General features: G+C 64.3%; 103 protein-coding genes, 3 pseudogenes and 1 riboswitch (1 of these 107 only partly in view). Of the genes and pseudogenes, 65 read left to right on the forward strand and 41 right to left on the reverse strand.

The window, feature by feature from the left end; genetic code table 11:
* Positions 1-226: 226 nt before the first annotated feature.
* Positions 227-1,354 carry a hypothetical protein gene (locus ACFC3J_RS00625; RefSeq protein ID WP_375194279.1) on the reverse strand — a complete coding sequence of 376 codons (1,128 nt, stop codon included), beginning with the start codon at positions 1,352-1,354 and terminating at the stop codon, positions 227-229.
* Between the two features lie 122 nt (positions 1,355-1,476).
* A riboswitch (cyclic di-GMP riboswitch) is annotated at positions 1,477-1,554 on the reverse strand.
* 555 nt (positions 1,555-2,109) lie between these two features.
* Here ACFC3J_RS00625 and ACFC3J_RS00630 point away from each other — a divergent pair.
* The 7 genes from ACFC3J_RS00630 (at position 2,110) to ACFC3J_RS00660 (ending at position 12,075) form a co-directional block, all read left to right on the forward strand.
* Positions 2,110-2,862: an SDR family oxidoreductase gene (locus tag ACFC3J_RS00630; protein WP_375194280.1), complete on the forward strand. Its 753-nt coding sequence runs from the start codon at positions 2,110-2,112 to the stop codon at positions 2,860-2,862.
* Between the two features lie 191 nt (positions 2,863-3,053).
* Positions 3,054-5,183, forward strand: coding sequence for a TonB-dependent receptor (locus ACFC3J_RS00635; RefSeq protein ID WP_375194281.1), 2,130 nt, complete (start codon positions 3,054-3,056; stop codon positions 5,181-5,183).
* 64 nt (positions 5,184-5,247) lie between these two features.
* The gene (locus ACFC3J_RS00640) at positions 5,248-7,233 is read left to right on the forward strand and encodes a glycoside hydrolase family 3 protein (RefSeq protein WP_375194282.1); all 1,986 of its coding nucleotides are present in this window, start codon (positions 5,248-5,250) and stop codon (positions 7,231-7,233) included.
* Positions 7,234-7,247: 14 nt separating this feature from the next.
* The gene (locus ACFC3J_RS00645; protein ID WP_375194283.1) at positions 7,248-8,927 is read left to right on the forward strand and encodes a thiamine pyrophosphate-binding protein; all 1,680 of its coding nucleotides are present in this window, start codon (positions 7,248-7,250) and stop codon (positions 8,925-8,927) included.
* Positions 8,928-8,930: 3 nt separating this feature from the next.
* Entirely contained in the window at positions 8,931-9,728 is a 798-nt protein-coding gene (locus tag ACFC3J_RS00650) for an aspartate dehydrogenase (RefSeq protein ID WP_375194284.1), read from the forward strand.
* A gap of 14 nt (positions 9,729-9,742) precedes the next feature.
* On the forward strand, positions 9,743-11,215 hold the full coding sequence (locus tag ACFC3J_RS00655) for an aldehyde dehydrogenase (RefSeq protein ID WP_375194285.1): 1,473 nt from the start codon (positions 9,743-9,745) through the stop codon (positions 11,213-11,215).
* Positions 11,216-11,265: 50 nt separating this feature from the next.
* Complete coding sequence (locus tag ACFC3J_RS00660; protein ID WP_375194286.1) at positions 11,266-12,075, forward strand: IclR family transcriptional regulator; 810 nt, start codon at positions 11,266-11,268, stop codon at positions 12,073-12,075.
* Here the strand turns inward: ACFC3J_RS00660 and ACFC3J_RS00665 are convergent.
* A complete protein-coding gene (locus ACFC3J_RS00665; protein ID WP_375194287.1) occupies positions 12,063-12,881 on the reverse strand; it encodes an SIR2 family protein in 819 nt (272 codons plus the stop codon). The genes ACFC3J_RS00660 and ACFC3J_RS00665 overlap by 13 nt on opposite strands.
* Positions 12,878-14,110 carry an MFS transporter gene (locus tag ACFC3J_RS00670; RefSeq protein WP_375194288.1) on the reverse strand — a complete coding sequence of 411 codons (1,233 nt, stop codon included), beginning with the start codon at positions 14,108-14,110 and terminating at the stop codon, positions 12,878-12,880. Before ACFC3J_RS00670 ends, ACFC3J_RS00665 begins: the two co-directional genes overlap by 4 nt.
* A gap of 317 nt (positions 14,111-14,427) precedes the next feature.
* On the opposite strand from ACFC3J_RS00670, the gene ACFC3J_RS00675 reads away from it, so the two are divergent.
* The 9 genes from ACFC3J_RS00675 to ACFC3J_RS00715 all read left to right on the forward strand — a co-directional run bounded on the left by ACFC3J_RS00675 (position 14,428) and on the right by ACFC3J_RS00715 (position 21,793).
* Positions 14,428-14,760, forward strand: coding sequence for a recombinase-like helix-turn-helix domain-containing protein (locus ACFC3J_RS00675; RefSeq protein WP_375194289.1), 333 nt, complete (start codon positions 14,428-14,430; stop codon positions 14,758-14,760).
* Positions 14,753-15,787 carry a Rieske 2Fe-2S domain-containing protein gene (locus ACFC3J_RS00680; protein ID WP_375194290.1) on the forward strand — a complete coding sequence of 345 codons (1,035 nt, stop codon included), beginning with the start codon at positions 14,753-14,755 and terminating at the stop codon, positions 15,785-15,787. The genes ACFC3J_RS00675 and ACFC3J_RS00680 overlap by 8 nt, the downstream gene beginning before the upstream one ends.
* Entirely contained in the window at positions 15,787-16,581 is a 795-nt protein-coding gene (locus ACFC3J_RS00685; RefSeq protein WP_375194291.1) for an IclR family transcriptional regulator, read from the forward strand. The genes ACFC3J_RS00680 and ACFC3J_RS00685 overlap by 1 nt, the downstream gene beginning before the upstream one ends.
* A complete protein-coding gene (locus tag ACFC3J_RS00690; protein ID WP_375194292.1) occupies positions 16,578-17,495 on the forward strand; it encodes a VOC family protein in 918 nt (305 codons plus the stop codon). Before ACFC3J_RS00685 ends, ACFC3J_RS00690 begins: the two co-directional genes overlap by 4 nt.
* 30 nt (positions 17,496-17,525) lie before the next feature.
* Entirely contained in the window at positions 17,526-18,083 is a 558-nt protein-coding gene (locus ACFC3J_RS00695; RefSeq protein ID WP_375194293.1) for a cupin domain-containing protein, read from the forward strand.
* Positions 18,083-18,913 (forward strand): alpha/beta fold hydrolase, encoded by an 831-nt coding sequence (locus tag ACFC3J_RS00700; protein ID WP_375194294.1) that lies wholly within the window; start codon positions 18,083-18,085, stop codon positions 18,911-18,913. Before ACFC3J_RS00695 ends, ACFC3J_RS00700 begins: the two co-directional genes overlap by 1 nt.
* A gap of 1 nt (position 18,914) precedes the next feature.
* The gene (locus ACFC3J_RS00705; protein ID WP_375194295.1) at positions 18,915-19,709 is read left to right on the forward strand and encodes an SDR family oxidoreductase; all 795 of its coding nucleotides are present in this window, start codon (positions 18,915-18,917) and stop codon (positions 19,707-19,709) included.
* The gene (locus tag ACFC3J_RS00710; protein WP_375194296.1) at positions 19,706-20,665 is read left to right on the forward strand and encodes an ABC transporter substrate-binding protein; all 960 of its coding nucleotides are present in this window, start codon (positions 19,706-19,708) and stop codon (positions 20,663-20,665) included. The genes ACFC3J_RS00705 and ACFC3J_RS00710 overlap by 4 nt, the downstream gene beginning before the upstream one ends.
* A 93-nt stretch (positions 20,666-20,758) precedes the next feature.
* The gene (locus ACFC3J_RS00715) at positions 20,759-21,793 is read left to right on the forward strand and encodes an oxidoreductase (RefSeq protein ID WP_375194297.1); all 1,035 of its coding nucleotides are present in this window, start codon (positions 20,759-20,761) and stop codon (positions 21,791-21,793) included.
* A 267-nt stretch (positions 21,794-22,060) separates the two neighbouring features.
* Here the strand turns inward: ACFC3J_RS00715 and ACFC3J_RS00720 are convergent, their stop codons facing one another.
* Complete coding sequence (locus ACFC3J_RS00720) at positions 22,061-23,173, reverse strand: ROK family protein (protein ID WP_375194298.1); 1,113 nt, start codon at positions 23,171-23,173, stop codon at positions 22,061-22,063.
* Between the two features lie 126 nt (positions 23,174-23,299).
* On the opposite strand from ACFC3J_RS00720, the gene ACFC3J_RS00725 reads away from it, so the two are divergent.
* Genes ACFC3J_RS00725 through ACFC3J_RS00735 form a run of 3 tightly spaced genes read left to right on the forward strand, consistent with a single transcriptional unit; the run spans position 23,300 to position 27,966 of the window.
* Complete coding sequence (locus ACFC3J_RS00725) at positions 23,300-25,783, forward strand: TonB-dependent receptor (RefSeq protein WP_375194299.1); 2,484 nt, start codon at positions 23,300-23,302, stop codon at positions 25,781-25,783.
* Positions 25,783-26,973, forward strand: coding sequence for a YdcF family protein (locus tag ACFC3J_RS00730; RefSeq protein ID WP_375194300.1), 1,191 nt, complete (start codon positions 25,783-25,785; stop codon positions 26,971-26,973). The genes ACFC3J_RS00725 and ACFC3J_RS00730 overlap by 1 nt, the downstream gene beginning before the upstream one ends.
* A gap of 15 nt (positions 26,974-26,988) precedes the next feature.
* Positions 26,989-27,966 (forward strand): nuclease, encoded by a 978-nt coding sequence (locus tag ACFC3J_RS00735; RefSeq protein WP_375194301.1) that lies wholly within the window; start codon positions 26,989-26,991, stop codon positions 27,964-27,966.
* A 59-nt stretch (positions 27,967-28,025) separates the two neighbouring features.
* On the opposite strand, the pseudogene ACFC3J_RS00740 reads toward ACFC3J_RS00735, so the two are convergent.
* Both ACFC3J_RS00740 and ACFC3J_RS00745 read right to left on the reverse strand, forming a co-directional pair.
* Positions 28,026-29,258 (reverse strand): annotated as a pseudogene (locus ACFC3J_RS00740) (MFS transporter); the annotation flags it as partial.
* 288 nt (positions 29,259-29,546) lie between these two features.
* Positions 29,547-30,554, reverse strand: a complete 1,008-nt coding sequence (locus ACFC3J_RS00745) for a LacI family DNA-binding transcriptional regulator (RefSeq protein WP_375194302.1) — start codon at positions 30,552-30,554, stop codon at positions 29,547-29,549.
* Positions 30,555-30,684: 130 nt separating this feature from the next.
* Between ACFC3J_RS00745 and ptsP the strand changes: the two genes are divergently transcribed.
* The 4 genes from ptsP to ACFC3J_RS00765 are packed head-to-tail and all read left to right on the forward strand — an operon-like array spanning position 30,685 to position 37,201.
* Positions 30,685-33,186, forward strand: a complete 2,502-nt coding sequence (gene ptsP, locus ACFC3J_RS00750; RefSeq protein ID WP_375194303.1) for a phosphoenolpyruvate--protein phosphotransferase — start codon at positions 30,685-30,687, stop codon at positions 33,184-33,186.
* Complete coding sequence (gene pfkB, locus ACFC3J_RS00755) at positions 33,186-34,133, forward strand: 1-phosphofructokinase (protein WP_375194304.1); 948 nt, start codon at positions 33,186-33,188, stop codon at positions 34,131-34,133. The genes ptsP and pfkB overlap by 1 nt, the downstream gene beginning before the upstream one ends.
* Positions 34,130-35,809 carry a fructose-specific PTS transporter subunit EIIC gene (locus ACFC3J_RS00760; protein WP_375194305.1) on the forward strand — a complete coding sequence of 560 codons (1,680 nt, stop codon included), beginning with the start codon at positions 34,130-34,132 and terminating at the stop codon, positions 35,807-35,809. Before pfkB ends, ACFC3J_RS00760 begins: the two co-directional genes overlap by 4 nt.
* A gap of 33 nt (positions 35,810-35,842) precedes the next feature.
* Entirely contained in the window at positions 35,843-37,201 is a 1,359-nt protein-coding gene (locus ACFC3J_RS00765; protein ID WP_375194306.1) for a carbohydrate porin, read from the forward strand.
* 174 nt (positions 37,202-37,375) lie between these two features.
* Here ACFC3J_RS00765 and ACFC3J_RS00770 read toward each other — a convergent pair whose 3' ends face one another.
* From ACFC3J_RS00770 to ACFC3J_RS00790, 5 genes are all read right to left on the reverse strand, one after another.
* Complete coding sequence (locus ACFC3J_RS00770; protein WP_375194307.1) at positions 37,376-37,672, reverse strand: putative quinol monooxygenase; 297 nt, start codon at positions 37,670-37,672, stop codon at positions 37,376-37,378.
* Between the two features lie 440 nt (positions 37,673-38,112).
* Positions 38,113-39,030: a polysaccharide deacetylase family protein gene (locus ACFC3J_RS00775; RefSeq protein ID WP_375194308.1), complete on the reverse strand. Its 918-nt coding sequence runs from the start codon at positions 39,028-39,030 to the stop codon at positions 38,113-38,115.
* Positions 39,027-39,920, reverse strand: a complete 894-nt coding sequence (locus ACFC3J_RS00780; RefSeq protein WP_375194309.1) for a polysaccharide deacetylase family protein — start codon at positions 39,918-39,920, stop codon at positions 39,027-39,029. Before ACFC3J_RS00780 ends, ACFC3J_RS00775 begins: the two co-directional genes overlap by 4 nt.
* Positions 39,920-40,600: an isochorismatase family protein gene (locus ACFC3J_RS00785; protein ID WP_375194310.1), complete on the reverse strand. Its 681-nt coding sequence runs from the start codon at positions 40,598-40,600 to the stop codon at positions 39,920-39,922. The genes ACFC3J_RS00780 and ACFC3J_RS00785 overlap by 1 nt, the downstream gene beginning before the upstream one ends.
* Entirely contained in the window at positions 40,597-41,574 is a 978-nt protein-coding gene (locus ACFC3J_RS00790) for a hydroxymethylglutaryl-CoA lyase (RefSeq protein ID WP_375194311.1), read from the reverse strand. Before ACFC3J_RS00790 ends, ACFC3J_RS00785 begins: the two co-directional genes overlap by 4 nt.
* Before the next feature lie 69 nt (positions 41,575-41,643).
* Between ACFC3J_RS00790 and ACFC3J_RS00795 the strand changes: the two genes are divergently transcribed.
* Positions 41,644-42,840, forward strand: a complete 1,197-nt coding sequence (locus ACFC3J_RS00795; RefSeq protein ID WP_375194312.1) for a CaiB/BaiF CoA transferase family protein — start codon at positions 41,644-41,646, stop codon at positions 42,838-42,840.
* Here ACFC3J_RS00795 and ACFC3J_RS00800 read toward each other — a convergent pair.
* On the reverse strand, positions 42,789-43,580 hold the full coding sequence (locus tag ACFC3J_RS00800; RefSeq protein WP_375194313.1) for a GntR family transcriptional regulator: 792 nt from the start codon (positions 43,578-43,580) through the stop codon (positions 42,789-42,791). The genes ACFC3J_RS00795 and ACFC3J_RS00800 overlap by 52 nt on opposite strands.
* Before the next feature lie 122 nt (positions 43,581-43,702).
* On the opposite strand from ACFC3J_RS00800, the gene ACFC3J_RS00805 reads away from it, so the two are divergent.
* Genes ACFC3J_RS00805 through ACFC3J_RS00815 form a run of 3 tightly spaced genes read left to right on the forward strand, consistent with a single transcriptional unit; the run spans position 43,703 to position 47,138 of the window.
* The gene (locus ACFC3J_RS00805) at positions 43,703-45,109 is read left to right on the forward strand and encodes a 3-isopropylmalate dehydratase large subunit (protein WP_375194314.1); all 1,407 of its coding nucleotides are present in this window, start codon (positions 43,703-43,705) and stop codon (positions 45,107-45,109) included.
* Positions 45,106-45,741: a 3-isopropylmalate dehydratase small subunit gene (gene leuD, locus ACFC3J_RS00810; protein ID WP_375194315.1), complete on the forward strand. Its 636-nt coding sequence runs from the start codon at positions 45,106-45,108 to the stop codon at positions 45,739-45,741. The genes ACFC3J_RS00805 and leuD overlap by 4 nt, the downstream gene beginning before the upstream one ends.
* Positions 45,738-47,138 (forward strand): FAD-dependent oxidoreductase, encoded by a 1,401-nt coding sequence (locus ACFC3J_RS00815; RefSeq protein WP_375194316.1) that lies wholly within the window; start codon positions 45,738-45,740, stop codon positions 47,136-47,138. The genes leuD and ACFC3J_RS00815 overlap by 4 nt, the downstream gene beginning before the upstream one ends.
* A gap of 46 nt (positions 47,139-47,184) precedes the next feature.
* Here ACFC3J_RS00815 and ACFC3J_RS00820 read toward each other — a convergent pair whose 3' ends face one another.
* The 4 genes from ACFC3J_RS00820 to ACFC3J_RS00835 form a co-directional block, all read right to left on the reverse strand.
* Positions 47,185-47,811, reverse strand: a complete 627-nt coding sequence (locus tag ACFC3J_RS00820; RefSeq protein ID WP_375194317.1) for an isochorismatase family protein — start codon at positions 47,809-47,811, stop codon at positions 47,185-47,187.
* Complete coding sequence (locus tag ACFC3J_RS00825) at positions 47,804-48,664, reverse strand: oxaloacetate decarboxylase (RefSeq protein WP_375194318.1); 861 nt, start codon at positions 48,662-48,664, stop codon at positions 47,804-47,806. The genes ACFC3J_RS00820 and ACFC3J_RS00825 overlap by 8 nt, the downstream gene beginning before the upstream one ends.
* Complete coding sequence (locus tag ACFC3J_RS00830) at positions 48,664-49,578, reverse strand: polysaccharide deacetylase (protein WP_375194319.1); 915 nt, start codon at positions 49,576-49,578, stop codon at positions 48,664-48,666. Before ACFC3J_RS00830 ends, ACFC3J_RS00825 begins: the two co-directional genes overlap by 1 nt.
* A gap of 108 nt (positions 49,579-49,686) precedes the next feature.
* Complete coding sequence (locus ACFC3J_RS00835; protein ID WP_375194320.1) at positions 49,687-50,433, reverse strand: arylmalonate decarboxylase; 747 nt, start codon at positions 50,431-50,433, stop codon at positions 49,687-49,689.
* A gap of 190 nt (positions 50,434-50,623) precedes the next feature.
* On the opposite strand from ACFC3J_RS00835, the gene ACFC3J_RS00840 reads away from it, so the two are divergent.
* Positions 50,624-50,911 (forward strand): DUF1330 domain-containing protein, encoded by a 288-nt coding sequence (locus ACFC3J_RS00840; RefSeq protein WP_375194321.1) that lies wholly within the window; start codon positions 50,624-50,626, stop codon positions 50,909-50,911.
* Positions 50,912-50,951: 40 nt separating this feature from the next.
* The gene (locus ACFC3J_RS00845) at positions 50,952-52,154 is read left to right on the forward strand and encodes an FAD-dependent oxidoreductase (RefSeq protein WP_375194322.1); all 1,203 of its coding nucleotides are present in this window, start codon (positions 50,952-50,954) and stop codon (positions 52,152-52,154) included.
* 29 nt (positions 52,155-52,183) lie between these two features.
* Here ACFC3J_RS00845 and ACFC3J_RS00850 read toward each other — a convergent pair whose 3' ends face one another.
* Positions 52,184-52,990 (reverse strand): helix-turn-helix domain-containing protein, encoded by an 807-nt coding sequence (locus tag ACFC3J_RS00850; RefSeq protein WP_375194323.1) that lies wholly within the window; start codon positions 52,988-52,990, stop codon positions 52,184-52,186.
* Positions 52,991-53,106: 116 nt separating this feature from the next.
* Here ACFC3J_RS00850 and ACFC3J_RS00855 point away from each other — a divergent pair, with 116 nt between their 5' ends.
* On the forward strand, positions 53,107-54,060 hold the full coding sequence (locus ACFC3J_RS00855) for an alpha/beta hydrolase family protein (RefSeq protein ID WP_375194324.1): 954 nt from the start codon (positions 53,107-53,109) through the stop codon (positions 54,058-54,060).
* A 22-nt stretch (positions 54,061-54,082) separates the two neighbouring features.
* On the opposite strand, the gene ACFC3J_RS00860 is transcribed toward ACFC3J_RS00855, so the two are convergent.
* Both ACFC3J_RS00860 and ACFC3J_RS00865 read right to left on the reverse strand, forming a co-directional pair.
* Positions 54,083-54,346: a hypothetical protein gene (locus tag ACFC3J_RS00860; protein ID WP_375194325.1), complete on the reverse strand. Its 264-nt coding sequence runs from the start codon at positions 54,344-54,346 to the stop codon at positions 54,083-54,085.
* Positions 54,343-55,386, reverse strand: a complete 1,044-nt coding sequence (locus ACFC3J_RS00865; protein WP_375194326.1) for a methyltransferase domain-containing protein — start codon at positions 55,384-55,386, stop codon at positions 54,343-54,345. The genes ACFC3J_RS00860 and ACFC3J_RS00865 overlap by 4 nt, the downstream gene beginning before the upstream one ends.
* Positions 55,387-55,574: 188 nt before the next feature.
* On the opposite strand from ACFC3J_RS00865, the gene ACFC3J_RS00870 reads away from it, so the two are divergent.
* The 4 genes from ACFC3J_RS00870 to ACFC3J_RS00885 all read left to right on the forward strand — a co-directional run bounded on the left by ACFC3J_RS00870 (position 55,575) and on the right by ACFC3J_RS00885 (position 61,160).
* Positions 55,575-57,797, forward strand: coding sequence for a TonB-dependent receptor (locus ACFC3J_RS00870; protein WP_375194327.1), 2,223 nt, complete (start codon positions 55,575-55,577; stop codon positions 57,795-57,797).
* A gap of 11 nt (positions 57,798-57,808) precedes the next feature.
* On the forward strand, positions 57,809-58,783 hold the full coding sequence (locus ACFC3J_RS00875) for a DUF3089 domain-containing protein (RefSeq protein ID WP_375194328.1): 975 nt from the start codon (positions 57,809-57,811) through the stop codon (positions 58,781-58,783).
* Positions 58,776-59,678, forward strand: a complete 903-nt coding sequence (locus ACFC3J_RS00880) for an alpha/beta fold hydrolase (protein ID WP_375194329.1) — start codon at positions 58,776-58,778, stop codon at positions 59,676-59,678. Before ACFC3J_RS00875 ends, ACFC3J_RS00880 begins: the two co-directional genes overlap by 8 nt.
* Before the next feature lie 99 nt (positions 59,679-59,777).
* Positions 59,778-61,160, forward strand: a complete 1,383-nt coding sequence (locus ACFC3J_RS00885) for an MFS transporter (RefSeq protein WP_375194330.1) — start codon at positions 59,778-59,780, stop codon at positions 61,158-61,160.
* Here ACFC3J_RS00885 and ACFC3J_RS00890 read toward each other — a convergent pair.
* Both ACFC3J_RS00890 and ACFC3J_RS00895 read right to left on the reverse strand, forming a co-directional pair.
* Complete coding sequence (locus ACFC3J_RS00890; RefSeq protein ID WP_375194331.1) at positions 61,157-61,405, reverse strand: hypothetical protein; 249 nt, start codon at positions 61,403-61,405, stop codon at positions 61,157-61,159. The two genes, ACFC3J_RS00885 and ACFC3J_RS00890, sit on opposite strands and share 4 nt — an antisense overlap.
* A gap of 75 nt (positions 61,406-61,480) precedes the next feature.
* On the reverse strand, positions 61,481-62,686 hold the full coding sequence (locus ACFC3J_RS00895; protein ID WP_375194332.1) for an MFS transporter: 1,206 nt from the start codon (positions 62,684-62,686) through the stop codon (positions 61,481-61,483).
* A gap of 183 nt (positions 62,687-62,869) precedes the next feature.
* On the opposite strand from ACFC3J_RS00895, the gene ACFC3J_RS00900 reads away from it, so the two are divergent.
* Genes ACFC3J_RS00900 through ACFC3J_RS00910 form a run of 3 tightly spaced genes read left to right on the forward strand, consistent with a single transcriptional unit; the run spans position 62,870 to position 66,617 of the window.
* A complete protein-coding gene (locus ACFC3J_RS00900) occupies positions 62,870-65,161 on the forward strand; it encodes a TonB-dependent receptor (protein ID WP_375194333.1) in 2,292 nt (763 codons plus the stop codon).
* Positions 65,162-65,214: 53 nt separating this feature from the next.
* The gene (locus tag ACFC3J_RS00905) at positions 65,215-65,532 is read left to right on the forward strand and encodes a hypothetical protein (protein ID WP_375194334.1); all 318 of its coding nucleotides are present in this window, start codon (positions 65,215-65,217) and stop codon (positions 65,530-65,532) included.
* Positions 65,529-66,617, forward strand: coding sequence for a methyltransferase domain-containing protein (locus ACFC3J_RS00910; protein WP_375194335.1), 1,089 nt, complete (start codon positions 65,529-65,531; stop codon positions 66,615-66,617). The genes ACFC3J_RS00905 and ACFC3J_RS00910 overlap by 4 nt, the downstream gene beginning before the upstream one ends.
* A gap of 4 nt (positions 66,618-66,621) precedes the next feature.
* On the opposite strand, the gene ACFC3J_RS00915 is transcribed toward ACFC3J_RS00910, so the two are convergent.
* On the reverse strand, positions 66,622-67,551 hold the full coding sequence (locus ACFC3J_RS00915; RefSeq protein ID WP_375194336.1) for a LysR family transcriptional regulator: 930 nt from the start codon (positions 67,549-67,551) through the stop codon (positions 66,622-66,624).
* A 96-nt stretch (positions 67,552-67,647) separates the two neighbouring features.
* Here ACFC3J_RS00915 and ACFC3J_RS00920 point away from each other — a divergent pair, with 96 nt between their 5' ends.
* On the forward strand, positions 67,648-68,787 hold the full coding sequence (locus ACFC3J_RS00920; protein ID WP_375194337.1) for a methyltransferase domain-containing protein: 1,140 nt from the start codon (positions 67,648-67,650) through the stop codon (positions 68,785-68,787).
* An 8-nt stretch (positions 68,788-68,795) separates the two neighbouring features.
* On the opposite strand, the gene ACFC3J_RS00925 is transcribed toward ACFC3J_RS00920, so the two are convergent.
* Positions 68,796-69,083, reverse strand: a complete 288-nt coding sequence (locus ACFC3J_RS00925; RefSeq protein ID WP_375194338.1) for a DUF1330 domain-containing protein — start codon at positions 69,081-69,083, stop codon at positions 68,796-68,798.
* Between the two features lie 330 nt (positions 69,084-69,413).
* Here ACFC3J_RS00925 and ACFC3J_RS00930 point away from each other — a divergent pair, with 330 nt between their 5' ends.
* Genes ACFC3J_RS00930 through ACFC3J_RS00940 form a run of 3 tightly spaced genes read left to right on the forward strand, consistent with a single transcriptional unit; the run spans position 69,414 to position 72,166 of the window.
* Positions 69,414-69,887: a nuclear transport factor 2 family protein gene (locus ACFC3J_RS00930; protein ID WP_375194339.1), complete on the forward strand. Its 474-nt coding sequence runs from the start codon at positions 69,414-69,416 to the stop codon at positions 69,885-69,887.
* 10 nt (positions 69,888-69,897) lie between these two features.
* The gene (locus ACFC3J_RS00935; protein WP_375194340.1) at positions 69,898-71,367 is read left to right on the forward strand and encodes an amidohydrolase family protein; all 1,470 of its coding nucleotides are present in this window, start codon (positions 69,898-69,900) and stop codon (positions 71,365-71,367) included.
* A gap of 13 nt (positions 71,368-71,380) precedes the next feature.
* Entirely contained in the window at positions 71,381-72,166 is a 786-nt protein-coding gene (locus tag ACFC3J_RS00940) for an SDR family oxidoreductase (RefSeq protein WP_375194341.1), read from the forward strand.
* A gap of 5 nt (positions 72,167-72,171) precedes the next feature.
* Here the strand turns inward: ACFC3J_RS00940 and ACFC3J_RS00945 are convergent, their stop codons facing one another.
* Positions 72,172-72,948 (reverse strand): SDR family NAD(P)-dependent oxidoreductase, encoded by a 777-nt coding sequence (locus ACFC3J_RS00945; protein WP_375194342.1) that lies wholly within the window; start codon positions 72,946-72,948, stop codon positions 72,172-72,174.
* The gene (hisD, locus tag ACFC3J_RS00950; protein ID WP_375194343.1) at positions 72,941-74,269 is read right to left on the reverse strand and encodes a histidinol dehydrogenase; all 1,329 of its coding nucleotides are present in this window, start codon (positions 74,267-74,269) and stop codon (positions 72,941-72,943) included. The genes ACFC3J_RS00945 and hisD overlap by 8 nt, the downstream gene beginning before the upstream one ends.
* A gap of 162 nt (positions 74,270-74,431) precedes the next feature.
* Between hisD and ACFC3J_RS00955 the strand changes: the two genes are divergently transcribed.
* The 9 genes from ACFC3J_RS00955 to ACFC3J_RS00995 all read left to right on the forward strand — a co-directional run bounded on the left by ACFC3J_RS00955 (position 74,432) and on the right by ACFC3J_RS00995 (position 84,252).
* Positions 74,432-75,895 carry an aldehyde dehydrogenase family protein gene (locus ACFC3J_RS00955; RefSeq protein ID WP_375194344.1) on the forward strand — a complete coding sequence of 488 codons (1,464 nt, stop codon included), beginning with the start codon at positions 74,432-74,434 and terminating at the stop codon, positions 75,893-75,895.
* Between the two features lie 206 nt (positions 75,896-76,101).
* Positions 76,102-76,260, forward strand: coding sequence for a hypothetical protein (locus ACFC3J_RS00960; RefSeq protein ID WP_375194345.1), 159 nt, complete (start codon positions 76,102-76,104; stop codon positions 76,258-76,260).
* 515 nt (positions 76,261-76,775) lie between these two features.
* Complete coding sequence (locus ACFC3J_RS00965) at positions 76,776-77,180, forward strand: hypothetical protein (protein WP_375194346.1); 405 nt, start codon at positions 76,776-76,778, stop codon at positions 77,178-77,180.
* A complete protein-coding gene (locus tag ACFC3J_RS00970; RefSeq protein ID WP_375194347.1) occupies positions 77,177-80,020 on the forward strand; it encodes a response regulator in 2,844 nt (947 codons plus the stop codon). Before ACFC3J_RS00965 ends, ACFC3J_RS00970 begins: the two co-directional genes overlap by 4 nt.
* Complete coding sequence (locus tag ACFC3J_RS00975; protein WP_375194348.1) at positions 80,017-80,946, forward strand: diguanylate cyclase; 930 nt, start codon at positions 80,017-80,019, stop codon at positions 80,944-80,946. Before ACFC3J_RS00970 ends, ACFC3J_RS00975 begins: the two co-directional genes overlap by 4 nt.
* Before the next feature lie 341 nt (positions 80,947-81,287).
* Positions 81,288-82,913 (forward strand): chaperonin GroEL, encoded by a 1,626-nt coding sequence (gene groL, locus ACFC3J_RS00980; RefSeq protein ID WP_375194349.1) that lies wholly within the window; start codon positions 81,288-81,290, stop codon positions 82,911-82,913.
* A gap of 659 nt (positions 82,914-83,572) precedes the next feature.
* On the forward strand, positions 83,573-83,779 hold the full coding sequence (locus tag ACFC3J_RS00985; protein WP_375194350.1) for a hypothetical protein: 207 nt from the start codon (positions 83,573-83,575) through the stop codon (positions 83,777-83,779).
* Between the two features lie 12 nt (positions 83,780-83,791).
* Positions 83,792-84,016: a hypothetical protein gene (locus ACFC3J_RS00990; protein WP_375194351.1), complete on the forward strand. Its 225-nt coding sequence runs from the start codon at positions 83,792-83,794 to the stop codon at positions 84,014-84,016.
* 107 nt (positions 84,017-84,123) lie between these two features.
* Entirely contained in the window at positions 84,124-84,252 is a 129-nt protein-coding gene (locus ACFC3J_RS00995; protein ID WP_375194352.1) for a hypothetical protein, read from the forward strand.
* A gap of 1,067 nt (positions 84,253-85,319) precedes the next feature.
* Here ACFC3J_RS00995 and ACFC3J_RS01000 read toward each other — a convergent pair.
* Positions 85,320-88,190 (reverse strand): winged helix-turn-helix domain-containing protein, encoded by a 2,871-nt coding sequence (locus tag ACFC3J_RS01000; RefSeq protein WP_375194353.1) that lies wholly within the window; start codon positions 88,188-88,190, stop codon positions 85,320-85,322.
* A gap of 177 nt (positions 88,191-88,367) precedes the next feature.
* Positions 88,368-89,456: a thioredoxin gene (locus tag ACFC3J_RS01005; RefSeq protein WP_375194354.1), complete on the reverse strand. Its 1,089-nt coding sequence runs from the start codon at positions 89,454-89,456 to the stop codon at positions 88,368-88,370.
* A 328-nt stretch (positions 89,457-89,784) separates the two neighbouring features.
* Between ACFC3J_RS01005 and ACFC3J_RS01010 the strand changes: the two genes are divergently transcribed.
* Both ACFC3J_RS01010 and ACFC3J_RS01015 read left to right on the forward strand, forming a co-directional pair.
* Positions 89,785-90,198, forward strand: coding sequence for an organic hydroperoxide resistance protein (locus tag ACFC3J_RS01010; RefSeq protein WP_375194355.1), 414 nt, complete (start codon positions 89,785-89,787; stop codon positions 90,196-90,198).
* A gap of 11 nt (positions 90,199-90,209) precedes the next feature.
* Positions 90,210-91,004, forward strand: coding sequence for an alpha/beta fold hydrolase (locus tag ACFC3J_RS01015; protein ID WP_375194356.1), 795 nt, complete (start codon positions 90,210-90,212; stop codon positions 91,002-91,004).
* Positions 91,005-91,105: 101 nt separating this feature from the next.
* Here the strand turns inward: ACFC3J_RS01015 and ACFC3J_RS01020 are convergent, their stop codons facing one another.
* From ACFC3J_RS01020 to ACFC3J_RS01030, 3 genes are all read right to left on the reverse strand, one after another.
* Complete coding sequence (locus tag ACFC3J_RS01020) at positions 91,106-91,624, reverse strand: cytochrome P460 family protein (RefSeq protein ID WP_375194357.1); 519 nt, start codon at positions 91,622-91,624, stop codon at positions 91,106-91,108.
* Positions 91,621-92,640: an alpha/beta fold hydrolase gene (locus ACFC3J_RS01025; RefSeq protein ID WP_375194358.1), complete on the reverse strand. Its 1,020-nt coding sequence runs from the start codon at positions 92,638-92,640 to the stop codon at positions 91,621-91,623. The genes ACFC3J_RS01020 and ACFC3J_RS01025 overlap by 4 nt, the downstream gene beginning before the upstream one ends.
* A gap of 429 nt (positions 92,641-93,069) precedes the next feature.
* Complete coding sequence (locus ACFC3J_RS01030; RefSeq protein ID WP_375194359.1) at positions 93,070-93,891, reverse strand: MBL fold metallo-hydrolase; 822 nt, start codon at positions 93,889-93,891, stop codon at positions 93,070-93,072.
* A gap of 119 nt (positions 93,892-94,010) precedes the next feature.
* On the opposite strand from ACFC3J_RS01030, the gene ACFC3J_RS01035 reads away from it, so the two are divergent.
* The 3 genes from ACFC3J_RS01035 to ACFC3J_RS01045 are packed head-to-tail and all read left to right on the forward strand — an operon-like array spanning position 94,011 to position 95,639.
* Complete coding sequence (locus ACFC3J_RS01035) at positions 94,011-94,325, forward strand: ArsR/SmtB family transcription factor (protein WP_375194360.1); 315 nt, start codon at positions 94,011-94,013, stop codon at positions 94,323-94,325.
* Between the two features lie 5 nt (positions 94,326-94,330).
* Positions 94,331-94,852: a rhodanese-like domain-containing protein gene (locus tag ACFC3J_RS01040; protein ID WP_375194361.1), complete on the forward strand. Its 522-nt coding sequence runs from the start codon at positions 94,331-94,333 to the stop codon at positions 94,850-94,852.
* Between the two features lie 19 nt (positions 94,853-94,871).
* The gene (locus ACFC3J_RS01045) at positions 94,872-95,639 is read left to right on the forward strand and encodes a sulfite exporter TauE/SafE family protein (protein ID WP_375194362.1); all 768 of its coding nucleotides are present in this window, start codon (positions 94,872-94,874) and stop codon (positions 95,637-95,639) included.
* A 4-nt stretch (positions 95,640-95,643) separates the two neighbouring features.
* On the opposite strand, the gene ACFC3J_RS01050 is transcribed toward ACFC3J_RS01045, so the two are convergent.
* From ACFC3J_RS01050 to ACFC3J_RS01075, 6 genes are all read right to left on the reverse strand, one after another.
* Positions 95,644-96,336 (reverse strand): ABC transporter ATP-binding protein, encoded by a 693-nt coding sequence (locus tag ACFC3J_RS01050; protein WP_375194363.1) that lies wholly within the window; start codon positions 96,334-96,336, stop codon positions 95,644-95,646.
* Positions 96,333-97,583 carry an ABC transporter permease gene (locus tag ACFC3J_RS01055; protein ID WP_375194364.1) on the reverse strand — a complete coding sequence of 417 codons (1,251 nt, stop codon included), beginning with the start codon at positions 97,581-97,583 and terminating at the stop codon, positions 96,333-96,335. Before ACFC3J_RS01055 ends, ACFC3J_RS01050 begins: the two co-directional genes overlap by 4 nt.
* Positions 97,580-98,578: an efflux RND transporter periplasmic adaptor subunit gene (locus ACFC3J_RS01060; RefSeq protein ID WP_375194365.1), complete on the reverse strand. Its 999-nt coding sequence runs from the start codon at positions 98,576-98,578 to the stop codon at positions 97,580-97,582. The genes ACFC3J_RS01055 and ACFC3J_RS01060 overlap by 4 nt, the downstream gene beginning before the upstream one ends.
* 62 nt (positions 98,579-98,640) lie before the next feature.
* Positions 98,641-99,135 carry an Hsp20/alpha crystallin family protein gene (locus tag ACFC3J_RS01065; RefSeq protein ID WP_375194366.1) on the reverse strand — a complete coding sequence of 165 codons (495 nt, stop codon included), beginning with the start codon at positions 99,133-99,135 and terminating at the stop codon, positions 98,641-98,643.
* The gene (locus ACFC3J_RS01070; RefSeq protein ID WP_375194367.1) at positions 99,132-99,404 is read right to left on the reverse strand and encodes a hypothetical protein; all 273 of its coding nucleotides are present in this window, start codon (positions 99,402-99,404) and stop codon (positions 99,132-99,134) included. Before ACFC3J_RS01070 ends, ACFC3J_RS01065 begins: the two co-directional genes overlap by 4 nt.
* A gap of 461 nt (positions 99,405-99,865) precedes the next feature.
* The gene (locus ACFC3J_RS01075) at positions 99,866-100,588 is read right to left on the reverse strand and encodes a spermidine synthase (protein WP_375194368.1); all 723 of its coding nucleotides are present in this window, start codon (positions 100,586-100,588) and stop codon (positions 99,866-99,868) included.
* A 164-nt stretch (positions 100,589-100,752) separates the two neighbouring features.
* On the opposite strand from ACFC3J_RS01075, the gene ACFC3J_RS01080 reads away from it, so the two are divergent.
* A complete protein-coding gene (locus ACFC3J_RS01080) occupies positions 100,753-101,205 on the forward strand; it encodes a 3'-5' exoribonuclease (protein ID WP_192668240.1) in 453 nt (150 codons plus the stop codon).
* A gap of 19 nt (positions 101,206-101,224) precedes the next feature.
* Here the strand turns inward: ACFC3J_RS01080 and ACFC3J_RS01085 are convergent, their stop codons facing one another.
* Both ACFC3J_RS01085 and ACFC3J_RS01090 read right to left on the reverse strand, forming a co-directional pair.
* Positions 101,225-101,779, reverse strand: a complete 555-nt coding sequence (locus tag ACFC3J_RS01085) for an rRNA large subunit pseudouridine synthase E (RefSeq protein ID WP_375194369.1) — start codon at positions 101,777-101,779, stop codon at positions 101,225-101,227.
* A 5-nt stretch (positions 101,780-101,784) separates the two neighbouring features.
* Positions 101,785-102,933: a JmjC domain-containing protein gene (locus ACFC3J_RS01090; RefSeq protein WP_375194370.1), complete on the reverse strand. Its 1,149-nt coding sequence runs from the start codon at positions 102,931-102,933 to the stop codon at positions 101,785-101,787.
* A gap of 160 nt (positions 102,934-103,093) precedes the next feature.
* On the opposite strand from ACFC3J_RS01090, the gene ACFC3J_RS01095 reads away from it, so the two are divergent.
* The 8 genes and pseudogenes from ACFC3J_RS01095 (at position 103,094) to ACFC3J_RS01130 (ending at position 110,398) form a co-directional block, all read left to right on the forward strand.
* Entirely contained in the window at positions 103,094-103,777 is a 684-nt protein-coding gene (locus tag ACFC3J_RS01095; protein WP_375194371.1) for a CDP-alcohol phosphatidyltransferase family protein, read from the forward strand.
* A 122-nt stretch (positions 103,778-103,899) separates the two neighbouring features.
* A complete protein-coding gene (locus tag ACFC3J_RS01100; protein WP_192668236.1) occupies positions 103,900-104,559 on the forward strand; it encodes a hydrolase in 660 nt (219 codons plus the stop codon).
* Positions 104,560-104,621: 62 nt separating this feature from the next.
* A pseudogene (locus ACFC3J_RS01105) lies at positions 104,622-104,780 on the forward strand (DUF1427 family protein); the annotation flags it as partial.
* Between the two features lie 53 nt (positions 104,781-104,833).
* Positions 104,834-106,735, forward strand: coding sequence for an amidohydrolase (locus ACFC3J_RS01110; protein ID WP_375194392.1), 1,902 nt, complete (start codon positions 104,834-104,836; stop codon positions 106,733-106,735).
* 227 nt (positions 106,736-106,962) lie between these two features.
* Positions 106,963-107,844 (forward strand): glyoxalase, encoded by an 882-nt coding sequence (locus tag ACFC3J_RS01115; protein WP_375194372.1) that lies wholly within the window; start codon positions 106,963-106,965, stop codon positions 107,842-107,844.
* Positions 107,841-108,260 (forward strand): DoxX family protein, encoded by a 420-nt coding sequence (locus tag ACFC3J_RS01120; protein ID WP_375194373.1) that lies wholly within the window; start codon positions 107,841-107,843, stop codon positions 108,258-108,260. The genes ACFC3J_RS01115 and ACFC3J_RS01120 overlap by 4 nt, the downstream gene beginning before the upstream one ends.
* Positions 108,253-109,605, forward strand: coding sequence for an alginate export family protein (locus ACFC3J_RS01125; protein WP_375194374.1), 1,353 nt, complete (start codon positions 108,253-108,255; stop codon positions 109,603-109,605). Before ACFC3J_RS01120 ends, ACFC3J_RS01125 begins: the two co-directional genes overlap by 8 nt.
* Before the next feature lie 103 nt (positions 109,606-109,708).
* A complete protein-coding gene (locus ACFC3J_RS01130; RefSeq protein ID WP_375194375.1) occupies positions 109,709-110,398 on the forward strand; it encodes a YoaK family protein in 690 nt (229 codons plus the stop codon).
* 95 nt (positions 110,399-110,493) lie between these two features.
* Here the strand turns inward: ACFC3J_RS01130 and ACFC3J_RS01135 are convergent, their stop codons facing one another.
* Positions 110,494-111,120 (reverse strand): response regulator transcription factor, encoded by a 627-nt coding sequence (locus ACFC3J_RS01135; protein ID WP_375194376.1) that lies wholly within the window; start codon positions 111,118-111,120, stop codon positions 110,494-110,496.
* Positions 111,121-111,503: 383 nt separating this feature from the next.
* Between ACFC3J_RS01135 and ACFC3J_RS01140 the strand changes: the two genes are divergently transcribed.
* Positions 111,504-111,920: a BLUF domain-containing protein gene (locus tag ACFC3J_RS01140; protein WP_375194377.1), complete on the forward strand. Its 417-nt coding sequence runs from the start codon at positions 111,504-111,506 to the stop codon at positions 111,918-111,920.
* A 58-nt stretch (positions 111,921-111,978) separates the two neighbouring features.
* Here ACFC3J_RS01140 and ACFC3J_RS01145 read toward each other — a convergent pair.
* Together ACFC3J_RS01145 and ACFC3J_RS01150 are read right to left on the reverse strand one after the other, a co-directional pair.
* Positions 111,979-112,494: pseudogene (locus tag ACFC3J_RS01145) on the reverse strand (GAF domain-containing protein); the annotation flags it as partial.
* A gap of 266 nt (positions 112,495-112,760) precedes the next feature.
* Positions 112,761-113,370 carry the 3' portion of a Rieske 2Fe-2S domain-containing protein gene (locus ACFC3J_RS01150; protein ID WP_375194378.1) on the reverse strand. It continues 467 nt past the right edge of the window, so 610 of the gene's 1,077 nt are visible here — the last part of the coding sequence; its start codon lies beyond the right edge, outside the window; the stop codon is at positions 112,761-112,763.

Genomic DNA, 113,370 nt, shown 5'->3' on the forward strand with positions numbered 1-113,370 from the left:
CGCGTCCACGGCGATGGCGCGCTGAATCGGTCCCCCGGCCGGATTTTCGGTGAGATCCGGCGCCGTGGGCTGCTCGCTCTGCTGGATCAGCGGCGGTGACAGTGTCGAAGGCGGCTGCGCGGCCGCGAGCGCCGGCAGCGCGGCGAGGACAAGGAGCATGAAGCGTTCCTGCGAAAAAAGCGGCGAAGCCGGGGCGCGCCACGGTCGGCGCGCCCCGGTCAGTTGTTCAGCGGCTCAGGTTGAGCGCGCCCGTCAGCGTGTTCACCGTGTTGCTGACCGTTCCCGTTACCGGCGCGAGCAGTCCGCCTGGGGCAGCGGTGGCGGCGGCTCCGGCGCCGGCCGTTGCCGTCGTCCCGGCCGTTGCCGTCGTCCCGGCGCTTGCGCCCAGGGGCGAAAGGGCGCTGCCGGTTACGCCCTGCACGGTGGAGGTGACGCCGGTGCCGACCGTCTCCACGGCGGATGTCACGGGAGCGAGAAGGCCCGTGGCGCTGCCCGAGCCAGTGGGGCTGATGCCGTTGGGCAGCAGGTTGGCATTCACCAACGCCGGGTCGCCGCTGCCCAGAAGCTGGTTGCCGCCGAGCGCGACATTCAGCAGATTGTCGGCAATGCCGCCGGTCTGGGAGGTGACGTTGGTCACGCGCACATCGGCTATGCCGTTGACGGTCGCCAGCGCCGTATTGCCGGCGTTGAGCACGCCGAGGCTGGCGAGAGTGCCGGTCGGCTGCGTATTGCCCAGCACGCCGGCGCCGATCGCGCCCGTCGTGCCGTCAAGCCCAGTGGTGACCGTCCGCCCACCGATGTCGATCGAGACGAGATCGCCTACGACGCCCTGCGCGCCCTGAAGGAGGAGGGTTCGCCCGGCGCCTGCATCCACCAGCACGGTGCCGGTATCGTTCAGGACCCGCGTGATCGTGCCGGTGACCGGCTGTGCGACGGGCAGCGCGGTGGCGACGGGGGTTGTCACATTGCCTTGACCGTCGGATACGCCCAGAACGGCATTGCCGGCGGTGGTCAGCACCGGCGAGACCTGCTGGAGGAGGCCCGCCGAGGTCGTTCCGCCAGTGCCGCCGGTGCCGGAACCGCCACCTCCCGTGCCGGAGCCGGTGCCGCCACTGCCCCCCGCTCCGCTGCCGCCGGTCGCGCCGCCGCCGCTGGTCGAACCGCCACCGGTGTCGGTGCCTGATCCGTTGCCCGAGCCGCCGCTGCCGCCACCGGCGCCGGGCGTACCCGATCCGACACTGGCGACGCGCAGGCCGCCGCTGCTCTCGCAGGCGCTCAACAGAAGGGCGAGGGTAGAACAGGCCGACAGGGCCAGCAGACTGCCGCAAGGTGATTTCCGGTCGAACGAAAACACAGGCTTTCTCCTAATTGTTTGGGCGCGCAGGTGCGCGGCAGGAGAGCTGCCCGGCGGCGGCAGGTGGGAAGGTCGCGCTATGATTTTGTAAAATAGGGCGCTTTTCCATCGAACCATGGTCCTTCGGCAGCCCCGCTACCTTGCCACCAAGGCCGGAGGCTTTGCGTCCCGGCGTCACCGCCGGTTTGCTATTATCGGGATCTTCCTGATCCTTCGCCCGTAACGGACGACAGAGAAAAACGTTCAATGGAACCGGTTGGGAATAAAAGAATAATGGTTAAGCCACAATTAGGCGGCGTCGACCAAATATATATGTCCAGACAGCTGAATTTCGATTCAAGCCCGCTGTTTTCAAGCGGCAGGACTGGGGCGATCTGACGGACGAAGAATGAGAAATGATCGCAGGTTTGCTGCCATCGAAGCGTGTCCCGACCATCCCGCCCAAGGCCAGCTGTCCTGAATCCGTTGCCTGCGACTTTCGCCGCCGTAATCGCATCAAGCAGCCTTGCCTGCAAAGATATTTGGAGCGATCCATGGCGGCTGGTCCGACCGGGGTGTGGACATTGAGCTTTCGGTTGTCCGCTCAGGGGGCGCCTCGGTCGCGACAAGGGAGACCTGCGGAACTTTGTCCGATTTCGCATTGCGCGCTCGCAGGTTGCAGCAGGTTCATAACGCGTTCCAACTGCGGGCGCCAGATCCAATAGTTGAAATATGGATCAAAGATTGATATATGAAATATATTCAGGAGTTTTGTGATGTTGGACAAACGAACTATCGTCATTTCGGGCGCTGCCAGAGGGCTGGGCGCAGCCTTCGCGTGGGCCTGCGCCGAAGCAGGCGCGCGGGTGATCCTTGCGGACCTGAACGAGCAGACGGGGCGAGAAACCGAACAGTCGCTGCTGGACGCAGGGCATGATGTTGTTTTCTTCCCGGTCGATGTCGCCGACGTCCAGTCGGTCGACGGCTTGTGCCGGGCGGTTGCAAGCCGCTTTGGAGCCATTGACGGGCTGCTCAATAACGCTGCACTTGCAACCGGCATCGGCGGCAAGGCCTTCGACGAAATCGACATCGAAACCTGGGACCGGGTCATGGCAATCAATGTCCGGGGAACATGGCTGATGACCAAGGGATTTGCGCCGTTGTTGCGGGCCTCTTCAAAGGGCGGCCGCGTCGTCAATCTGGCTTCCGACACGGCGCTTTGGGGCGCGCCGCGACTGCTGCACTATGTGGCCAGCAAGGGTGCGGTCATCAGCATGACCCGGTCTTTGTCGCGCGAACTGGGTGTCGACGGAATTACGGTGAACGCTCTGGCGCCGGGGTTGGTGCGGGTGGAAGCGACCGACTATGTGCCGCAGGAACGCAAGGATCTGTATGTCAGCGGGGCTGCGATCCAGCGTCCGCAAGTGCCGGCGGATACGGTCGGTGCCGCCGTTTTCCTGCTGAGCGATTCGGCCGCCTTCATTTCGGGGCAGATTTTGCCCATCAACGGGGGCTTCATTTCGGCCTGAAATGATCCGGTAAGCTGCTGGGAATGTGAGATAGTTCCTGGCGTCGCCAGGCGAGGCGGCTTCGACCATCAATGAAACCCGATTGACACAGGGCAGCTTTGCAAGCATGCTTCATTTATGAACTATCAGTTCATATATAAATCAACAAAAGGGGTGTGGTAATGATGGTGAAAGGATCGAGCATTCGTTGGATGGGTGGTGTCGCTGTAGCGGCTTTGTTCGCCGCGCCGGCCCACGCGCAGGAGACTGCCGCCGACCAGGGCGGTCTGGGCGAGATCGTCGTGACCGCGCAAAAGCGTCAGGAAAGCTCCCAGAAGACGGCCGCCGCGCTGGAAGTCTATACGCCCGATCAGCTGCGCAAGACCGGTGTGACCGACGTGTCGGGCCTCACCACCGTTTCGCCCAGCCTTAACATCGGTGCCAGCAGCGGCGCGGCCTTCCTGTCGGTGCGTGGCGTCGCCAGCCGCGACTTCACCGAAATCGGTGACTCCGCCATCGCCGTCAGCATCGACGACCAGTATCTTCAGCGTCCGACCGGCATCAATGCCAGCTTTTACGATCTGGAGCGGATCGAAGTGCTGCGCGGCCCGCAGGGCACCCTTTATGGCCGCAACGCGACGGGCGGCGCGGTCAACATCATCTCGAAGAAGCCGGTCGATCATGAAGAGGGCTATGTCGCGATCGACGCGGGAAATTACGACACGATCAACGTGGACGGCGCGGTCAACATGCCCGTCACTGACGGCGTTGCCATGCGCGCATCCTTCGTCAGCCGCTATAATGAGGGATTCCGCGACAATGGTCCCGCCGGGCGTGGCGATAGCACCAATGTAAAGGGCGGCCGCCTTTCCCTTCTGCTGAAGCCGACCGATCGTATGAAGGTGCTGCTGAGCGCCGACTATATGGACATTGGTGGCACCGGCGCCGCCTATGACGGGGTGAAGCTGGTGACGGTCGGCGGCGTCGTCACGACCCGTCCCAAGACCGACGCTTATGACGCGACCCATTTTGACCTCAACACCCGCGGTGTCATGGATACGCAGAATCTGCGCCTGCTGGGTCGTGTCGATTATGATCTGGATTTTGCAACGCTGACCTATATCGGCGGCTTCGTCCGGCAGGATCTGTACAATCGCTGGGATAATGACGGGCAGGTCGACAAGTCATTCATCTATACCCGCGACGAACTGTCGAAGGATGTATCGCACGAACTGCGTATCGCGTCGAATAACAGCCGTGGCCTGATCTGGCAGGCGGGCGTCTATTATTTCAAGGAAGACCTGAAGCTCGCCAACTATTTCGACCTGGCACCGCTGGGCACGTCGATCAACGTGCGTGAATATCATTATGACGTCGACACCAAATCCTATGCCGCCTTCGGTCAGCTGTCCTACGACCTGACCGACAAGCTGCGCGCCTCGGCCGGCATCCGCTATACCAAGGATCAGAAGAGCCGCGTAGGCTACAGCTATGTCGGCAGCCTGACGCAGGATGTCACCGACGGCATTGCGGAGCGCACCTATGGAACCGACGACACCCATGCCTCATGGAAGAAGGTCACCTGGCATGGCGGCCTGGAATATCGCCTGACCAACGCCAACATGCTCTACGCGAAGGTCGACAGCGGCTACAAGTCGGGCGGCTTCAACAATTTCGGCCTTGGCGCCTATGATCCCGAAACGCTGATCGCCTATGAAGTCGGATCGAAGAACCGCTTCTTCAATGACGCCCTGCAATTCAACCTCAGTGGCTTCTACTACGACTATAAGGATCAGCAGGTGTCGCAGCTGGTCGGCGCGAACACCGTCGTCGTGAATGCGGGCAAGTCGCGCATCTGGGGTATCGAGCCGGAATTCATCGTCGCACCGACCCGCGACGACCGCATTGACCTGTCCGTGACCTATCTGAACGCGGAATTCACCGACCTCTGCACGGCGGTCGACGCATCGGGCATGTGCACCACCTCCTATGCCGGGAACACGCTGGTCCAGTCGCCCAAATGGTCGATCAACGGGGGCTACCAGCACAGCTTCCACGTGCTGGGCGGCGAACTGACGGCGCGGGCGCAGACGCAATATCGCTCGATGCAGTGGATGACCTTCCTCAACCGCGCGACCGAGCGGCAGGACGGCTATACCCGCACTGACCTCAGCCTCGAATACAAGCCCGACGGCACCGATCTGTCGATCCAGGCCTATGTCCGCAATCTGGAAAACAGCGTGGTGCTGACCGAGGCCGCTCAGAGCGGTCTCTATGGCGCGATCCGCAGCCAATATGCGCCGCCGCGCACCTATGGCGCGCGCCTGACCTTCCGCTGGTAAGACGGAGATGACGGGGCGCGCCGCTGGGGCGCCCCGTCATCGATGGTCCATCAAGAGGTTCTTCATGACCCGCTTCCTTCGTTCGGCATCCGCCCTCTCCCTTGTGCTCTTCGGGTCGCATATCGAGGCACAAGCGGCGCAACCCGTGCTGCAAAGCCGGGTTGCGCCAATCCTGACGGTGGATGGGCTGACATTCCGGGACCTCAATCGCAACGGCCGCCTCGATCCCTACGAGGACTGGCGGCTGGATGCGCAGGCGCGGGCGGACGACCTTACCGGACGCATGACGGTGGAGGAAAAGGCCGGGCTGATGATGTTCGCGTCGCTGTCGGGCTTTGCCGGTCCGGGTGGCGCCGTGATGGAGGCGCTGGCGCCACCGCCGCCAGGCGTGCTGAAATCGCCGGTCAATGTGGCGGGCGTGCCGGGATTCGACCGGGCGGACAAGCCATCCCCGCGCGCGCTGATCCTGGACAAGCATGTCCGCTGGCTGGCGACCGCGCCAGTAGGGTCGCCTGCGGACGCCGCGCGTTGGTCCAACGGTATTCAGGAACTGGCAGAGCAGGACCGGCTGGGTATTCCGGTTGTCGTTGGTTCCGACCCCATCCATACTACCAACCGTCTGCCGGGCGGCGAGCTGCCCCCGCCGGACCGGGTGAAGCCGGTGTCGAGCTGGCCCGACCAGATCGGTCTTGGCGCGATCGGCGACCCGACGCTGGTGGAGCGCTTTGGCCGCATTTCGGCGGCGGAATCCCGCGCCATGGGTTATCGCGTGGTAATCAATCCCATGGCCGATACCGTGACGGAGCCGCGCTGGAACCGCATTCCCGGCACTTTTGGCGAGGATGCCAATCTCAACGCCCGGCTGATCACCGCGTTCATCAGGGGGACGCAGGGCGAGCGCATCGGCAACGACAGCGTGCTGACGGTGGTGAAGCATTTTCCCGGAGACGGGCCGGTGGGCGGCGGGCTGGACCCGCATAATGTCTATGGCAAGCATTTCCGCTATCCGGCGGGCAAGCAGGAACTGCACCTGAAGCCGTTCGAAGCGGCGATCGCGGCCGGCACGGCGTCGATGATGACCGCCTATGGCGTGCCGGACGGTCTGGACCGGGTCGCCAGCAGCTTTTCGAAGGCGGTTGTGACCGACCTGCTGCGCGGGCGTCTGGGCTATGACGGCATCGTCGTCAGCGACTGGCTCCACGCCATGCCGTGGGGTGTCGAGCATCTGAGCAAGCAGGAACGGCAGGAGCGCATGGTCGCCGCCGGTGTCGACCAGTTCGGCGGGGAGCATGAACCTGGCTATATCGTCGCCTCGGTAAAGGCCGGGCGCACGGCGGAGGCGCGGATCGACCAGTCCGCGCGCCGGATCCTGAAGCCGATGTTCGAGCTGGGCCTTTTTGAAAATCCCTATGTCGACGTCGACCGGGCGGAGCGCATCGTCAAGGCGCCGGAGTTCCTGGCCGCCGCCCAGGAGGCGCAGCGCCGCGCCGTCGTGCTGCTAAAGAATGCGCGCGGCGCGCTGCCGCTGAAGGCTGGCGCCCGGGTGAAGCTGGAAGGGTTCGCCGCCACGCCGGCTGCTTTCGCCGGCCGCACCGTCGCGGACGCGCGGTCGGCCGACGCAATCATCGTTAAGGTCAACGCGCCCTACAGGATCAACAAGACCGGGCAGTCTTTCTTCAAGGGCACGCATGAAGGACCGCTGGTCTATGCCGGGGCCGAAAATGCGGGCGACCTTGCCCTCATCCGCCGCGCCATCGCCAGCAGGAAGCCGGTGATCGTGACGATGAGCATGGAGCGTCCCGCCGTCCTGTCCGAATTTCTGGGGAAGGTCGACGGCATGATCGCGACCTTCGGGTCCGACGACGCGGCGGTGGCTGACATCATTCTGGGCCGATTCAACCCCAGCGGCCGTCTGCCCTTCGATCTTCCCGTCGACGAGGCGTCGGTCGAAACCCAGAAGGAAGATGCGCCGCACGATTTTGCGCGCACGCTTTTCAGGCAAGGCTTCGGCCTTTCCTATTCCCCCATCAACAAGAACAAGAGGCATTAGTCCCCATGCAGAATATGACCGCCGTTATAGACGGTGATCCGGTCGCCAACGCCACCGCGCAGCAGTCCACTGTCGGAGACGTCATCGTCCGGCTGCTGGAACATTGGGGCATCACCCATGCCTTCGGCGTGATCAGCATCCACAATATGCCGATCCTCGATCCGCTGGGCGAAAGGGGCAATATCCGCTTCATCCCCGCGCGCGGCGAAGCGGGCGGGCTGAACATGGCCGACGCCCATGCGCGCGTCACGGGCAATCTGGGCGTCGCCTTCACCAGCACCGGGACGGCGGCGGGCAATGCCGCGGGCGCAATGGTGGAAGCGTTGACCGCCGGATCACCGGTGATGCACATTACCGGGCAGGTGAAGCTGGAGCATCTGGACCTCAACCGTGCCTATATCCATGAAGCGCCCGCGCAGATGGACATGTTGCGCGCGGTGTCGAAGGGTGCCTATCGCATCACCGCGCCGGATCAGCTGGTCGCGACGATGGTCGAGGCGGCGGAAAACGCGCTGTCAGCGCCGACCGGGCCGGTCAGCATCGAGATTCCGTGGGACGTGCAGGGCATGAAGATGGACCTGCCGGCTGAGCTGCCCGGCCTGTCGCCGCGGCGCCCCGCGCCTGCGGAGGCGGAGATCGATGCCCTGTTCGCGAAGCTGAAGGCGGCGCGCCGTCCGTTCCTGATGCTGGGCGGCGGTGCGCGCGGGGCCGAGGCGGAAGCGCGGGCGCTGGCCGATCTGGGTGTCGCTATCGTCACCACGACGCAGGGACGCGGCATCGTTCCTGAAACCCACGCCATGTCGCTGGGTGCGTTCAACTGCACGCCGCAGATCCAGCAACTGTACGACGACTGTGACCTGATGATCGTCGCGGGGTCGCGCCTGCGCGGTAATGAGACGTGGACCTACAAGTTGCGGCTGCCGCGCCCTCTGTCGGTGATCGACGTGGATGCGACCGCCAACGGCCGCACCTATGCAAACGACCAGTTCATCCATGGCGATGTGAAGGCGGTGCTGGCCGGGCTGGTCGCGCGGGCCCAACAAGGGCTGGAGATCGATGCGGCGCTGGCGAGCGACATCGCCACGGCGCGCGACGTGATGCAGGCTGCGCTGCGCGGCGGGCTGGGCGCTTATGACGCGCTGGTCGATGCGCTTCAGGCGCGGATGCCCGCTGACGCGGCATGGGTGCGCGACGTCACCGTGTCCAACAGCACCTGGGGCAACCGCTACCTGCGCGTCGGCCATTCGCGGGCGGGCGTTCATGCGGTGGGCGGCGGTATCGGCCAAGGCCTGCCGATGGGCATCGGGGCGGCGCTGGGCGCGGCGGGCGGCGCGGTCGTCCTGTCGGGCGACGGCGGTCTCAATCTTTGCCTTGGTGAACTGGCGACCATGGCCGAGGAACAGCCCAACATGATCCTCGTGCTGATGAACGATGCGGGCTATGGCGTCATCCGCAACATCCAGGACGTCGATTATGGCGGCCGCAAGCATTTCTCCAACATCCTCGTGCCCAATTTCGGCGGCATCGCGGCATCGCTGGGGCTGCGTCATGAAAAGGTGACGTCGGTCGAGGATTTTGGCGCGGCATTCGACCGGGCGAAGCTGGCCGGCGGCGCTGCCATCGTGGAGGTGGATATGATCGCCATCGGGCCCTACCCCGTCCGCTTTGCCGGTCCGCCCAAGCTGGAGCGCTGATCCATGGCCGAGCGTGAACCCATTCGCATCGCTTTCATCGGGGATGGCGGGATTTCGCGCTCGGTGCGCGAAACGCTGACCGACAGCGGCGTGCCCTTCGTCACCAGCGCGATCCTGTCGCATCAGTTGGATGGAGAAGTCATCGAACAGGGCGTCGACACGCTGGATAAGCTGCTCGACAGCAAACCGGATCTGGTGGTCGAATGTGCCGGGCATGGCGCCATATTGGCCTATGCTATGGACATATTGGCGGCGGGCGTGCCGCTGATGATCGTGTCGATCGGTTCGCTGGCGGACACTGCGCTGCTGGACCGGCTGCGCAAGGCGGCGGAGACCGGCAACAGCCGGATCATCCTGGCAGCGGGCGCGATGGCGGGGATCGACGCGCTGGCTGCGGCGAAGCTGGGCGGCCTCAGCCGGGTGGTATATCGCGGGCGCAAGCCTGCGCTGGCATGGCGCGGGACGCCCGCCGAAGCGCTGATCGACCTGGAATCGCTGGACGCGCCCAGGGTCTTCTATCAGGGCAGCGCGCGCGAGGCCGCGCTCGCCTATCCCAAAAACTCCAATGTCGCGGCAACCATCGCGCTGGCAGGGATCGGTTTCGACCGGACCGAGGTGGAACTGGTCGCCGACCCGACAATCGACAAGAATATCCACGAACTGATGTTCGAGGGCGAAGACGGACGTTTCGAGATCAATATCTGCGGCGCGCCGTCAAAGGCCAATCCCAAGACTTCTGCGCTGACCGCGCACAGCATCGCGCGACTGATCGCGGGCATGGCATCCCCCATCGTTATCTGAACGGACCGAAGCATATGACGGACTTTTCGCAGATCTTCGTTGGCGGCCAGTGGCGCGCGGGCGGCGGAGGCCTCGCCGACAGCATCGACCCGGCCGACGGATCGCTGGTCGCGCGCCATGGCGTGGCGAGCGTCGCGGATGTGGATGAGGCAGTGGCCGCCGGTCATCGAGCCGCAGCCGACGCGGAATGGCGGGGGATGCTTCCGCATGTTCGCGCGCGGTTGCTGCACCGGATCGGTGACGCGATCGAGGCGCAGGCGGAGGAGATCGCGGCGCTGCAAACCGCAGACACCGGCAAGACGCTGGGCGAGACGCGGGCGCTGGCGCTGTCGGCGGCGGGGACGTTCCGCTACACCGCCGCCGCGCTGGAGACGCTGGACGACGCGCTGACGACGCCGCGCGGACCCTTCATGACGATGTCGGTGCATGAACCGATCGGGGTGGTCGGCGCGATCACGCCATGGAATTCCCCTATCGCCAGCGACGCGCAAAAGGTCGCGCCCGCGCTGGCGGCGGGCAATGCCGTCATCCTGAAGCCGGCGGAATGGACTTCTCTGGTGTCCCTCAAATTCGCGCGGATCGTCGAAGCCGCGGGCTTGCCGGCAGGGCTGCTATCGGTGCTGCCCGGCCCGGGAGCGACCGTGGGGGACGCCATCGTGCGGCATCCGGGCGTGGGCAAGATTTCCTTCACCGGCGGTACGGTGACGGGCAAGCGGATCGCGGCCATTGCAGGCGAAAAGCTGATGCCGGTGTCGCTGGAACTGGGCGGCAAGTCGCCGACCATCGTCTTTCCCGACGCCGACATCGACCATGCGATCGCGGGCATCATGTTCGGCATCTTCAGTTCGAGCGGCCAGTCCTGCATCGCCGGGTCGCGCCTGTTCGTGCATCGGTCGATCCATGACGCGTTTCTGGCGCGGCTGGTCGAACGCACGCAGGCACTGCGCGTCGGGCGCGGCACCCAGTCGGGCACGCAGGTCGCGCCGCTGGTCCATTTCGCCCATCGCGATAAGGTCGCCGCCTATGTCGAGGCGGCTCAGGCGGACGGAGCGCGCATAATGTGCGGCGGCTCCGCGCCACGGGGTGCAGGCTATGATGACGGCGCCTATTATCTGCCGACGATCATCGCCGGTGCCGATCATGCCTCCGCCATCTGTCAGGAGGAGGTTTTCGGCCCGGTTCTGGTGGCCATCCCCTTCGATGACGAGGACCATCTTGTCGCGCAGGCCAATGACAGCGTCTATGGCCTTGCCTGCGGCATCTGGACCCGCGACTTCGCCCGCGCCTACGCCCTTGCGCGCCGGATCGCGGCGGGGACGGTGTGGATCAATACCTATAAGCAGTTCAGCATTTCAACCCCGTTCGGTGGGGTCAAGGAAAGTGGCATGGGCCGGGAAAAGGGCCGCGAGGGTATCCGCGCCTATATGCAGCAGAAAAGCCTTTATTGGGGCCTTGATCCCCAACCTTTGCCTTGGGCAAATGGCTGATCTGTTCTAAGAATAAACCTGTTTCATAGTCGAACAGGGAATTTGCAGGAATGGACTCTTCGGGCGCAGCATCGGGACTGGACGAGCGCTATATCGTTCCAGGGCTGCAAAGGGGGTTGCAGATGATGCAGACCTTCACCCGCGACCGGCAGCAGCAGACCGTGGCGGAAATGGCCAAGGCGGTGGGCATCACCCGCTCCACAGCCTTCCGAATTGTCTACACGCTGGAGGCGATGGGATTTCTGCGCCGCCTGCCGGACTCGCACCGCTATCACCTGGGCAGCCGGGTGCTGGAGCTGGGCTACAGCTTTCTGGCGGGCAAGGATCTGATCGAGATCGCCAATCCTGTGCTGAAGCGCCTTCGCGACGACACGCAGGCTTCCTCCCATCTGGCGGTGCGGGAGGGGCGGGACGTCGTCTATGTCGCGCGTTTTCAGGGCAATACCAGCCTGATCAGCGCAATGGCGGTGGGATCGCGCCTGCCCGCCCATGCGACCGCGCCGGGCCGGGTGATGCTGACGGGGCTGCCGCTGTCGGAAGTGGTCGCGCTGTACGAGGATTATGATTTCGAAACCTATACCCCCCAGACGCCCAAGAGCATGGGTGAGCTGGTGGGACTGGTCGAGCAGGACCGCCGCCATGGCAGCGTCGTGAGCTGGGGCTTTTATGAGCCCGATGTGGCGAGCGCTGCGGCGCCGGTCTTCAACGCCAGCGGCAAGATGGAGGCGGCGATCTCGGTCGCCTGCCCGATCAAGACCTATGACCGGGAGACGTTCGAGGGGCGGATCCGGCACAAGGTGGAGGAGGCGGCGCAGGAAATCTCCCGCGCGCTTGGCTACCGGGCCGATCAGGCGGCCTGATCGACCAGCGACTTCAGATTTTCAAGGAAGGTCAGCATGGAGGCCGCCGGATCGGCGGCCTTCTGATGCAGGACGGTGATGCCCCAATGTTCCAGCACTGCGTCCTGCACCGGGTCTTCGCGCGCTGTGAAGACGAAGGAAGCGGGGCGGTCGCGTTCCCGCCCGGAATCGCGCCATGTTTGCCATAATTTGTAGAGCGTCATGCGGATGTTGAGGTCCGACACGCTGTATCCGATGAACAGCAGGGTCCTGCCGAACGTGTCGGCCTTGAACTTGATGTCCAGCGGCGTCTCGGAAATCAATCGCTTGAAATAGTCGGTTTCAGCCAGCACCAGCGATTCATCGTCGTCGAAATCGCCATGGAACTTGACGATCTGGGGCAGGCCGTTGTCGGCATTGACGATGTCGCTGGTGTTGGCGACCTTCACGAATTCGCGCCCCGCCAGCCGATAGGCGGTTTCCAGATTATTGTCGTAATTGGTGGTGTAGATGATCGGGAAGTCGAGGCCGACGATCAGGTCGTGGATCCGCGATTCGCGCACCCGGTCGGCCGACACGCTCCAAGTCCGGTCCATCCAGCTGCGCAGCGGGCCGATGCTGCCATGTTTGAGCCGGTAATATTCGGCCAGCGTCTGATAGGTCCAGGCCGGCTTGTCGGCATGGGGCAGGTCCAGATCGACGCGCATATGGTCAATGAGTTCCGACCAGGACGGCAGGCCGACGCTCATGGAAACGCCTGCCCCGGCGAACAGGATCGCGCGGCGATCCTTGACCGCGCGAGCGAGCTTTTCCATGGTCGATATCATGCGAGCGCTTCCCGACATGCCGCGGTGCGTGCCGGGTAGGGCGACAGGCGGCTGAGCAGCAGGCAGGCCGCCACCATCGCCGCCGCGCCCGCCAGCATCGGCAGCTGGTAACCGCCCGTAAGGTCGCGGCCGAAGCCGAACAGCGGCGGTCCCGCGGAAGCGCCGATCAGGAAGATGGCGAGCAGATCCCCATAGATCGCCCCGAAGCAGCGCTGGCCGAAATAGCGGGAGATGAAGAGCGCGATGACATCGCTTTCAGCGCCGAAGCCGAGGCCGATGGTCAGCGCCACCAGCGTCAGCATAGCCGCAGACCGCGTGTCGCCGACAAGCGTCGCCAATATGAAGCCGGCCGCGGACAGGGCGAAAAAGGCGATTGCGACACGCGGCACGAAGAATCGGTCCGCCAGCGCGCCCACCAGCACCCGGCCGAAAATGGTCGACAGGCCGTAGGTAGAGGCCACCAGCGCGGCCTGCGTCGGGGGCAGGCCCCGGTCCAGCGCCAGCAGGGCGATGTGCGGCACAACGCCGGTCAGCGCCATCGACGCCAGAAGGATCGCGCTGCCCATCAGCCAGTAGCTGCCGGTGCGGCGCGTTTCGGCGAGGGACAGCCCCTCCGTCGCGAAGCCCTGCGCGGCGGGCGCGCTGTTGGGGTGGGAGAAGATCAGGTTGAGCAGCACGGGGATCAGCACCAGCCCCGCCATGCTGGCGAGCGCCGCCGGCCATGGCATGACGGTCAGCAGCTGTCCGACGATCAGCGGCACCAGCGTATAGCCCAGACCCAGACCGGCGGCGGCGATGCCGATCGCCAGGCCGCGTCGTTCCACGAACCAGCCGGTGATCAGCTTGGTATAGCTGATGCTCTGCGTGCCCACCGTCAGCGCCCCCCAGACGAAGGCGAGCGCATAGAGCATCGGCAGCGATCCGCCGACGCGGGCGAGCGCCAGGAAGCCCAGCGCCAACGCCGCCATCGCCGGGAACAGCACGGCCCTGACCCCCAGCCGGTCGATCAATTGGCCCGTATAGGGAGACGCCAGTACGCCTGCGATGTTGAAGAAGGTGAGGCTGAGCATGATGCCGCCGCGACTCCAGCCGAAGCTGTCGGCCAGATGCGGGGCGAATAGGCCAAGCGAACCGAAGATCATCGGCCCGGGACTGAAGGCGAGGCCCACCACCGCGGCCAGCAGGACGCGCCATCCGGGAAAGGCAAGGGAGGATTCAGCGCGACTCACGCGATCATATTCCGGGCCGCAGCTCATATGTCGAGTGTCCACGCAGCCGATCGCGCCGCCGAAACAGCCGTGAATTTACGCGCCCCATGCCGGCCTGCGTCACAGAGGCGATCAATCCCGAACCTTGCCACCATTTCATGCCTCAATGCTTCATATTTAGTTTGCTGTCTTATATCCGAACTATATGCAGCCGCTTGTCAAGCATGTCCTCCTGCCGGCAAGCGTCATTTTTCTGCAAAAATCCGTGTTGACGCTGGGTATCGATGCGGCATAGGATCATTTTTGACACAGCGTTTCATATATAAAGCGAGGGTAGCGTGTCGGATTTCAATCCGTTTCTGATTTTGCCGACCGTCGATCCCAGCAAGGGCGGCGGCCGCTATATCGAAGATCCCAAGGCTGTGGAGAACATCGTCTTCCAGACCCGGGCCGGCGCCCTCACTGATTTCGAGGACCGGTTTGCCGATCAGTTGATGGCTGTGTTCGCGGACGGTCATGAGGAACTCGACGCGGTCGCATCCGCGCTGAACGCGGCGGGCAGCGCGGATGCGCAGGGTGCGGCGTGGACGACCCAAAGCCTGTGCGCGACGCTCGCCATGCTGGGCGGCGCCCTGTTCGCAACCGTGGAAGAAGAGGTGACCCATGGCTAAGGAGCAGATCATCCCATCCGCCGAGCAGCGGCTGAACAGCGGTCTTCGCAACCTATGGTATCCGGTCGCGGCGAGCTGGGCCGTGGCAAAGGCGCCCGTCGGGTTGATCCGGCTGGGCGAGCGGGTGCTGTTGTGGCGAGACGCTGAGGGGCGGGTCCATGCGGTGGACGATCGCTGCCCGCATCGCGGCGCGCGCCTGTCCATGGGCTGGAATCTGGGTGAACGGGTCGCCTGCTGGTATCATGGTGTGGAAGTGAATGGCGCAGGGCAGATGGCCCGCGTGCCCGCGCTTGCAAAATGCGGGATCGAAGGGCGCAAGTTCAATCACAGCTATCCCGTGATCGAAAAGGCGGGCGCGATTTTCCTTTGGTTTGGCGACAGGGATGTGGAACCCACGCCGCTCGTCCTGCCCGAGGAGATCGACAGCGAACAATGGGGACAGGTCCTGTGCACCGCGCACTGGAACTGCAATTACCGCTATGCCGCCGAAAATGTGATGGACCCGATGCATGGCGCCTATCTGCATGCCGTGTCCCACTCCATGGCGGAGGGCGACAAGACCGCGACGATGCAGGCGCGCGCCACCGATCATGGCTTCATCTTCGAAAAGACCAACCAGACGGGTGTGAATTTCGATTGGACCGAATTTGGCGACACCGGCACCCACTGGCAGCGCCTGTCCATTCCCTATCGCAAGTCGGCGGGGCCGGGCGGTTCCTTCAGCATCGTCGGCATGGTCGTGCCGGTCGATGAAACCAGTTGCCGCGTATTCTTCTGGCGCTGCCGCAAGGTGCAGGGCTGGCAGCGCGATGCCTGGCATTTCCTCTATCGCGCACGACTGGAGCGGCTGCACTGGGACGTGCTGGAACAGGACCGGCTGATCCTGGAAGGGATGAAGGACGATGCCCGCGATCATGAGGCGCTATATGCCCATGACGCCGGGCTGGTCCGTCTGCGCCGGCTGATGCAGGCGGAAGCGAAGCGGCAGGTGGAGGCGCTGACCGCCAAAGCCGAAGCGCTGGCCTGATGTCCGTGCCGGGACTTGCGCGGGGCATCGCCCTGTTGCGCCTGTTCCGGCGCGACCGCAGGATGTTGTCCCCCGCCGACATCGCTTCGGAACTGCATCTGCCCCGATCGACCGTCCACCGCCTGCTGGGGGAGCTGATGGAACTGGGGCTGGTGCGGCGTGAGTGCGACGGCCGCTATGTGCTGGACAGCGGCGTGTTGACGCTGGGCTTTGAATATCTGGCCTCGAACGATCTGGTGACGCTGTCCGCGCCCTTGCTGGAGGGACTGCGCGACCGGACCAACTGGTCCACCCATCTGGCGGTGCGGCAGGGGCAGCGCGCCGTCTATCTCAGCCGCTATCCGGCGCGCGCGGCGGTGACGCGCAACGTCGTGGTCGGCACGTCGCTGCCGGCGCATGCCACGGTGATGGGCCGGGTGCTGCTGGCGGACCTGGAACCGGCGGAGTTGCAGGCTCTTTATCCCCGTGGTGTGCCCGCCCACGAGGGCGCGGCCGATGACGGGCCGCCGTCGCTGGCGCAGTTGCAGCAGCGCATCGCCGTCGACCGGGAACGCGGCCACGCGGCGGAGGAGGGGTATTTCGAGAGCGGCGTCGTCGCGATCGCCGCGCCGGTTCGCGACATGTCGCTCAAGACCGTGGCCGCGATCAACGCCATCCATGTCGGCGCGGCGGTGGAGGATATGGCGGCCATGACATCGGCCGTGGTCGAAACCGCCGAAGCCATTTCCAGACTTTTGGGCGCGCCGGGCAGGATGCCGGCGCTGCCCCGTGCCCTTGAAGGAGAAATAGCGTGACGATTACGGGCGTCGACGCCGTGCTGTTCGGTGTCGAGGATGTGGAGGCGGCAGAGCGTTTCCTCAACGACTGGGGTGTTTCGCCCATGGGGATGCAGGACGGCTTCGTCCGGTTCCAGACCCGCGATGGCACGCAGGTCGACGTGGCGCGGCTGGATGATCCGCGCCTACCCCCTGCCATGCAGGAAGGATCCACGTTGCGTCAGGTAATCTGGGGGGTCGAAAAGGCGGCCGATCTGGATGCGCTGGCGGAGCGGCTGGGCGACGATGCGGTGCGGACGGAAGATGGCCTGACCATCGCCGATCCCAACGGACTGTCTCACGCCTTCCGCGTCAGCCGCCGTGTGCCGGTGGTCGCGGACCCACAGGATGTGAACGGTCCTGGCCTCGCCCGCCGCGTCGATGCGCGTTCGCAGATCTACGAGCGCGCCGTCCCCATTTCGGTGGGGCATGTCGTGCTGTTCGTCGACGATCTGGATGCCAGCCTGTCCTTCTTCCTCGACCGGCTGGGCTTCGTGGTCAGCGACAGCTACCCCGGACATGCCGCCTTTCTGCGCGCGCGCACGCCGGGCAGTCATCATGACGCCTTCATTCTGCGTCGCCCCGGCAATCCCGGCCTCAACCATGTCGCCTTCACCGTCAGCAATATTCACGAAGTTTTCGGCGGCGGGCTGGCCATGAGCCGAAAGGGTTGGGAAACCGACATCGGGCCAGGTCGGCATCCGATCTCTTCGGCCTATTTCTGGTATTTCAAGAGTCCGTTCGGCGCTTCGCTCGAATATTATGCCGATGATGATTATTGCACGGAGGCATGGGAACCGCGCGAATATGAACGCCGGCCCGAGTTGTTCGCCGAGTGGGCGATTGCAGGTGGCATAGACGGCAATAGCCGTCGACAGGCCCGTGCCGCCTGACCTTCTTTTCGCGATTGCAGGAGTATCGCCATGACCGACGCCGCGGCCCCCGAACGGCCCAACAGCATCATTCCGGAAGGCAAGACGCTGGAACAGTGGATCGACAGCCGCCTTGCCCGTTATGAAACGCGCAAGCTGGACTGGAACGCACTGAAATTTCAGGCCGATTTTGACCCCAAATACAAACGCGCGCAAATGCGCTATGTCGGCACCGGCGCGACCGGCGTTGCGTCCGACACCAACACTGTCGCGGCCGAGCATTTCACCTTTTCGACCATGGTGCTGCCCGCCGGCTGCGAAGGGCCGCTGCACCTGCATGACGATGTCGAGGAAGTCTTCTTCATCCTTAAGGGCAACAAGGTGAAGCTGATGTTCGAGAGCGAGGGGCAATATTATGAAACCTATGTGCGCGAGCGCGATCTGGTTTCCGTGCCCGCCGGCATTTATCGCGGCCTTGTCAACGAAGGGATTGAAGAGGCGCTGATGATCGTATGTCTGGGTACCAACGTGCCGGAAACGCCGACCTATCCGCCGGATCATCCGCTCTCCCAGATCAAGCGTCCCAAGCCTGCCGCCGTCAAGGGCTGATGACGGCCTATCTGGAGCCGCCGCTGCGCTCCGCCGATCTGGGCGGGCGAGTGCAGGCATGGCGGGAGGCGGGGGAAGGTTCCGCCCTGCCGCTGGTGTTGCTGCACGGCATCGGTTCCAATGCGCGGGCATGGGCGGGGCAGTTCGCGGCCTTCGCGCCGGAACGCCGCGTGGTGGCGTGGAATGCACCGGGCTATGCGGGCAGCGATCCGATCGCGCCCGCATGGCCCGCGCCCGCCGATTATGCCGATGCGCTGGGCGTGCTGCTCGACCATCTGGATGTCGGGCGCTGCGTGCTGGTGGGCCAGTCGCTGGGCGCGGTGATGGCGACGGCCTTTGCCCTGTCGGCGCCGGAGCGGGTGGCGGCGCTGGCGCTGACCAGCCCTGCCAGCGGCTATGGGGTACCGGTGGGCGGGGTCTTGCCGGATGGCGTGGCAAAGCGGATCGCGGATGTGGAGGCGCTCGGCCCGCAGGGTCTGGCCGACGCCCGCTATGCCCGGCTGCTGGCGTCGGGCGCCTGTCAGGAGGCGCATGCCATCGTCCGGCGGGCGATGGCGGAAGTCGTTCCTCACGGCTATGCGCAGGCCGTGCGGCTGCTCGCCGGGGCCGATCTGCCGCAGGCGGTGATGGGACTTCAGGTGCCGGTCATGGTCCTGTGCGGTAGCGCGGACGTCGTGACCCCGCCGGAAAGCTGCGCGCGGATCGCGGCGGGAACGCCGGGCATGCGGTTCGACATCATCGAAGGGGGTGGCCATGCGGTGGCGACCGAGCGGCCGGAGGTCTTCAACCAGTTGTTGCGGCGCTTCATCATGGAGGCGGAAAAAGGATAATATGGAACTGAAGCTTGCAGATCGGGTCGCCGTCGTTACGGGCGGATCGTCGGGGATCGGGCTGGAGACGGTGCGCCTGCTGCTGGCGGAGGGCGTGCATGTGATCAGCTGCGCCCGGCGGCAGGAAGGGCTGGATCAGGCCCGCGATGCGCTTGCCGCGCAGGGCGTGGACGTCGGGCGGCTGGTTTCGCAGGCCTGCGATGTGCTGGAGGAAGCATCCGTGGCGCGGCTTGCCGACATGGTGGGCGACCGGTTCGGCCGCGCGGACATTCTGGTGAACAATGCGGGGCAGGCGCGGCTGAGCACGTTCGCCTCCACCTTGGACGCGGAGTGGGAGGCCGAACTCAACCTCAAATTTTTCAGCGTGATTCGGCCCACTCGCGCCTTTCTGCCGTTGCTCAAGGTCAGTGATGCGGCGTCGATCGTCGTCGTCAACTCGTTACTGGCGCGTCAGCCGGAGCCGCATATGGTCTGCACCTCCGCCGCCCGGGCGGGCGTGCAGAATCTCGTGAAATCGCTCAGTGTCGAACTGGCGCCGGCGGTGCGGGTCAACGCGATCCTGCTGGGTACGGTCAATAGCGGGCAATGGGAGCGGCGGTTCAGGGAACGCGCGAAGCCGGGCCAGTCGCTGGATGAGTGGCTGGCCGAACTGGCGCAGGAAAAGCAGATCCCGCTGGGCCGTTTCGGCAAGCCGGAAGAGGCGGCGGCAGCCATCGTCTTCCTGTCCTCTCCCGCCGCCGGTTTCATCACCGGCGCGGCGCTGGAGGTGGCGGGCGGCGTCTCGCGCTTCGCATGATGCACCGTCGCGTCCTCATCGCGGCCATGGCGCTGCTGCTGATGGGCGCCAGCGCCCCGCCGGAGCCGTTCGTCTATCTGCTCCCCGCGCCCAAGGAAGCGATCCCTTTCGCGCCCTTTTTGCTGGCGGAGGCCGAAGGCAGCTACGCCCGCGAGGGGTTGGCCGTCCGCTTCGAACAGGTCGCGGGGGGCGGCTTCAAGGTCGGCGAGGCGCTGGGGCAGGGCAGGGGCGATGCGGGCGGCGCGCTGGGCGATACGGCGACGATTCTGCGCGGGCGGGGCGTGCCGGTGCAAGGCATCGCGCTTCTCGGCCGACACAGTTTTCTCACATGGATGGGCGTGAAGGAACTCTCCATCGACGGCGGCGCGTTGCGCGGCCAGTCCATCGGTGTGCCGTCGAAACAGGACGTGACCTATTATGCGCTGAAGGCGCTGCTGCATCAGGTCGGCCTGACGCCAGAGGATGTGACCGTGGTGGTCGCGGCGCCCGATGCGCTGGTCGCGGCCATGGCGCGTGGCGAGATCAGGGCGATGGTGGGTACGGTCGACTGGGGCGTTCGGGCGGAGCGAGCCGGCATCGCGCTCGATTACCGGCCGATGGACGCCTATTATCCTGCCATGGCGCAGGCGGTGATGGCCTCTGACGCGGCGATCGCCGGCCGGCCGCGGCTTCTGGCGCGCTTCGCTCAGGCGACCCTGCGCGCCCTGCATGGGATGGCGCGCCATCCCGACCGCGCCGCCCGGCGCTATGCCGCTCTGGTGCCCCGGTCAGGCTATAGCGAGGCGGAAGTCGCGCGCATCTTCACCCTGATGGCGCGCCATATCTACGGCAAGGGGGCCGGTCCGTTCGACGCCCTGACCATGGAGCGCGCCGCGCAGGCCGCCGTCGCGGAAGGGTTGCTTCCTCCCGGCACAGCAGCGGAAGGCAGCTTCACCAACCGGCTGGTGTCGCGCTGATCCCTTGGGGGCGACGCCGTTGCGCCTTATGATGGGGCCGGAAGCCGGACCGGCTCGACGGGGCGGCATATGATTCCGGCGGAAGGAGGATGTGTGGCGCAGGAGATCAAGGTAGGTCTGGTGGGTTTCGGACTGGGCGGGCAGGCTTTTCACGCGCCCTATGTCACGGCCACCCCGGGCATGACGCTGAGCGCTGTCGTTTCCAGCGATTCCGCGAAGGTTCATCGACGCTATCCGGACGTAATCGTCGTGCCGACGATAGAAGCGCTGCTTGGCTTGCCCGACATTGATCTGGTGGTCGTTTCCAGTCCTGACGCTTTTCACGCCGAACATGCTCTGGCCGCCATCTGCAAGGGCAGGCATGTCGTCGTGGACAAGCCCTTCGCCGCCACTCTGGCGGAGGCGGAACGGGTCGGTCGGGCAGCCGATCAGGCCGGCACGATGCTGACGATTTTTCACAACCGGCGCTGGGATGCCGATTTTCTTACGCTGCGGCGGATCATGGGAGAGGGGCTGCTCGGCGACATCGTCCAGTTCGAGAGCCATTTCGACCGGTGGCGGCCGACCGCCTCCACGCTCTGGAAAGATGCACGGGCGGGCGGCGTGTGGTTCGATCTTGGTCCGCATCTGGTCGATCAGGCGCTCTGCCTGTTCGGCATGCCCGAGGCGGTCTATGTCGACATCGCCGCCTTCCGTCCCGACGCGCCCGCGCCGGACTATTTTCACGCCATCCTTCATTATCCCGGGCGCCGGGCGATCCTGCACGCCGGCAAGCAGGTCGCCGACCACCGGCTGCGCTTCGCGGTCCATGGCACGGCGGGAAGCTGGATCAAGCAGGGCGTCGATCCGCAGGAGGCGGCGGCGCTCGCAGGCGGTGCGCCCAACAGCGCGGGGTGGGGCAGTGATCCGCTGAGCGGCACCTTCACCGCGGCGGGCCAGCCTGACATCGCCCGGAACATAGCCAATGAAAGGGGCGATTACGGACGCTTCTGGAAGGACGTTGCCGCAGCGATCCGGGGCGAAGGGCGCAACCCGGTGCCGCACGGCGAGGCCATCAATGTCATGCGCATATTGGACGCGGGGCTGACCAGCGCGAAGACCGGGCGAAGGGTGACGCTGGAGCATTGACAAAGCAGGGGGCATCACCTGCTGGCTTGGAAAAATGCGGAAGGCCAAGGACAGGCAGGGCCTGATCCGATCCAGCCTGATCGATCAGGCTCCAGGCATCCGCCATCAGCGAAGCCAAACCCGATAGCTGTAGGGAATGTGACAAGCGAAGGGCAATTTCCCAGCTTATCGATTCCGAACGGGACAGTCGCCTGCGGGCCTTTCGGGGAAGCTGGAGCGATTTCCAAGCAAACGGAATCGATGGCTGAATCTCAGATACAGCAAGACTCATCTTTCGGCGGACAGCGCATGAATAGGCAACAATGCCGCGCCCAAAGTTATCGGCGAGCCATGGAGGCTGGATATCTGCACGGGCGGTCGACGCTTATGGACCGTCGTTACGAGATCGGCACGATGAAGGCGTTCGGATAGCCCCTGAAGAATGGCGGGTGGCAACGTGCCAGCCAGCACGATGGCGCCCGGATCGAGCCAGGCGAAGGCAGTATTGCATACAGCCTCCAGTTGCCCGGCCGCCCGAGCCAGCCAAGCTTCGATCGTCGGCGCCTGATCTGCGGCCCCAAAGTCGATGTCGGCAACGGATGACAGGTTGCAGCCTGCATTGCGGAGCATCGCGAGCAGATCCAGCGGACTGGGGCGAGGCATATGTCCGGGAAACAGGCAACCGATCTCACCGGCCACGCCATATTGTCCGCGCACCAGCCGCCCATCGACGATGACCCCGGCGCCGATCCCGAAGCCCAGCAACAGCACGACGATGGTACTGAAATCCCGCAGCAGGTTTCCCAGATAATATTCGGCGATGGCGGCAGCATTGGCGTCATTCTCGATCCACAGCGGCCAGCCCATTTCGGCGGTGAGAATGTCGCGCAGCGGTGCATCGCGCCAGTTTGGCAGCACGTCGACCACGCTCCACCGGTCGCCCGTCGGCGACAAAGACGGTCCCGGCACGGCCACGCCAAGTCCCAGCATGCGCCGCCCCAACAGACCATGACGATCAACCAGTTCATGAGTGATCCGCCGGACCTTGCGCGCGAAGCCATGGGGATCGATCGGCTCGACCGCTTCATGATGGGTGGCGATCGTGGTGCCGGTGAAGTCGACCACGGAGATGTCGAGAAAACCCTCGTGCGCCGTCGCGCCGACCGCATAGCCGCCATGACCCGCCAGTCGCAGGGGGATGGCGGGGCGCCCGCGCCCTTGCGCTTCCGCCCCCGGCACTTCCTCCACCAACTCCAGGCTGAGCAGGTCGCGCGACAGGCGGGTGAGCGCTGTCCCGCTGATTTCCAGCACGGCCGCGAGCGCCGAGCGGGACAGCGGGCCGGACTTGCGCAGCATATGGAGGATGCGCCGCTGATCCTTGTCCAAGCCGGGAAACTGCATGGGGCCGCTTTCTCTTCCGATAATGCGACGACCCGGTAGGCGCCATTATTTATTTTCACAACAATAATTAAAAATGTCACATGCTGTCCGCAGGGAGCGCCCGATTGTTTAGAAAAGGGGCTTTCCATGATCAGGACCATGCTTGCCACTGGCACCGCTGTTGCGGCGCTTTGTGCCACCACCACCGTTCGGGCGCAGGATCCCGCGCCCGCCGCCGAGAGCGCCGAAGCACCCGCCGGCGCTTCCAGCGACATCATCGTCACCGGGTCGACCCGCGCGCAGCGGCGCTTCGACGTCTCCTATGCGATCAACACCATTTCGCCCGAGGATGTGGAGAAAATCGCCCCGGTGAACTTCGCCGACCTGATCGGTCAGCTGCCCGGCTTCCAGACCGAAATCACCGGGGGCGAGGTGCAGAACATCTACCGCATCCGCGGCCTTCCCAATGATGGCGGCTTCGTCAGCTTCCAGCAGGACGGCCTGCCGCTGTTCCATGAGAATGACGGCGTGTTTTTCCGCGGCGACGCGATCCTCAAGCAGGATCTGATGACCGACCATGTGGAGGTCGTTCGCGGCGGCCCGGCGCCGGTCTATGCCAGCTATTCGGGCGCGATCATCAACGCCATCACCGTGACCGGCAGCGACGTGGCCCGCGGCAAGGCACAGCTGACGCTCGGCGACACCGGCCTTTACCGCCTCGACGCCTATCAGGCTGGTCCGTTGGGCAAGGATACTTATTATGCCATTGGCGGCTTTCTGCGGTACCATGACGGCTATCGCGACAATGGCTTCCCCAATGACAAGGGCGGCCAGATCCGCGCCAATATCAAACATGATTTCGACAATGGATCGGTCAAGTTCAACCTGAACTATGTGAACGACCATAATGTCTTCTACCTGCCGATCCCGACCGCCGATCCGCGCGATCCCAGCGTCTCGCTCGACAGATATATCGACTATTTCGACGGCACGATGAACTCGCCGGCGCTGCGCAACGTCAACCTCATGTATCGCGATGGCACCGGCCGGATCCAGAGCCGCACCAGCGACCTTTCCGATGGCCGTCACATGCAGATGGTCAATTTTGGCGCGCAATATGACGGCGAGTTCGGTGACTGGCTGGTTTCGGCGAAGGCGGGCTACACGCAGGGCAAACTGGATTTCACCGCTTTCTATTCGACCACCAATCCGGCGGATGGCGCAATCTTCGCTTCCAGCTATCTCGGCCGGGCGACCGCGGCCTTTGGCGCCGTCAATCGGCTCGGCTATGTTTTCGCCGGCACCAACAGCGTCTATGATCCCGCGACAGCCTCAGGCCTTGTCATGCAGGGTCAGTATCGCGACATCCACTCGAAATTTTATTCAGGGCAGGCCAATCTTTCGGTCGCCCGGAAGTTCGAGACCGGTATCGGCAGCCATGATCTGAAGCTTGGTCTTTATGCCAGCCTCTATGGCGAGGACAGCCGCACCCTCTATCAAAATTATCTGATCGAAGTGGCGGGCAAGCCGCGCACGCTCGATCTGGTCGCCTATAATGCCGCCGGGATGGAGATAGGCCGCGTCACCGACAATGGCGTGCTCAACTATGCCGCGACGCTCAACCAGGGGGATAGCGACGCCAAGATGTTCGCTCTCTATGCCAACGACACCTGGGAGATTGTCCCCGGCGTGCGGATCGACGCGGGTATCCGGCATGAGCGTTACAGTTACGAGGGCTGGGCGGCTGTGACCGAGCAGGCCAATCTGGGCGATGCGACCACTCTGGCCGACGACGCCACCCGCGCCTTTACCGGGACGATCATCAACCAGAAACTGAAGCCGCACGTCACCAACTGGACGGTCGGCGCCAATTACGACTTCAGCAATCATGTCGGCATCTACGGCCGCGCCTCGCATCTGGAAACGCCACCCAACGTCCAGACGGTGATGAGCATCAACCCGACGATCATCACTACCGTCGCGGACCAGTTCGAGGCGGGTCTGAAGCTCGCATCGGGCCGCTCCTACCTCTACGTCACCGGCTTCTACACCAATTTCGATCCGCTGAACGCCAGCTTCCTCGCTTATGATCCGACCACGGGCCGCAATGACGTCAACGTGCCTTTCATTGGCGAAGCGCAGGTCAAGGGCGTGGAGTTCGACGGCAAGCTGGCGCTCAATGACTGGTTCTCGCTCAACGGCGCGCTCACCATCAGTGATCCCAAATACAAGAATTTCCAAAGCGCGACCGGTGCCGATCCGGAACAGGCCGAGGGCAACCAGATCGTCCGCCAGCCCAAAATCTACGGCAATATCCGCCCCAGCTTCGACTTCCGCACCAACGATACGGATATCTCTGTCTATGGCCGCTACACGTACATGGGCAAACGCTTCGTCGATCTCTACAACAACACAGCCCTGCCTGCCTATGGCACGGTGGGCGCGGGCGTGACGGCGCGCCGGGGCAACTGGCAGATGCAGATTGTGGGCGATAACCTTTTCAACGCCCATGGCCTGACCGAAGGCAATACCCGCACCGACTCGCTTGCCGGGCAAGGCAGTGCGGAGGCGATCTATGGCCGCCCCATCTTCGGCCGCAATGTCCGCTTTGTCATCAGCAAGAGCTGGTGATGCGGCAGACGGTGGCAAGGATGATCGTCGCGGCGGCGGCGGCGCTCGCACCCGCTGCCTCTTCGGCGGTTGTGACACGATCTGTTCCGGCTTCGGCGGGGGCGGCGCGCGACAGGGTGGCGGAGGCGCTGTCGCAGCGCCTCTTCCCGCTGCTGGATGCGGTGGGGCATGATGCGGCGGCCCTCGCCCAGGTGAGGGCGCGCGCTGCGTCCCTGCTGGAGGCCCGGCAGGTCCGGCGCGCGGCCTGCGGACCCGACCTCCTTTGCGCCGCGCAGGCGCTGGTCTGGACTCCGGCGGAGGTCGAGGCGATGGCCAGCGCCGCCGCAACGTTGAGTGGCATTCCGGGGCCGGACGACGGCGCCGCTGCGCAGATGCGACGGGAAATCGAGGGCATCGACGTTATCCTGCGCAGCTATGGGCTGGGACAGGTGCCGCCCTATCCCCAGATCGACGGCGCCGGCGCCATCGATCCGCAGGAGCGGCAGGCGCGGCTGCAAGCCGCTGACTGGCTGTCGCGCACGCTGCGCCGGGGATCGGCGCAGGCGCTTGACCCCAGCATCGACTATGCGCTGGCGCTGCTGGATGTCAGCGACCGCACCGATGCGATCGGCTATGAACCGCTGACCGGGGGCGCGAATGCGGCGGCGATGGCGCGGGCGAAGACGCTGGACTGGGGCCGCTACCGGTTCAGCGCCATGATCGTCACCGGCGTCGGGCCGGAGGTCGAGGGAATGGCGCTCAGCCCCTATGGCAAATATCATCTGCGTCTGGCCGCCAACCGCTTCGCGCAGGGGGATATGCCCTTCATCATCTTGACCGGCGGGCGCGCCCATCCGCGCGCGACCCGCTTTGCCGAGGCGGAAGAGATGCGCAGGGCGCTGATCGAGCGCTATGGCGTGCCGCCCGAGGCGATCGTCGTCGAACCTTATGCGCGGCATACGACCACCAATTTGCGCAATGCCTCCCGGTTGTTGATCGCGATGGGCGCGCCGCTCGACCATGACGCGCTGATCGTCTGCAATCCACAGCAAAGCGGGATGATCGAAAGCGTCCAGTTCATGAAGCGCAATTCCGATGAGCTTGGCTATCAGCCCGGCAAGATCGGCCGCCGCCTGTCGCCGACGGAACTGGCCTTCCGGCCTGCCCTCGCTTCGCAGCGCGTCGATCCGCGCGATCCGCTCGACCCCTGAATCCGGAGCTTTCTGATGCGTTTCCTTGTTCTTGCCTCGCTTTTCGCGCTGCTGCCCACCACCGCTTACGGGTGGGGCGGCACCGCCCATGCGGTGATCGACCGCGCTGCGATAGAGGCGATACCGCAGGATGGCCCCGTCTTCCTGCGCGCCTATGTCGACTATATCGCCGCTTCCGCCTCACTGCCGGACAGCTGGCGCGGGGCTTCGGAGAATTTCTCGAAGATTGAGGAGGATCCCAATCATGGCTGGTTCCGCGAGCAGTTCGCCTTCCTGAAGCCCATTCCGCGCTCGCGCTACGAATTCGTCATCGCACTCTACAAACATCATCAGGCGATCAGGGACAGCGATCCCGCGACTGCCGCGCGGACAAATGTTCGCTGGACCGGCACACTGCCCTACGCAGCGATCGAGGCGTATGACCGGCTGGTGGTTTGCATGCGCGCGGTGCGCCAAGCGCGGGCCGGGGGCGGCGATGCTTCGGTCCCCGAACGGCATTGCGCCTTCGATACCATTCGTCTGGGCCATTATATCGGCGATGGCGCGCAGCCGATGCATGATTCGGTCCATTCCGACGGCTGGCGGGGCGACAATCCCAAGGGCTATACCCGCGACACCAGCGTCCACGGCCGGTTCGAGGGCGCGTTCGTCGACGGCATGAAGCTGAGCGTGGCAGACATTGCGCCGCGCATCGGCCCCCCCGGCCATCGCAGCGGCGACATGTTCGATGCCGTGCTCGCCTTTCTCGACGAGGCGGGGGACAAGGTGGAGGAGGTTTACCGCCTCGAACAGCGGAACGGCTTTGCCGATTTCGCCGATCGGGACGTGCGCGCGCTGGTTTATGAGCGCACGGCGGCGGGCGCTTCGATGCTGCGCGACATGCTTTGCCGGGCCTGGGCGGAAAGTGCCCTGGCACCGGTCCGGGCGGCGCCTTCGCCGCTCGATTTCGCCAATCCGCGCTTCAATCCCGAAACCGGCTCCGCCCCCGACTGACGCCGCCTTTGCAGCAGGACAAGCAGGCGGGCATGCCCCGTATGGCTGAGGTCGAAGTGGCGCAGCAGCAGGATCGCGGCAAGGCTGCCGGCGAGCGGGATGCCAAGCCCCAGGCCGATCATTCCGCCCTCCACCACGGCCGCCTGCGTCTTGCCCGGAGCATAGCCCAGCCCTCCCAGCGTCCAGCCGATCAGGCTGGTGGAGGCGGCCCCGCTTGCCTTCACCAAGACGAGATAGAAGGCGAACAGACCGGCTTCAAACCGTCTGCCGTGGCGCCATTCCACCAGATCGACCGCATCGGCGAGAAGCCCCCAAGGCAGCATGAAGACGCTGGCAAGGCCCACTCCGATGACCGCGGCGCAGAGGGCGAGCGCGGCTGGGCAGGACAGGCAGAGGAGGAAGGCGACAAGGCCGATCGCGCTCACCCCATGCCCCATGGCGAGCAGCGCGCTTTTGCTGAACCGGCCGGTCATCCCGGTCCACAGGATCACCCCCGCAAATTGGCCGACCGTCAGCGCCAGCAGCAGGGTGGCGACCAATTCCGGTCGATGGACGACATAGCTGCCGATATAGAGCAGCATCCGCCCGAAAGCCGGCGCAGCAAAGCCGGTCAGCAGGGCGAGCAGGCCCATGGCGATGACCACCGGATCGCGCAGCGGTACGTCGATGCCGTCCTGCCCCATGGCGCGCGGCGCCATTCCGGCGCCGCTGCCCGACGTCCATGCGCACAACAGCATGGTGACGGCAAAGAGGCCGCCCGCGACGAGGCCGGTGAGGGCCAACCGATCGAACGCCTGTTCGCTGCCGGCCTGCTGGACCAGCGGCATCAGCCAGGTCGCGACGATCAACGCGCTGCTAGTGCTGAAAAACAGCCGATAGCCCGACACGCGCCCACGCGCGCGGCTGTCGCTCGTCACCTGCGTCATCAGCGCATTGTGCGGTACGTCGATGACGGCATAGGCGCCGCGAAAGACCAGCAGCGCAGCAGCCAGCATCACGACATCATGCGCGCCCAGTGCGGGCATTGCATAGAGCAGGGCGAAGGCGACGGCGCAAGGCGTGGCGGCGGCCGCCACCATCCAGCGATAACCCTTGCCCGACTGCGTCAGACGGATGACCAGCCGAGCAGCGATCAGATCGAAGACGAGATCGCCGCAGAGCGCCGCCAGCATCAGCCACCCCGCCGTCGCGCCGCCCAGCTTCAGTACGTCGGTCAGCAGGAACAGCACCGTCAGGTCGGCGCCGCCGAAGATCAGCGCCTTGCCGAAATTGCCGGAGGCATAGGCCAGCATCCGGCCTTCCGCCCGTTTCTGGATCAACTGGACTTCCCCTTTGCGGCCGCGTGGGCTGTTACGGGCCGCGCTGCGCTTAGGTGCCTATTTTTTCAATTGTGCGACAAAGGCGTGACCTGAGTCGGGTCGAATTCTCAACTCGCGGCGCCTCGCGAATGTCGTCGATCTGCGCGGGCGGATGCGTGGTGCTGAAGTGCGCATAGTCCAGCACCAGCAGTTCATGGAAGCGGTCGCGCAGCCGTGTCAGCGTTGCCGGGGCGCGCGGACAGGGACATGCACAAGCGGGCGTCAACCCAGCCCGGCGCTCTTGAGCCTGGGAGCGGCGCTGGAGCCGCGCGCGATAAGTTTCCCGGCCAAAACGACCTTGCGAGCCGCCGCTTGGGGATATTCAATCCGGTCGGACAGCATGGCCATGGCGGTGCGGCCGATCTCCTCGACCGGCTGTTCGATCACCGTGATGCCCCCGCCAACCAGATCCATCCAGCCATCATTGTCGAAGCCGGCCAGCGCGACATCCTGCGGCACGGACCGCCCGCTCTCGTGTACCGCCCGCATGACTGCCATCAGCATGACGCCGTTGCTGGCGATCAGCGCGGTCGGCGGGTCGGCGCGCTCCAGTAACGCGGTTACGGCGCGTTCCGCTTCGCCCGGTCCATGTTCGACCGCCACCGCCTCCGCCGCCATGCCGAGTGCGGCCGCAGCCTGTTCGAAACCGGCGCGCCGCTCCGTTCCGGTAGAGCTTGCCGCGCCGAACAGTCCGGCGATCCGTCGATGCCCCTTGCCGTGCAGATGCTCGACCAGCATGGCCGCCATGGCGCCATTGTCGAGCAGAACCCGATCCTGCGTCGACCCCGGCGTGGCGCGGTCGATCAGCACCACGGGGAAATCCAGTTTCATCCGCGCAGTCCGCTCCACGCCTCCGCGCGTTGGCGCCAGGATCACGCCAGTTACCCGCTCTTCCTGCATCAATTGCAGATACATGGCCTCCTTGGCGGGGTCTTCGTCGGTGTTGCACAGGATCACCCGCATGCCGCGCGCATAGGCAATGTTCTCCACCGTCCGCGAAACGGCGGTGAAGAAAGGGTTTCGAATGTCGGCCACGATCAGGCCGATGGTGTTGCTGTGCTTTGAACGCAGGCGCCGGGCTGCCAGATTGGGCCGGTATCCGGTCGATTTGACCGCCGCCAGTACCCGGTCGCGCATGGTCGGATCGACGGAGCGCCCCGCCAGCACCCGCGACACAGTGGCGGGCGATACCTCGGCGACTCGCGCAACATCCTTGATCCCGACGCTCATGGGAAAATCGTTTTCCTCATCCCCTTGCTCAACGAAACGAATATCGTCGAATTCCTGGGCGTTTTGCAAGCCTCTTGACAAAATGATGAGAAAACGTTTTCTTAAAGACGAGAGAGGAAGCCTGAGAGCCATGATCGCCGAACCCCCGAACGCGTTGCGCCATGAAGACCTGATCCGGATCGACGCTCATGCGTCGGGCAAGGAGGACGCGATCCTGCAAGCGGGCCAGTTGCTGGTCGCGGCGGGGTGCGTCGCGCCTGGCTACGAACAGAGCATGATCCGGCGGGAGGCGGTGGCGAACACCTATCTGGGTTCCGGCGTCGCCATCCCGCATGGGCTGGGCGAGGATAAGGGGTTGGTCCGCCGAGACGGCATCGTCGTGCTTCAAGTGCGCGAGGGGGTTGAGTGGAATCCCGGCCAGCGCGCCCATCTGGTGGTTGGCATTGCCGCCGGTTCCGACAGCCATATCGCGATCCTGCGCCGCCTTACGCGTCTGATACAGGATGAAGCGCGACTGGAAACTTTGCTTGTCGCCGACGATCCGGCCGCAATAGCTGCCGCCCTCCATCAGGACAGCGCCGCGGGCGAAGCCCGGCCCGCCGCGGAGGATCTGGTCGAAAGGGTCGAATGGACGGTGGACTATCCGGCGGGTCTGCACGCCCGCCCGGCATCGGCCTGGGGCGAAGCGGCCAAGGCCGGGGCCACTCCCTTGCGGGTCCGTCATGGCGAGGACGTGGCCGACCCGCGCAGCCTGGTCTCGCTGCTGCAACTTGGGTTGAAGGCGGGCGATCGCGTCAGCATTTCTGCGGGCACCCGCCCGGCGCTGGATCAGTTCATGCGGACCGTGACCAGCCTCACTGCCCGCGAAAAGGCCGATGCCGCGCGCGCCGCCGAAAAGGCCAAGGCGCCGGTGCGCGGCTGGAAGCCCATCGGCAATCCCGTCATGATCGCGGGCGCCGCCGCCAGCCCCGGCCTTGCCATCGGGCCGGTTCATGTGCTGGCCGCGGCCGAACTGGACGTGCCCGACCAGCCGGTCGACCTCGTCACGGGGGGCGCGCTGCTCAATGACGCGCTGCTCCGCACCAGAGCGCAGATGAAGGCGCTGATCGACGACACCACCCGCCGTCTGGGCGCCGCCGATGCGGCCATTTTCGCGGCGCAGGCCGGACTGCTCGATGATACCGATCTGATCACGCTCACCTGCCAGTTGATGGTCGAGGGCCATGGCGTTGCCTGGTCCTGGCATCAGGCGATCGATCGCATGGCAGGACAGCTTTCCGCGCTGGGCAATCCAGTGCTGGCTGCACGCGCCGCCGATTTGCACGATGTCGGCCGGCGCGTGTTAGCCCAGATCGACCCCGGCCTGAGCGTCGGAACCCTGGCGGACCTGCCGGAGGAGCCTTGCGTCCTAGTGGCGGCGGACCTCTCGCCCTCCGACACGGCGACGCTCGACATCAGCCGGGTGGCGGGCATCGCCACGGCGCTGGGCGGCCCGACCTCGCACAGCGCCATTCTGGCGCGCACCCTGGGCCTGCCTTCGGTGGTCGCAGGCGGCGCCGACCTGCTCTCGCTCGCCGCAGGCGCTATGGCTATTGTCGACGGCGACAGCGGGCGCGTCTGGCTTAATCCTTCGGCGGAGGACATCGCCTCGGCCCGCGACTGGATCGAGGACATTGCCGCCAGGCGCGCCGCTGAGGAAGCCGAACGCTCCAACCCCGCACAGACGATCGACGGCCGAGGGGTGGCCATCGGCGCCAACGTCAACCGCCCCGACCAGGTGCCCTTCGGCCTGTCTCAAGGCGGGGAGGGCGTCGGCCTGATGCGTACCGAATTTCTCTTCCTCGAGCGCGGCGACAGTCCCAGCGAGGAGGAGCAGTTCGCCATTTATCGCGACATGATCGAAGCGCTGGGCGACCGCCCGCTGATCGTCCGCGCCCTCGACATCGGAGGCGACAAGCAGCTGCCGCATCTCGATCTGCCCAAGGAGGAAAATCCCTTCCTTGGCGTGCGCGGCGCCCGGCTGCTGCTGCGCCGTCCCGACCTGCTGGACCCGCAACTGCGTGCCCTCTATCGCGCCGCGAAAATTGGCGGCGACCTTTCGATCATGTTCCCGATGATTACCTCGGCCTCTGAACTCACAGCCTTGCGCGAACGCTGCGACAGGATCCGGGCGGAACTGGATGCGCCGCCCGTTCCCGTCGGCATCATGATCGAGGTTCCAGCTGCTGCGGTGCAAGCCCATACACTGGCCGCCCATGCCGATTTCTTCTCGATCGGGACCAACGATCTTACCCAATATGCGCTCGCCATCGACCGCCAGAACCCGGAACTGGCGAGCGAGGCCGACAGCCTGCATCCCGCCGTCCTCCGCCTGATCGCGATGACGGTAGAGGGCGCGCGCAGGCATGACCGCTGGGTCGGCGTCTGCGGCGGCATTGCGGGCGATCCGTTCGGCGCGGCGCTGTTGACCGGCCTCGGAGTCAGCGAACTCTCCATGACCCCGCGCGACATACCCGCCGTGAAGGCGCGCATCCGTGCCAGCCGCCTTGACGATCTTCAGTCACTCGCCGCCCGCGCTCTGGATGCGACAAGTGCCGCCGAGGTTCGTGCGCTGGATGGGGAGGGTGCGTGATGGCGATCGTCACCTTGACTCTCAATCCGGCGATCGACCAGACCGTCACGCTGGACCGCCTCATCTCCGGCACCGTCCACCGCGCCCGCTCCGTGCGGCAGGATGCGGGCGGCAAGGGGATCAATGTTGCCAGCTGCCTCGCCGACTGGGGCATTGCCGTCACGGCCATGGGCCTGCTGGGTGCCGAGAATGCCGCGCCCTTCGACGCGCTGTTCGCCGCAAAGCCCATTGTCGACCGCTGCCAGCGTCACCCCGGCAGCACGCGCGTCAATCTGAAGCTGGTTGATGACCTTGGCACCACCGACATCAACATGGATGGCGCCCCGGCGATGGCCGCGAGCGTGGAAAATCTCGTCGCGACGCTCGAAGGGGAAGCCGCCCCCGGCGACCTCATTATCCTGTCCGGCAGCCTGCCGCCCGGATGCCCATCCGACATCTACGCCCGGCTCACCACCGCATTGCGCGCAAAAGGCGCCACCATCCTGCTCGACACCAGCGGTCCGGCTCTGTGTCATGCGCTGAACGGCGATACGCTGCCAAACATCCTGAAGCCCAACGCCCATGAACTGGCCGAATGGCATGGGGCCCCGTTGGACACCCCACGACAACTCCTCGAAGTCGCCCGCTCGCTGATGGACCGCGGCGTAGACCTCATCGCGGTCTCCATGGGCGAGCAAGGTGCGCTGTTTCTGACTTGCCAGGAAGCGCTGCTCGCCCGCCTGACGGTAGAGCATGTCGAAAGCACGGTAGGCGCAGGCGACGCCATGGTCGCGGGCCTCGCCTCCGCGCTGGCTGAAGGCGCCGGGCTGGAGCGCACCGCCCGCCTGTCCACCGCCTTCGCCGTCGGCAAATTGGGCCAGGCAGGTCCCCATCTGCCCGAAAAAGCCAGAATCGAGGCACTCGCTGCCCAAGTGGCAACCGAAGCCTTCACAGGAGAGAAGCAATGAGCAGGATCTTCGCGGTCGTGGAGGCCGGCGAGTCCGGCGTCACCGGCGTCCTTGCCGGTGAAGCGCTGCGCAAGGCCGCCCGCGCCGAGGGCCGCGCCATCGAAATCGAGCTGCGCACCGCGCAAGGCATTGTCAATCCGCTGCCGGAGGATGCTGATGGCGACCTCCTTTTCGTCACCCCGGAAGGGGCCGGCGACATATTCGAGACGCGCCCTCATCGCCGCCTGACGCTGGAGGCCGTGCTGGCGGACCCCGCCGCCGCTCTGGCCGGGTCGGGGCAGGGGAACCGGCTGCTCGCTCCGCCCCGCATCATCGCCATTACCTCATGCCCGACCGGGATTGCCCATACCTTCATGGCGGCCGAGGGTCTGACCGAAGGCGCCCGCCAGCTTGGCTACACGATCCGGGTCGAAACCCAGGGCTCGGTCGGTGCAGGAACCCCCCTGACGGCGGAGGAAATCGCCGCGGCCGACATCGTCCTGATCGCGTCCGACCGCGAAGTTGATCGCAGTCGCTTCGCGGGCAAGCGCGTCTTCGCCTCCAGCACCAAGCCCGCCATCACCGGCGGCGCCAGGCTGATCGAACGCGCCCTTGCCGAAGCGAAGCTTCAGGGCGCCCCCGTGACCGACACCACTCCCGCGGCCAGGGAACGCGCCAGCCCTTACAAGCACCTGATGACCGGCGTGTCCTTCATGCTGCCCTTCGTCGTGGCGGGCGGGCTGATGATCGCGCTTGCCTTCGCTCTGGGCGGCATTCACGCCAATGAGGACTCGGCCGCCGGCACGTTGGCCCACGCTCTGTTCGAAATCGGTGCCAAGGGCGGCTTCGCCCTGATCGTTCCGGCGCTGGCGGGCTACATCGCCTTCTCCATAGCCGACCGCCCCGGCATCGCGCCCGGCATGATCGGCGGGATGCTTGCCGCGAACCTTGGCGCCGGCTTCCTGGGGGGCATCGCGGCAGGCTTCATCGCCGGCTATGGTGTGGATGGCCTTAACCGTCTGATCCGGCTGCCCAAGAATCTGCAAGGCGTGAAACCCGTCCTCATCCTGCCGTTGCTGGGCAGCCTGCTCACAGGGTTGTTGATGATCTACGCGGTCGGCGCGCCGGTCGCCATGGCGCTCACCTTCCTCACCGAATGGCTGCGCGCCATGCAGGGATCGAGTGCGTTGTTGCTGGGGCTGATCCTTGGCGCGATGATGGCCTTCGACATGGGCGGCCCGGTCAACAAGGCGAGCTATGCCTTCTCCGTCGGTCTGATCGCCAGTCAGGTCTATACGCCAATGGCCGCCACCATGGCCGCGGGCATGACCCCGCCGCTCGCCGTGGCGCTCGCCACCCGCCTGTTCCGCAACCGCTTCACAGCGGAGGAGCGCGAGGCAGGCGCTGCCGCCGCCGTGCTCGGCCTGGCCTTCGTAACGGAGGGCGCCATTCCCTTTGCCGCGCGTGATCCGCTGCGCATCATCCCGGCGCTGATGGCAGGCTCGGCCACCGCAGGCGCGATCTCCATGGCTTTGGGCGTGGAACTGAAAGTGCCCCATGGCGGCCTGTTCGTCCTGCCCATTCCCGGCGCCGTAAGCCATGTCGTCGTCTATGCCGGAGCCATTCTGGCCGGAACGCTGGTGAGCGCGCTGCTGGTGGGATTGTTGAAGCGTCCCGCGACGAAGGCAGCAGCCTGACGCGAGGCGCGTCGCATAAAAGGAGAGGTTTCCATGGGCATCAAGATGGGCGCCGCCTGCCTGGCGAGCGTCATGGCCTTTGCCGCGCCTGCCGCATCGGCGCAGGACAAGGCGGTCGCCGACGAGACGCTGCCGACCGCCCGATCAAACGCAACGGATGCGGGCTCGACGTCCTGGCAGCCGCTGGCGGGACAAGGGGTGACATTGTCCCTGGGTTACACCGGCGAGGCGGCGACCAATGTTTCGGGTGGCCTTCATCCTGACGCGGCTCATGCCGGCCAGATATATGTGGGTGCCGATCTGGATCTCGACCGGATGTTCGGCATCGGTGGCGGCGCGTTGCATGTCGCCGTGACCAACCGTCACGGCCACAATCTCGCTGCCATGGCGATAGGCAACAATACCTCGGTGCAGGAAATCTACGGCACGCAAAATACCCACCTCGCCATCCTGACCTGGCAGCAGACCTTGCTCGACGGGCGGCTGGATATCGAGGTAGGGCGCAGCCAGGCGAACATCCATTTCCTCAACTCGCCGCTCTATTGCCATTTCCAGACCAACTCCGCCTGCGGCAATCCAACCTTCGTCTTCAAGAACAGCAATTTCACCTATTTCCCGGCGTCGAGCTGGATGGCCCATGCGAAGGTGCATTTTACACCGAAGGTGATGCTGCATGCGGGGGTCTATGAAGTGAATCCCGACCGCAAGCGCGCGAGCGACCATGGTTTCAACTTCAGCACCAGAAACGCGACCGGGGTCATCGTACCGTGGGAATTGAGCTATGGCACCGATTTTTCCAATGATCGCCTGCCCCGGCACTATATATTGGGCGGCTGGATCGATCGCGGCGATTATGCCGATCCCCTGCGCGACGACCGGGGCGGGATCGCGATCCTGACGAAGCGGCCGGCCGCCACCCGGCACGGGCGGTCCGGTCTCTATTTCCGGTTCGATCAGATGCTCACCCGTCCCGATCCCGCGTCCGAACGGGGGCTCAGCCTCTTCGGCGTCGCTATGGCGAACCTGTCCGGCCGGGTCGAGGAAAGCCGCTATCTGGGCCTCGGCATCGTGCAGACCGGAACCTTCGCAGGCCGCGACACGGACACGATCGGCTTCGCCATCAACGACCAGCGCTTCAGCGACCTGGCGATGCAGCGGATGAATGCCGCGCGTGTCGCGGCGGGAGGCCGGGCCGACATTCGCCGTCACCAATATATGATGGAACTGGCCTATGGGCTTCAGCTCAGTCCGGCGATCCGCCTGTCGCCCAACGTGCAATATATTCTCCACCCCGACCAGACAGGTGCGCCTGACCGCACGAAGAACATCAGGAATGCCTTCATCCTTGGGTTCAAGTTCACGGTGGATGCCATAAAGCTGCCGGGGCGGTAGGATGTGACGCCTGGTTCAGGAATATTCGGTGACCTTGGCCGGTCCACCGCCATGCATCAACCTTCATTCGGGGAAGGAGCCGATGGAAAGCCGTGCCCGCGCGCGCCCGTTTCGATGCCGCATGATCCACGTCTTCCCCGGCCACGATGAAGTGCCTGGTGTCCGAAGTCCGGGTCAGGCGACGCCAAGCGGACGAAGCGTGAAGGCGCTGCGTTCAGCGAGGTCGTTGATGGCGGCAAGATAGGTTTGGAAATGGTCGCTCGCACGGTGGGCGGCGACTGCCCCGGCATTTTCGTAGAGTTCGTCGAGCACGAACCGGCCAGGTTCCGCGTCGTCGGTCCAGAGATCGTAGCGCAGATTGCCGGGCTCGGCGCGTGAAGGTGCGAGCATCGAGTCCAGCAGGTCGCGAAGCGCGTCGGCCTTGCCGGGCCGGGCGGTAAGGATCGCGACGATCTTGATCGGGTCTGTCATGGCGGTGGCTCCAGGCTGATGGGAATGGACGGTGCGCCTGCGCAGCGCCCCGCCGGTCATCCAGGTTCTCATGCTGTCAGGCGCGCGTCGAGTCCGAAGCAAGCCCGGTGCCCGCGTCCGAGAACCGGCATTCGACGCCTTAACCGCCATGAGGCCGCCGACCCATCATGTCGCAGCCAAAATGCGGATGGAGCAGGTTGGACGATGCGTGGAAATCGTCGTTTCGTTTGCCGTAACGCGTCGCACCAGCGCGATACCGCTTGAGTTTGCTGAAAGCGACGCTCGACGGGATTCCGGTATCGCGCATGATTGGCGGCACCGCGCCGTCGGGTGCCTGACCAGCGGCGGGCAGGCACGGTCGCGTCTCGATCAAAGGGAAACAACCTCTCCCCCTTCAGGCGCAGGGCGATCGGAGGAGGGGCGGGAATGAACGGCCTTCGTCAGATCCCCGACTGCTCGACGATCTGCGATCCCGTCGCGAACCAGGCGCCGGGCTGTTCTGCCAGCCATTGCACCAGCGCGTCGAATGCATCCATGCGATAGGGCAGGCCCATGATATAGGGCGTCAGGTGCATGGGCATCATCCGTCCGCCATGGCTCTGCGCCTCTTCGGCAAGCCAGCGATAGGCATCCTGCATCTGCACCGCATAGCTGTCGACCGACTGCTGCTGCACATTTATGATCTGCCGATCCGACAACTCGTGATTGAGCGGCATGTTGACGATGCCGCCCGCCGGGGTGTCGAACCGCACCGGCAGTTCGTCATGCACCCAGTCGCACATATAGGAGAGGCTGGCTTCGGCGAGCAGGCGAGGCGTCGCGAAGCTCTGCGATCGGGCTATTGAGAGCCAGCCCCTGGGCCGCTGGCCGCTTGCCTGCTCGATCATCGCAAGCGAGCGGGCGATGACAAGCCGTTCTTCATCCTCGGCCAGGCTGCTGTCGATGGTGCCGTTCATGTCGGTCGAATGGGCGATGATCTCATGCCCGCCCGCGACGATATCGGCGACAAGCTGGGGATAGCGTTCCGCGACCGCGCCGTTGCAGGCGACGCTGATACGGGCACCCACCTTCTCGAAGGCATCAAGCAGGCGGTAGAAGCCGACCCGAGTGCCATATTCGCGCGCCGTATAGTGGCGATAGTCGGGATAGGCGGTCTGCATGTGGCCCGGTGCGCGAAAGGGCCGGTCGGCGGGCAGGATGGGAAACCATTCCAGACTTATCACCGGCCAGATCGCGACCGACTTACCGTCCGGCCAGACGATCGGCGGGCGCTCGAAGAAGTGCGACCAGGCATAGAGGTCATGATCCATTCCCTGCGCGCGGCGAGGATAGGTGAGATAGGATGGGTCCAAACTCATATGGCGGTTCCCTGCGTCTGGGCGCGATAGGCGTCGACAATCTCTCCGGCCCGGGCGATCCAGGCCCGACCGTCGGCGGCGATATGGCGCAGCACTTCCTCGAACGGACCGATGCGGTGCGGCTGGCCGATCAGATAGCTGTGCAGAGGAATGCACATGACCGTTCCTGACCTTTCGCCTTCCCTTGCCAGCCGCTCATATTGGCGGATCAGCGTGTCGGCATAGTCGCGCGGGCTCATGTTATAGACGAAGAAGCCATAATGATCGTTGACTTCCAGACTGTAGGGAATGGCGGTCAGTTGGCCGCTCTTTACCTTCACCGGCGTCGGCTGGTCGTCATGATAGAGGTCGCAGGTATAATCCAGCCCATATTCGGCGAGCAGGTCGAGCGTGCGCGGGGTGTGGGTGAGGGCGGGCGCGAGCCAGCCGCGAATGCGCTGGCCGGTGGCGCGCTCCACCGTGGCGATGCTGTCCTGGATGATGGCGCGTTCCTGGACCTCGTCCATGCCGTAGCTGTAGCGGGTGTTGTAGATGCCGTGGCTGAAAAACTCCCAGCCGCGCTGACGGGCATCCTCGACCACTTCGGGGATATGGTCGCACAACGCTACCGACAGGCTGACAGATCCTGGGAAGCCGTGGCGCGTCATCACATCGGCCATGCGCCAGTGGCTTACGCGGTTGGCATGGTCGCGATGGCTGTAGCCCACGACATCGGGATGTGGCCGCGCCCAGCTTTTGCGCATCGGATTGGCAGGCGGGTCCAGCTCGTAAAATTCAAGGTTCGGCGCGACCCAGACCGCGACGCTTTTGCCTTCGGGCCAAACGAGTTTCGGTCTGCCTCTATAACGCTGGAAATCGTAAAGGCCGGGATCAGCTGCACCCTCCTGCATCAGCGCGCCTCCAGCCAGTCGATCACCGCCTGCACCGGTTCCACATCGGCATATTTGATGGCGAGGTCGGTCAGGTTCGCGAAATGATAGCTTTCATGCTTGTCGGCGCAGGTTTCGATCGGAACGATGGTGCGAAAGCCGTACGACAGAGCATCGACGGCCGTCGCGCGAACGCACCCCGACGTGCTGCCGCCGGTAACGACCACCGTGTCGACCTTGTGCCAGCGCAGATAGCTGTTGAGCGGCGTTTCGAAAAAGGCCGATGGCATCCTTTTGGTATATTGCAGGTCGTTGATATCAATCTCGCAGCGTGGATCGAACGCGTGGCGTTCGCTGCCATATTTGATGTTCTGGAGCGAATCCGGCGTATCGGTGCGCGTGCCCCAGATGCCGGCATCTCCAGCGTCCTCCTTATAGGCGACGCGGCTCCAGATCACCGGCATGCCCTTCTGCCGCGCGAGGCGGGAGATGCTGTTGGTATAGTCGATCTGGCGCGGGTCCGTCTCATAGGCGGTTTTGAACATGTCGATCCGGGTATAGGCCTGTTGGAAATCGACGTTCACGACGGCGAGCTTCTCGCCAAACCCGAACTTCCTGCGCGCGGGGTTGGCGATGACATCCTCGAACAACTGGCGAGCGGTCTTGTCCTCGCGGATCATTCTGGTGCCGATTATCGTCATGCTGCTTCCTTCCGCCTCTCTGCCGCCGCCGTAAATACTAGCGGTAGGCCCGCGTCGGGAATGAAGCCGTAAAGTGGCTCGTCCGGCAGATGCTGCATCAGAATTTCTCGCACAGCGAACAGTTTCGGCAGGTCGATGCCGGTGCGAAGACCCATGGCTTCCAGCATGAAAACCAGGTCTTCCGTCACGATGTTGCCGCTGGCGCCCGGTGCGAAGGGGCAGCCGCCCAACCCGCCGAGCGAGGAATCGACGGTGGTAAGCCCCGCGTCCAGTGCGGCCAGCACATTGGCGAGGCCCAGGCCGCGTGTATTGTGCAGGTGGATGCCCTGTACCGCCTGTTCGCCCACCGCGTCGCGCAGGATGCGGATGAGATGCTTGACCGCGACGGGGTCGGCATAGCCGGTCGTGTCGGCAATGCCGACCTCGTCGCAGCCCGCCGCCATGAGCGCTTCGGCAAGGCGCAGGATTTGCGCGTCGGGGATCGCCCCCTCCAGCGTGCAGCCGAACGCGGTGGAGAGGCTGCCCTCGAAATGCGGGCGCTGGCCTTCGGGAAGGGCGCGTATTGCGGCGCCGATTTCCGCGACTTCGGCCAGCACCTGCTGATGACTGCGACGCAGGTTGCGCATGCTGTGAGTTTCGGAAACGGAGAGGGGTATGGTGATTTTGTGCGCGCCGGCCGCGATGGCGTCGCGCGCCCCGCGAGCATTGGGCACCAGCGCCGCCACAGTCAGGCCGGGGATAGAGCAGGCATGGGCGACCACCTCCGCCGTCCCTTCCAACTGCGGGAGAATCCTGGCCGGCACGAAGCTTCCGACCTCGATTTCGCGCACGCCCGCGGCTGCTTCCGCGCTGATCCACGCCTTGCGTGCAGCCATAGGCATGATGGGCGTGATGCTCTGAAGGCCGTCGCGCGGCCCCACCTCGCTTACCAATATGTCGATGGGTCTGCTGCCCGATTTAAAATTATCCGCCATTGCCACCTCGCATTTCTATTTGTATTAAATGTATACCAAATAAAATTGTCTGTCGAGATGGGAGCGTTCATGTCAGCCACTCTTGCCCACGCCGACCTGCCGCTGGCGGGAATCAGGGTCATCGAATTCACGCATATGGTGATGGGGCCGACCGCCGGGGTCGTGTTGGCCGACCTCGGCGCCGATGTGGTGAAGGTGGAGCCGGTGGGGGGCGACCATACGCGCACGCTGCTGGGGTCGGGCGCGGGCTATTTTCCGATGTTCAACCGCAACAAGCGCAGCATATGCTTGGACCTCAAGTCCAAGGCCGGCCTCGCCGCTGCGCGCCGCCTGATTGACGGCGCGGATGTCGTGATCGAGAATTTCCGGCCCGGCGCGTTGGAGAAAATGGGACTGGGGCCGAATGATTTTCAGGAGAGCAATCCCGGCCTCATCTACTGTTCGGCCAAGGGGTTCCTCGCTGGTCCCTACGGCCATCGCACGGCGCTCGACGAAGTGACGCAGATGATGGGCGGCCTTGCCTATATGACCGGCCCTCCAGGACGGCCGCTGCGCGCGGGCAGTTCGGTGGTCGACATCACCGGCGGCATGTTCGGCGCGATCGCCATTCTCGCCGCGCTGCAACGGCGGGAGCGCACGGGCAAGGGAGGCGCCGTCAAATGCTCGCTCTTCGAAACCACGGCTTTCCTTGTCGGTCAGCATATGGCGCAGCAGGCGGTTACGGGCGTGCCGACTGCGCCAATGCCGGTGCGCGTCTCGGCCTGGGCGATCTATGACGTGTTCGAAACTGCGAAGGCGGATGAGCAGTTGTTCGTCGGGGTCGTCACCGACAGCCAGTGGCAGACTTTCTGCACGCTGTTCGACCTGGGCGAAATCGGCAGCGACCCCGCGCTTGCAGCCAACAATCAGCGCGTGCTGGCGCGCGACCGGATCCTGCCGGTGGTGCGCGGGCTGTTCGCCTTGAAGAACAGGAGCGAGTTGGTGGAGACGCTGGAGCGCGCCGGCCTGCCATTCGCACCGATAGCCAAGCCGGGCGACCTGTTCGATGACCCGCATCTGAATGCGCAGGGCGGGCTGGTGCCAGTGACGCTGAAGGATGGCAGCGTCACGCAATTGCCCGCTTTGCCGCTGGAGATCGACGGACAGCGCAGCGGCATGCGCCATGATGTGCCGATCGCAGGCGCGGATGGCGCGGATGTGTTGGCGGAGGCCGGCTATTCCGAGGCGGAGATCGCGTCCCTTCGCGAGGCCGGCGCGCTGGGCTGAACCGCTACGCCCGATCCCAAGTCGAGCGTGACGCGATACCGATCGGCGCGATAATGGGCGCGGGTAAGCAGGATCGGCACGCCCGCGCCATCCCGCACCAGCCGCTGGATCATCAAAAGCGCGCTGCGTTGCGGGATGCGCAGCCATTCGGCCAGCTCCGCATTGGCCAGTTCCGCCGCGATGGTCTGGTGCGCCGATCCGATGGTGAGGCCAGCGCCGCGCAGCAATTCCAGAATCGGCGTCGTCGCAAGACCGGTCATGGGGATATGTGCGGCGATCGCGGAGGGCATCCAGCTGCTCACTAGCCCCAGCGGCTCGCCGTCCAGCGAACGCAGGCGCTGCGCATGGACGACCAACGCATCTTGCGGCAGGCCCAGAAGCTCACAAATCTCGGGGGTGGGCGGTTCTTCATCCAGCCCGATCAGCCGCACTTCGGTTTGGCGGCCGAACGCGACCAGCGCCTCTACCGCCTGGTCGACATCAGCCTCCAGCGGGCGAGTCGGCGACTGGAAGATGACCCGCGTGCCGGTGCGGCGGCGCCGTTCCACCAAGCCGGAATCGGACAGTTCGGCCACCGCCCGGCGCGCGGTGATGCGCGAGACGCCATACTGATCGCACAGCTCCGCTTCGGTCGGCATATGGTCGCCGTGGGCGCGTCGTCCCGACATGATCTCGTCGCGCAGCTGAAGGAACAGCTGATGATAGAGGGGGATGGCGTCGTCGCGATTGATCAGGGTCATTCTCCTGCCAGCGTAACGGAAGGCTGATTGCTGTGCGAGCAAAATGGGCGGGGCGGTTGACCCGCCGCACTTGGCGAATTAAAAGATATAGATATAAGACAAATAAGTCGACGGCGGATCGAGTGGAAAGCCTTTTCGAAAAAATCTGGCGCAGCCATGTGGTGACGGAACTGGGCGACGGGGTTGCCCTGATCGCGATCGACCGGGTGATGCTGCATGAACGGACCGGCGGCGTGGCGCTGAAGGCGGTGGCGCAGGCCGGGCGTAGCGTGGCGCATCCTGCCCAGGTGTTTGCGGTCATGGATCATATCGTCGATACGCTGCCCGGGCGCAGCGATGATACGCTGATGCCGACGGGCAAGGCCTTCATCACTGAAACGCGAGCGGCCGCGCAAGCGGCAGGCGTCACTCTGTTCGATCTGGGCGACCCGAGGCAAGGCATCTGCCACGTCGTGTCGCCCGAGCAGGGAATCGTGCTGCCCGGCGCGACGCTGGTCTGTCCCGACAGCCACACCGGCACGCAGGGCGCCTTCGGCGCGCTTGCCTGGGGCATCGGGTCGAGCGAGGCGGAGCACGCGCTCGTCACCGGAACGCTGCGTGTGCGCCGTCCCATGACGATGCGGATCACGGTCGAGGGGCGGCTGGCGCCCGGCGTCAGCGCCAAGGATCTGGCGCTGCACATCATCGCGCGGATCGGATCGGACGGCGCGCAGGGCTATGCTGTCGAATTTGCCGGCGAGGGTATCGCGGCGCTCGACATGGAGCAGCGGCAGACGCTCTGCAACATGGCGACGGAAATGTCGGCTTTCGGGGCGTTGATAGCCCCCGATGCGTTCACTTTCGCTGCGCTGGAGGGGAGGCCCTTCGCTCCCGCCGGTGCCGCATGGGAGGCGGCGATCGAGGCATGGAGCAAACTGGCGAGCGATGCCGGCGCCATGTTCGACCGGGAGATCGCCGTCGATGCGGCGGAGGTTGCGCCGATGATCAGCTGGGGCACCAGTCCGCAGCAGGCGGTGCCGGTCAGCGCGACCGTTCCGCGCTTCGCCGAAGGGCAGGCGCGCGGGACTGCTGTCAACCATGCACGTTCGCTCAGCTATATGGGGCTGGAGGAAGGCATGCCGCTGGCCGGTCTGCCGATCGATGCCGCATTTATCGGTTCCTGTACCAACAGCCGGCTGTCGGATCTGCGCCGCGCCGCCCGGATCGTGCAGGGTCGCAAGGTCGCGCCGGGGGTCCGTGCCATCTGCGTGCCGGGATCGGGCGCGGTCAAGCGCGCCGCTGAGGCGGAGGGTATCGCCGCCACGCTGATCGAAGCGGGCTTCGAATGGCGGGAGCCGGGCTGCTCGATGTGCTTCTTCGCAGGTGGCGAGAGTTTCGGCCTGCGCGAGCGGGTGGTGTCGACCACCAACCGCAATTTTGAAAGCCGCCAGGGTCCGGAAACGCGCACCCATATCGCCTCGCCCGAACTGGTCGCCCTCTCGGCGATCACCGGGCGCATCACCGATCCCCGCGAAGGAGCCCGCCTGTGAGCCGCGCGCCGATAGCCTCCATAGTGGGTGTGGCGCTGCCCCTGCTGTTCGACAATATCGACACCGACATCATCATCCCCTCTCGAGAGATGAAGTCGGTGGGCAAGACCGGCCTTGCCGACGGCCTGTTCGCGGGCTGGCGCTATTGCGCGGTCGGCACCCGCGATAAGAAGCCCGACTTTCTGATGAACCGCGCGCCCTTCGAAAGCGCCACCATATTGATCGCGGGCGAAAATGTCGGTTGCGGGTCGAGCCGCGAACATGCGGTCTGGGCGCTGCACGAATATGGCTTTCGCGCGGTGATCGCGCCCTCCTTCAACCCGATCTTTCGCAATAATTGCGTGCGAAACGGGGTCGTGCCGGTACAATTGCCTGCCGCTGAAGCGCAGGCCCTGGGTGAAGTGGCGCAGGCGGGGGATGGACAGATGGTGGGGATCGACCTCGACACCATGACCGTCTCCTCCGGCATGCTCGGCCCTTTCGCCTTTTCGCTGGAGGAGGATGCGCGGTTGATGCTGCGCAACGGCTGGGATGCCATCGACCTCAGCCTTCAACATGGGCAAGCGATCGACGCCTGGCGTCAGGCTGATCGTCACGCCCGCCCCTGGATCTATCTGGAAGCCGATATATGACCCAAGCCCTCTGTGCTGCCCCGGAAAATTTTGAAATCTGCGTCGATGTGCTGGTGATCGGCGCGGGTGGAACCGGCCTGTGCGCCGCGTTGGCGGCCGCCGACGCGGGGGTGGAGGTGCTGCTGACCGAGCGCGACCGCTCGCCGCTGGGCTCGACCGCCATGTCGACCGGGCTGATCCCGGCCGCCGGCACGCCTGAACAGGCCGCGGCGGGGATCGAGGATAGCCCCGAACGCTTTGCGCAGGACATCATGGCCAAGACCAAAGGCCGCACGGACCCGCACATGGCGATCGGCATAGCGCGCGAATCCGCCGCGACCATTGCCTGGCTGCGAGACCGCCATGCCGTGCCGCTGGAGCTGGTGCAGGGGTTTCTCTATCCCGGTCACAGTGCGCTGCGCATGTACGGCACGCCGCGCCGCACCGGCGGTGAGCTGATGGCCGCGCTTCAGGAAGCGGTCGATGTCGCGGGCATCCCCGTGCTGACCGAAGCCACGGCGGACAGCCTGCTCGTCGATGGTGAAGGCCGGGTGAGGGGCGTGCGCTTCCTGCGGCCGGACGGCAGCCATGAGGATATCGGCTGCAAGGCGCTTGTGCTTGCCTGCTCCGGCTTCGGTGGGGCGGAGGAGATGGTCGCGCGGCTGATCCCCGACATGGCCGGCGCCACCTATCATGGCCATCCCGGCAATCGCGGCGATGCGGTGCGCTGGGGCGAGGCGCTCGGCGCGAAGCTGGCGGACATGGGCGCCTATCAGGGGCATGGCGGGCTGGCTGCGGGCCATGGCATCCCCATCCTCTGGCCGCTCATCATGCAGGGCGGGATTCAGGTGAACATCCTTGGGCAACGCTTCTCCAACGAGGCGTCGGGCTATTCGGAACAGGCGGCACGGGTGAATGCTCAGCCCGATCGGATCGCCTGGTCGATTTTCGACGCGAGACGGCATGACTATATGCTCGGCTTTGAGGATTATCAGGACGCGCTGCGGGCCGGCGCGGTGATCGAGGCGAAGGATCTCGAAGAGCTTGCCGTCAAAACGCGTCTGCCGATCGGCAACCTGCAAAAGACGATGGACGAAGTGCGCGCCTGCGTCGATGGACAGGCGCAGGACGGCTTTGGTCGCGACTTTACCGGCCATCCGCCATTGGAAGCGCCCTTCCATGCCGCGCGCGTGACCGGGGCGCTGTTTCACACGCAGGGCGGGCTATGCATCGACACGCAGGCGCGGGTGTTGCGTCAGGACGGGACGGCCTTCCCCAATCTCTTCGCGGGCGGGGGCGCGGCGCGCGGCATTTCGGGCGACGGGGCGGAAGGCTATATGGCGGGTAACGGCCTGCTGACGGCGACTACGTTGGGCAGGCTTGCCGGACAGAGCGCTGCGCAGGTCGCGGCCGACTGAAATGACGGGAGGCGGGAAATCATCCCGCCTCCGTCCATGAGGCGATCTAGCGGCCTTGCAGAAGGGCGATCGCGCGATCGGTGTCGACCACCTCGGCCATCTTCGCCTGCATGTCGAACAGATTCGATTCATGCGGGCGCACGTCGCGGTCGGCGCAGCCATCGCTGACCACATAGGGCGTGAAGCCGTGGCAGAGCGCATCGAGCGCACTTGCCCGGACGCAGCCGGAGGTTGAATAGCCGGTCAGCAGCAACGTATCGACCTTCAGGCTGTGCAGCATGGATGCCAGCGCCGTACCGAAGAAGGCGGAGGGGTAATATTTGCCCAGCACATGATCGCCGGGCTGCGGCGTCAGCTCAGGCGGAAAGGCGCCCAGCGGCGACCCGGCGTGGAAGGCCCTGAGCGCGGGCACCTTGCGGTAGAACATGCCGCCTTCCAGCCCGTCCGGGCCGTAGGCGATATTGGTGAAGATGACCGGCGCGCCCGCCTTGCGTGTCGCCTCAGCCAGCCGCACCAATTGCGTCAGCGCATTATCGGGTCCGAGATAGAGGGGCGAGGCCGGGTCGATATAGGCCATCACCACATCGATGATGATGAGCGCTGGGGTCTTGCCGAACGGCAGCGCTCCGTTGAAACCCGCCGCCGCATAGTCGCTGTCAATGTCCTCAGCCATAGCTGTCCGCCTTCTCCAGAAGCGCCTTGGCGCCGGTCACTTGGTTCATCTGTTGCAGGTCTGCGATCTCGCTACGCAGGCTGGCTGTCGATCCGGTTTCACGCAGGGTCGAGAGCAGCCTGGGCGCGATGCTGGCGAGCCCGTGCATCAGCAGCAGCGGATGCAGCGTCGCTGCATAGCCCATGTCGAGAAAATCGCGGCCCTGATCGGATGGCGTCACGCCGCCTTCGACCAGATTATGAATCAGGGGCACGCGGGACGCGAAGCGGGCGGCGATGGCCTGCGCCTCTTCCATGCTGCGCGGTCCTTCGATGAAGAGGATGTCGGCGCCCGCCTCCAGATAGGCTTCGGCCCGATCCATCGCCGCTTCGATTCCCTCAATCGCGAGCGCGTCGGTGCGACCGATGATCAGCATATTTTCCCGCGCGTCGACGGCGGCGCGGATGCGTCCGGTCGCCTCGCCCGGCGGCACCACCTGCTTGCCCGCCATATGGCCACAGCGCTTGGGAAAACTCTGATCCTCGATCTGGATCGCTGCAGCGCCCGCTCGCTCGACCTGGCGGACGAGCCGCTGGAGCGTGAGCGCATTGCCGAAGCCGGTATCGCCGTCGACGACCAGCGGAATGGAGACGCGGTCGCAGATCTGCGCGACCGTGTCGACCAACTCGCTCGCGGTCACGAGGCCCAGATCGGGCTGCCCCAGCCGCGCCATGGCAAGGCCGCCGCCTGTCAGAAAAGCCGCTGGAAAACCGGCCTGCTCGATCAGCAGCGCCGTCAGCGCATCCCAACAGCCGGGCAGATGAAGGCCCGGACGTTTTCCGTCCGGACCCAAAGCCAATAATTCCGTCAGCATCAACCGAGCTGTCCGGGGATATGCTCCTCATGATTCTGGAGATACCAGTCGGCAATCTCCTCGCGCGTCGCCCACCATACGCCCGGCAGGCCTTTCGCATGGGTAATGAATTCCCGCAGCGCCCGGATGCGGTGCGCGCGGCCCGAGACATGGGGATGCAGGCCGACATTCATGATCCGGCCGCTCTTTTCCCCTTCGGCGTACAGCACGTCCAGTTCCTCGATCAGCGCCTGGGCGAATTGATCGGTGGTGAAATTCTTGCGCGTGATGAAGGTGAAATCGTTGATCTCGTTCGAATAGGGCGTGCTGACGATCGGTCCATGCGGCGTGCGCAGCAGATAGGGTTGATCGTCGTTCATGATGTCGCAGTAGAAGGTGCAACCCTGTTCGGCGAGAATGTCCGCAGTCTGGAGCGTACCGCGCAGTGAGGAGGACAGCCAGCCCTTCGCCTTGCGTCCGGTGAACTTCTCATATTGGGCGAGCGAGCGCAGCACGATGTCACGCTCCTTCGCCGGATCCTGTGCGAAATTGGTGAGAAGTTCGCCCTGTTCCCAATTATGCGCCAGCAATTCCCAGCCGCGCTCAAGCACCGCGTCGGTCATCGCCTTGCGCCGTTCGAAGGTGACCGCATTGGTGGTGCAGGAAGCCGGCACGCCCAGTTCGTCGAACAGGTCAAACATGCGCCAGATGCCGACCCGCTGGCCATATTCACGCCAGGTGTAATTGGGGAAATCCGGGGTGTGGCCGGGCAAGATGTCCGGCAGGATCGCCGGGCCGCCGGCATAATAGGGCTTGTCCGTGTCCTTGGTCAGATCCCAGGTTTCCAGGTTGAACGTCAGGATCAGCGCCACCCGCGCGCCATTGGGCCACTGAAGCGGCTTGCGCTGGGGCATGGGGACATAATCATATTCCATTTCTCGCGACTCCTAGAGCATCGTGCGCAAAGGCGATGGTCGGTCTTGCGTGCATAGCGATGCGATAACAAGAATTTGAAGCGCGGCGCGCTTCAGCCGACAGGAAGATCAATGGTCGGCGAGCAGCGCGCCGAATCCTTCCATCTGATCCTTGATTCCCATGCTGCGCAGCGCATGCCAATAGGTTGCGGTGTTGATCGCGATGACCGGCTTTTCCAACCAGAATTCCGCCATGGCCGCGACCTTGGCAAATGCGAGGTTGGTACCGCACTGGATCACCGCGTCCACCCCTTCCGACACTTCGATGGCAGCGCGCTTCAGCTTCTGCGCGGGTTCATGCGCGATCATCATGGGCGAGGGGGATTTCAGGCCGACGAGATTGACCACCTCATAACCCTGATCTTCGAAATAACGGCGCACATTGTCGTCGCCCACCGGCATATAGGGGGTGAGAATGCCGATCTTCCTGATTCCGCCATAGGCCTTCATCGCTGCGTCGAGAGCCATCGAACCCATGATCACCGGGACCCCGCCGGTCCGGTCCAGCATTTTTTGATGAAGCCGGTCCGCCCCCTCTGCGCCGTCCCAGAAGGTTTCGGCCGACATGCCCATGATCAGGCAGTCGGGCGACATCGACATGGAAATGTCCGTCGCGTCGAATGTCGCGCCGCGGATATTCTCCATCATCTCCATGAAGCTGATCTCGTCAGTCACCTTCGTGTCCGGAATGGCGATGCGCGAAAAGTGGTTGGTCACGCCGCGCGGGCGCATGTCGTCATATTCCGGCTGTACGCTGGTATTGGTGGAAGGGGCGATCACCGCAAACTTGCAGCGGTATCCCAGAGAATCCGTCATGTCCCGTTTTCCTTGAGGCAGGCTTCGATAGCGTCTTTTCCTGCTGCAGGGCCTGCGCGCGCGCAAAGGGCGGCCGGTTCCCTGTTCGCCTGACGGATATTTGCGCAGCGTCCCAAAGCCGCGTGATCCGGACGGTGGCATGGAGGGGCGACAGCAGATGCTGGTTCAAGGAACAACAGGGGAAAGTCCGATGGCGGCTTATATCGTAGCGACCGTTCGGATCAGCGATCCGGACCGTTTTGCTGAATATGGCAAGGGCATTGCCGGTCTGAGCGAATCCTTTGGCGGTGTAGCCATCGTCAAGGGGCCAGTGGCAGAAGTGCTGGAGGGCCATTCTCCAGTCGGCGAGCGGGTGGTCGTGACGCGCTTCGAAAATGTCGAGGCCGCCCGCGCTTATATCGCCTCGGATCAATATCGTGCCGCGGCCGCACTTCGCGAAGGCGCGGCGGAAGTCGAGATGCGGTTGCTCGTCGACTGACGCGCCGCGCTCAAACGCATTCTTACAGCAAAGAGAGTTTATGACGATCCGAACCCGCATTCTCGTCGTGGGAGCCGGCCCTGTCGGCGTTGTCGCCGCATATCGGCTCGCCCAGGCGGGGATCGACACCATATTGTTGGAAGCCAATCCGGACTGCCCGGAAGACATGCGCGCCTCCACCTTCCACCCGCCTTCGCTGGAAATGATGGCTGAACTGGGCATATTGCACGAGTTGGAGGCGATAGGTCTCAAGGCGCCGGTCTATCAATATCGAAACCGCAGGAGCGGCAACAGGGTCGAACTGGATCTTGGCGAACTGGCCGACGTCACGCCTTATCCCTATCGCCTGCAATGCGAGCAGTTCAAACTGTCGCGCCTGCTTTCGGCGCGGCTCGACAGTCATCCACATGCGCAGGTCTTTTTCCAGCGCCGCGTTCTGAATATCGAACAGGATGCAACCGGCGTCACCGTGCATGTCGAAAGCCCGCTGGCGATCGAGCAATATCGCGCCGACTATGTAATCGCCGCCGACGGTGCCAATTCGACCATCCGCAAATGGCTGGGCATCGAATTTGAAGGCTTCACCTACCCCGAACGCTTCCTCACCTTGTCCAGCGCCTATCCGATCGAGCAGGACATAGCGGGTCTCGCTCATGTGAACTATGTCGCCGACGCGCAGGAATGGTGCGTGCTGCTGCGCGTCCCCGGCCTCTGGCGGGTGCTGGTTCCCACTGAGGATGCCGACGATGATCGCTTGCTCTTGTCGGACGCGAAGAAGAACCGCGTCTTCGGCGGTCTGCTGGGCGAAGGGGTGGAGGTCGAAACCTATCATCGCACCCTCTACCGCGTGCACCAGCGGGTGGCGCAGAATTTTCGCAAGGGACGGGTAATGCTCGCGGGGGATGCGGCGCATCTCAATAATCCGCTGGGCGGTTTCGGCATGAACTCGGGCATCCACGATGCCTGGAACCTGACCGACAAGCTGTTCAGCATCATACTCGATGGGGCGGAGGCCGACCCGCTGCTCGACCGTTATGAGCGACAGCGGCGAACCATCACCCGCCAGTTCGTCCAGGCGCAGACGATCAGTAACAAGCAGATGCTGGAAGCGCCGCAGGCAGCCGGCAAAACCGTGCAGGAGGAAAAGCTCGAAAAACTCGCCGCCGACGCGGACCAGCGCCGCGATTACATGATGCGGCAGGCGATGATCCTCAGCCTTCGGGAAGAAGCTGCCATAGCATAGCTTCGCAGGAAGGAAATGCGGGGCCGGTCCTACCGGACCGGCTCCGCATTTTCGAGATCGACGGTGATCGCGGCCGAACAGGCCTGAAGCTTGGGCAGAAATTGCTTGATTGCGTCGCGGATCTGGATCGTCGAGGAAAAAAAGGCGACGGTCAGCGCGCCGACGATCACCCCATTTTCAAACACCGGCACGGCGATGGATGAGGTCTTGCCTGGATTCTGGGTGAAGCGGTTGAAGCCGCGCGCCGCATGGCCGGACGATCGCACCGCGTCGAGCAGCCCGCCCTCACGCGCCAGCTGCAGCATGTGCCGGGTTTCCTCATCCTCCAGATAGCTGAGGCTGTCGAGCACCGTGTCCCGTTCTTCGGTCGGCGCGAAGGCGAGATAGACCAGCCCCGCCGCACAGGCGAGGATCGGCATGGCATAGCCCGGGAAATAGGTGTTGAAGGTCAGTGAGGTCTGCGAATGGGTAGAATCGCGGATAACCATCGATGCGCCGACATGGGTGGTCAGCGAGATCGGCCAGCCTATGTCGCGCGTCAGCTTCGCAATATGGGGCCGGGTCGCGTTGACCAGCGCGCCGTGGCCCTGAAAGCCATGCGCCAATGTCTGCACCAGCGCAGTCGGCTGATAGCGTTTCCGGCTGCTTTCCCGTTCGATCAGTCCTTCGTGCTGGAGCGTCTGCACAATGCGGCAGGCCGTGGGATAGGGCACTGCGGAGGCCTGCGCGATCTCCATCATGGTCAGCGAGCCGCCCCGGTTGATCGCCTGCAAGACGGAGATCGCCCGGCTGATCGATCGGATCGGTATGCCTCTGTCCTGGTCTTTCGCGTCCATAACCTGTCCATCGGTGCCGTGCGGCTTTAACCGTCTGCCGAACAATGGGGTGATAACCGTTGTAGCCATGGAAGAGCAACCTATCGTCAGGGCCGATGCGGGACATGGAGCGCGATATGCGGGCAGTACGGATCGGCATGTTGGTGATGGGGATGATGGCGGGATCGGCTCTGGCCGCGCCCGCTGAAGCACCAGACCCGCGCATCGAGAGCATCGATCCGGTGGTGGTGGACGACGGGACGGCCGCTGGCCTGAAGCTGCGGCTCACCTTTCCGGAACGTCCGGTCGGACGGCTTCCGGTCGTCATCCTCTCGCATGGCAACCGGCTGTCGCGGAACGATTATCAGCCGCTGGCGCGCGCGTTGGCGGATGACGGCTATCTGGTGATCCAGCCCGATCATGGCGACGCGTCGGATGACGGCTTCGCGCCCATGACCGCACAAGCTGCGGATGTATGGCGTAGCCGCGCCATCCAGTTGCAATGGATTGCCGCGCATCTGCCTGTCGTCGCCGGGATGGTCGGGGCCCTCAGGGGCCATGTCGACAGCGGACGGGTCGCCCTGATGGGCCACAGTTTTGGCGGGCACACCGCCGCCCTTGCCATGGGTGCGACCGTGATCGCGCCCGATACCGGGGAGGTGGAAGGCCACGCCATTGCGAATGCGCATGTGGCCGTGCTGCTCGCCCCGCCCGGTCATTTCGACGGGCTGGCCGCCTCTTTCAAGGATCGCATGCCCTATCTGCGCACGAACTGGGCGCCGATGCGCGGCCCGGTGCTGGTGGTCAACGGCGACGAGGATGGGGGAGGGCTGACCGATCAGGGGCCAGGCTGGCATGACGATGCGTGGCGCTTCGCCACGCCCGGACGCGGGGTGTGCCGGATGATGGTCCCCGGCGGCCATTATCTCGGCGGTATCGACAGCCCGCTGCGCCCCCCTGCCGGAGATGCGAAGCCGGAACGCCGCCGCAGGGTGCTGAATGCCGTTCTCGCCTTCCTCGACCACAGCCTTGGCCGGGCGGGCGGCGCAGCGCGCTGGGCCGCGGTCGCGGCCCGGACGGACTGCAAATAGAGGCGGACGGGACAGCACCGCGTCAATCGGCCTTGAGGGTGCCGAGAATGGTGTCCAGCAGTCGCTGCCGCTTGGCGTCCAGCCGTCGGGTCATGGCCTCGTCAGGCTGATAGGCATCGACTTTCGCCATATCGATGCCATGCTCGTCCAGCACGGCCTCCAGCACCATCTGCCGATCGGTCAGTACCCAGATTTCGCGGGTCAGCGCCAATATCGCCTCGCCCAGATCATCGATGCGAGCGTCGGGCAGGATGCGCCGCTCTGGCGTCTTGTCGGCTCCGCTCATGCCGGCTTCCTTCCATAGATGACGTAGGGGTCGCGTCCCGGCTGGGGAGTAAAGCCGCGCACGTCGATGAAGCCGGCTTCGCGCGCCATCGGTTCCATGTCGAGCTTTGCCGTGGCCCGCCAGAAGGGCTCGCCACCCCATTTCGCTGCCCAGTCCATGCGCCATGCCGCCATCTTGTCCAGATCGCCGGTGCGCACCACGTCCGCCATCACCATGTCGCCACCCGGCTTCAGCACCCGATAGGCTTCGGCAAAGATCGCCGCGATCGCGCGGGGCGGCATTTCATGATGGATGGCATAGGCGGTGACCAGATCGAAGCTGCCGTCGGCGAACATCGGCATCTCTTCCCCGACGCCGGTGTGGAGATCCCAGGCAAGGCCCCGCTCATTGGCGACGCGCTGCGCCTGTTCCAGCATCCGGATCGAAGGGTCGATGCCGGTGATCCTGGCGTCCGGGAAAACGTCGGCGATGGCCAGCGTATGATGGCCCGAGGAGGTGCCGACCTCCAGAATCGCGGCATAATCGTCGCGCGGCAACTGTTTCAGGATCAGGCGGCGATTGCCGTAAATGTCGCCGGGAAAGACCTTTGACACATATTTCTTGTGCACCAGTTCGCCATGGACGAAGCCGTTATAGTCGCTCGCGTCCCAGCCGCCGCGTGTGCGGTGGAACCAGATTTCCGACCAGTAGCGCGGCGCGGTGAAGTCATGCGCTGTGATCGTCGTGCCGCCCTCCCGCAGCCTTTCCAGTTCGGGAAGGAGGCGTTCGCGTATCTCCTCAAACGCCTCCTCGGCGGCGCGGCCATGCTGCTTGGCGCACCATTCGCCCAACAGGGCGCGAGCCTGAAAAACGGGCGATCCGGCCAGCCGTTCCTCGATGAGATGGTGGCGCGCCTCCATATCCTCAGGCAGGCTCTCTGCCGTGACCTCCATCGCCGCCAGCTCCGCCTCCGCCCGTTGCTGGAGCATCGATGCGGTGCGGCGCACGCTGACCTCGAAATCCATCAGCGCCCGGCCGCGCTGCATCAAATCAAACTGCATGGTTCAACTCCTGAGGAACGATCATGCACATCCGACCCCGCCGGCGCCATTGCCCACGCGCTCTTTTTATCGCAGTGCGGATATTTTGTGCGCAGTCAGTTCTGATTGTGACGCGGCTGTGACAGCCAGCATCCATGGATCGACCCGTTCGCCATCGGGAGGCGAGCGGTCGAAAAGGAAGGGACATTATGAAGACGTCGCTTTTCCGGGCCGCTACTGCGCTCGGTTTGATTTTCTCCACCCAATCACTTCTCGCGCAGGAGACGCCCGTCGACGCATCGACCCCCGAGGGCGACAATATCGTGGTCACCGCCCGTCGGCGCGCGGAAACGCTGCAATCCATTCCCGCCGCGGTGAGCGCGACCACGCAGGAAACGCTGACCCGCGCAAGCGCCAGCGACATTCAGGATATCGCCCGCCTGACCCCCGGTCTCAGCTACAATAGCGGTAATGCCGGCGGCCTTGCCGCGCCCAGCCTGCGCGGCGTTACCAACGTCACCACCACCACCTTCGACAATAATGTCGGCGTGTTCCTGGACGGGGTCTATCTGTCGGCCAAGTCGAACCTCGACATCGACCTGTTCAACCTGGCGCGGGTCGAGGTGATCAAGGGGCCGCAATCCGCGCTTTACGGCAACAACGCCTTCGCCGGTGCGATCAACTATGTGCTCGATCGCCCGTCTGACCACCTCACCGGCCGCATCAAGGCCAGCGCCGGCACGGACGGCCTGGCCGAGATTGCCGGCAAGATCTCCGGGCCGATCACCGACACGCTGAGCGCGATGGTGGTGGGCAGCTATTCCCATTTCGGCGGCACGATCGATAATGCCCGCGGTTCCAATCTCGGCGGTTGGGACTACAAGGTGTCCGGATCGGGCATGCTGCTGTGGAAGCCGTCCACCGCCTTCGAGGCCTCGGCTTTCTATTATCACTATGAGGATGAGCTGGACGGCGGCGCCAATTATATGTTCGTCAATAATTGCGGCGGAACCACCACGACGTCCAACAATCGGGGCGGCAGCAACCGCCGCTATTATTGCGGCGCGCTGCGGGCGCCTGATGAGGTGAATGTCGATCCGGCTTCCTACTCCAGGCGCAAGACGGACCTGGTGATCGGCCGCGCATCCTATGATTTCGGCGGACCGGTGCTGCGCTACACCGGCAGCTGGGGAAAGTATCGCACCGTTGCCTTGCAGGACCAGCATCTGAACAGCATGGGCGGCCTGCCCACCGCGCAGCGCCGCTTCACCCTGCCCTTCGTCGGACCGGTGCGCGAATGGAGTCAGGAGCTGCGGCTCGAATCCTACGGCAACAATGTCTTCGACTGGGCGGCGGGCGGCTATTATTACGACCGCCAGGCCGCACAGATTACGGTGGTGGGCGTCGGTCCGGCACAGACTGCAAAGAGCCTGGACAACGAGAATGTCGAAAATACGACGATGAAGTCGGTCTTCGCGATGGGCACGGTGAAGCTCAGTCCCGCGTTCGACATCGAGGCGCAGGGCCGCTGGACCTGGGAGGACAAGGATTCGGTCCTCACCAACAATCTGACCGGCGCGGTGCTTCGGCCCAAGGCGGATTTCTCCTATGGCACCTATCGCGTCACCGCCAACTGGCGCTGGGCGCAGAATAAATCCTTCTACGCCGTCGTCGCCAGCGGCACCAAGTCAGGCGGCTTCAACAACACCGCCGTCGTCACCGAGCAGTCCTTCGGCCCGGAAAAGAACACCACGTTCGAAATCGGCACCAAGAACCAGTTCGCGGGCGGAAAGATCACGCTGAATGCCAGCGCCTATTATATCGACTGGACTGATCTTCAGCTCTCTGTCCCATCGGCCATCGCCGGGCAGACCAACCCGGTCACCAATATCGGCTCGGCATCGGTCAAGGGGTTCGAAGTCGACTTCACCGCGCGGCCGACGCGCTACTGGGATCTCAACCTCGCCTACAGCTACACCGACCCCAAGTGGGACGAGGGGACGGTCGACTATAGCAGCTCGCGCATCTGCCCGACGGCGGCAGCCTGCGGGCTGGCACAGGCGGGCAGCGGTATCGACGTCGGCGGTTTCCAGATCCCGCGTACCTCGCGCCATCAATATGTGGCGGCGACCACCTACACCATTCCGCTGCCCACTTCGGAACTCTATCTCCGCGCCGATGTCTCCTATCGGTCGGAACAGCCGACCAACGCTATCGCGCTGCAATATACCGACGAACAGGTTCTGGTGAATTCGCGCATCGGTTGGGTGAAGGGCAATTATGAAATCTCGCTGTTCGCTAAAAATCTGTTCGACAAGCGTTATATCGTCTCCTCGGTGAACGAGCCGGAGTTCGTGCCGGCCACGTCCTTCACCACCGGCTTTGTCGGTAATGGCCGCATTGTCGGTCTGACGGCGGAGGCGAAATTCTGATCGGGCGGGCTGTGCTGTCCGCGCTGGCGGTGCTGCTGCTGACGGCGGGGGCACCGGCCGGGCCGGACTATCGGCGTGCGGAAAACTGGGCGCTGCTGGAAGATGCAGCAAAGGGGAAGGGCGCGGACCTCTTTTACATCCACCCCACCACCTTCCGGTCGGACCGATGGAATCAGGACCTTGCCGACCGCCAAGCCCGCGAATGGGTCGACGCAAGTGTGACGGCGCGTCAGACGAGCGCCTTTGCCGATTGCTGTCGACGCTTCATGCCGCGCTACCGGCAGGCGTCGAGCCGCGCCTTTGTCGAGCGCGACGGCGAGGGGCAGAAAGCCTATGATCTTGCCTATGAGGATGTGCGCGCGGCCTTCCGCGCCTTCATCGCCCATCATGCTCACGGCCGCCCCTTCCTGATCGCCGGGCACAGTCAGGGCGCTCTGCACGGACTGCGTCTGATCCGGGAGGAGATTTCCGGCACGCCGCTGATGAAGCGGCTGGTGGTGGCCTTTCTGCCGGGGGTCGGCATGCCGCTGGGCAGTCTGCCGCGCGGGCTGCCGCCCTGCGCGCAGCCGGATTCGACGGGCTGCATCGCCAGCTGGAACAGTTTCGCGCATGATGCCGATACAGCGTCCTATGTCGCCCGCTCCGTCCGCGACTATGGCGTGGCTGGACGCGATCCGACCCTGCTCTGCGTAAATCCCCTCAGCTTCTCGCTCGCCCGACCTGCGGCGGGTTTCGACAGCAGCAAGGGCGCCTTGCCCGGTCCCGCCGACAAGAACGCATTGCCCCCGCTGGTTCCGGGCGCCGTGGCGGCCAGCTGCGAAGGCGGCGTTCTGCGGGTGACGACGCGTCAGGATTTGCCGGTCGAGCGTTTGCCGGGGGGCAATCTGCATATGAACGATATCGCCTTCTTCTGGGCCGATATTGCCGCCAATAGCGGGTTACGCGTCGCAGCCTGGCGGCACGGGGACGGAGCGCGGCATGAGTGACGGGGCCGGGATGAGACGCAGAGGCTTCATGACCGGGGCGGCGCTGCTGGCGGCGGCCCCAGCCATGGCGGAAGCGGCGGCGTCTCGCATCGAAGCGCCATGGACCGGCGGCGGCGACATTCCGCGTGCCGGCGGCGTGATCCGTTATCGGACGCTCGGCCCATCGAACGGTGAGCCGGTGCTGCTGCTCCACAAGGTCGGTGGCTGGCTGGCGGACTGGCGCGCAGTCGCGCCGCTGCTGGCCGCTCGCCACCGTGTGATCGCGATGGACCTGCCGGGGCATGGCGGATCGGCGATGCTTGGCCGTCCGCCCCATGTTCAGACGGTTGCGGAGAGTGCCGCCTTGATCCTCGCTTCCCTGTCGGAGCTGGGCGTCAACCGGTTTGCGGTCGCGGGCAATTCGCTGGGCGGCATCGTCGGCATCAATCTGGCGGCGCGTTATCCCGAGCGCGTTTCGCGGCTGATCCTCGCCAGCGTCAGCCTCTTCGCCGGGCAAAGCCGCGAGGAACTGGACAAGGTGGAGGCCGATCGCGATCCTGCGGTCTGGACCGCAGACTGGCGCCCGAAACCCCGCAGCATGGCGCAGGTTTCCCGTTTCGGGACCGTGAACCCGGTCATAGAGGAGGAGCAGAACGCGAGCCGCGCCAGGGCCGATCGCTGGGTTCGCCCCTCGGAACGGGGCGTCGCGCTCTCCAACACCGAAGCGCTGCTCGCAAAAACGACGGCACCGCTGCTGATGATCTATGCGGATCGGGGCTATTATACCCGATATGTCGAAACAGGTCGCAGGGCGCGGCCCGACGCTACGATCGTGCAGGTCGCGGGCGCCGGGTCTTTCGTCCATCAGGAGAAGCCGGAGGATACGGCGCGGGCGATGGTCGCTTTTCTCGGCTGACTCAAATATCCGTCTGTCGGATAGGCGGTCCCAAGCAGATGGCAAGGCGGCAGCATAACGCCACAATTTCGGCATTGCCGGTTAAAGAAGGAAGCATCTATGGCGAGTGTGGCTGATGAACGGCCCATCGAAAGCGGTCAGGCGAAATTGCCGCTGCTCACCTGTATCGGCTGGGGCGCGGGCACGTTGGCGGTTGCGGCCCTGTTCAATTCAGTGAACGTGCTGCTGCTGCGTTATCTTGTCGATTATGTCGGCATTGGCGCGGCGCTCGCCGGTTCGTTGATGGCACTGTCCAAGCTCTATGACGCGGTGATCGATCCGATCGTCGGGGCGGCCAGCGACCGAACGCGCTCGCGCCATGGCCGGCGACGTCCCTTCGTATTGGCGGGCGGGGTGATGCTGGCCGCCGCGGCCTTGCTGCTCTTCAACGTGCCGCAAGGGCTGAACCCGACGATGGTGCTGGCCTATGTGATTTTCGGCCTGCTTTTCTATTCGACCGCTTATGCGGTGTTTTCGGTGCCTTACATGGCTATGCCGGCGGAGATGACGGCGGATTATCATGAACGCTCGCGGCTGATTTCGTTCCGCGTTTTTGCGGTCGCCGTCGCCAGCCTGGTCGCCACCTATGTCGGCCCGACGCTGATCGCCAGGGGTGGCGGTGGGCAGGGGGGGCACAGTCTGATGTCCTTCTTCGTCGCCGCGCTGGCGGTGGCGGGTACCGTCTTTTGCTTCCGCACCACGCGCGACGCGCCCTTTCACTATGGCAGCGAGCATGTGCGCCTCAGCTTCATGCAGAAGCTGAGGATGCTCACTGACAACAAGCCGTTCATGCTGTTGCTGGTCATCAAGCTGCTGCAATTGACGGCTCTTGCGATCACGCAGGCGGCCATGCCTTTCCTGTTCAGGCAGGTGCTGCAATTCAGCGACACCATGCTGGGCCTTTATTTCCTCGTCTTCTATCTCTCCATGATGTTGTCGCAACAGCTATGGGTGCGGGTCGGCCGCAGTTGGGGGAAGCGGAAGGTCTATCTGGTCGCGACCGCCCTCTATGCCGTCATGTACCTTAGCTGGTACTTCCTCCAGCCCGGCGAGCCATTTGCGCTCACGCTGGCGCGCGCGGTCGGTCTCGGCGTCGCGGCGGGTGCGGTGCTGCTGTTCGGTCAGTCGCTGCTGCCCGACACGATGGAATGGGACTATCGTCGCACCGGCCTGCGCCGCGAGGGGATGCTCTCGGCCGTCTATACCATCGTCGAAAAGCTGGCCTATGCCATGGGCGCCGCGCTGACCGGCATATTGCTTGGCCTGTCGGGCTACGTAAAGGCGACCGGGGGTTCGGCCGCAGCCCAGCCTGCCTCGGCGATCAGCGCAATCTATTTCCTCGCCTCGATCGGGCCGATGATCTTGCTGGCGTTGAGCTGTGTCGCGCTCAAATATTACGACCTCAGCGAAGAGAAGCTGTCGACGCCGGTCGATCCGTCCTAAAGGACCGGCAGCTCCGCAAGGCCCCTTAAGTCGGGCAGCCGCCTGTTAACCGCCTCCGCCATCCGCATGGCGGAGGCGAAATAGCTCGGGGTGATCGCTCCGGTCACCTGTTCCTGATCGGACAGCGGCAGGGCGATCCCCGCCATCTTGCCCGGATCGCGAGCGATCAGCCCTTCGCTCACCAAAGTCTGGGCAATGCTCGAAGCGGTGGCATAAGGGACGGCACATCCGTCGCAGATTTCCATCAGCGTCAAGGTGCCGATGAGGTTATCGCCGTCAGAACGGCAATTCCCCGGCAGAGCGACCGGATGGAGCCGCTTTTATCCACGGGCTTCCAGTCGCTGCGCCGGGCGCAGAAGTTCGAACGCCTGCAGGATCAGCGCCAGCGCCATGGCATAGAGGCAGATGGCCGACCATCCCGCGGCCAGGTAGAGCAGGCTGCTGAGTGAGACGCTGAGTGCGCCGCCCAGAAAATAGGCGACCATATAGACGCTGTTGATCCGGCCCCGCGCTTCGGGTGCCAGCCGAAAGGCGGAGGACTGGTTTGCAGCGTGGCTGAGCCCGCCTGCAAGGTCGATCAGCAGCACGGCAAGGCAGAGCAGCGGAAGGTTCCGCAGCGGCAGGGCCATCAGACCGAACCCCACCAGCATCAGCCACCCCGCCAGCAACTGGGTCTGACGGAACCGCCCGCCATCAACGAGCCGTCCGGCAAAGCTCGCGCCGGTCGCACCCGCTATACCGACTATGCCGATCAGGCCCGTCGCCAAAGGACCCAAGCCATAGGCCGACTGCACATGCATGGCATAGGTGCCCCAGAAGGCCATCAGCATGCCGAAGGTGATCGCCCCGTTCATGGCGTGGCGGCGCAGGCGCGGCATCGTCACGATCATCCGGCCGAGGGACGCCATCAGCATACCATAGGACATGGCTTCCCGATTGCGGCTGATGACACCGCGGCGCGCCACGACGGCGGCGACCAGAAGGAGGCAGACCGACGATCCGCCATAGAGCATCCGCCAGCCCGCAAGCTGTTCGACAGCGCCAGCCACCATGCGGGAGAGCAGCACCCCCACCAGCACGCCGGAGAGCACGCGGGAAGAGGCCTCCCCCTCCCGGCCCGGCGGCGCCAGCAGCGCAGCGTAGGGCGTCATCAACTGGGCGGCGCAGCAGCCCAGGCCAACGAAGAAGGCCGAAATCCAGAGAAAGCCAAGCGTCGGCGAAAGGGCGTGGATGGCCGCTGCCACCGCCAGCAGCAGCAGGGTCGCGACGATCGCGCGCCGCCGCTCGAACAGGTCGTAGAGCGGCAGCACGGCAAGCAACCCGACTGCCAGTCCCAACTGGGTGATGGCGGGCAGCGCGCCCATCAACGCGGGGGACTGGCCAAAACTTGCGCCGATCGAGGGCAGCAGCGGCTGGCTGAAATGGCTGTTGGCGGCGACGAAGCCGCCGGCGATCGCCAGCAGGTTGATCACGCCGGGCAGCCGCCTTTTGCCGGCCGCCGCTGAAAATTCCGTTTCGCTGCGCATGTCCATGGGCAAGGCCTATATGCGCCGCCGGGCGGGAGCCTGCGGGCACCTGCACTTTATCCGTCTGGCGGTGAAGCGGGCGCATTCCTATTTCCCCACGGCGCGCATCGGCGGAAAGGTCTGGCCCACCAGTCGAGGATAATCCGGTGGGAAAGGCCGGACGACATATTTGGGGGAAGCATCATGAAGACCATGCCGATCTTGCTGCGCGCATCTGTTTCCGGACTGGCCTTTGCCAGCGCCGTTCTGTCTCTTCCCGCTCTGGCGCAGTCGTCGCCTGCGGTGCCCACTGCCGACCAACCCGGCGGCGATATCGTCGTCACCGCCCGTCGGCGCGAAGAAAGCCTGCAACAGGTGCCGCTGGCGATCAGCGCCTTTTCCGACGAGGCGCTCCAGCGCACCGGGACCGCCAGCCTTGCCGATCTTGCCACGCAGACGCCGGGCCTGGCCTTTCAGGATTCCAACGGTGCCTTCCAGGCTCCCGTCATCCGCGGAATCGCGCAGGTCGACCAGATCGGCGCGCAGGGCAATGTCGGCGTGTTCGTCGACGGCGTCTATCTCAACAACCGCTCCGGCCTCGAATTCGGCCTGATGGACATTGCCCGGATCGAGGTGGTGAAGGGACCCCAGAGCGCCCTCTATGGCCGCAACACCTTTGCCGGCGCGATCAACTATGTGACTCGCGCGCCCTCCACCAAGGCGATTTCCGGTGCGCTGATCGCCGAGGCGGGCGATTATGGCCGCCGCAAACTGTCCGCCAGCGTCAACGTGCCGCTGGTGCAGGATGTGCTGGCGGTGCGCGCTTTCGGCGGATATGCGGAGTTCGACGGCACCATCCGCAATCTGCGCGACGGCCAGAATATTGGCGGCTACGATCACCGCTATACTTACGGAGGGTCGCTGCTGTTCCAGCCGACCGCCGAATTCACGCTGAAGCTGTTCGCCTCGCACACCGATCAGGCCAATGATCAGGGGCCGCTGGTCGGAACGCCTGTCACCGCGAACAATTGCGGATCGCAGGTGGTGCGTAACGGCCAGACTTATTACACCTTCCTCTGCGGCAAGCTGCCGACCTATACCAGCGTCAACATGGACACCAATGTCGGCTATGGCCTGACCGGCGACAGCGACCTTTTCTATGGCACGGCCAGTTATGATTTTGGTCCGGCAAGCCTCACCGCGCTCGTCAGCCATACCCGCGCCAGCTATGCTTCGCTGATCGATACCACCGCCGATCCCAATGCCATCAATCAGGCGTCGGGCACCCGATCGCGCCAGCAATTCACCAATTCGGTGGGCGATGCATCGAAGGAAACCGCTGTCGACCTTCGGCTCGATTCCAATGACGAAGGGCCGCTGCGCTGGACCGGCGGCGTCTATTACTTCAATTCGCGCATCTCCGACACCTTGGAGCTGTCCGCACAGCCGCTGGGACAGCCGACGGCCCAGCCAATCGCCTTTTCCCAGCGCGGCGGCAATCTGAAGACGAAGGGTTGGGCGCTCTACGGCTCGCTCGCCTATGATTTCACGGAACGGTTCAACGCCCAGCTTGAAATGCGTTACAATGACGAGACGCAGGACTTTAAGGGGCGCGGATCGGCTGCGTCGGCGAACGGCAGCCAGGATTATAAATATCTGACGCCACGCCTGACGCTGAACTATAAGCTGGACGGCGCGCTGCTCTACGGCTCGGTGGCGCGTGGCTACAAGACGGGTGGTTTCAACTCCAACGCCTTCGGTCTGCCGCAATTCGCCTATGATGAGGAAACCAACTGGACCTATGAACTGGGCGTCAAGTCGAACCCGCTGCGCAACCTTCAGCTGAATGCCACGGTCTTCTATATCGACTGGAAGGATTTGCAGGCGCAGGTCCAGATCCCGAGCTCGACGCTGGCGGTCGTTCAGAATAATGGCGGCGCCACATCCTACGGCGTGGAACTGGAGGCGACCTATAACTTCACGCCCGACCTTTATCTGCGCCTGTCGGGCACGAAGCTGAAGCCCACCTATGATGACGATGTGCTGGACGGCGAGGTTGCGGCGCCCTGCGGCGACATCACGGGCACCCAGATCAGCGTCAAGGGATGTTCCTATGCCGTGGGCGGCAACCAGCTGGCGCGTACGACCGATTTTCAGGCGGCGGTCAGCGGCGGTTATACGGTGCGCGACATTCTGCCAGGTACGGATGCCTATGTGCAGGCGGATTATTCCTTCCAGAAGAGCAAGTATAGCGACAGCCTGAACTTCCAGGAGCAAGGCGACATCGAGCTGGTCAATGTTCGCGCGGGCCTGCAACCTTCCGAAGGCGTCGACATTTCGCTTTGGGTCAAAAATCTGTTCGACTATCACTATAACGCTCGTGCCACCGTGGTCGGGTCGGTCGCCGACGGATCACCGCTTTCGGGCATCACATACACCCGCATATATCCCGGCGAACGCCGTACCTGGGGCGTCACCGCATCCTATCGTTTCTGACGGATGATGATGGCCGGGATAGGCGCAGACGAAAGAAGAACAAGGAATAACCCATGTCCAACACCTATCTCGGCCCGGACAATGTCGACGATCTTGGCCGCATGGTCACCGCGCTGCTGACAGAACTCTGGATCACCCGCGACCGGCTGGCCGTGCTGGAACATGTGCTGGAGACACGCGGCATCGTCATGCCGGAGGAGATCAACGACCATATTCCCGATGCCGGCTTCGAAGCGAGACTGGAGATGCTGCGCGACCGGATGGTGGGCAATGTCATCGGCGCGCCGCTTGCCGCTCGCGAGCGCAGCGTCGACCAGATTCTGGCGCGGGCGGGCATGAAGCGTCCGACGGCAGAGGATGAAAAGGCATGAGGAACACGGCTTCGCAAGGCCTTGGCCAGCATGGCCGCGCCGGCGTCGCCATGCTGGGGGCGATGCAGAAATTCGCTTCCAGCCATGTCCGCGATGCCGCGCGCCGCGCATTCGAGGTTGCGCCCGGCGCCAGCGCCATCGCCCGCGCGCCGGAAGGGGCAGACCGGGAAGCGATCATCCGATGGGTCGGCGAGGCCAGGGCATTGGCCGAGCAGCAGCCGCTCTATCGGATCGAACGCTTCATGCAGGCCTATGTCGCGCTCTCTATCTATGAGTTCGGCATCCCGGCGGTCGAGGCGCGGCGCGACCAATTCGCGGCCGAACCCGACGCCTATGTCGACGACCGGATAGACCTCGATTCCGATCTCGCGATGCCCGATTATTACGACTGCGACTGGCATTTGCGGCCGGGCGGTTGGGACGGCTATGATCTTTACGGCCCTCATGGCCTGCTTGTCATCAAGCCGATTTTCGCGCTGGGCGGGTTCGCTGCAGCACCTGTCGGCGCCAATATCGGCCAGCATCGGCTGGATGTCGTGGCGCAGCTGCCGCGCCGCGATTACCGGCGCATCTATGAGCCGGGTTGCGGCAACGGATCGACGCTGGTTGCCATTCACCGCAGCTTTCCGGGTGCCGACCTGGTCGCCTGCGATCTTTCGGCTGAACAGCTCCGCGCGGCGCGGCGGCTGGCGGACAGGCTCTCGATGCCAGTGACGCTCAGGCAACGCGACGCCGCAGCCGCAACCGGGGAGGACGACGAAAGCTTCGATGCCGTGGTCACCTTCGCGCTACATCATGAACTGCCGCATGGCGCCAATATCGCCCTGCTCCAGGAGATGTTCCGCATCCTCAAGCCCGGCGGCGATATCGTGCTCAGCGATCCGCCACCCTTCCGGGCGGTCACTGCCTTTCACGCCGTGCTGCTGGACTGGGACACGGACAACCGCGAGGAGCCCTTTTTCTCCGAAGCGGGTGCCTGCGACTGGGGCATGGAGATGGAGCGGATCGGCTTTGTCGATGTGCAGGCCCGCGCGCTCGGCCCCGACAGCTATCCGTGGGTAACGATCGCGCGCAAACCGGCCTGAAGGCTCAGATCCTCCTGGCCAGTTCGCGGAACATGGTCATGAGCATCGTCACGGCTGGTGTGCGTATGATGTCGGGCCGGTAGACAAGCCCGCCTTCCGGATCGCTGGCGGGCGTTTCGGACGCATCGATCCGCACCAGCCGGCCTCCCAGCAACGGCCCCTGCGCGACAGCATGGGGCAGCACGGTCAGCAACTGATTGCGGCTCACCAGCTCCGCGAGCAGGGCGATGGAACTTGACTGCACGACGCGCGCGGGCGGAAGCATGCCCCGATCGGTGAAGAAGGCGGTGAAGGTCGATCGCAACGCCGTGCTGCCTGCAAGTCCCCATTCGCACTCCGCCAGCTCGTCTGTCCGCACGCCCTTGCGGCCTGCCAGCCGATGATCGGGCGCGGCATAGGTGCCGCAGGTCAGGACGAACAGCGTTTCATAGACGAGGCGGGGATCGCGAAATCCCGGCACGAACAGGGTGAAACCGAAATCCAGCTCCTCCTTCACCAGCCTGCGGCTGAGTTCGGGGTCTGACCGCGTTACCACCGTCATGTCGACATTGGGATAGGCGGCGGCAAAGTCCGCCAACGTGTCGGTCGCCAGCGCATAGGCGAAGACATTGTGGATGCCGATCTCCACATGGCCGCTCCGCAGCGACTTATAGGCCATCATCTCGTTGAGCGTGCGCGCCCGAGCGTTCCATATGCCCTGTGCCCGGGGCAGCAGCTGCTCGCCGAACTCGGTGAGCGTGACGCCGCGCGCCTCCCGCCTGAACAGCGGCAGACCCAGATAATCCTCCAGCGTGCGGATCGAACGGCTTATGCCCGATTGGGTCAGATTCAGCTCATCGGCGGCCTTGCCCACGCTGCCCAGCCGGGCCGTGACAATGAAATGATGAAGATGTTGCATTTCCATCGTCATTTTCTCGCAGATCGACCAAGTCATGATTTTAGATCATGGTAACAGGAGTATATCCAGTTTGAAACATCATGCCATATCGTCTTAGCCTTCCGTCATGGAATCGTAACGGGAGCAGCCTTGATGACCTTTTTCACCAATGCGACCCCCGCCGGCGCGCAGCCGGCCTTCGGTCTGACTCAACATGGGCGTGCGGGTATGCAGATGCTGGGCGCCATCCAGAAACTTTCCTCCACCCAGCTGCGTTCGGCGGCGCGCGCCAATTTTCATGCCATGCCGCAAGGAGCGGCATTGGCGGAGGTGCACCGCAATGGATCGCAGGATCGCACGGACGTCGATGAAAGGGTCAAACAGGCCAAGGCGCTGGCCTATCGTGATCCGGTCTTCCGGCTGGAGCGCTTCCTCCAGCGGCATGTGGCAGAGGAGAATTTCAACCGTGGCATCCCCGCTATTGAGGAACGGCGCGCGATGTTCAGCGGCTTCATCGCGGAAGGTGGACAAGAGCAAGCGGATGGGCTGGAACTCGACGCCGATCTCGTGCCCCCTGCCTATCAGGCGAAAACGGAGTGGCATTTGGAGCCGGGCGGATGGGACGGCTATGATCTCTACGGTCCGCTGTTCGCCTTCGCCGTCGGCCCGCATGTCTTCCGCCATGGCGGTTATGCGGCGGTCGGTGCGGGTGCGGACATCACCCAACAGCGGATCGACGCTGTGCGCCAGTTGCCGCGCGACCATTATGACCATATTTACGAGCCGGGTTGCGGCGGGGTGTCGACCTTCCGCGCGCTGGCGACCGTGTTTCCGCAGGCCAGGCTGACGGGGTGCGACCTTTCAACGCTGTTGCTGCGCAACGGGCACATGCTGGCAAAGCGACAGGGTCTGAACGTGACGCTCAAGCAACGGGAAGCCACCGATACCGGCGAACCGGATAGCAGCGTTGATGCGGTCATGACCTACGCGCTGCATCACGAACTCCCGCCCAAGGAAAATGCCAAGCTTTTCGCCGAAATGTTCCGTATCCTGAAGCCCGGAGGCGACATTGTGCTGAGCGACCCGCCCCCTTTTCGGGCGGTCGACATCTTCCATGCCGTAATCCTCGACTGGGATACCGAACATCGCGAGGAACCCTTCTTCACCACCTCCTGCCTCTGCGATTGGGGCCGGGAACTGGAGAAGGTCGGCTTCGTCGATGTGGAAGCGTACGCGATCGGCGCGGACGGCTATCCCTGGATCACCCGAGCGCGAAAGCCGGGAACGGCCTGAGCGCGGGATCAGGCGACCAGCCTGATGCGAAACCGCCCTGCGGCTTCGCGCAGTGGGCGGGCCGCCTGATATTCGGGTGAAGTGATATAGGCGCGGGCGGCGCCCGCATCGGGAAAACCGATGACGATGATCACTTCGCCCGTTTCACCATCGCCCTCCAGCAGTTCGATCGTCCTCCCGCGGATCAGCATGTCGCCGCCGATCCGCTCGTTGAGGCCGGCGATGGCGGCACGATAGGCTGCGAAGGCCTGCGGATTGGTGACGGTGACGGTCGTGAGAATGAAGGCCCGGCTCATGCGATGTTCCCTGATCAACGAAGCGTCCTGCCTGGGTGGGAGCCGAAGCAGGAACCAGCGGCGACACCCATTTTCTCCGCTGGGTGGATAGTCGCAGCGAAGGCAAGTGGCGGTTCGCGCTGCGCGCCTATCCTGTCTGCAGAAAGGATGCGCGATGAACGTAACATTGTCGGGACAGGCGGCGCTGGTCGCCGGCGGATCGGGGGGTATGGGCGGGGAAACTTCCGTGCGCCTGGCTGCCGCCGGCGCGCAGGTGATGATGACGGCGCGAACATGTTGCTCGACCTCATCGCCTATGGGCCGCTCAAAATGCTGAAAGGGAAGTTTGTCATGAAGATGCGTGATCTGCCGCGCGCGGCTCTCTGTCTTGGCCTCACCTCCGCCGCCTTCGCGGCCCCGACCGTTCCCGCAGCGGAAGAAAAGGCGGCGGCACAGGCTGAGATCTGGGTCAAGGAACAGTCGATCTATGCCGCGCGCGGGCGCGGGGACATCGGCGCTTATCTCGCCAATACAGCGACCGACTATCTGGCCTGGCCGCCGCTGCGGACCATGCCGGAGGGCCATGCAGGTCTCGACAGGACCGGCCGGGAACTCAAGGGCAAGAATCAGGAGAAGCTGGCGATGCGCTTCACGGGCTTCGCCATGAATGGGGACACGGCGATAATCTATTACGACACCCATCGCACGCAGCGTTCCGATGGCACCCCGGCCGACGAGCGGTTCGAGGTGACGCATACCTGGGTTCGCGAAGACGGACAGTGGAAGGTGCTGGGCGGCATGGCCCGCGCAACCCCGAAGCGCTGACGGCCCAGCCATGGCCGAGCCGCGTCTGGTCGATACGCTGATCCGCAATGCCATGGTTGTCACTATGGACGGCCATCGGCGCGTCTATACCCATGGCTATTTGGCGATGGACGGCGGGCGGATAGCCGGGGTCGGACGGATGGAGGATTGCGTCTTTGCCGGACGCGAGACGCTCGACGCGCGTGGGCGGATGCTGCTGCCGGGCATGGTTAATGCGCACAATCATCTGATCCAGGTTGCCTTCCGGGGCTATAATGATGATCGCTGGCCGGTACTCGACATACCGGCGGCGGTCGTCGCGCTGCTTGAACAGCTTCAGGCGCTGACTGCCCGGTTGGACGAGGAACGCGCCTTCATCCTGACGCGCGCGCATATGTTGGATTTGCTGAAATCGGGTTACACCGCGACCCATGACGAGCATTTCACCAATATCCGTAAGGACAGCGCGGACGGCAGCTGGGCCGCGGTGAAAGCGTCGGGGATGCGCGGCTTTCTCTGCCGTTGCATCGTCAATGCGCAGCGAGTGGCGCCTGAAGGCCGGGAGACGGTGGAGGCGGGATTGATGGAGGCGGAAAGGTTGCGCAGCCGCTTCGCGTCCGATCGGATCGAAGTGGCGACGGGCTTCCTCAACTTCCAGTTTCTGGAGGATCCGGAAGATATGCGCCGCATCGTGAATGGGGCGGGCGCCATCGGGATGCGTGTCGATGTCGACATGACCGACAACAGTCGGGGCGCCGCGCTCAAGGCGCGGGGCTTCGATGGTGGGCAGGTCGAATATTATCAGCGTTTCGGCCTGCTCGACCGGCCCGTCTATGCGGGCAAGGCCGTTTCGATCCTGCCCCATGAATATGGATTGCTGGCCGCAGCAGACGCGCGGGTCGCGCTCGTGCCGATGCTGCGATTCTTCGATGGTACGGGCCTGCAAATCCATGATTTCCTGAAGGCGGGCCTGCTGCCCGCGATTGGCACGGACGCGCCACTGGTCACCGCCTGCCAGAACCCGTTTGAGGCGATGCGTCTTGCCATATTGGCGCAAAATATTGCGGTGAAACGGGAGCGGGCGGCGGGCGCACCGGCGCCCGGGCGCGACCATTGGGCGGTCGCCGAGACAATGCTGGAGATGGCGACGCTGGGTGGCGCGAGGACTCTTTTCATGGAGGAGAAGAATGGCGCGCTGGAAGTCGGCAAGGCGGCCGACTGCGTGCTGGTCGATCTCGATCACGCGACGACCCAGCCGGGTGCGCTGCGCCGCCGCGACGTGGGTATGCTGATTTGGGCTGGGTCGGCGGCGAATGTCGATACGGTGTTCGTGGCCGGCACCAAATTGCTGGAGGGCGGTCGATCGACGCTGTTGGACGAGGAGCAAGTGTTGGCGGAGGCGCGCGCAGTCATGGCCTCCTTGATTGCCGAGGCGGGGCTGGAACAGGCTTTGCCCTCGCGCGTGCCCGGCCGGGGGTTTCGCGGCTGGACCTATATCTGAAGGGAGAAAGACCATGGGAAAGACCGCCATTGTGACCGGCAGCACCAGAGGACTCGGCCGGGGTATCGCCGCCGAACTGGCGCGACGCGGCTATCGCGTCGTGATCGCCGCGCAGAGTGGGCGGGACAGCGCCAAGGTCGCGGCGGAGATTGCGCCGGATGCGCTCGGCCTTGGCTGCGACGTGACCGATGCCGGGCAGGTTCAGGCGCTGTGGGACGGCGCGGTGGAACGGTTCGGCTCGGTCGACCTTTGGATCAACAATGCAGGGTTGGCGCTGACGGGGCAGGGGCTTGCGACGCTGCCTTCCCAGGATTTCAGCAAGATGTTGGCGATCAACCTGCTGGGCGCCATGCATGGCTGCCAGAGCGCGCTGAGGGGCATGAGCGCGCAAGGCGGAGGACGCATTTACAACGTGCTGGGTGCGGGCGCGGATGGGCAGCCGGTGCCGGGCATGATCGGCTATGCAACGACCAAGCGCGCGCTTCAGTTCATGACCCGATCCTTCGCTGCGGAAACGGCGGGCGGGCCGGTGTTGGTGGGGGCGATCAGTCCCGGCCTGGTTATGACGGAGGGTTTCCTGCGCGAACATGCGCACATGGCGGCTGGTCCGGAAAAGGCGGCGCGGGAACGCTGGGTCAACGTGATCGGCGACCATGTGGAAACGATCGCGGATTGGGCCTGCGACATCTTCGCCGCCGACCATGACCACGGCGCCGAGTTTGCCTGGTTGTCCCCGGACAAGATTGCCGCGCGTCAGCGGGACGAGCCGACGCGCGATGTGCTGTCGCGCTATCTCTGATCCCGTCAGTCGGCGGTCCAGCCGCCGTCGACCACCAGGCTGGAGCCTGTCATCAGCGCAGATGCGTCGGATGCGAGAAACAGGGCGGCGCCCATCAGATCCTCGACCGTGCCGACACGGCCGAGCTTGATCTTGTCCAGCACACTTGTCCGAAACGCGGCATCCTCGAAAAAAGGACGAGTCAACGGCGTATCTATGAAGGTAGGTGCAATGATGTTGGACCGGATGCCATGGGGCGCGAGATCGAGTGCGAAGCTCTTGTTCATGCCCTCCAGTGCCCATTTGGAGGCGCAATAGAGCGATCGGTTCGGCCCGCCGACATGGCCCATCTGCGACCCCACATGGATCAGCGATCCGCCTGTCCCATCCGCCAGCATCCGCCGCACACAGGCCTGCGCCACGAAGAAGGCGCTCTTCAGATTAAGGTCAAGCACCGCGTCATAGTCGGCTTCACTGACTTCCCACATCGGCATCGGCCGGTTGGTTCCGGCATTGTTTACCAGAATATGGAAAGCGGCCCGCGCCTCGAAAAAGCCGTGGACTGCCGACATATCGGACACGTCCAGAACATGGCCCTCCGCCCGGCCGCCGGCCTGCCGGATCGCATGGGCGGCGCGCGCGACTTCCTCTCCACTGCGCGCAACCAACATGACCTCAGCCCCCGCCTCGGCAAGAGCGGCCGCAAGCGCCACGCCGATGCCCCGGCCGGCGCCCGTCACCAATGCGCGGCGGCCGTCCAGGCGGAAGCTGGGGGTGCGGGGCAGGGACCTGGACTCAGTCATCTGGCCGCTCGACCTGCAGGGCGACGCCCGCATAGGGAATGTCCCGCCCGCCATGGCGCCGCACGCGGATATTGGCCTGCTCGCCATGTCCGGCAAAACCCTCCAGCGCACACAGGCGGCTGCAATATTCGCCGAGCAGCGTGGAGGCCTCGTCGGTGACGACTTTCTGATAGGTGCAGGTTTTCAGGAATTTGCCCACCCACAAACCGCCGGTGTAGCGCGCCGCCCTGCGCGTCGGCAGCGTATGGTTGGTACCGATCACCTTGTCGCCATAGGCAACATTGGTGCGCGGTCCAAGGAACAGGGCGCCGTAGTTTGTCATGTTCTCAAGAAAATAGTCGGGGTCGGCGGTCATCACCTGCACATGTTCCGATGCGATTTCGTCAGCGATGCGTACCATCTCCTCCCGGCTGTCGGCAATGATCACTTCGCCATACGTTTCCCACGCCTTGCGTGCATGCCCGGCGGTGGGCAGCACGGTCAGCAGCCGCTCGATTTCCTGCATGGTATCGCGCGCCAGCTTTTCGGAATCGGTCAGGAGGATGCCGGGACTGTCGGGGCCATGTTCGACCTGTCCCAATATGTCGGTCGCGCACAATTCGCCGTCGACACTCTCGTCGGCGATGATCAGCGTTTCGGTTGGCCCGGCGAACAGGTCGATGCCGACGCGCCCGTAGAGCTGGCGTTTGGCTTCCGCGACGAAGGCATTGCCAGGCCCGACAAGGATATCGACCGGATCGATGCTCTGGGTGCCGATCGCCATCGCGCCCACTGCCTGGATGCCACCCAGGGCATAGATGGCGTCTGCGCCCGCCATCGCCTGCGCTGCGACGATCGCGGGGGCAGGCCTTCCCTGAAAGGGCGGCGCGCAGGTGATCACCTGAGGCACGCCCGCCACCTTCGCGGTAATGACCGACATATGGGCCGATGCGAGCAGCGGATATTTGCCGCCCGGAACATAGCAGCCTGCAGAGTTTAACGGAATGTTTCGATGGCCCAATATGACACCGGGGAGCGTCTCGACTTCGACGTCGGCCATGCTTGCGCGCTGGATGCGGGCGAAGTTGCGTACCTGCGTCTGCGCAAACTCGATATCCTTGACGTCCTGTGGAGAGAGGGTGTCGATGCAGGCCTGGATCTCCGCATCGCTCAGCCGATAATCGTCGCGGTCCCATCCGTCGAAGCGAATCGACAGGTCGCGAACGGCCTCGTCGCCGCGCGCCTCGATATCCGCCAGAGTGGCTTCCACAATATCGCGCACCTTTCGGTCCGCATCCGCCCTATGTTCCGTCGTTGCGGCGCGCTTCAGCCATTTCGCCATGACTCATACCCTCCGATCATCCGGGCGCTGGTCTGGCGCCAGCCTTCCGCGCGGGCCATCGGGCAGGGGGCCGATCTCCGCCTTGCGGATAAATTCCGATCGGGCTCTCTTCAGTGATGCCGGGCGCGGCTAGACTGGCGGGGCTTCAGCAGGGGATGTCCGATGCAGGATTTTGACGATATTTACGCGCATGTTCCGGCGGATATTCCCGCATGGATCGAAGGACTGTCGCTCGCCATGACGATCGATGGCGCCGATGCTGACCCCGTAGCGCTGGTCGATGTCATCCATGCCTGCGACGAACAGGTGATCGCGCAATCCCCTGACGCTGGCCTCCATCATGTCGACCAGGCGGTCGATGCAGCGCGGGCGGCTTTCCCGGCATGGGCGGGCGCACCCTGGACAGAGCGGCGCAACCTGCTCGAAACGTTCGCGGACCGTTTGTGGGACGCGCGGGTGACGCTGGCGCTGCTGATCGCGGCGGAGGCGGGGCGGCCCTTGCGCCGTGCCATGAGCGAGATATTCTTTGCCGTCGATTATGTGCGCACCATCGCCGCGCAGGAACTGGCGGAAACGCGCTATGAACTCGGCCCGATGCGCGCCCGTCTGACACACAAGCCGCTGGGTGTGGTCGGTGCGATCGCGCCATGGAACGGCCCGGTTATCCTTGCGGTGGCGAAGATCGCCAATGCGCTGCTTGCGGGCGACACGCAGATATTGCGCCCTTCGCCCTTCACACCGCTTTCGGCCCTTTACATGGGCATGATCGCCCGCGACATCTTCCCGCGCGGTGTCTTCAATGTGATCACCGGCGACGCTCAGGTCGGAGCGGCGATGACGACCCATCCCCGCATCGCCAAGATTTCCTTCACCGGGTCGACGGCGACCGGGCGCCTGATCGCGGCTGCGGCCGCACCCACTCTCAAACGGCTGACGCTGGAACTGGGAGGCAACGACGCTGCGATCGTGTTGCCCGATGCGAATATCGACCTGCTCTGCGATGCCGTCTATCGGATATCGCTGGAGAATGCCGGGCAATTCTGCGCCTGCGTCAAGCGGCTCTATGTCCACGAAACCGTTTATGATGCGGTCGTGAAGGGCCTTGGCGAACGGTTAAGGGCGGCGCGCCCGGGATCCTGCTTCGATGCTGCAACGACGATGACCCCGATACAAAACCGCAAGCAGTTCGAGCGGGTATGGCATCTGATCGACGATGCCGTGGATCGTGGGGGCGCGATCCTGTGCGGTGCGCAGCGTCATGGGGGGGCGGGCCTGTTCGTGCCGCCAACTCTGGTTGGAAATGTGGACCATGGCGTGGCGCTGGTCGACGAGGAGCAGTTCGGGCCTGTCTTGCCGCTTATCCCCTTTCGCGACGAGGAAGCGGCGCTGCGCGACGCCAATCGGGGCGAGATGGGGCTGGGCGGTTCGATCTGGACCGCCGATGTCGAGCATGGTCTCCGCCTTGCCGAAAGAATGGAATGCGGTACCGCGTGGGTCAATCAACATGGTGCCTTCTCGGCGGCCTTGCCGATGCCTTTCGCGAAACAATCGGGTATCGGGACGGACTATGCCCAATTCGGCGTCGCAGAACATAGCCGGATGATGCTTGTAAACGCCCGCCTCTGATCGAAGTCTGCTTGCATGTCCGATCAAGACACCGTCTGTTGAGAAGGAGATGTAATATCTGCCTCGCACGACTTGGTACGGAACCCGGCGGGATATCGCCCGCCAATCGGGCACATGACTCCGAGGCGATGGCGGGCGTGGTCAATTCCGTGCTGAAGCGGGATTTTGAGGGGCTTTTACCGGATGCCAAGGCAGGGTCACCAGCTATGGCGACCCCGGCACCTATCGGCTGTCGGGCGCTATGCGCCAGTCAGTTCGACATCAACGCCAATCAGGCGGGCGACAGGTCGCAATGGTTCGACTTGCCGGGCGGTCCCGTCGCCTTTGCGCTCGGCACCGAATATTATCAGGCAAAGGCATGTTAGGCCTATGACGACACGGTGAAGAGCGGTGAAACCTTCCTGAACTCCATTCCGGACTTCAATCCGTCTTCCATCGCCGTCAAGGAAAACTATGGCGAACTGGACGTCCCCCATTTTAAAAAGGCGACGCCATATACGACAATATCGTGCGCTTCATGTATATGGGCCGCTCCGTCAAACTTTGATTGAAGGTTGCCGGTGCGGTTCAAAGGGGGAGGGGTTTGGGCAACCTGCCGCCCTTTTCCGCGGTTCAGCGGCCGATTTCTAGTAGTCAGGGGAAGGCCCACCGCTGTTCGAAGGCCACGCGCAGGTGGGCCATATCGGCCGGGCGAAAGCCGTGTCGATATCCCCTCAGTGCCGCGTGGCCGGCCGCGACGAGACCGCGCAGCAAGACCGTTCGCCGCGGGGCCCATGACGCGTGGCGCATTGGAAGATCGTCGCGGTTCCCGATTGTTGCAGACATTCAAAGGCAATCCGGTCTTAACCAATATAAAAGGCTTCTCTGGTCTATTGGCGCCATGCACAAGGCAGGCGCTTCCAACAGATTGAAAAGCCATTCGCTCGCGGTCCGCGAAAGATCGTCGCGCCCGACATCAGGGGCCGTTTCCGTCTATGGTCCTGCCGCCTTGCTGCTGCTTGCAGGATTGACCGGACTTTCCGCGGCCTGGATCATGAGCGGCAGCGGTTCGGGCCGCTATCTCGTGATTGCGTCTCCCGGCGCTTCGCGTGCCCAAACCATCGACCTTGTCAGGTCGGCCGAGGGCGGCCTTATCGGGATGGGCCGCTTTTCCAACATGATCATTGCAGGATCGAACCGGCCGAATTTCGCGGCAGCGTTGCGCAAGGCTGGCGCCTGGGCCGTGATTGCGATGCCTGTGCGGCGCGGATGCGGCGAACCATTGTCGGTGGGGCAGACAATATGACTATCGAACTGGACAAATTGCGATTTCATTTCGGCCGGTTTCTCGTGCCCCTGTTATGGGCGCATGTGCCGCTGCTCGCGACAGTGGCGCTGTCGACCGGCCATTCCCCGATGGGCGCCGCACTGGCCGGCTTCGTGCTGGCGGGAGCCTATCATCTGACCTGGTGGCGCCAGGGCATTGCGCCTGCCACGCGCTATTTGTCCGCTATAGCGCTGATGGGCGAACCCGCCCTGCTGCTGTTCCTGCTGCGCGACCATCCATGGCAGATGGACATGCACATGTATTTCTTTGCCATGCTGGCATTGACGATCGCGTGGTGTGACAAGCGCGCAATCGTCACCGCGGCGACTGCAACGGCGCTGCACCATTTGCTGCTGCTGCATATGTTGCCCTACGCGGTTTTTCCCGGCCAGGGCAATCTGGAACGGGTACTGCTGCATGCGGGGATCGTCGCTTTCCAGACAGCCGTGCTGGTCTGGCTGAGCGACAGGCTGGTGGAAAGCTTCCAGCGTAACCAGAAAATGGGCGAAGAAATCCTCGCCAAGAATCACGCACTGGAGGCGCGTACGCGCGAGGCCGAGGAGGCCAATCGTGCAAAGAGCCTGTTCCTTGCCAATATGAGCCATGAAATCCGTACCCCGATGAATGCCATTCTCGGCTTCTGTCATCTGGTGGCGCGGACCGACCTAAATCCCAGGCAGCAGGATTATGTCGGCAAGATCAGTCACGCGGGCGTGTCGCTGTTGCGATTGATCAACGACATTCTCGATTTCTCCAAGAATGAAGCGGGTAAGCTGACGCTGGAAGCGCATCCCTTCGATCTGCGCACCGCGATCGAGAATCAGATTCAGCTGGTGGCCGCCGATGCCGAGGCCAATCAGGTGAAGATCGTCTACCAGCTCGATGCCGGTGTGCCCGAAAGGCTGATCGGCGACGAAATGCGCTTCTGCCAGGTTGTGCTCAACCTGATGAGCAACGCCGTCAAATTTTCCCGTGAAGGGACTGTTACCGTGGGCCTTTCCGCTTCCGGGCATAATGGTCGGATCAGGCTGAAGCTGTCGGTTCGCGATACTGGTATCGGCATGACATCCGAACAGCAGAAGGGACTGTTTCATTCCTTCACCCAGGCGGACAGCTCGACGACGCGCCGCTTTGGCGGGACTGGCCTTGGCCTTGCCATCTGCCGGCAGATCGTCGAGCAGATGGGCGGCAGCATCGAAGTGGAAAGCGCACCCGGCCATGGCAGCACCTTCATCTGTCACATGCTGTTGGACGCCGACGACAACGCGACGGGACCGAAGATGCACATGCCCGCGCACATCCGCCGGCTCCGCCTTCTGGCGGCGGACGACAATCCGGCATCGCGGCAGATCATCCATGATATCTTCGCCGGGTGGGACATGGCCGTGGATCTGGTCGCGTCCGGCAGCGAGGCGATTGCGGCGATCGAACATGCCGATGAACGGAACGAACCCTATGATCTGGCCCTGCTCGACTGGAAGATGCCAGGCATGGACGGGATGGAAACGGTTGAGGCGCTGCGCGACAGGGCGCTAAGGCACCCTTGTCCCAAGGCCCTGATCATCACCGCATACGGGGCGGACGATCTGTTGAACGGCATCGATACGAAGAAGGTCGCCGCGTTCCTGACCAAACCGGTCCTGCCCAAGATGTTGCTGGATACAATCGCCGAGATATTTGCGCAGGATCGCGCGGCCGCTGAGCCTGCCATATCCCCCGCCACGGCAGCCCTGCCGATGGTGGCTGAAGCGCTGCGCGGACTGCGCGTGCTGCTGGTTGAAGACAATCTTATCAATCGGGAGATCGCGACCGAATTGCTGGGCGATGCGGGATTGGAGGTGGACTGTGCGGAAAATGGCCGCATCGCCTGCGACATGGTGCGCGACAAGGGGGCAAGCTATGCGGCCGTGCTCATGGACGTGCAGATGCCGGAAATGGACGGCATCACCGCCACCTCCATCATTCGTCAGCACTGGCGCGACGATCATCTGCCGATCATTGCGCTGACGGCCCATGCCTATGAGGAAGAGAAGCAGCGCTGCATTGCTGCTGGCATGAACGATCACATCGCCAAGCCCATCGAGCCATCCATTCTGGTACGGGTGCTCGACCGCTGGCTGAAGGCGGACAGGATGGTGGCGGATCCATCACCGCTGGCCCAGCCGGTTGCCGATACCAAGCTGCTGCCCGACTGCTTGCCGCCGTTCGACCTTCCGGCGGCTCTGGCACGCGTCAACGGAAAGGCCGGCCTGCTGCGAAAGCTGATCGTCGCCTTCGGCGATACCTATGCAAGCGTCGCGCAGGATCTGCGGGTCCATATGGCGACGGGCCTGCTCCCGGATGCGCGTCGTCTGGCCCATGGTCTGAAGGGGGTGGCCGGCTCGCTTGAACTCGTCCGCGTCCAGCAAATCGCTTCCGAGATCGAGCGGAAGCTGGCCGCGGGCGAGACCGCCCAGGCCCTTGCCAACGTCATCGATCTGGAAATGTCCATCGCACCGGCCATTGCTGCTGCCCGCAGCCTGTCGGGCGCTCGACAGCCCGTGATCACCGCAGCCAGGGTGGCACCGGAGGACGGCCTTGTCGGAATGGCTCGAGATGAACTGCGCGGACTGCTGCATCGTCGTAGCCTTGGCGCGCGCGCCAGCTTCGAACGGCTGGCTCAGGCCATGGGGCTGACTGCGGAGCAGCGCACCGGCCATCCGGTGCACCGCGCGCTGGAGGAACTGGATTATGAAACGGCGCTCGCACTGATCGAAGCCGATGCCTTCGCGGCCGGCGACGAACCTCTCTCCCTCGACCGCGCGGGAGCGACATCATGAGCAGAGCGACCATCCTGATCGTAGACGATGAAATATCGAATATCGAAATCATGAACGCCATATTGGAGGACGATTACGAAATCTGCTTTGCGACATCAGGGAAACAGGCTCTGGACGCCGCGCGGACGGTGCAGCCGGATCTTGTCCTGCTGGACGTCCTGATGCCGGATATCGACGGGTTCGAAGTCTGCCGCCAGCTCAAGGCTGACAGCCTGCTGGCTGACATACCGGTCATCTTCACGACCGGACTCGGCGACACGGAGGATGAGATGCGCGGCCTTTCGCTGGGCGCCATCGACTATGTCACCAAGCCGATCCAGCCAGCGATCCTGCGCGCCCGCGTCGGCAACCATGTCGAGCTCAAGCGGCTGCGCGATCAACTGGCGACCATGGCCGTGACCGATGCGCTCACGGGGCTCAGCAACCGCCGACATATGGAGCGATCGCTGCAGACAGAAGCAGCGCGGCTGACCCGGACGGGCGAATGGCTATCGGTGATCATGCTCGACATCGATTTCTTCAAACAGTTCAACGACACATATGGGCATCTCGCGGGGGACCGCTGCATTGCCATGGTCGCCGCTGCGCTGGCGCGCGCAGTCAAGCGCGCGACGGACCTCCCGGCCCGCTACGGGGGCGAGGAATTCGCCTGCATCCTGCCTGGTGCGGATCCGCAGAGCGCCGAACTGGTTGCCCAGGAAATCAGGCTTCAGATACAATCGCTCAATATCCCCCACAGCCAGTCGCGGGTCAGCCCGTTCATCACCGTCAGCATCGGTGTCGCCAGCGCGCGCTGCCGTCCCAATGTCCCGGCAGATCGTTGGATGATCGAGGCGGATCGGCAGCTTTACGTGAGCAAGCAGGGGGGGCGCGATCGCATCACCACCACGCAGTTCGATCAGCAGACCGAATGTTGCGGGACCTGAAGCCTTCTTCCAGCACCCGACCGGCCCGTGACAAATGTAGCAGCTGTTCCGGGAAATAGACGTCGGCAATTCGAAACGATGGCAACGGTCCTGCTGTCATGGAGCGGACCGCGTTTCAAAGGAATGATGGGCCGGATCAGAGACCCTGTCATCCCGGCCGATCAACGGCGTTCGATAATTCCGGCACGGGTCGAGCTTGTTATTGAGTCCGGCAGGGCGCATATCATGGTCGATTGGCGGTCGGATTGGGACTGTCAGCTCGCAAATTGGCAGCGCTGGCTTCCGCTTGTGAAAGCGACGAACGGGTCGCGGACCAGCACGAGGAAAGTCGGACCCTAGCCATGACAGCCAAAGACGTGAAATTTGCGCACGAAGCTCGCGAAGGCATCGCGCGCGGCGTCGACATTCTTGCCAATTCCGTGCGTGTGACGCTCGGCCCCAAGGGGCGCAACGTCCTGATCGACCGGGGTTTCGGCGCGCCCCGGATCACCAAGGACGGCGTTACCGTTGCCAGGGAAATGGAATTCAAGGACAAGTTTGAAAATATGGGCGCGCAGATGATCCGCGCTGTCGCGTCGAGAGCGCACGATCATGCCGGGGACGGGACCACGACGGCCACCGTCCTTGCCCAGGCAATTGTGCGGGAGGGGATGAAATCGGTATCTGCGGGCATGGATCCGATGGATCTCAAGCGCGGCATCGACCTTGCCGTCACGGCCGTCGTTGCCGAACTCAAGGCCCGGTCCAAACCGGTATCGAACAATCAGGAAATCGCCCAGGTCGGCATCGTTTCGGCCAATGGCGACGAGATCATCGGCAACCGGATCGCCGAGGCGATAGAGAAGGTCGGCAAGGAAGGCGTCATCACGATCGAGGAAGGAGCGAGCGTCGAGTTCGAGCTGGATGTTGTCGAGGGTATGCAGTTTGATCGCGGTTACCTGTCGCCCTATTTCGTCACCAACAGCGAGACGATGACGGTCGAGCTGGAGGACCCCCTCATCCTGATTCACGATCAGAAGATGGGCAATGTGCAGGCGATGCTGCCGCTATTGGAAGCGGTTGCCAAATCGACTAGGTCGCTGCTCGTCATCGCCGAGGATATTGAAGGGGATGCGCTGTCGACGCTGGTCGTCAACAAGCTTCGCGGGGGATTGAAGGTCGCCGCGGTCAGGGCGCCGGGCTTCGGCGATCGCCGCAAGGCGATGCTGGAGGATCTGGCCATATTGACGGCAGCCGATATCGTTGCCGAGGATCTTGGCGTCAGGCTGGAGAGCGTCACGCTGGACAGGCTGGGCACAGCCAAGCGCGTGACGATCACCAAGGATCACTGCACGATCATCGACGGCGCGGGCAGTCCGGAAGCTATCACGGCGCGCGTCGCGGCGCTTCAGGCGCAGATCGATTCCAGCACAAGCGATTATGACCGCGAGAAGCTCCAGGAACGCCTTGCCAAGCTGGCCGGTGGCGTCGCCGTGATCAAGGTCGGCGGGTCATCCGAGCCGGAGGTCAAGGAGCGCAAGGATCGGGTGGAGGATGCTTTGCACGCGACCCGCGCGGCAGTGGAGGAAGGCATATTGCCGGGCGGCGGCACCGCTCTGCTTTATGCGTCGAAAGCGCTGGACAGTCTTGACCCCGTCAATGACGATCAGCGGCGCGGCATCGACATTATCCGTAGAGCGCTTCAGGCGCCGCTCCGCCAGATCGCGCAGAATGCCGGATATGACGGGGGCGTGGTCGCAGGCCGCTTGCTGGACGGGCAAGACGAAAATCTGGGGTTCAATGCGCAGAGCGAGCAATATGAGAACCTGTTCCAGTCGGGCGTTATCGATCCAACCAAGGTCGTCCGGACGGCCTTGCAGGACGCGGCTTCCATCGCCGGGCTGCTGATCACCACCGAAGCGGCGGTGGCCGAAGGGCCAGTCGACGGCGACGGCTCTTTGGCCGGTGCGTCCGGCAGGAGATTCTAGGCGGCTCGTTTATCCGCTGATGCGGCGCGGACGAATAGATGCAGGTCTGGCGAACATTCCATGGTATAACCCGCCATCACCCCGATCATGCCGCAGGCATGTTGTGACAGAGAGACCAACGTGCTCCCGCCTGCAAACGGGAGAAAGCGCAAATGTCCGATGATCTGGGAAACGCAGGCCTTGCCGATGCGACGCCGTCATGACCATCCGCACCACGTGCAAGTCGATGACTTTTTCCGCACCCTTCCACCTGCCGGGCTTCGAGGCGCTTTTGCCAGCCGGCTCCTATGTGGTTGAAACGGACGAAGAAACGATAGAAGGCCTTGTTCATACGGCCTTCAGGCGAACGGCGACGACGCTGCGTATCCGAACAGGCGCTACCATCGAACATCATCAGGTCGATTGGCGGGATCTGGAGACGGCATTGCGCCGGGATCGAAATGCAGCGCGGGGCAGGTTGGTTTCGGCTGGTCCGCCAGCGGAGCGGAGCTCCCCCTCTGATGATCCTCCGCCCAGGGACTGGCGCTGGGTTCCTCTCTGGATTCGAAACACGCACTCCAGCCACAGGCGGTAGATCAGTCATGTTCAACAGTTCAGCAATGTGCCGGCAGCAGGCAGCGCATCATCGGCGGGTTGCTGCCGCGGCTCCCCTTGAAAAAGTGCGGACGATTGCGCTGGCGGCCGCAACCGCGTGGGATGCTCAAGCCAGGGAGGCGGACGCGCGGGAAGCGGGGCAGCCGGATAGGCTCAGCGCGGAAGATACAGCGATTGCGCTGGAATTTCGGCGGGAGGACGAGGAAGAGGCGCGGATGCGCGCCAGCGACACCTTGGGCGAACCGGCTGCCGGCCCTCTGCAACGGCCGTGATGGGATGCATGTATGACTGTTCAGATTGAGCAATTTGGCGCCTGGTTGATAGGGCAGCACAGTCGACCAGGCTGGATAGGAGATCTGGCCCGCGTTGCGGCAGGCGACCGGACTTTTCCCCGTTCGGGCGACCCTGATAGGGTACGCGGCTATCTTGATCGCACGCATGCGGAAGCAGACATGTTCGAGGCGTTGGAGGATGCGGAAGCGCTCTGGTTCGGTTTCAGTCGCTACTGATGCAATGACCGCGGACCCGTGTTGCAAAGGTTGATACGGGTCGTCCAAAACGCATCATCGCCCCGACCTTACCCTAAATCCATAACATTCTTTGAAGGAGCGCCAAGATGGCCAAAAGTCAAAAAAGATCCAACCGCGAAGTTCGAAAACCCAAGGCTGAAAAGCCTCGGAAGAACAACGCATCCAATCCTTCACAAAAGCCCGGTGGGCTGCAAATCGTCACCTTGAAAAACTAGGGTTTTCGCATGCAAAGTCGGCGATTCGAAAGCCGACTATTGCCGCGCGTCGAATGGGTGCATCATGCGCCGGGTTGCTGACTGTCCGCATCGAAGTTTTGCTGGAATGAAGCCATTGGGAGAGGCGCCAGTACCGGCCGATACGCCCGAAGGGCCTTGAAGAACATCGGAGAAGTGCATAATTTCCGATCGCGGCCGTGGTTGTCGGCCGCGGAAGGAAGAGGATAGGAAGAAAGGAGGCAAAGCAATGTCCCTCTCCCATTTTCAACACCCCTTGGAGGTGGTCCACCATCCTCAATTCGAACCGGAGGTAAAGCGATCCATCCTGGCCTCCTGGGCCTCGGATGCCCATGCGGTTGAGGGCAGACCTGCCCTGAGGAAGCCACCCAATGTGCGGCGTCCATTCTCGGTCGATGATGTGATGAATGCGCTGCGCGGCCTCGACGAGAGTTCGAACTGAGCCATGTCGCATCGATTTCTGGCATATCTGCGAGGAGAGCAGGAGCGACTCAACCGATTCCAGGTTATGCTGACGACCACAGGAAGGGCGGATCGAGCCGAGCTGGCGCGCCTGCGCAGACTGACACGGGTCCTGAGGCGGCAACTGGATCAGTGGGAGGCCGATCTGACGCCACGAAGAGAGGCAGCCTGAGAACCGATCCGAGAAAAAATGGCGGGCGGGGCCGGAGCGTGAAGCGCGTCCCGCTCGTCACCCCCCAATTATCCGGATACGGGGGCCAACTTCGACTTCATCCTGTTCAGAATGCCGATCGTCGGATTTCCTCTGCATCACTCATCCTCCAGCCGAACTTCGCCGTAAAAGATCGAAGCCTCGCAACGGCTTATTCTTTCGGCCGTATCCAGTTGCTCCGCGCGGCGTACGTCAGCCGGGAGATACTAGCTGGAAAATATCTCCTTTTTGGCTGTCCACTCCCCTGATTTTACCGGGATGTCGCGGAAAGCTGCAACCGCTAGAGCGACGGGGAAGACGCTGTCGCGGCAGCGTGTCCACGGCCCCAGCGCTGCATCGGCGGCGCTGGGCGCCGACCAGTGTCGGTGGCGAACGCTCACCGCTCCGATGTAAGTTCCGCCAGCAGATTCCGCACGCGGCGCAATTCCGGCGGAAATTCCGAGCCCGACATTTCTTCCAGCGCCTGTTCGAGCCGGTGAATCGCGTCCTCCGGCCGATCCTGTTCGACCAGTTGTGCCGCCAGCTTCCAGACCACCTTCAGGGTCCATGCCCGGGCGCCCTGCTTGCGGCTGACGTCCAGAGCCTGCTCCAGCAGCGTGATAGAGTCTTCCGGCTTACCGGCAGCATGCGCGATATCCGCCTTTACAGCCAAGAGCTCGGACATGGCAAAGCCTTCCCCGATGCTTAGGCAGCGCGTAATGGCGCCATCGATTGCCTCCGCAGCCTCGTGCAGCCGTTGGTCGCGCAAAAGGCCTCGGGCGAGGGCAAGCGAAAAATGCGTCGTCAACAGCTCGTAGCGCACCTCGCGCAGCCGGATAAGGCTATGCTCGATCTCTTCGGGGGATCCTTCTTCCGTTCCCTGCCGAATGGCAAGGTCCGCGCGGAACGCGATGGCTGCGCTGACATAAGGCCCCAGCGCATTCACTCTGGCACATTCGGCAAAGGCCGCCATCGCCTCCTGCGCTGCGTCGAAATCCTCCTTCCAGATATGGAGGGCGAGGGACCAGATCAGCGCGATGCAATGAGTGACGGGCTGATCCAGCCGGACGGCGAGTTCTATCGCCTGACGGGTAAGAGCGGTCGCCCGTTCCGCCTGGCCCGACAGCCAGAGCGTTCGCGCCAGCGCAATGGTCGTCCGCACGCGATGATCAAAGCCATAGCGGATCATGCGGCTGCGGCTGAACATCGGACAATCGGCAAGAGCGCGTTCCAGATCCTCAAGCGCGCGCCGCTGATCGCCGGCAAGATAGTGGGAGATGCCGGTGAGTGACCGTGCCACGCCGAGCGCTTCGGCATTGCCGATGTCCCTGGCAATGTCGAGGGCGCGGCTGGCATGGACCTGCGCGATGGCGCAGGCGCCGATCCGCTCATGGAAGATGTGGAGGCGGCCGAGCATTCGCAACTGGCCCCACGGATCGTCGAGGCTGGTTGCTACCGCCAGCGCGCGGGACAGAGCCGTCTCTGCCGCAGGCGTGCTGCCCCGGCTGAACATCAGGGTCAGGCCGAGCGCGCCCTGCAATTCCATTTCGAGCGCCGTGCCATGCTGGCCCTCCTCCATCGCATCCAGCGCCCGGGCGCACCAGATCTGGCACTCGGCGAAATGAGAGAGGCTGAGAAAGACCGGCGCGCTGGCGGCCGCCAGCCGAAGGCTTGCGGGGTTGCCGCCCCGAAAGCCGAAGCTCCAGTCCAGGGCGCAGCGGATATTGCCCAACTGCTGACGCAGCGGACGGGGATCCTGCCACACATCCTCATCCTGCGCGGCAGCAGCCTCCAGTTCGGCAAGGAAATAGGCGGCATGGCGTTGCGCCATGGCATGGAAAACGGCATCACCATGCGAACGCAGTTTCCGTTTCGCGTAGGCGCGGGTTATTTCCAGCAGCCGATAGCTGCCTGCCCCCCGGGATCGTCCGGGGGAAACCAGCGATTTCAGGACCAGTTCGTCCAGCGCGGCTACGACGGCGTCGCTGTCCAGATCGGCATCGGCGACCACTGCCAGCGCGGAATCGACCGAGAAGGGTCCGACGAAGACGGACAGTCGTTCAAGCACGATCCGCTCGATGCCGGAAAGGAGATCATAGCTCCAGTCGAGCATGGCCTGCAATGTCTGCTGGCGCGGCTGAGCGGTACGGCGCCCGACCCAGCCGAGGCCGAACCGTTCGTCCAGCTGCCGCGCGGTGGCATGGAGGCCGTGGGAGGCGACGCGCACCGCGGCCAGTTCGATGGCCAGCGCGATGCCGTCCAGCTGGCGGCATATGGCGGCAATCAGCCGCGCGGCGTCCAGGTCAATCTCCAGGCCGCTGTCGGCGGCACGGGCACGGTCATGGAACAATTGCACGGCCGGGAAGGCGAGCAGCTCCGTCAGCGTCAGGCCGGCATCGTCCTCAGGGCAGGCGAGCGCGTCGAGCCGGTGGATATGTTCGCCGCGCACGCGCAGCGGCTCGCGGGATGTGGTGAGGACGCGGACATGGGGCGCCGCCTCGACCAGTCGCTCCACCAGCAGCGCGACCGGCTCGATCAGATGCTCGCAATTGTCCAGCAACAGCAGAAAGGGCGCGGCGCGCATATGGCCCAGCATCACCGCCAATGGATCGTCGCCCTGCACCGCAAGGCCCATGGCGCCGGCGATCATGCCGGGCACCAGCGCGGGATTCTCCAACATGCTGAAGTCGACGAAGGCGACCTGACCGGCAAAGCTCTCAGCCAGAATATGACCCATCTCGATCGCCAGTGACGTCTTCCCGACGCCGCCTGGCCCGAGGATGGTGAAGAGCTGCGTTCTGGCGATCCGCTCCTTCAGCAGGGGGATGTCGCGTTCCCGCCCGATAAGGTCGGGCTGGCGTGGGGGCAGGTTCGTCGCAGACGGGCTGTGGGCTGGGGTGGCTCCCAGCGATGGCGGGTCAGGCGCCGCATCCCGCTCCACGGTCGCGACGAAGGCATAGCCCACGCCCACCTGCGTCGCGATATAGCGTGCGCCATCCCTGCCGTCGCCCAGCAGACGACGCAGCCCGGCCATGTGGAAGCGCAGACTGCCGTCCTCCACTACCACGTCGCTCCACACGCGTTTGAGCAACTCGCGTTTGGACAGGACGCGACCGGGCTGCTCGGCCAGCGCAATCAGCAGGTCGAGCGAGCGGCCGCCAATCTCCACCGGCTCGCCATCCCGCGTCAGCAGGCGCGCGCCGGGGAACAGGGCAAAGCGGCCAAAGCCAATCCGCTCGCCCGCCGACCGCTGTTCAATATTCGTCATGACCGCGCCGCGCCCTCTGCGATAGCGCCGCAGGTCCGCTCACCTCACGGCTGTTTGCGCGCGGTCCTAGAGCATTTTCAGGTCAGATGGAATCATCCGACGACCCGGAAAATACGAAAAGCAAAGCCAGTTGGAGCATGACCCTTCATCGTCAGGCCATAAGGAAGGCGCGGATTTTCAGCCGAATGTGAAGACATAGGCGCGGATGCCGGGCTTTTCGAAGCGGATCGCAACGGTGCGGTCGCGGATCGCGCCGCTCTGTCGGATAAGCTGGTAAAGCCGGTCCTCCCGCACCTCGCCCCAGCCGTCGGCGTCGACGTCTGCGCCATGGCTGGCACCGGGCGCCGCTCCGTCGATGGTCAGGCGGAACCGTACCGGCCGTCCATCCGCCGCCCCGCCCAGCACCAGATGAACGTCGCGGGCATGGAAGCGGTAACGCAGAGTGCCGCCCGCGCTGGTCGGGGTCGTGAACTCGGCGCCGATATTCCAGTCGCCGGCGAGGTCCCAGCCGTTCAGCGGAAGATCTGGAGCCGGGGCGTAAGCCTTTGACCGATTTCCGAGCCAACCGCCCGGCGAGCGGAATCCCTCCGCCTTGTCGTAACCGAGATAGGTTTCGGGGGAGCGGAGATCCGCCCAGTCGGCTTCCGCCTCGATACCCGTGCCCTTTACCGGCGCCAGGGGCACATCGGACACGTCCTGCCCGGCTTCGGTCAGTAACTGGCGGATCAATTGCTCGCTCCCGTCATAGCGTCCCTCCCCGACGCGATAGGCGCGCAGATGACCCTTCGCGTCGACGAAGGCGAAGCCCGGCCAGCCCTGATTGGCATAGTCCCGCCAGATCGTAAAATCATTGTCCTGAATATTGGGCCAGGTGACGCCCAATTGCCGAAGGGCGAGCCGGTCCCTGGCGGCATCATGCTCAAATCCGAATTCGGGGGCATGAACCCCGACGACTATCAGCCCCTTGTCCCGGTAGCGCTCGTTCCACGCCTTCAGATAGGGAAGCGTCCGCAGGGAATTGATGCAGCTGTAGGTCCAGAAATTGATCAGCACCACCTTGCCGCGCAGCGAACGGGCGCCCCCGGGCACGTCCATCAGCCAAGGCGCGCCGGCCTTTTCCAGCGCACTGATCGGCTGCGTGGTGGCGCCGAAGGGCAGGGCGTTCGCCTTGGCGGACGTTACGGCTTCGGTGCAGCAGGCGGCGGTGACGATACCGGCGGCGGCAACGGCTGTGGCGATGAAGCCGATCGGGCGGGGATGAGGCATATGGTGTCTCCGGAACAACCGATCCTTTCGATTGCATCGCTGCAGCATAGGCCGCCTGTTACGCTTTCACGCGTTAAGCGCTGTTAGTTCCCGTTTGCGCGTCCTAACGGCGTCTCGCCACAGCTAACGGGCATCTCGCCGCCTTTCCCCTATGTTCCGGGCAATCATCCGGAATGCAGGAGGTAATGATGAGCGGCCAGTTGACCGTATCGCGACGTCAGTTCGCAGCGGGCGCGGCTCTGAGAGGCGCGGCAGCAGTCGCGGGCGCCATCGCCGCGTGATGCCTTATCGCCCATTGCGCTGACACCATAATTCAAGGAGAAGAAACATGTCCGACCCCAAGACACTCTATACCGCCCATGTCCATGTCACCGGCGGGCGCGAAGGCGCCGCAAGAAGTTCCGATGGCCGGCTCGATCTCAAACTCTCGACCCCCGGCGGCCCGGGGCAGGGCACCAATCCCGAACAGCTGTTCGCGGCCGGCTGGTCGGCCTGTTTCGAAGGCGCGATGGGCCTCGCCGCCAAGGCGAAGGGCGTGGCGCTGCCCGACGCGCTCGCCATCGATGCCGAGGTCGAACTGCGTCACGGTGAGGACGGCTATACGCTCGCAGCGCGGCTGAAGGTGCATGTGCCCGGACTAGCGCCGGAGCTGGCGCGGCAGATCATCGAAGCGGCGCATCGTACCTGTCCCTATTCGAAGGCGATCAAGGGCAATATCGACGCCATCGTCACGCTGGTCTGAAGGGAGCGCTCGTGAAGAAAATCATAAGCGGCGGGCTGGCGCTCGCCATGGCGCTGATGGCGTCGACCGCGCAGGCGCAATCCACGGCCAAACCGACCATCCTTCTGGTGCACGGCGCCTTTGCGGATTCGTCGAGCTGGAACGGCGTCACCGCCCGGTTGCAGCGGGACGGCTATCGGGTCATCGCGGCGCCCAATCCGCTGCGCGGCGTGCGCGCCGATGCCGATGTCGTCGCCGATGTGGCGAAGAGCGTGGATGGCCCGGTGGTCCTTGTCGGCCATAGCTATGGCGGATCGGTCATCAGCGAAGCAGGCAGTGGGGAGACGGGCAGAGGCGCGGCCAATGTGAAGGCGTTGGTCTATGTCGCCGCCTTTGCGCCGGAGGAGGGGGAAACTGCGCTGGGCCTCACCGGCAAATTCCCCGGCAGCACGCTTGGGCCGACGCTGGCGCCGCCGGTAAAGCTTAGCAGCGGCGGCAACGACCTTTATATCCGGCAGAATCTCTTCCCCGCCCAGTTCGCGGCGGACGTGCCCGCGCAAGCGGCGCGCCTGATGGCGGCGGGGCAACGTCCGATCGCCGAGGCCGCGCTGAACGAGCCGGAAAGCGCGCCGGCATGGAAGCATATTCCATCCTGGTTCATCTATGGCGACGGCGACAGAAATATACCGCCTGCGGCCATGGCGTTCATGGCTGAACGTGCCCGATCACGGCAGACGGTGGTGGTGAAAGGCGCGTCCCATGTGCTGATGATTTCCCACCCCGAACAGGTCGTGGCGCTGATCGAGAAGGCGGCCACGGCGCCCTAAGATGTGCGGCGCCGGTCGTCCCCACCTCCCCAAACCGGCTCGCACGCCCGGCCCCGGCACCACAGAGATGTTGCCGGGGCCGGGTTTTGACCGGTGGAGGATCAGGGCGCCCAATCTGTAAACACCAGATCGTCACCCTTTTTCAGCTTTGCGTGGCAGGCGAAGCAGCTTTGCGCCAGCGTGGCACTGGGATTGGCGATCCCCCTTTCGAATTGGCCATAGCCCCATCCGCCGCTGCCGGGATAACGCCTGCTGTCCTTGACGCTGACCTGAATATTGGTCGGCTCCCCGGCGATGAAGGATTGCGGCGCCGGAAAGACCGCGTCATTGCGCGGCGAGGATTGGTAGCGCCAGGCGAGCCGCACGATGACTGCGCCGTCGGGGAAAGGGCGCCGCTTTTCGCGAAAGGCCTTAACGGCAATGGCGTTGCCGAGAATGGCGCGGATGTCGTTATGCCTGCCATTTTCCTGCGCCACGCTGATGAGCGTCCAGTGGCGATAACCTTTGGGCAAAGTTACGCCGTAGACGGGCGAGGCTTCCTCCCGCGTCCGCTTGGCAGCGGACAGGGTGGAGACCCCGAAGATCGTGATGGCGAGCGCCAGCGTCCCGGTGCGGATCATGCTGTCCTCCCGCTGACGTCCAGCACTGCGTGCGCGAAGGCGGCCGGCGCCTCCTGCGGCAGATTGTGCCCAATGCCGCCGCCGATCGTGCGATGTTCATAGGGGCCGACGAATTTGGCGCGATATTGCTCTGGCGCGGGATGCGGCGCACCGTTCCGGTCGCCCTCCATGGTGATGGCGGGGATCGTCACCGGCGGAGCGGAGGCTAGTGTCGCTTCGGCTGCATCATAGCGGTTTTCGCCTTGCGCCAGACCCAGCCGCCAACGATAATTGTGAATGACGATCGCGACATGATCGGGATTTTCGAAGGACGTCGCCGACCGCTCGAAGGTCGCATCGTCGAACGCCCAGTCGGGCGAGGCCTGCTGCCAGATCTGGCGGTTGAACGCCTTGGTGTTGGCGGCATAGCCGGCTTTGCCGCGCTCGGTCGCGAAGTAGAATTGATACCACCATTGCAGCTCCTGCGCAGGGGCAAGCGGCCTGGCGTTCGCAGCCTGACTGCCGATCAGATAACCGCTGACCGATACCAGCGCCCGGCACCGCTCCGGCCACAGCACCGCCATGATGTCGGCGGTGCGCGCGCCCCAGTCGAAGCCCGCGACCACCGCCCGCCGGATGCCCAGCGCATCCATCAGCGCGATGCCGTCGGCAGCGAGCGCCGCCTGCTGGCCGTTGCGCGGCGCCTCCGCCGACCGGAACACCGTGCTGCCATGGCCGCGCAAATGGGGAACGATGACGCGATGGCCCCTGGCGGCGAGCAGCGGTGCGACCTCGGCAAAGGCGTGTATGTCATAGGGCCAGCCATGGAACAGCAGCACCGGCGCGCCGGCGGCGGGGCCATAGTCCAGATAACCGATATTGAGCACGCCCGCATTGACCTGCCTGATTGCGGGCAGGGCAGGAACGGCGGCGCGGGCCTGTCCGGCTCCGGCGGTCAGCGTTGCCGTGGCAGCAGCCGTCAGGCGCAGAAAATCCCGGCGTTGCAGAGTGCCGGTTTCGGGTGGTGTGTTCGACATGTGGATGATCCCTGCAGGCTGATGGTGAATGTCCTCATGATAGGCTGTCCGTGACGTGCACGCCTGTTAGTCCTTGTGATGCGTTGTGAGAGATTGGCCGATCACGCTATCACCGCCTTCAGGGTCAAACAGGATTCGGGTGCGACGAGACCATTTTCGATGGCTGAAGCTGCCATCCCGATGCCGACGGGCATGACGCCATCATAGAGCCGGGACGCCGTCGCCTGTACGACTATGCCCTGATCTGTGCATTATATCGCTCCATTACGCCGTGAACGTTCGATCAACTGCGCATGAAGCCGATACCGTCCGGCTCAAACTCTGACTGGCTCGCCTTCTTTCCGGTCGGGCCGGGCGCTCAGTGAACCCAGACGATATTTGCGGCATTGTCGCCTCCATCCATTTTTTGCCGCTTGCCAACGGTGCGGCTCAACCGGCCTTCGTCCTGACCGGAATCTTCAGATAGCGGACCCCGTTGCTTTCGGCTTCCGGAAAGCGCCCGGCGCGGATATTGACCTGAATGGACGGCAGCAGCAGACGGGGGACCGCCAGCGTGGCATCCCGCGCCTCGCGCATGGTCACGAAACTGTCCTCGTCCACGCCGTCATGGACATGGATGCTCGCCCGCCGCTCCTCCGCCACTGTCGTTTCCCAGCGATACTCGTCACGGCCCGGCGCCTTATAGTCATGGCACAGGAACAGGCGGGTCTCGCCGGGCAGGCCAAGCAGCTTGCGGATCGAACGATAGAGGGTGCGGGCGTCGCCGCCGGGAAAATCGGCGCGGGCCGTGCCATAATCAGGCATGAACAGGGTGTCGCCGACAAAGGCGGCATCGCCGACCAGATAGGCGATGTCGGCGGGCGTATGGCCGGGGACGTGCATGACGGTGAACCGGAGCGCGCCGATAGCGAATTGCTCTCCGTCGCCGAACAGGCGATCGAAGTCCGAGCCGTCGGTCCGCAGTTCGTCCAGCCCGAAGACGGGGCGGAAGATTTTCTGCACGTCGCGGATATGCTCGCCAATGCCGATCGGCGCGCCGGTTTTTGTCTGGATATAGGGCGCTGCCGACAGATGATCGGCATGGGCGTGGGTTTCCAGCACCAGAACGATCCGCCAGCCCTGTTCCTGCGCGAATGCCAGCATCCGATCGGCCGAGCGCGTGTCCGCTTCCCCGCTGGCGACGTCGAAATCCATCACCGGGTCGATGACGGCCGCCTCGCGGGTTTCAGGGTCGGCGACCAGATAGCTCACCGTAAAGGTCGCCTCGTCGAAAAGGCCTGGATCTGGGGCTGGCTGTTCATGTGGTCCTCCATTTCGCTTGACAATATATTATAATTTGCTAAATTAGCAATATCTAATGGAGTGAAGCGATGATCCGTCCGCCGATGGACCTTTCCACCTTTGAGAAGAAGGCGGGGGAGGTGTCGACCCTGTTGAAAGCGATGGGCAATGCCCGGCGCCTGATGCTGTTGTGCAAGCTGGTCGAACATGGCGAGATGAACGTGACCGACCTGGCGCGGGAGGTGGGGCTGTCGCAGTCTGCCCTGTCCCAGCATCTCGCCCGCATGCGCGAAGAGCAGCTGGTCGCCTTTCGCCGGGAAAGCCAGACGCTCTGGTATCGCATTGCCGATCCGCGGACGGAGCAATTGCTCGCCAGTCTCTACACCATCTTCTGCAAGGAATGACGTTGATGTCGATCAAAACGGTCACGCCGCAAGAAGCGGCGAATGCCATGGCGGCGGGCGCCACGCTCGTCGATATCCGTGATGCCGATGAACATGCCCGTGAAAACATCAAGGGCGCCGTCCATGTGCCGCTGGCGCGTCTTGGCGATCTGCCCAGCGTCACAGGGCCGATCATCTTTCACTGCAAGTCGGGGATGCGGACGCAGGCCAACGCCTCGGCGCTTGCCGCGGCGGCGCGGGGTACAGCCTGCCAGATACTGGAAGGCGGCCTTGACGGCTGGCGTGCGGCGGGCCTGCCCACCATCATGGATCGCCGCCAGCCGATCGAGGTCATGCGGCAGGTCCAACTGGCGGCGGGCGGGCTGGTGCTGCTGGGCGTGCTGCTGGGATTTCTTGTTGCGCCGGCCTTTTTCGGCCTGTCCGCCTTTGTCGGCGCGGGGCTGATGATGGCGGGCGCCACGGGATGGTGCGGCATGGCGAAGCTGCTGCGGCTGATGCCATGGAACCGCCGCGCGCTACGGGCCTGAATCGATGATGCCCCCGGTCATGATTGCGGCAGCCCTTGCATCGGGCGCGGTCATCGGCCTCGTGCTCGGCCTTGTCGGCGGGGGCGGATCGATCCTCGCCGTGCCGCTGCTGGTATATGTGGTTGGGGTAAGTTCCGCCCATGCCGCCATCGGCACGGCGGCAGTCGCGGTGGCCGCCAATGCCGCCGCCAGCCTGATCGGTCATGCCCGCGCCGGCACGGTGAAATGGCCCTGCGCCCTTGTCTTTGCCGCGGCGGGCGTCGCCGGGGCCGCGATCGGCGCGGAGATCGGCAAGGCGGTGGACGGCAAGAGGCTGCTGATGCTGTTCGGCCTGCTGATGATCGGCGTCGGTCTTTCGATGCTGCGGAAGAGACGGACCGTGGAGGCCCCCGATGTCCGCCTGTCCCGCGCTACGGCGTCGACCCTGCTCCCCCGCCTTGTGCCGATCGGCCTCGGCGTCGGACTGGCGGCCGGGTTTTTCGGCATCGGCGGCGGCTTTCTGATCGTGCCCGGTCTGATGATGGCGACGGCCATGCCCCTTAAAAACGCAGTCGGCACCTCGCTGGTGGTCGTCACGGCGCTGGGGCTGACCACGGCGGCCTCCTACGCCTTGTCGGGCTATGTCGACTGGCTGCTCGTCGCCCTCATGATCGCGGGCGGGGTCGCCGGATCGGGCGTCGGCATCGCGCTGGGGCGCAGGCTCGCGGCGAGCAAGGGCATGCTGGAGCGGATCTTCGCCCTTATCGTGATCGCCGTCGGCATTTATGTAGCGGTGCGCGGCAGCTGAAGCGTCAGCGCGCCCGGACGCTCGTTTCGCTGATCCGCCCGTCCAGCATCGAAATCTGCATGTCGGCCGCGGCGGCGACATCGGCGTCATGGGTCACGCACACGATGGCTCGCCCCTGATCGTGGGCGAGGCTGCGGAACAGATCGACAACCCGGGCACTGTTCTGGCTGTCCAGATTGCCGGTGGGTTCGTCGCACAGGATCAGCGCCGGATCATTGGCAATGGCGCGGGCGATGGCAACGCGCTGCCGTTCCCCGCCTGACAGCCGGTCGGGCGTCTTGCCCGACTTGGCGCCAAGGCCCATCCCTTCCAGCAGGGCCTGCGCCTTGTCGCGCGCTTCTGCCTGGCGGAGGCGGCCCAGCCTGCGTATCGGCAGCATCACATTTTCCAGCGCCGTGAATTCGGGCAGCAGGAAATGGAACTGGAACACGAAGCCGAAGCTCGCCAGCCTGATATGGGCGCGGGCGTCGCCGTCGAGCAGGTTCATGTCCCGGCCCTGAAACAGCACGGACCCGTCCGTCGGCCTGTCCAGCAGCCCCAGCAGATAGAGCAGCGAGGATTTGCCGCAGCCCGAAGGCCCGACGATGGCGACGAAGCTGGCCGGTTCGATCGTCAGCGAAACGCCCGTCACCAGCATCACCGGCGGCGTTCCGGCCAGTTCGCGCGACAGTCCGTTTGCCTCGATGATCGCGCTCATACCGCGCCCCGCAATATGTCGACCGGATCGACCCGCGCCGCCTTGCGCGCCGGGAGCCAGGCGGCGATCACCCCGGAAAAGAGCGAGGCGGCAGCGGCGATGGCATATTGCCGGGCGGACCGATCGAGCGGCAGGTTGCGGTCCTCCCCCGCGATCGGGAATTTCAGCGACCCCAATATCGCCATCAGCCCATAGCCCAGCAGCCATCCCGCCATGATGCCGATCACCGCCAGCGCCAGCCCTTCGAACACGAAGACCAGTTGCAGGTCGCGCTCCGAAAAGCCGATGGAGCGCATGATGGCGATGTCCCGGCGCTTGTCGGTGACGCTGTTCGACACGACGGTATAGATGCCGAAGCTGGCGACCAGCAGGATCGCCGACACGACGCTGTACATGATGACGTTGCGGGTCACGAGCAGCGAGAGGAAATCGGCCGATCGCTCCTGCCAGCTTTCCGCCTTGTAGGAAAAGCGCTTCTCCAGCCGCTGGCCGATCGGCTGCGCGCCATAGGGATCGGCAAGGCGCACGCCGATGCGGTTGATGACGAAGGGGCGTCCGAGCAGCGACTGCGCCTCGCGCAGCAGCACATAGCCCGCCGATGGGCCAAGCTGGCTCTGGCCGCGCTTGAACAGGCCGACGATGCGCAGCGACCGGCTCTTGCCCGACGCCGATGTGGCGCCGACGATGTCGCCCATGCCAAGGCCAAGCCGCTGCGCCATTCCCTCCCCGATGATGATGCCGCCCTGCGTGCTTTCCAGATCGCGCAAATGGCCCATGCGCAATTGCTCGCTGATCGTGCTCACTTTCTCCTCGATCGCGGGATCGACGCCGATCACGGTCAGCGCTTCCTCCCGTCCGCCGCTGCGCAGGGTGACGGCGCCGGTCAGGCTGGGCGATCCGATGGCGCCCGGCTCGGCATTGACGGCGCGCAATATTTCGGGCCAACCCTTGAGGCCCCGGACCTCGTTGCGGATCTTGTAGTGGCGCAGGTCGACGGCAGCGCCCCGATAGGCCCGCACGCCCGGCTGCGGCGGCGGGCTGCGCAGTTCGTCGGAAATGATGATGTGCGGCGCGGCGTCGATCAGCGTTTTGATGAAGTCGTTTTGGCTGCCGATCATCATGGCCGACACGGCGAGGAAAAAGCCGACGCCCACCGCGACGCCGCTCACCGCCACCAGCGTCTGGCGCCTGCGTCCCATGAGATGCCGGACCGCAATCCCCGCCAGCAGCCCCAACTGCCCGGTCATCGCGCCGCCCGCACGCGCATATCCTCGGTGAGCTTGCCTTCCGGCCGGGCAACGACCTTTTCCCCTCGCGACAGGCCGGAGACGATCTGGACCGCATCCGACCCTGCAATGCCGGTTCGCACGGGCTTCGCATGGGCGCGCCCCTCTTGCACGACCCAGACATGGCCATTTTCGATCGCGCCTGCGGGGACGAGCAGCGTCCGGGCCGCATGACGGGTCATGATGTTGACCTCCAGCGTCAGGCCGAGCGGCAGGGCCATGGCGTCGCTGGTCACGATCCGGGCGCGAAAGGCGCGCTGTTCAGGATCGCCGCCCGGCGTCACTTCGCGAACATGGCCGCGCAGCACCCGGCCGGGCCAGGCGTCGCTCGACATGAGGGCGGGCTGGCCGGGACGGATGCGCGGCACGTCGCGCTCGTCCACCGTGGCGGTGATGCGGATGCGGGCGGGATCGCCCAAGGTCATCAGCGTCCGGCTGGGTACGGCCAGATCGCCCGGCTCCACGTCGCGGCGCAGGACGATGCCGTCCATGCCCGATCGCACCGCCATCTGGTCCAGCCGCGCCGCGGCGCTTTGCTCCGCCGCCCTGGCGCTGTCGGCCGCCGCCACCGCGGAATCGCGGGCGGCGCGGGTGACCCAGCCCTTGGCGAACAGGGCCAGCGTCCGGCGCTCGTCCTGCGCTGCCACGCGCGCCTGCGCCCGCGCCTGTTGCAGCGCATGGCGCTGTTCCCCGTCATCCAGCAGGATCAGCGGCTGACCACGCCGGACGGGGTCGCCTTCATCGACCAGCACCTGCCGAACGGGGGCGGTCAGGCGGGCGGCGACGGCAACGGGATGCTCCGCCTCGACAAAGCCGGTGGCATAGACCAGCTCCACGGCATCCCCCATGCGGACGGGCGCGAGCATCACCTCCCGCGCCCGTCCGTCGAGCAGCCACCAGAGCGCCGCCGCCGCCAGCAGCGCCAGCGGCAACAGCCAGAGCGCGATGCGTTTCATTCCCCCTGCTATAACATCATGCGAGGATCATTGCCTGCCCGTATCGTTCCGGGAGCACCGTCCTATTTGGCCCCGACCGGAATCTGCCGGGGCTTCTTCGCTTCGGTGGCGAGTCGGGGAACGACGACCTTCAGCAGCCCTTTCTCCAGATGCGCGCTGGCCTTGTCCGCATCCGCCTCGAACGGCAGGGCGAAGCGGCGCAGGAAACTCCCCTGACTGCGTTCGACCAGATGATAATGTTTCTTGTCGTCCTTCTCCTCGCGCTCGTCCCTATGCTCGGCCCTGATGGTCAGCATGCCTTCATGGATGTCCAGCGACACATCCTTCTCATCGAAGCCGGGCAGTTCGGCGGTCATTTCCAGCCCTGCGTCGGTTTCGGCAATGTCGACCTTGGGAATCAGGAAAGCCTTGCCGTCGCCCGCCGGGGCGGACGGCCAGCCCCGGCCGAAATCCTCGACCAGCCGGTCCATCTCCTTGCGGAAATCGGCAAAGGGGTCAAAGCCGCCGCGCAACAGGTTGCCACGGCCAAAGGGAATCAGCGAACGGTAGTCGGTCATCGTCCATCTCCTGCATCATGATCTGGCTGGGGCATGTCCCTGCAATGCTTCATGTGGTCCTTGCCGTCCGAAGGCCTCGCCCCCGGCATCGGCTTGCTCATTCCATGGCGGGTCATCATCGGGCAGGGGCAGGGCACATCTGCCGGCCGGGCGCCTGTCGTTGCGTTATCGGCCGGGTGATGCCCGGCATGCGGGTCGACCGTCTGCGCAGAGGCGCTGACGGCGAACAGGGCTATCGCAAGGCCGAAGCTGCTGAGCAAAAGGCGCATGACGCGGTCCCCGTCTCCAGATTTCTGCGCCGGATTTTCGGTCAGGCCCGGATCGGGCGCTATAGGTAGAGTTACGCATCGCCTGTCCCGCTCAGATCATCCTTGCCGCGCATGCCATCGTGGCGGAAGCGATGCGTGACGATCCGCTAACGCTTTTTCATCACCTGCGGCGGATCGCCGAACGACCCGGCCGCCGCGCTGCGGATGGAGTCTGCCACTGCCCGGCGCCCACGCATATATGGATTGGCGGCGGCCGTTATCCTGAAGACGGGTGGGGATAATCTCAACGCCGATGTCGCCGGGAGGCTTGCGATAGCAGAATCAGCCATGTCGGTCTGGCAGATTCCCCAGTGCGCCTATCGCCTTGATGCAGATCTCCCATACCGAACTGGGCATCCGCATTCGGACGATCCCGCCCTTGGGCCGATGGCTGTACGATCGCGTCACCGGCCCGCCATCCTTCATCGATGGCGTGATTTTTGCTGCTTGGGCTGAGGCTGCTGCTGGGGTCGTGATTTTCTTTGCGCGAACCAGATGACATGCTGCGGACCCTTGCCGTTGCTGCGGGCGCGGACCCTGACCTCGTCGACGGCAAGGCCGGTCTGGGCGAGGCGACGGGCGAAGGCCGCATCGGGCGCGGCTGACCAGATCGCCAGCACGCCGCCGGGCTTCAGCGCGGCGACCGCCGCCGACAGCCCCTGCGCCGAATACAGCCGGTCGTTCGCCTGCCGCACAAGGCCGTCCGGGCCATTGTCCACGTCCAGCAGGATCGCGTCATATTGCCCCTTCGCTGCGGCGATGACATTCGCCACGTCGTCGTCGATCAGCCGCACGCGCGGGTCGTCGAGACAGCCCGCCGCCAGTTCCGCCATCGGACCCCGCGCCCATGCGATGATCTCCGGCACCAGCTCGGCCACGGTCAGCTGCGCCGTAGCATCCAGCGCGGCGAGCGCGGCGCGCAGGGTAAAGCCCATGCCATAGCCGCCGATCAGCCAATGCTGCGCCTTGCGGCTCAGCAGGCGCTGGCAGGTCATGTTGGCCAGCGCCTCCTCCGACCCGCTCATGCGGCTGCTCATCAACTCGTTATTGTCGAGGACGATCATGAAATCCCGCCCGCGCCGATAGAGCGTCAGCGGCTGGCCGCCGGGAACCTCCGCCGTTCCGATATATTCGCGTGGCTGCATGACTTTCCTTCAATCTCGTCCGGCCGGGGCTGTGGCACGCTTGCCCCTTTAGGCCATCGGACCGTGATGCGCCATGTCCCGTGCGGGGTTTACGATCGGGCAAGGCGGCGTCATAGCGGCCCGGTTGGCGAGTCTCGCTCCCTTATCAGAAAGCGTTTTTCGAGTTGCGATATTTTCTGGACACCGAATTCAACGGCTTTGGCGGAGAGTTGATCAGCCTGGCGCTCGTTCCCGAATTTGGCGATCAGGATTTCTACGTCTCGCTGCCGCTTCCCGAGAAGATCCACCCGTGGGTGCAGCAGAATGTCATCCCCTATCTGCGTTTCGTGCCGGAGGGAATCGATCATCAGCTGAACCGCGTGGAGGCGGCGCAGCATATCGAGGCCTATCTGGCGCATGACACCGATCCGGTCGTCGTGGCGGACTGGCCGGACGATCTGGGCTATTTCTGCCACCTGCTGGTCAAGGGGCCGGCGGACATGATCACGCTCAACGGGCTTCGGCTGGAGTGGGTCAATGCCGCGGGCTTCAGCTCCGCCGCGAACAGCCGGACGCCGCACAATGCGCTGCACGATGCACGGGCGCTCAAGGATTTCTGTCTGGGCCTGACTTACTGACCGGCTGTCGCCACCCAGCCTACTGACCGGCTGTCGCCTCAGGGCGCCACTGGCCCGGCGCAAGACCGTCGAGCGTCCAGTCCCCGATGCGCCACCGCACCAGCCGCAGCGTAGGATGGCCCACCGCCGCCGTCATCCGCCGCACCTGCCGGTTGCGCCCCTCGCGGATCGTCAGCCGCAGCCAGCAATCGGGCACGCTCTTGCGGAAGCGCACCGGCGGATCGCGCGGCCAGAGCGCCGGATCGTCGATCCGCTCGACCTGCGCGGGCAGGGTAGGGCCGTCCTTCAGCCGCACGCCGCGCCGCAACGCCTCCAGCGCCGCCTCGTCCGGATCGCCCTCCACCTGCACCAGATAGGTTTTGGGCGTCTTGAAGCGCGGATCGGCGATCCGCGCCTGCAAGCGGCCGTCGTCGGTCAGCAGCAGCAAGCCCTCGCTGTCGAGGTCGAGCCGCCCCGCCGGATAGACGCCGGGCCGGTCGACATAGGCCGCCAGCGTCGGGCGCGCCGGGCCGGTGCTTTCATCCGTGAACTGGCAGAGCACGCCATAGGGCTTGTTGAACAGGATCAGCGCCATCGCGGTCAGTCCTCCTCGAAGGCGAGGCTGCCCTGATCGATCAGCGCCGCGATCAGCGTCAGGACCGGCGCCGACCCCGCCAGCGCGGGATCGACGCCAAGGGACGATCCGGCGCAGAGGGCCTCCGCCAGCGCGGCACTGTCGCCCGCGCAGTCGAAGCCACGGCCATCTGCGAACAGGGTCAGCGCGCCGTCCTGCCCCCGGATGAAGGCGAAGCGGCTGGCCGGGTTGCGGCTGAGCGGCACGCTTTGCCTCAGCAGCGCCCGCACCGTCTCCTGCCCGATCGGTTGCTCCGGGCGCCAGTCCGTCTCGGCATATTTGGGCAGGCTGTTGTGCAGCCCGAACCAGCGGGCAAAGGCGTCGCGATCGGCCAGCGCGTCGAGGGCCATCGCATGCAGCCGGTCGATGGCCGATGCGCTGATCTCGCCGGGATGCGGCTGAACCGTCAGGTCCGGGTCGGCGTAGCGCTCATCCTCCGCCATGGCATCGGCCTGATGCTCGGCCCAACCCTCGACCAGTTCGGCGCGGGAGGGCGCGCGAAAACCGATCGAATAGGTCATGCAATCGCTGCCCACCGCCACGCCGTCATGGGCATAGCCCGGCGGGACATAGAGAATGTCGCCCGGTTCCAGCACCCAGTCGCCTGTCGCCTCGAAATCCGCGATCAGGCGCAAATCCTCATGCGGCAGCAGCGGCGTCGCGGCATCGCATTTCGGCCCGACGCGCCAGCGCCGCCGTCCCAGCCCCTGCACCAGAAACACGTCATATTGGTCATAATGCGGCCCGACCCCGCCGCCGTCGGTGGCGTAGCTGACCATCACATCGTCGATGCGCCAGTCGGGCACGAAGCGGAACGGCTCGATCAGCGCGGCGACGTCGGGCGCATGATGGTCGACCGCCTGCACCAGCAGGGCCCAGGGGCCGCTGCCCAGTTCGCCGAAGCGCGAGTCCGGCAGCGGCCCGTTTTCCAGCGTCAGCGCATCGCCGTCGCGGACGATGAGGCGGGATTCCACCCCTTCTTCGCAAGCGAGACCGGCCAGTTCGTCCGGCTCCAGCGGATTGCGCCATCGCGTCCAGGCATTGCGGATCAGCAGAGGGCTTTTCTGCCAATGGTCGCGCAGGAAGAGGTCGATGTCGAAACGGGCAAGCTGCATGCCGTGCCCATGCGCCGATCAGCGGTCCCTGTCAAAATGATGGCGCAAAAAGCGCGATTTCCCTCTTCATGGTCGCCGCAAGGCCCGGCACAAGGCGCGGTTTCGTCTCATCCCGTCAGTCTGCCGTTGCCGTGGGGCGCTTGTTCCCCGATAAGGCCCTATGACAGATCCATTACAGAGTCCCTCGGCCGGGCTCGACCGAATTCAGCAGAATTTTCTGGCTGATGCCGAGCGGAAGCTCCTCACCTGGCTTTGCAGCCGCATGCCGGGCTGGGTCACGCCGGATCTGCTGACGCTGCTGGGCGTGATCGGCGCGCTCATGACCTTCGGCGGCTATGCGGCGAGCAATTTCGGATCGGGCTGGCTGATTCTCGCGATCGCGGGCTATGTGGTGCAGTGGTTCGGCGACTCGATGGACGGCAGCCTGGCACGCTATCGGCGGATAGAGCGGCCCTCCTACGGCTATTTCATCGATCATAGCTGCGACGGGCTGGTGGTGCTGCTGATCCTGGCGGGCATGGGTCTCAGCCCGTTCGTAACGATGGACGTCGCGCTGGTCGCGCTCGCCGGCTATCTGCTGCTCTCCATCCATGCCTATCTTTCGGCGCGGGTACTGGGGGAGTTCAAACTGTCCTACCTCTCCGCCGGACCGACCGAATTGCGGTTCATGCTGATCGGGCTGACGTTGATGATGATGAAACTGGGCTTTGGTCCGGGCCTCTTCGGCCCTTGGTCGGGCTTCGACATTTTCGTGGGCACGGTCGGGGTCATATTGATCATCCTGTTCATCGGCCAGACGCTGGTGACGGGCAGGCGGCTGGCGCGGCAGGAGGCACGGCGCTGAACGGTGCATCATTTCGGAATTTTCGAAAAGATTGATCCATTTTATCCGGATTACTGGGATCATCCCTTCCCGCTATCTCTGTCTTCACCCACTCACCACGACGATCCAACAGGGAGAATGACATGACCATCACCGCCACCCCGACCCCCGCCAAGGCCCTGCTTTCGCCCAGCAATCACGCGCTGGTCCTGATCGATTTCCAGTCGCAAATGGCCTTCGCCACCAAGTCGATCGCACCGGAGCTGCTGCGCAACAATGCCGCGCTGGTGTCCAACGCCGCCGCCGGTTTCAAGGTGCCTGCCATCCTCACCACCGTCGCGGAAAAGAGCTTTTCCGGCCCGATGTTCAGCGAGATCACTGAAGCCTTCGACAATCAGCCGATGCTCGACCGCACCAGCATGAATACCTGGGAAGACGCCGCCGTCATCGAGGAAGTGAATCGCATCGGCAAGGAGCGGCTGGTGTTTGCCGGTCTCTGGACCAGCGTTTGCATCGTCGGCCCCGTCCTCTCGGCGCTGGAACAGGGCTTTGAAGTCTATGTCATCACCGACGCCAGCGGCGACATTTCGGAGGAGGCCCATGAGCGCGCCGTGGAGCGCATGGTCCAGGCGGGCGCCCGTCCGATCACCTCGCTGCAATATCTGCTCGAACTCCAGCGCGACTGGGCGCGCACCGAAACCTACGACATGACGACCGGCATCGCCCGCAAGTGGGGCGGCGCCTATGGCCTGGGGATCACCTATGCCAAGACGATGTTCGGCGCTTCCGAAGGCGGCCACTGAGCCAATAGTGCGGGAGCCGCTCCAGAAGCGGCTCCCCTCATTCCCGTCTGAGGAACTGCCCCATGAAAGCCTGTTTTCTCTCGCTCGGCGCCGGATTGCTTGTGGGGATTGTCTACAGCCTGCTTGGCGTCCGTTCGCCTGCCCCGCCCGTCATTGCGCTGATCGGCCTGGCGGGCATCCTGATGGGGGAACAGATCATCCCTTTCATCCATCAGGTCGCCCCCCATATTGAAAGACCCGCTCCATGAGCCTTATCACCCGCCGCCAGGCGCTTATGAGCGCCGCCACCACCGCCCTTCTGACCGCTTCGGAGAGTTTCGCGATGCCCCCCAGGGACCTCATCATCACCAATGCGAAGGTCACGACGCTGGACCGCGAGAATCCGGTGGCGCAGGCGGTGGCGATCCGTGACGGCAAATTCCTGTCGGTCGGCAGCGAGGCGCAGGTCCGCGCCGCGGCCGGCCCCGACGCGCAGGTGATCGACGCGAAGGGCCGCCGCCTCATTCCAGGCCTGATCGACAGTCACATCCACGTCATTCGCGGTGGTCTCAATTATAACATGGAACTGCGCTGGGAAGGCGTGCCGACCCTGGCCGACGCCATGGCGATGCTGAAGAAGCAGGCCGCCATCACCCCGCCGCCGCAATGGGTCCGCGTCGTCGGCGGCTTTACCGAGCATCAGTTCGCCGAAAAGCGCCTGCCGACCCTTGACGAGATCAACGCCGCCGCGCCCGATACCCCGGTGTTCATCCTCCACCTCTACGATCGCGCGCTGCTGAACGCGGCGGCGCTGCGGGCGGTGGGCTATACCAAGGATACGGCCAACCCGCCGGGGGGAGAGATCGTCCGCGATGCGCAGGGCAATCCCACCGGCCTGCTGCTCGCCCAGCCCAATGCGACGATCCTCTATGCGACGCTGGCCAAGGGGCCGAAGCTGCCGCCCGAATATCAGCTGAATTCCACCAAACATTTCATGCGGGAACTGAACTCGCTCGGCGTCACCAGCGTCATCGACGCGGGCGGCGGGTCGCAAAATTATCCCGACGACTATGAGGTCATCGACAAGCTGCACAAGGATGGCGAGCTGACGCTGCGCATCGCCTATAATCTCTTCACCCAGAAGCCGAAGGAGGAGCTGAAGGATTTCGCCAACTGGTCGACGAAGATCAAACCGGGCGATGGCGACGACACCTACCGGCACAATGGCGCGGGCGAGATGCTGGTCTATTCCGCAGCCGATTTCGAGGATTTCCGCGTCGCCCGTCCCGACATGCCGGCGGAAATGGAGGGCGATCTGGAACCCGTCATCCGCCTGCTGGCCGAGCGTCGCTGGCCCTGGCGCATGCACGCCACCTATGACCAGACGATTTCGCGGGCGCTGGACGTGTTCGAGAAGGTCGATCGCGACATTCCGCTCAATGGTCTCAACTGGTTCTTCGATCATGCCGAAACGATCAGCCCGCGCAATATCGACCGCATCGCGGCTCTGGGTGGCGGCATTGCCGTGCAGCACCGCATGGCCTTTCAGGGCGAATATTTCGTCGAGCGCTACGGCGCAAAGGCCGCCGAAGCCACCCCGCCGATCAGGCGGATGATGGCGGCGGGCCTGCCGGTCGGCGCGGGCACGGACGCCACCCGTGTCGCCAGCTATAATCCCTGGGTGTCGCTGAGCTGGCTGGTAACGTCGAAGACGGTCGGCGGGCTGGCGCTCTATCCGGTGCGCAACCGGCTGGACCGCGAGACGGCGCTGCGCCTGTGGACCGAGAAGAACACATGGTTCTCCAACGAGGTCGGCAAGAAGGGGCAGATCAAGGCGGGCCAACTGGCTGACCTTGCCTTGCTCTCCGACGATTATTTTACGGTGCCGGAGGATGAGATCGCCCATCTGCGTTCGGTCCTGACCGTGCTGGGCGGGAAGGTCGTCTATGGCGAGGGCGATTATGGCCCGATCGCGCCACAAGCGCCCAAGGCCATGCCCGACTGGTCGCCGGTCGCGACCTTCGGCGGCTATTATCGGAAGGAGGAGACGGCCAAGAAGCTGGCTTCGGCCTGCGGCTGCGCCTCCTCCTGCAACGTCCATGGCCATGACCATGCCGCCGCGCTCGGCGCTCAGGTTCCCGCCGCCGACGTCCAGAGCTTCTGGGGCAGCCTCGGATGCGGCTGCTGGGCGGTGTGATCCCGTTCTCCCTCTCCCCCTTGCGGGAGAGGGCTGGTCGTCTCCGCCTGGCTCCGCTTCCTTCAGCAAGGTTCGCTATCCTTCTCCCTCCGAGGGAGAAGGAACCCTTTTCCAAAATCTCGAAACAAAGCATCGATATTATTCGGATTATTGGCGAGGCTGTCCCCCTGTAGAGATAGCTCCACAAGCCCAATCCACCCTGTCTCCCCCTGGCCGGAGTAACGCCCATGAACCGCATCACCCTGATGATGGCCACCGCACTGGTCGCCATCAGCCCCATCGCCGCGTCCGCCCGATCCCCTGACTTCTCGGTCGGTCCACAATATGATACCACCCATGTCTATGTCGCGCCGGAAGAGTTCGACCGCTTCATCGCCAGCTTCACCGCGACCTTTGGCGGCACCACCAGCAGGCTGGGCGTGTTTCAGGTCACCCCCACCGCCAGCCAGACCAAGTCGCAACTCGCTCTGACCCCGGCGGGCACCATCTCCGTCTTCGGCTTCCTGACCCCCGTGCCCGCGCCCTTCGGCGCAGAGCGGACCGGCTATCTGGTGTCTGACATGGACAAGGCGGTGGCATCCGCCGTCAGCCATGGCGCGACCCGCCTCATCACCACCTTTCCTGATCCGATCGGCCGCGATGTGGTCGTGCAATGGGCGGGCGGCGTGAACATGCAGCTCTATTGGCACACCGCCAGGCCCAACTATCCCGCCCTTGCCACCGTACCGGAAAATCGCATCTACCTGACCGCCGATGCCGCCGACCGCTTCGTCCGGCAGTGGAGCGGCTTTGCCCATGCGAAGATCCTGTCCGACGACAAGGCCGCGCCCGGTGAGGAGATCGGCCAGCCGGGCAAGCACTACCGCCGCATTCGCCTCACCTCCGGCTATGGCGGGATGAGCGTCATCGTGTCCGACGGGCAACTCCCCTGGCCCTATGGCCGCGACATGACCGGCTATGCGGTGACGAACCTTGCCGCCACGATGGACAAGGCAAAGGCGGCGGGCGTCGAAACGCTGGTCGCGCCGCATGAAGAAGGCGGCCGCCAGAGCACTATCGTCCGCTTCCCCGGCGGTTATATCGCCGAAATCCATGGGAGCGCATCATGAGCCGCGCCCCGCGTTTCGTCGCCGCTATCCTTGCATGGCGTCCCACCCTGTTCCTCGCCCGGCTCGCCCTCACCAGCGCCTATCTGTTGGGCGGGATCGTCAAGCTCACCGATTGGCAGGGCGCCGTTGCGGAGCAGGCTCATTTCGGCATGACCCCGCCCGCGTTCTGGGCCGCGCTTACGATTCTCGTCGAGTTGATCGGCCCGCTGCTGATCCTGACCGGCCGTCTGGTCTGGCTGGGTGCGGGGATGCTGGGCGTCTTCACCCTGTTCGCGGCCTTCACCGCCAACGCTTTCTGGACCATGGCGGGGCAGGAGCGCTTCATGGCCACCAACGCCTTTTTCGAACATATCGGCCTCATCGGCGGCTTCATCGCCCTCGCCATGCTCGCGCAGCGGCAACAGGCCGATGCGTAAGGCGATCCTGTCCTGCCTCGCTTTGCTGCCATGGCCCGTCCATGCCCAGCAGCGCGAGGCATGGCAGGCGCCGACGCTCAGCATCACCCGTTATGAGGAGGACTGGTCCGACCTCGCGGACGCCGAAAAACGCGCCCATCACTGGACCGGGTCGTTCAAATATATCCCGCTGGGTAACGATGCGTGGCTCTCCACCGGCATTGAACTGCGCGCCCGCAGCGAAAGCTACGACAATAATCTCTGGGGCGGTGCCGAAGCGCCCGACGATTCCTATCTCTGGCTGCGCGCCATGCCCTATGCCGACCTGCATGCCGGGAAAATGCGCGCCTTCGTTCAGCCGATCGCCACCTATGCCGTGGGCGTGGAACCCTCATCCAGCCCGATCGACCAGAGCCGGATCGACCTGCTGCAAGGCTTTATCGAGGCGGATCTGGGTCCGGTGACGCTCCGCGCGGGGCGGCAAATGCTCTCCCTGGGCACGGAGCGGCTGATCGGCACCCGCTATGGCCCCAATGTCCCGCTCGCCTTCGACGGCGTTCGCGCCGACATGGCGGTGGGCAAGGCGAGGATCAGCCTGCTTGCGATGAAGCCGGTCCAGCCCGGTCCGGGCGATTTCGACGATGCGACCTCGCATGACAGGACGCTGTGGGGCACCTATGCCGCGCTGCCGGAACTGGACCTTTATTATCTGGGCTACCGCAATCGCGCCGCGACATTCGGCGGGCTGGAAGGGCGGGAAGTTCGCCACAGTATCGGCCTGAGATCCTACGGTTTGCGGGGTGCATGGCACTGGAATGTCGAGGGGGTCGTGCAATTCGGCCATTATCAGGGCCAGCGGATCGCTGCCTGGACGATGGGCATGGAGTTTGGCCGCCGTTTCCCCACCCTGCCGCTGGTGCCCGACGCCACATTGCGCTTCAACGTCGTTAGCGGAGACCGCAAGGCGGGTGACGGCAAGCTCGGCACCTTCAACCCGCTTTTCCCCAAGGGCAAATATTTCGGCGAGCTTTCTCCCATCGGCCCGTCGAACATCATCAGCCTCAATCCGCGCATCAGCGGCGATCTGGGCGGCGGCGTGACCGCCAGCCTCGCCGCGATGGCCTATTGGCGCGCAAGCAGGGGCGACGGCGTCTACGACATACCCGGCCATCTCATCCGCGCCGCCGGCGACAGTCGCCCCCGCTTCATCGGCAAACAGGCCGAAGCGACCATGGCCTGGCAGGCGACGGCGGAATGGGAATTGTCGGCGTCGCTGTCCGCCTTCGCGCCCGGCGCCTTCCTTCGCCAGACCGGGCCTGCCAAAACCCTTGCCATGCTGGGTCTGGAAAGCAATTTCCGCTTCTGAGCCATGTTCCAGTAAATAGAACAAGACCGACGATCTTATTCGGATGCCGCCGTCCAGCGCGGGCAGGTAAAGGTCAGGACCACAAAGCCATCGGGAGAATCCCATGCCCAACGACACGCCCCCCGCCGCGCCGCTTTTGTGGCTGCTCCTCCTGCTTTCAGTGACCACCGGCATGGTGGACGCGATCAGCGTCCTGGGATTGGGCAAGGTATTTACCGCCAACATGACCGGCAACATCGTTTTTCTTGGCTTTGCCGCGGCCGGCACGGCCGGTTTCCATGTTGCCCCCTATCTCGCCGCGATCGTTGCATTTCTGACCGGCGCGCTGGTCGCGGGGCGGGTGGGGAAGCATCATGCAGGTGTGTCGCTGCGCAGATGGCTGCTGGTAGCCGCATTGGTCGAGGCGGCACTGCTCTGGGTCGCGGCCGCTGTCGCCTGGGACTTTGATATCGCCAGCCAGACGCCGGGCGTCAGCCTTTATGCGATCATAGCGCTGACCGGCCTTGCCATGGGATTTCGCAACGCCACGATCCGGCAGTTGAAGGTTCCCGACCTGACGACCACCGTGCTGACGCTGACGCTGACTGGGCTTGCGGCGGACTCAGGCCCTGCCGGCGGAAGCAACCCGAACTGGGCGCGCCGCCTTGGCAGCGTCCTTGCCATCTTTGCCGGAGCGGCCGCGGGCGCCTTTCTTGTCGGCCATGGTGGTCTGGTTGCGCCGCTCATTCTGGCCGGTGCGTTGGTGTTGGCGGGAACGCTGGCCTGTATGGCTCATCCCGCCGCAAAAGTTTAGCGCCGTCGCTGGATCCTATTTCTCAGTATATATGACGGCGATGGTAACGATCATCATGACGAGGATGAAAGCGAAATTACGATAGGATTGTAAGCTCATCGTCCGGCGCCATTGCTGTTTTCAAGGCCGGCCTCGAATATTCTGCGCAGGACATCGGCGAAGCGCGTGGCGCCGAATTTCTTCATGATTCTACCGCGATGCATTTCCACCGTTCTGATGCTGAGATTGAGCTGATCGGCAACGATCTGGTTGCTTCGGCTGACGCTGAGGGCGCGCATCACATCCAGTTCCCGCTTCGTCAGGCTTTGCAGATGCGCCTCCGCGGAGGCTCGCCTTTCCTGCGCAGCGGCCCTCTCTTTCAGCAAAGTTCGTGCGTTTGTCAGCGCCTTGAGAAGCATGGCATCGGTAAAGGGCTTTTCGAGAAAATCGATCGCGCCTTGCTGGATCATCCGTACGGCCGTGGGAATGTCGCCATTCTCGGAGGTGACGATCACGGATATGTCGCGACGCCGGGAAAACAGGTCCATGGGGGCATGCATCAGTCTTAATTCTATCAGCGCTATTCCTGAATCGAGAAAGCCGATGGAGTCGGTAAAATCCTGCTCCGAGGAATAGGGCGTGGGTGCATAATCCCCCATCCGCAGAAGCTGAACCAGATGTTGGCGCAATCTGCGATCGTCATCGACGACATAGACCGGACATTTTCCGTTCGTACCGAACATGGCAGTCCTCAATCTGCTATAAATGCGCTGACCGCGAAATGGTTGCCCAGGCGGTCCCTCGAGGTTGAGGTAATGGATCTTGGACGGAGAGGGGGGGGCGGATTATTGCATCCGGAAACGGATGTCTCTCCCTTGTTTTCGGCCATCGCGGTCTCCTGAGGATCGGCCCGCTCAGTAAAATCAGAATCTTGCGCGGGGCTTAGCCGCGCTTACCGTATTTCTACGGGCAATTGCGCAAGGGCGGATTAACCAGCCCGGCGTAGCCTGAGTTTCGGGAGATCATGTCCTCCCCCGGGGACGGTCGGGGTAAAGGCAAGGCGCATCAATGGACCCCACCATGCGTCTTGCCTTTACATTTTCCAACGACTTGCCAATGTCATCCGATGCTGAAGCGATGGCTGTATGTTAGCGCAAGCCGGTTGATCGGGGATGAAGCGGAAGACCGGGTTGGTGATATCGTGAAGATATCGATCGCCCGCAACCAATCTCTCGGCGTGACGGGAGCGCTCCTGTTCACCGGACGCAGCTTCGCGCAATATATCGAAGGCGAAGCAGTGGCGATCGAGGCGCTGAAGGCAAGCATCCTGCGCGATGCGCGTCATTCCGATGTCCGGACGCTTGCGCTGGGGGATTATGCGCACCGCCGGTTCGTCACCTGGTCTCTCGCTTACGCGGGGCCGTCCCAGTTCGTCGCCAGCGTCGTGGAGAGTGCGATGACCGATGCCTTGCACAATGGCCAGGCCGCGGTCGAAAGGCTGGCGCATCTGCTGTCGGAGTTTTCCATCGGCGGTCGCAGTTAAGCCACGGCCTTCGCCGTTCGCAAAGAAGAAGGGGCCTTCAGCGTTCCGCGCGGCGCGACAGGCGCGTATGTTCAAGCGCCATGGACGCGGAACGGGCCAGCGCCTCCAGCAAGGCGATCTCATTGTCGGTCGGCTGCCCTGCCTCCGACCAATAGGCCCCGATTGCGGCGATCGGTTCGACCCGGCCGATCGGCACCATCAGCATGGAACGGACAAAGGTGGTGCGATAGGCGTCGACCGGCACCCTAGGATCATCGAAAATATCCGCGATCACGGCCGTCTGCTCATGTTCCATGGCCCAGCCCGATACGCAGTTGCCGATCGGAAAGCGCTGCCCCGTCCAGAGTGGCTCCATCGCATCCTCGGCGATATAATGGCACTGATCTTCATCGCGAAGGACGATGGCGATTCCATCCGCCCCCACCGCCCTCCGGGCAAACGCCCGCAGCACGTTGGTGACGGCGTCCACCGATCGGGCACCGGCCAGAGCTTCGATCGCTTCGGCAGCAATGCTCCACCGCGCCGCCAGCGCCTTCTGCTCGGAATTGCTTTCGCTTGCCAGTTTCTTGTCCATCGGCAGTCTTCCGCATCGGAACCGGAAGACTTCCTACCACTGCAAGGGATGATCACAAAGACAATTCAATCAGTGACTTAGGCAAGGACTGTAAAGACGTTTCCCAAAATGATCATCAACAGGATCTTAACCTCGTTCGCAAGGCCCGGCGCCGCAAGAAATCCCATGCGGTCATCAGGTCGTTCGGAAGCAGGGTGCCGGCGTTCTGGGAATGGATTGCACGCTCCGCCTCGCTGGGAAGCGAGGTGGCGGTGGAGCGAAAACCATTATTCTGCCGCAGCCTGCTCGCTACCCTGCTCGCCTGCAATGGCGCGGTCGATCATCATGCGCGAACGCACGCCGCCCGCGTCGATGTTGAGCTTCAGCAGACGACGCTCGGGATGACGAAGCAGATTTTTCTGCTGCTCCTCCAGCATGGCCAGATCCTCGCTGAAGATCTTGCCCTGTCCTTCGCGGATGGCGTCGGTCACCGTCGGATCATCCACCGCGAACTGGCGCGCCATGCCCCAGAAATACCAGTGGCTATGCTCGGTTTCCGGCGTGATGAAGTCGACGACGATGCTCGATGCCTTCAGCTTCGGATCGGCGTCATAGCCGCCTTGCCCTTGCAGCGCGACGCCCACCTCGATCATCACATGGCTGGGCAGGCTGAAACGGCAGATCTGCCAGCGGTCGACCAGATCATTCTCCGGCAAGCCCGCGCAGCGCAGCGCCATGCGCCAGAAGGGCGGCGCGGACACGGCGGGCATAGTCCGGCTGGTGACGACTTCCTCCCCTTCGACGCGGGTGCTGACCGGCGCCTCGTCAATCTCGCGCTGGCCGATGCTGGACGCGTGAACATAGGTTTCGTGCGTCAGGTCCATCAGATTGTCGATC

This window comes from Sphingobium sp., assembly GCF_041987595.1.
In the GTDB taxonomy this organism is placed as follows: domain Bacteria; phylum Pseudomonadota; class Alphaproteobacteria; order Sphingomonadales; family Sphingomonadaceae; genus Sphingobium.

Bases quoted from the DNA above. Each gene is read 5' to 3' on its own strand.
- ACFC3J_RS00860 (WP_375194325.1), bottom strand. From the start codon at position 54,346: ATGAGCGGAGCCGACAAGACGCCAGAGCGGCGCATCCTGCCCGACGCT.
- ACFC3J_RS00910 (WP_375194335.1), top strand. From the start codon at position 65,529: ATGAGGAACACGGCTTCGCAAGGCCTTGGCCAGCATGGCCGCGCCGGC.
- ACFC3J_RS00850 (WP_375194323.1), bottom strand. From the start codon at position 52,990: ATGGACGCGAAAGACCAGGACAGAGGCATACCGATCCGATCGATCAGC.
- ACFC3J_RS00975 (WP_375194348.1), top strand. From the start codon at position 80,017: ATGAGCAGAGCGACCATCCTGATCGTAGACGATGAAATATCGAATATC.
- ACFC3J_RS01005 (WP_375194354.1), bottom strand. From the start codon at position 89,456: ATGCCTCATCCCCGCCCGATCGGCTTCATCGCCACAGCCGTTGCCGCC.
- ACFC3J_RS00720 (WP_375194298.1), bottom strand. From the start codon at position 23,173: ATGCAGTTTCCCGGCTTGGACAAGGATCAGCGGCGCATCCTCCATATG.
- ACFC3J_RS01045 (WP_375194362.1), top strand. From the start codon at position 94,872: ATGATTGCGGCAGCCCTTGCATCGGGCGCGGTCATCGGCCTCGTGCTC.
- ACFC3J_RS01075 (WP_375194368.1), bottom strand. From the start codon at position 100,588: ATGCAGCCACGCGAATATATCGGAACGGCGGAGGTTCCCGGCGGCCAG.
- ACFC3J_RS00955 (WP_375194344.1), top strand. From the start codon at position 74,432: ATGCAGGATTTTGACGATATTTACGCGCATGTTCCGGCGGATATTCCC.
- ACFC3J_RS00680 (WP_375194290.1), top strand. From the start codon at position 14,753: ATGGCTAAGGAGCAGATCATCCCATCCGCCGAGCAGCGGCTGAACAGC.
- ACFC3J_RS01115 (WP_375194372.1), top strand. From the start codon at position 106,963: ATGAACCGCATCACCCTGATGATGGCCACCGCACTGGTCGCCATCAGC.
- ACFC3J_RS00705 (WP_375194295.1), top strand. From the start codon at position 18,915: ATGGAACTGAAGCTTGCAGATCGGGTCGCCGTCGTTACGGGCGGATCG.
- ACFC3J_RS00710 (WP_375194296.1), top strand. From the start codon at position 19,706: ATGATGCACCGTCGCGTCCTCATCGCGGCCATGGCGCTGCTGCTGATG.
- ACFC3J_RS00885 (WP_375194330.1), top strand. From the start codon at position 59,778: ATGGCGAGTGTGGCTGATGAACGGCCCATCGAAAGCGGTCAGGCGAAA.
- ACFC3J_RS00995 (WP_375194352.1), top strand. From the start codon at position 84,124: ATGGCCAAAAGTCAAAAAAGATCCAACCGCGAAGTTCGAAAACCCAAG.
- ACFC3J_RS00760 (WP_375194305.1), top strand. From the start codon at position 34,130: ATGAGCAGGATCTTCGCGGTCGTGGAGGCCGGCGAGTCCGGCGTCACC.
- ACFC3J_RS00630 (WP_375194280.1), top strand. From the start codon at position 2,110: ATGTTGGACAAACGAACTATCGTCATTTCGGGCGCTGCCAGAGGGCTG.
- ptsP (WP_375194303.1), top strand. From the start codon at position 30,685: ATGATCGCCGAACCCCCGAACGCGTTGCGCCATGAAGACCTGATCCGG.
- ACFC3J_RS00700 (WP_375194294.1), top strand. From the start codon at position 18,083: ATGACGGCCTATCTGGAGCCGCCGCTGCGCTCCGCCGATCTGGGCGGG.
- ACFC3J_RS01125 (WP_375194374.1), top strand. From the start codon at position 108,253: ATGCGTAAGGCGATCCTGTCCTGCCTCGCTTTGCTGCCATGGCCCGTC.
- ACFC3J_RS00920 (WP_375194337.1), top strand. From the start codon at position 67,648: ATGACCTTTTTCACCAATGCGACCCCCGCCGGCGCGCAGCCGGCCTTC.
- ACFC3J_RS01060 (WP_375194365.1), bottom strand. From the start codon at position 98,578: ATGAAACGCATCGCGCTCTGGCTGTTGCCGCTGGCGCTGCTGGCGGCG.
- ACFC3J_RS00855 (WP_375194324.1), top strand. From the start codon at position 53,107: ATGCGGGCAGTACGGATCGGCATGTTGGTGATGGGGATGATGGCGGGA.
- ACFC3J_RS00790 (WP_375194311.1), bottom strand. From the start codon at position 41,574: ATGGCGGATAATTTTAAATCGGGCAGCAGACCCATCGACATATTGGTA.
- ACFC3J_RS01095 (WP_375194371.1), top strand. From the start codon at position 103,094: ATGACAGATCCATTACAGAGTCCCTCGGCCGGGCTCGACCGAATTCAG.
- ACFC3J_RS01040 (WP_375194361.1), top strand. From the start codon at position 94,331: ATGTCGATCAAAACGGTCACGCCGCAAGAAGCGGCGAATGCCATGGCG.
- ACFC3J_RS00865 (WP_375194326.1), bottom strand. From the start codon at position 55,386: ATGCAGTTTGATTTGATGCAGCGCGGCCGGGCGCTGATGGATTTCGAG.
- ACFC3J_RS01110 (WP_375194392.1), top strand. From the start codon at position 104,834: ATGAGCGCCGCCACCACCGCCCTTCTGACCGCTTCGGAGAGTTTCGCG.
- ACFC3J_RS00905 (WP_375194334.1), top strand. From the start codon at position 65,215: ATGTCCAACACCTATCTCGGCCCGGACAATGTCGACGATCTTGGCCGC.
- ACFC3J_RS00895 (WP_375194332.1), bottom strand. From the start codon at position 62,686: ATGCGCAGCGAAACGGAATTTTCAGCGGCGGCCGGCAAAAGGCGGCTG.
- ACFC3J_RS00765 (WP_375194306.1), top strand. From the start codon at position 35,843: ATGGGCATCAAGATGGGCGCCGCCTGCCTGGCGAGCGTCATGGCCTTT.
- ACFC3J_RS01050 (WP_375194363.1), bottom strand. From the start codon at position 96,336: ATGAGCGCGATCATCGAGGCAAACGGACTGTCGCGCGAACTGGCCGGA.
- ACFC3J_RS00915 (WP_375194336.1), bottom strand. From the start codon at position 67,551: ATGACTTGGTCGATCTGCGAGAAAATGACGATGGAAATGCAACATCTT.
- ACFC3J_RS01025 (WP_375194358.1), bottom strand. From the start codon at position 92,640: ATGTCGAACACACCACCCGAAACCGGCACTCTGCAACGCCGGGATTTT.
- ACFC3J_RS01130 (WP_375194375.1), top strand. From the start codon at position 109,709: ATGCCCAACGACACGCCCCCCGCCGCGCCGCTTTTGTGGCTGCTCCTC.
- ACFC3J_RS00825 (WP_375194318.1), bottom strand. From the start codon at position 48,664: ATGCTGACGGAATTATTGGCTTTGGGTCCGGACGGAAAACGTCCGGGC.
- ACFC3J_RS00685 (WP_375194291.1), top strand. From the start codon at position 15,787: ATGTCCGTGCCGGGACTTGCGCGGGGCATCGCCCTGTTGCGCCTGTTC.
- ACFC3J_RS00730 (WP_375194300.1), top strand. From the start codon at position 25,783: ATGCGGCAGACGGTGGCAAGGATGATCGTCGCGGCGGCGGCGGCGCTC.
- ACFC3J_RS01000 (WP_375194353.1), bottom strand. From the start codon at position 88,190: ATGACGAATATTGAACAGCGGTCGGCGGGCGAGCGGATTGGCTTTGGC.
- ACFC3J_RS00960 (WP_375194345.1), top strand. From the start codon at position 76,102: ATGGCGACCCCGGCACCTATCGGCTGTCGGGCGCTATGCGCCAGTCAG.
- ACFC3J_RS01055 (WP_375194364.1), bottom strand. From the start codon at position 97,583: ATGACCGGGCAGTTGGGGCTGCTGGCGGGGATTGCGGTCCGGCATCTC.
- ACFC3J_RS01020 (WP_375194357.1), bottom strand. From the start codon at position 91,624: ATGATCCGCACCGGGACGCTGGCGCTCGCCATCACGATCTTCGGGGTC.
- ACFC3J_RS00965 (WP_375194346.1), top strand. From the start codon at position 76,776: ATGCACAAGGCAGGCGCTTCCAACAGATTGAAAAGCCATTCGCTCGCG.
- ACFC3J_RS00845 (WP_375194322.1), top strand. From the start codon at position 50,952: ATGACGATCCGAACCCGCATTCTCGTCGTGGGAGCCGGCCCTGTCGGC.
- ACFC3J_RS01120 (WP_375194373.1), top strand. From the start codon at position 107,841: ATGAGCCGCGCCCCGCGTTTCGTCGCCGCTATCCTTGCATGGCGTCCC.
- ACFC3J_RS00655 (WP_375194285.1), top strand. From the start codon at position 9,743: ATGACGGACTTTTCGCAGATCTTCGTTGGCGGCCAGTGGCGCGCGGGC.
- ACFC3J_RS00970 (WP_375194347.1), top strand. From the start codon at position 77,177: ATGACTATCGAACTGGACAAATTGCGATTTCATTTCGGCCGGTTTCTC.
- ACFC3J_RS00840 (WP_375194321.1), top strand. From the start codon at position 50,624: ATGGCGGCTTATATCGTAGCGACCGTTCGGATCAGCGATCCGGACCGT.
- ACFC3J_RS00745 (WP_375194302.1), bottom strand. From the start codon at position 30,554: ATGAGCGTCGGGATCAAGGATGTTGCGCGAGTCGCCGAGGTATCGCCC.
- ACFC3J_RS00775 (WP_375194308.1), bottom strand. From the start codon at position 39,030: ATGAGTTTGGACCCATCCTATCTCACCTATCCTCGCCGCGCGCAGGGA.
- ACFC3J_RS01035 (WP_375194360.1), top strand. From the start codon at position 94,011: ATGATCCGTCCGCCGATGGACCTTTCCACCTTTGAGAAGAAGGCGGGG.
- ACFC3J_RS00940 (WP_375194341.1), top strand. From the start codon at position 71,381: ATGGGAAAGACCGCCATTGTGACCGGCAGCACCAGAGGACTCGGCCGG.
- ACFC3J_RS00935 (WP_375194340.1), top strand. From the start codon at position 69,898: ATGGCCGAGCCGCGTCTGGTCGATACGCTGATCCGCAATGCCATGGTT.
- hisD (WP_375194343.1), bottom strand. From the start codon at position 74,269: ATGGCGAAATGGCTGAAGCGCGCCGCAACGACGGAACATAGGGCGGAT.
- ACFC3J_RS00725 (WP_375194299.1), top strand. From the start codon at position 23,300: ATGATCAGGACCATGCTTGCCACTGGCACCGCTGTTGCGGCGCTTTGT.
- ACFC3J_RS01065 (WP_375194366.1), bottom strand. From the start codon at position 99,135: ATGACCGACTACCGTTCGCTGATTCCCTTTGGCCGTGGCAACCTGTTG.
- ACFC3J_RS00820 (WP_375194317.1), bottom strand. From the start codon at position 47,811: ATGGCTGAGGACATTGACAGCGACTATGCGGCGGCGGGTTTCAACGGA.
- ACFC3J_RS00880 (WP_375194329.1), top strand. From the start codon at position 58,776: ATGAGTGACGGGGCCGGGATGAGACGCAGAGGCTTCATGACCGGGGCG.
- groL (WP_375194349.1), top strand. From the start codon at position 81,288: ATGACAGCCAAAGACGTGAAATTTGCGCACGAAGCTCGCGAAGGCATC.
- ACFC3J_RS01085 (WP_375194369.1), bottom strand. From the start codon at position 101,779: ATGGCGCTGATCCTGTTCAACAAGCCCTATGGCGTGCTCTGCCAGTTC.
- ACFC3J_RS00870 (WP_375194327.1), top strand. From the start codon at position 55,575: ATGAAGACGTCGCTTTTCCGGGCCGCTACTGCGCTCGGTTTGATTTTC.
- ACFC3J_RS00645 (WP_375194283.1), top strand. From the start codon at position 7,248: ATGACCGCCGTTATAGACGGTGATCCGGTCGCCAACGCCACCGCGCAG.
- ACFC3J_RS00695 (WP_375194293.1), top strand. From the start codon at position 17,526: ATGACCGACGCCGCGGCCCCCGAACGGCCCAACAGCATCATTCCGGAA.
- ACFC3J_RS00660 (WP_375194286.1), top strand. From the start codon at position 11,266: ATGGACTCTTCGGGCGCAGCATCGGGACTGGACGAGCGCTATATCGTT.
- ACFC3J_RS00990 (WP_375194351.1), top strand. From the start codon at position 83,792: ATGACTGTTCAGATTGAGCAATTTGGCGCCTGGTTGATAGGGCAGCAC.
- ACFC3J_RS00795 (WP_375194312.1), top strand. From the start codon at position 41,644: ATGTCAGCCACTCTTGCCCACGCCGACCTGCCGCTGGCGGGAATCAGG.
- ACFC3J_RS00650 (WP_375194284.1), top strand. From the start codon at position 8,931: ATGGCCGAGCGTGAACCCATTCGCATCGCTTTCATCGGGGATGGCGGG.
- ACFC3J_RS00815 (WP_375194316.1), top strand. From the start codon at position 45,738: ATGACCCAAGCCCTCTGTGCTGCCCCGGAAAATTTTGAAATCTGCGTC.
- ACFC3J_RS01070 (WP_375194367.1), bottom strand. From the start codon at position 99,404: ATGCGCCTTTTGCTCAGCAGCTTCGGCCTTGCGATAGCCCTGTTCGCC.
- pfkB (WP_375194304.1), top strand. From the start codon at position 33,186: ATGGCGATCGTCACCTTGACTCTCAATCCGGCGATCGACCAGACCGTC.
- ACFC3J_RS01140 (WP_375194377.1), top strand. From the start codon at position 111,504: ATGCTGAAGCGATGGCTGTATGTTAGCGCAAGCCGGTTGATCGGGGAT.
- ACFC3J_RS01100 (WP_192668236.1), top strand. From the start codon at position 103,900: ATGACCATCACCGCCACCCCGACCCCCGCCAAGGCCCTGCTTTCGCCC.
- ACFC3J_RS00925 (WP_375194338.1), bottom strand. From the start codon at position 69,083: ATGAGCCGGGCCTTCATTCTCACGACCGTCACCGTCACCAATCCGCAG.
- ACFC3J_RS01010 (WP_375194355.1), top strand. From the start codon at position 89,785: ATGTCCGACCCCAAGACACTCTATACCGCCCATGTCCATGTCACCGGC.
- ACFC3J_RS01135 (WP_375194376.1), bottom strand. From the start codon at position 111,120: ATGTTCGGTACGAACGGAAAATGTCCGGTCTATGTCGTCGATGACGAT.
- ACFC3J_RS00640 (WP_375194282.1), top strand. From the start codon at position 5,248: ATGACCCGCTTCCTTCGTTCGGCATCCGCCCTCTCCCTTGTGCTCTTC.
- ACFC3J_RS00785 (WP_375194310.1), bottom strand. From the start codon at position 40,600: ATGACGATAATCGGCACCAGAATGATCCGCGAGGACAAGACCGCTCGC.
- ACFC3J_RS00830 (WP_375194319.1), bottom strand. From the start codon at position 49,578: ATGGAATATGATTATGTCCCCATGCCCCAGCGCAAGCCGCTTCAGTGG.
- ACFC3J_RS01090 (WP_375194370.1), bottom strand. From the start codon at position 102,933: ATGCAGCTTGCCCGTTTCGACATCGACCTCTTCCTGCGCGACCATTGG.
- ACFC3J_RS00890 (WP_375194331.1), bottom strand. From the start codon at position 61,405: ATGGAAATCTGCGACGGATGTGCCGTCCCTTATGCCACCGCTTCGAGC.
- ACFC3J_RS00780 (WP_375194309.1), bottom strand. From the start codon at position 39,920: ATGCAGGAGGGTGCAGCTGATCCCGGCCTTTACGATTTCCAGCGTTAT.
- ACFC3J_RS00945 (WP_375194342.1), bottom strand. From the start codon at position 72,948: ATGACTGAGTCCAGGTCCCTGCCCCGCACCCCCAGCTTCCGCCTGGAC.
- ACFC3J_RS00800 (WP_375194313.1), bottom strand. From the start codon at position 43,580: ATGACCCTGATCAATCGCGACGACGCCATCCCCCTCTATCATCAGCTG.
- ACFC3J_RS00900 (WP_375194333.1), top strand. From the start codon at position 62,870: ATGAAGACCATGCCGATCTTGCTGCGCGCATCTGTTTCCGGACTGGCC.
- ACFC3J_RS00930 (WP_375194339.1), top strand. From the start codon at position 69,414: ATGAAGATGCGTGATCTGCCGCGCGCGGCTCTCTGTCTTGGCCTCACC.
- ACFC3J_RS00665 (WP_375194287.1), bottom strand. From the start codon at position 12,881: ATGATATCGACCATGGAAAAGCTCGCTCGCGCGGTCAAGGATCGCCGC.
- ACFC3J_RS00635 (WP_375194281.1), top strand. From the start codon at position 3,054: ATGGGTGGTGTCGCTGTAGCGGCTTTGTTCGCCGCGCCGGCCCACGCG.
- ACFC3J_RS00735 (WP_375194301.1), top strand. From the start codon at position 26,989: ATGCGTTTCCTTGTTCTTGCCTCGCTTTTCGCGCTGCTGCCCACCACC.
- ACFC3J_RS00835 (WP_375194320.1), bottom strand. From the start codon at position 50,433: ATGACGGATTCTCTGGGATACCGCTGCAAGTTTGCGGTGATCGCCCCT.
- ACFC3J_RS00770 (WP_375194307.1), bottom strand. From the start codon at position 37,672: ATGACAGACCCGATCAAGATCGTCGCGATCCTTACCGCCCGGCCCGGC.